Annotated in this window: 76 protein-coding genes, 14 tRNA genes, 9 rRNA genes, 1 other RNA gene and 1 other annotated feature (1 of these 101 only partly in view); of the genes, 7 read left to right on the plus strand and 93 right to left on the minus strand. The window is 46.6% G+C overall.

Going from position 1 to position 85,000, the window contains the following annotated elements; all coding sequences use genetic code 11:
- From ABK447_RS20330 to metG, 61 genes are all read right to left on the minus strand, one after another.
- Positions 1–416: ribosomal RNA gene (locus ABK447_RS20330) — 23S ribosomal RNA — on the minus strand; it reaches 2,514 nt to the left of the window's first position.
- 233 nt (positions 417–649) lie between these two features.
- Positions 650–2,199, minus strand: a 16S ribosomal RNA gene (locus ABK447_RS20335).
- A gap of 164 nt (positions 2,200–2,363) precedes the next feature.
- Positions 2,364–2,439 (minus strand) — tRNA-Ala (locus ABK447_RS20340).
- Positions 2,440–2,443: 4 nt separating this feature from the next.
- Positions 2,444–2,520: transfer RNA gene (locus tag ABK447_RS20345), tRNA-Pro, on the minus strand.
- A gap of 16 nt (positions 2,521–2,536) precedes the next feature.
- Positions 2,537–2,613: transfer RNA gene (locus ABK447_RS20350), tRNA-Arg, on the minus strand.
- A gap of 11 nt (positions 2,614–2,624) precedes the next feature.
- Positions 2,625–2,710: transfer RNA gene (locus ABK447_RS20355), tRNA-Leu, on the minus strand.
- A gap of 14 nt (positions 2,711–2,724) precedes the next feature.
- Positions 2,725–2,799 (minus strand) — tRNA-Gly (locus ABK447_RS20360).
- Between the two features lie 24 nt (positions 2,800–2,823).
- Positions 2,824–2,905, minus strand: a tRNA-Leu gene (locus ABK447_RS20365).
- 6 nt (positions 2,906–2,911) lie between these two features.
- Positions 2,912–2,987 (minus strand) — tRNA-Lys (locus tag ABK447_RS20370).
- A 36-nt stretch (positions 2,988–3,023) separates the two neighbouring features.
- Positions 3,024–3,099: transfer RNA gene (locus ABK447_RS20375), tRNA-Thr, on the minus strand.
- Between the two features lie 5 nt (positions 3,100–3,104).
- Positions 3,105–3,180 (minus strand) — tRNA-Val (locus ABK447_RS20380).
- A gap of 23 nt (positions 3,181–3,203) precedes the next feature.
- Positions 3,204–3,319, minus strand: a 5S ribosomal RNA gene (gene rrf, locus ABK447_RS20385).
- A 48-nt stretch (positions 3,320–3,367) separates the two neighbouring features.
- Positions 3,368–6,297: ribosomal RNA gene (locus ABK447_RS20390) — 23S ribosomal RNA — on the minus strand.
- Between the two features lie 233 nt (positions 6,298–6,530).
- Positions 6,531–8,080 (minus strand): 16S ribosomal RNA (locus ABK447_RS20395).
- The 16S, 23S and 5S rRNA genes sit together here with 9 tRNA genes alongside, the layout of an rRNA operon.
- Before the next feature lie 327 nt (positions 8,081–8,407).
- Positions 8,408–9,907: a lysine--tRNA ligase gene (gene lysS, locus ABK447_RS20400; RefSeq protein ID WP_039062453.1), complete on the minus strand. Its 1,500-nt coding sequence runs from the start codon at positions 9,905–9,907 to the stop codon at positions 8,408–8,410.
- 89 nt (positions 9,908–9,996) lie between these two features.
- Positions 9,997–10,998, minus strand: coding sequence for a tRNA dihydrouridine synthase DusB (dusB, locus tag ABK447_RS20405; RefSeq protein ID WP_007409948.1), 1,002 nt, complete (start codon positions 10,996–10,998; stop codon positions 9,997–9,999).
- A gap of 21 nt (positions 10,999–11,019) precedes the next feature.
- Positions 11,020–11,229, minus strand: coding sequence for a helix-turn-helix domain-containing protein (locus ABK447_RS20410; protein WP_003150668.1), 210 nt, complete (start codon positions 11,227–11,229; stop codon positions 11,020–11,022).
- Positions 11,181–11,684, minus strand: coding sequence for a 2-amino-4-hydroxy-6-hydroxymethyldihydropteridine diphosphokinase (folK, locus tag ABK447_RS20415; RefSeq protein WP_020955216.1), 504 nt, complete (start codon positions 11,682–11,684; stop codon positions 11,181–11,183). Before folK ends, ABK447_RS20410 begins: the two co-directional genes overlap by 49 nt.
- The gene (gene folB, locus ABK447_RS20420) at positions 11,681–12,043 is read right to left on the minus strand and encodes a dihydroneopterin aldolase (protein ID WP_003150671.1); all 363 of its coding nucleotides are present in this window, start codon (positions 12,041–12,043) and stop codon (positions 11,681–11,683) included. The genes folK and folB overlap by 4 nt, the downstream gene beginning before the upstream one ends.
- A complete protein-coding gene (folP, locus tag ABK447_RS20425) occupies positions 12,036–12,893 on the minus strand; it encodes a dihydropteroate synthase (RefSeq protein ID WP_007409946.1) in 858 nt (285 codons plus the stop codon). Before folP ends, folB begins: the two co-directional genes overlap by 8 nt.
- The gene (gene pabC, locus ABK447_RS20430; RefSeq protein WP_039062450.1) at positions 12,874–13,758 is read right to left on the minus strand and encodes an aminodeoxychorismate lyase; all 885 of its coding nucleotides are present in this window, start codon (positions 13,756–13,758) and stop codon (positions 12,874–12,876) included. The genes folP and pabC overlap by 20 nt, the downstream gene beginning before the upstream one ends.
- Positions 13,755–14,342, minus strand: coding sequence for an aminodeoxychorismate/anthranilate synthase component II (gene pabA / locus ABK447_RS20435; protein ID WP_007409944.1), 588 nt, complete (start codon positions 14,340–14,342; stop codon positions 13,755–13,757). The genes pabC and pabA overlap by 4 nt, the downstream gene beginning before the upstream one ends.
- A 15-nt stretch (positions 14,343–14,357) precedes the next feature.
- Complete coding sequence (gene pabB, locus ABK447_RS20440; RefSeq protein WP_059366886.1) at positions 14,358–15,770, minus strand: aminodeoxychorismate synthase, component I; 1,413 nt, start codon at positions 15,768–15,770, stop codon at positions 14,358–14,360.
- A gap of 168 nt (positions 15,771–15,938) precedes the next feature.
- The gene (cysK, locus tag ABK447_RS20445) at positions 15,939–16,865 is read right to left on the minus strand and encodes a cysteine synthase A (protein WP_007615206.1); all 927 of its coding nucleotides are present in this window, start codon (positions 16,863–16,865) and stop codon (positions 15,939–15,941) included.
- A 75-nt stretch (positions 16,866–16,940) separates the two neighbouring features.
- The gene (locus ABK447_RS20450; RefSeq protein ID WP_007409941.1) at positions 16,941–17,831 is read right to left on the minus strand and encodes a peptidyl-prolyl cis-trans isomerase; all 891 of its coding nucleotides are present in this window, start codon (positions 17,829–17,831) and stop codon (positions 16,941–16,943) included.
- Positions 17,832–17,876: 45 nt separating this feature from the next.
- Entirely contained in the window at positions 17,877–18,752 is an 876-nt protein-coding gene (hslO, locus tag ABK447_RS20455) for an Hsp33 family molecular chaperone HslO (protein ID WP_004264606.1), read from the minus strand.
- Between the two features lie 10 nt (positions 18,753–18,762).
- Positions 18,763–19,539, minus strand: coding sequence for a type III pantothenate kinase (locus ABK447_RS20460; RefSeq protein ID WP_011996181.1), 777 nt, complete (start codon positions 19,537–19,539; stop codon positions 18,763–18,765).
- Positions 19,540–19,687: 148 nt separating this feature from the next.
- Positions 19,688–21,607 carry an ATP-dependent zinc metalloprotease FtsH gene (gene ftsH / locus ABK447_RS20465; RefSeq protein WP_007615201.1) on the minus strand — a complete coding sequence of 640 codons (1,920 nt, stop codon included), beginning with the start codon at positions 21,605–21,607 and terminating at the stop codon, positions 19,688–19,690.
- Positions 21,608–21,704: 97 nt separating this feature from the next.
- Positions 21,705–22,244 (minus strand): hypoxanthine phosphoribosyltransferase, encoded by a 540-nt coding sequence (hpt, locus tag ABK447_RS20470; protein WP_004264611.1) that lies wholly within the window; start codon positions 22,242–22,244, stop codon positions 21,705–21,707.
- The gene (gene tilS, locus ABK447_RS20475; protein WP_072589792.1) at positions 22,241–23,659 is read right to left on the minus strand and encodes a tRNA lysidine(34) synthetase TilS; all 1,419 of its coding nucleotides are present in this window, start codon (positions 23,657–23,659) and stop codon (positions 22,241–22,243) included. The genes hpt and tilS overlap by 4 nt, the downstream gene beginning before the upstream one ends.
- Before the next feature lie 104 nt (positions 23,660–23,763).
- The gene (locus ABK447_RS20480; RefSeq protein WP_094031439.1) at positions 23,764–24,765 is read right to left on the minus strand and encodes a serine/threonine-protein kinase; all 1,002 of its coding nucleotides are present in this window, start codon (positions 24,763–24,765) and stop codon (positions 23,764–23,766) included.
- Complete coding sequence (locus ABK447_RS20485; RefSeq protein WP_004264624.1) at positions 24,731–25,468, minus strand: VWA domain-containing protein; 738 nt, start codon at positions 25,466–25,468, stop codon at positions 24,731–24,733. Before ABK447_RS20485 ends, ABK447_RS20480 begins: the two co-directional genes overlap by 35 nt.
- 67 nt (positions 25,469–25,535) lie before the next feature.
- Positions 25,536–28,025, minus strand: a complete 2,490-nt coding sequence (gene spoIIE, locus ABK447_RS20490) for a stage II sporulation protein E (protein WP_007409936.1) — start codon at positions 28,023–28,025, stop codon at positions 25,536–25,538.
- A 209-nt stretch (positions 28,026–28,234) separates the two neighbouring features.
- Positions 28,235–28,306, minus strand: a tRNA-Glu gene (locus ABK447_RS20495).
- A 9-nt stretch (positions 28,307–28,315) separates the two neighbouring features.
- Positions 28,316–28,392: transfer RNA gene (locus ABK447_RS20500), tRNA-Met, on the minus strand.
- A 157-nt stretch (positions 28,393–28,549) separates the two neighbouring features.
- On the minus strand, positions 28,550–28,936 hold the full coding sequence (locus ABK447_RS20505; RefSeq protein ID WP_004264630.1) for a S1 domain-containing RNA-binding protein: 387 nt from the start codon (positions 28,934–28,936) through the stop codon (positions 28,550–28,552).
- A gap of 80 nt (positions 28,937–29,016) precedes the next feature.
- Positions 29,017–29,394, minus strand: a complete 378-nt coding sequence (divIC, locus tag ABK447_RS20510) for a cell division protein DivIC (RefSeq protein WP_004264632.1) — start codon at positions 29,392–29,394, stop codon at positions 29,017–29,019.
- A 17-nt stretch (positions 29,395–29,411) separates the two neighbouring features.
- On the minus strand, positions 29,412–30,047 hold the full coding sequence (gene yabQ / locus ABK447_RS20515; RefSeq protein WP_063096309.1) for a spore cortex biosynthesis protein YabQ: 636 nt from the start codon (positions 30,045–30,047) through the stop codon (positions 29,412–29,414).
- The gene (gene yabP, locus ABK447_RS20520) at positions 30,044–30,346 is read right to left on the minus strand and encodes a sporulation protein YabP (RefSeq protein WP_004264638.1); all 303 of its coding nucleotides are present in this window, start codon (positions 30,344–30,346) and stop codon (positions 30,044–30,046) included. The genes yabQ and yabP overlap by 4 nt, the downstream gene beginning before the upstream one ends.
- A gap of 78 nt (positions 30,347–30,424) precedes the next feature.
- Positions 30,425–30,685, minus strand: coding sequence for an RNA-binding S4 domain-containing protein (locus ABK447_RS20525; protein WP_007409934.1), 261 nt, complete (start codon positions 30,683–30,685; stop codon positions 30,425–30,427).
- Between the two features lies 1 nt (position 30,686).
- Entirely contained in the window at positions 30,687–32,162 is a 1,476-nt protein-coding gene (gene mazG / locus ABK447_RS20530; RefSeq protein WP_100001107.1) for a nucleoside triphosphate pyrophosphohydrolase, read from the minus strand.
- A complete protein-coding gene (locus tag ABK447_RS20535) occupies positions 32,152–33,732 on the minus strand; it encodes a polysaccharide biosynthesis protein (protein ID WP_100001104.1) in 1,581 nt (526 codons plus the stop codon). Before ABK447_RS20535 ends, mazG begins: the two co-directional genes overlap by 11 nt.
- Positions 33,733–33,900: 168 nt before the next feature.
- Positions 33,901–34,437, minus strand: a complete 537-nt coding sequence (gene spoVT, locus ABK447_RS20540) for a stage V sporulation protein T (protein WP_004264646.1) — start codon at positions 34,435–34,437, stop codon at positions 33,901–33,903.
- A gap of 136 nt (positions 34,438–34,573) precedes the next feature.
- Entirely contained in the window at positions 34,574–38,107 is a 3,534-nt protein-coding gene (gene mfd / locus ABK447_RS20545; protein WP_124934860.1) for a transcription-repair coupling factor, read from the minus strand.
- A 69-nt stretch (positions 38,108–38,176) separates the two neighbouring features.
- Positions 38,177–38,407: an anti-sigma-F factor Fin family protein gene (locus ABK447_RS20550; RefSeq protein WP_004264650.1), complete on the minus strand. Its 231-nt coding sequence runs from the start codon at positions 38,405–38,407 to the stop codon at positions 38,177–38,179.
- A 61-nt stretch (positions 38,408–38,468) separates the two neighbouring features.
- Complete coding sequence (gene pth / locus ABK447_RS20555; RefSeq protein WP_004264652.1) at positions 38,469–39,035, minus strand: aminoacyl-tRNA hydrolase; 567 nt, start codon at positions 39,033–39,035, stop codon at positions 38,469–38,471.
- A gap of 84 nt (positions 39,036–39,119) precedes the next feature.
- A complete protein-coding gene (locus ABK447_RS20560; RefSeq protein ID WP_011996173.1) occupies positions 39,120–39,728 on the minus strand; it encodes a 50S ribosomal protein L25/general stress protein Ctc in 609 nt (202 codons plus the stop codon).
- Positions 39,729–39,812: 84 nt separating this feature from the next.
- Positions 39,813–40,766 carry a ribose-phosphate diphosphokinase gene (locus ABK447_RS20565; protein ID WP_007409928.1) on the minus strand — a complete coding sequence of 318 codons (954 nt, stop codon included), beginning with the start codon at positions 40,764–40,766 and terminating at the stop codon, positions 39,813–39,815.
- A 21-nt stretch (positions 40,767–40,787) separates the two neighbouring features.
- Positions 40,788–42,158: a bifunctional UDP-N-acetylglucosamine diphosphorylase/glucosamine-1-phosphate N-acetyltransferase GlmU gene (gene glmU / locus ABK447_RS20570; protein WP_004264658.1), complete on the minus strand. Its 1,371-nt coding sequence runs from the start codon at positions 42,156–42,158 to the stop codon at positions 40,788–40,790.
- A gap of 191 nt (positions 42,159–42,349) precedes the next feature.
- Complete coding sequence (gene spoVG / locus ABK447_RS20575) at positions 42,350–42,643, minus strand: septation regulator SpoVG (RefSeq protein ID WP_004264660.1); 294 nt, start codon at positions 42,641–42,643, stop codon at positions 42,350–42,352.
- Between the two features lie 195 nt (positions 42,644–42,838).
- Positions 42,839–43,219: a 2-iminobutanoate/2-iminopropanoate deaminase gene (ridA, locus tag ABK447_RS20580; protein WP_004264663.1), complete on the minus strand. Its 381-nt coding sequence runs from the start codon at positions 43,217–43,219 to the stop codon at positions 42,839–42,841.
- Complete coding sequence (purR, locus tag ABK447_RS20585) at positions 43,216–44,073, minus strand: pur operon repressor (RefSeq protein WP_004264666.1); 858 nt, start codon at positions 44,071–44,073, stop codon at positions 43,216–43,218. Before purR ends, ridA begins: the two co-directional genes overlap by 4 nt.
- 55 nt (positions 44,074–44,128) lie before the next feature.
- Entirely contained in the window at positions 44,129–44,998 is an 870-nt protein-coding gene (gene ispE, locus ABK447_RS20590; protein WP_007409927.1) for a 4-(cytidine 5'-diphospho)-2-C-methyl-D-erythritol kinase, read from the minus strand.
- Between the two features lie 143 nt (positions 44,999–45,141).
- Positions 45,142–45,330 (minus strand): small, acid-soluble spore protein, alpha/beta type, encoded by a 189-nt coding sequence (locus tag ABK447_RS20595; protein WP_011996172.1) that lies wholly within the window; start codon positions 45,328–45,330, stop codon positions 45,142–45,144.
- A 162-nt stretch (positions 45,331–45,492) separates the two neighbouring features.
- Positions 45,493–45,753, minus strand: coding sequence for a biofilm formation stimulator Veg (gene veg, locus ABK447_RS20600; RefSeq protein ID WP_003218330.1), 261 nt, complete (start codon positions 45,751–45,753; stop codon positions 45,493–45,495).
- Between the two features lie 211 nt (positions 45,754–45,964).
- Entirely contained in the window at positions 45,965–46,840 is an 876-nt protein-coding gene (gene yabG / locus ABK447_RS20605) for a sporulation peptidase YabG (protein ID WP_004264691.1), read from the minus strand.
- A gap of 172 nt (positions 46,841–47,012) precedes the next feature.
- Positions 47,013–47,894 (minus strand): 16S rRNA (adenine(1518)-N(6)/adenine(1519)-N(6))-dimethyltransferase RsmA, encoded by an 882-nt coding sequence (gene rsmA, locus ABK447_RS20610; RefSeq protein ID WP_004264694.1) that lies wholly within the window; start codon positions 47,892–47,894, stop codon positions 47,013–47,015.
- Entirely contained in the window at positions 47,884–48,447 is a 564-nt protein-coding gene (rnmV, locus tag ABK447_RS20615; RefSeq protein WP_004264696.1) for a ribonuclease M5, read from the minus strand. Before rnmV ends, rsmA begins: the two co-directional genes overlap by 11 nt.
- A 134-nt stretch (positions 48,448–48,581) precedes the next feature.
- Entirely contained in the window at positions 48,582–49,907 is a 1,326-nt protein-coding gene (locus tag ABK447_RS20620) for a G5 and 3D domain-containing protein (RefSeq protein ID WP_023356663.1), read from the minus strand.
- Positions 49,908–50,041: 134 nt separating this feature from the next.
- Positions 50,042–50,809, minus strand: a complete 768-nt coding sequence (locus ABK447_RS20625; protein ID WP_015239022.1) for a TatD family hydrolase — start codon at positions 50,807–50,809, stop codon at positions 50,042–50,044.
- Positions 50,810–50,884: 75 nt separating this feature from the next.
- Positions 50,885–52,876 (minus strand): methionine--tRNA ligase, encoded by a 1,992-nt coding sequence (gene metG / locus ABK447_RS20630; RefSeq protein ID WP_011996169.1) that lies wholly within the window; start codon positions 52,874–52,876, stop codon positions 50,885–50,887.
- A gap of 483 nt (positions 52,877–53,359) precedes the next feature.
- On the opposite strand from metG, the gene abrB reads away from it, so the two are divergent.
- On the plus strand, positions 53,360–53,650 hold the full coding sequence (abrB, locus tag ABK447_RS20635; RefSeq protein ID WP_169510469.1) for a transition state genes transcriptional regulator AbrB: 291 nt from the start codon (positions 53,360–53,362) through the stop codon (positions 53,648–53,650).
- A gap of 49 nt (positions 53,651–53,699) precedes the next feature.
- Here the strand turns inward: abrB and rsmI are convergent, their stop codons facing one another.
- The 25 genes from rsmI to tadA all read right to left on the minus strand — a co-directional run bounded on the left by rsmI (position 53,700) and on the right by tadA (position 72,542).
- Positions 53,700–54,581, minus strand: coding sequence for a 16S rRNA (cytidine(1402)-2'-O)-methyltransferase (gene rsmI, locus ABK447_RS20640; RefSeq protein WP_038456672.1), 882 nt, complete (start codon positions 54,579–54,581; stop codon positions 53,700–53,702).
- Positions 54,556–54,855 carry a GIY-YIG nuclease family protein gene (locus ABK447_RS20645; RefSeq protein WP_007409921.1) on the minus strand — a complete coding sequence of 100 codons (300 nt, stop codon included), beginning with the start codon at positions 54,853–54,855 and terminating at the stop codon, positions 54,556–54,558. Before ABK447_RS20645 ends, rsmI begins: the two co-directional genes overlap by 26 nt.
- Positions 54,842–55,585 carry a tRNA1(Val) (adenine(37)-N6)-methyltransferase gene (locus ABK447_RS20650; RefSeq protein ID WP_004264717.1) on the minus strand — a complete coding sequence of 248 codons (744 nt, stop codon included), beginning with the start codon at positions 55,583–55,585 and terminating at the stop codon, positions 54,842–54,844. Before ABK447_RS20650 ends, ABK447_RS20645 begins: the two co-directional genes overlap by 14 nt.
- A 60-nt stretch (positions 55,586–55,645) precedes the next feature.
- Positions 55,646–56,005, minus strand: coding sequence for a replication initiation-control protein YabA (yabA, locus tag ABK447_RS20655; RefSeq protein WP_004264720.1), 360 nt, complete (start codon positions 56,003–56,005; stop codon positions 55,646–55,648).
- Positions 56,006–56,019: 14 nt separating this feature from the next.
- The gene (gene ricT / locus ABK447_RS20660) at positions 56,020–56,847 is read right to left on the minus strand and encodes a competence/sporulation regulator complex protein RicT (protein ID WP_004264723.1); all 828 of its coding nucleotides are present in this window, start codon (positions 56,845–56,847) and stop codon (positions 56,020–56,022) included.
- Positions 56,848–56,849: 2 nt separating this feature from the next.
- On the minus strand, positions 56,850–57,839 hold the full coding sequence (gene holB, locus ABK447_RS20665; protein ID WP_007409919.1) for a DNA polymerase III subunit delta': 990 nt from the start codon (positions 57,837–57,839) through the stop codon (positions 56,850–56,852).
- Positions 57,840–57,850: 11 nt separating this feature from the next.
- Positions 57,851–58,291, minus strand: a complete 441-nt coding sequence (locus ABK447_RS20670) for a YaaR family protein (RefSeq protein ID WP_004264730.1) — start codon at positions 58,289–58,291, stop codon at positions 57,851–57,853.
- A 12-nt stretch (positions 58,292–58,303) separates the two neighbouring features.
- Positions 58,304–58,633: a cyclic di-AMP receptor DarA gene (darA, locus tag ABK447_RS20675; protein WP_004264734.1), complete on the minus strand. Its 330-nt coding sequence runs from the start codon at positions 58,631–58,633 to the stop codon at positions 58,304–58,306.
- A gap of 70 nt (positions 58,634–58,703) precedes the next feature.
- A complete protein-coding gene (gene tmk / locus ABK447_RS20680; RefSeq protein WP_007409918.1) occupies positions 58,704–59,342 on the minus strand; it encodes a dTMP kinase in 639 nt (212 codons plus the stop codon).
- Entirely contained in the window at positions 59,339–60,772 is a 1,434-nt protein-coding gene (locus ABK447_RS20685) for an aminotransferase class I/II-fold pyridoxal phosphate-dependent enzyme (RefSeq protein ID WP_221664335.1), read from the minus strand. The genes tmk and ABK447_RS20685 overlap by 4 nt, the downstream gene beginning before the upstream one ends.
- A 77-nt stretch (positions 60,773–60,849) precedes the next feature.
- Complete coding sequence (locus ABK447_RS20690) at positions 60,850–61,968, minus strand: toxic anion resistance protein (protein ID WP_015416647.1); 1,119 nt, start codon at positions 61,966–61,968, stop codon at positions 60,850–60,852.
- Positions 61,969–61,983: 15 nt separating this feature from the next.
- Positions 61,984–62,598 carry a 5-bromo-4-chloroindolyl phosphate hydrolysis family protein gene (locus ABK447_RS20695; protein WP_221664327.1) on the minus strand — a complete coding sequence of 205 codons (615 nt, stop codon included), beginning with the start codon at positions 62,596–62,598 and terminating at the stop codon, positions 61,984–61,986.
- Between the two features lie 148 nt (positions 62,599–62,746).
- A complete protein-coding gene (locus tag ABK447_RS20700) occupies positions 62,747–62,941 on the minus strand; it encodes a sigma factor G inhibitor Gin (RefSeq protein ID WP_007409914.1) in 195 nt (64 codons plus the stop codon).
- A gap of 174 nt (positions 62,942–63,115) precedes the next feature.
- Positions 63,116–63,231 (minus strand): 5S ribosomal RNA (gene rrf / locus ABK447_RS20705).
- A gap of 50 nt (positions 63,232–63,281) precedes the next feature.
- Positions 63,282–66,211, minus strand: a 23S ribosomal RNA gene (locus ABK447_RS20710).
- 82 nt (positions 66,212–66,293) lie between these two features.
- Positions 66,294–66,369: transfer RNA gene (locus ABK447_RS20715), tRNA-Ala, on the minus strand.
- A 14-nt stretch (positions 66,370–66,383) separates the two neighbouring features.
- Positions 66,384–66,460: transfer RNA gene (locus tag ABK447_RS20720), tRNA-Ile, on the minus strand.
- A gap of 100 nt (positions 66,461–66,560) precedes the next feature.
- Positions 66,561–68,110, minus strand: a 16S ribosomal RNA gene (locus ABK447_RS20725).
- A gap of 249 nt (positions 68,111–68,359) precedes the next feature.
- Complete coding sequence (locus ABK447_RS20730) at positions 68,360–68,623, minus strand: pro-sigmaK processing inhibitor BofA family protein (protein WP_015239014.1); 264 nt, start codon at positions 68,621–68,623, stop codon at positions 68,360–68,362.
- 60 nt (positions 68,624–68,683) lie between these two features.
- Positions 68,684–68,908, minus strand: a complete 225-nt coding sequence (locus tag ABK447_RS20735) for a YaaL family protein (protein WP_007408755.1) — start codon at positions 68,906–68,908, stop codon at positions 68,684–68,686.
- A gap of 18 nt (positions 68,909–68,926) precedes the next feature.
- Positions 68,927–69,523: a recombination protein RecR gene (gene recR / locus ABK447_RS20740; RefSeq protein WP_003150697.1), complete on the minus strand. Its 597-nt coding sequence runs from the start codon at positions 69,521–69,523 to the stop codon at positions 68,927–68,929.
- Positions 69,524–69,537: 14 nt separating this feature from the next.
- Positions 69,538–69,861 (minus strand): YbaB/EbfC family nucleoid-associated protein, encoded by a 324-nt coding sequence (locus ABK447_RS20745; protein WP_007408754.1) that lies wholly within the window; start codon positions 69,859–69,861, stop codon positions 69,538–69,540.
- Between the two features lie 24 nt (positions 69,862–69,885).
- On the minus strand, positions 69,886–71,577 hold the full coding sequence (dnaX, locus tag ABK447_RS20750; protein WP_011996162.1) for a DNA polymerase III subunit gamma/tau: 1,692 nt from the start codon (positions 71,575–71,577) through the stop codon (positions 69,886–69,888).
- Between the two features lie 133 nt (positions 71,578–71,710).
- Positions 71,711–71,975: signal recognition particle sRNA large type (gene ffs, locus ABK447_RS20755), an RNA gene on the minus strand.
- Between the two features lie 84 nt (positions 71,976–72,059).
- The gene (gene tadA, locus ABK447_RS20760) at positions 72,060–72,542 is read right to left on the minus strand and encodes a tRNA adenosine(34) deaminase TadA (RefSeq protein WP_015416644.1); all 483 of its coding nucleotides are present in this window, start codon (positions 72,540–72,542) and stop codon (positions 72,060–72,062) included.
- Between the two features lie 121 nt (positions 72,543–72,663).
- Here tadA and ABK447_RS20765 point away from each other — a divergent pair, with 121 nt between their 5' ends.
- The 4 genes from ABK447_RS20765 (at position 72,664) to dck (ending at position 75,900) form a co-directional block, all read left to right on the plus strand.
- The gene (locus ABK447_RS20765; protein ID WP_050515851.1) at positions 72,664–73,176 is read left to right on the plus strand and encodes an isochorismatase family cysteine hydrolase; all 513 of its coding nucleotides are present in this window, start codon (positions 72,664–72,666) and stop codon (positions 73,174–73,176) included.
- Between the two features lie 71 nt (positions 73,177–73,247).
- Positions 73,248–74,531 (plus strand): LysM peptidoglycan-binding domain-containing protein, encoded by a 1,284-nt coding sequence (locus tag ABK447_RS20770; RefSeq protein ID WP_032865225.1) that lies wholly within the window; start codon positions 73,248–73,250, stop codon positions 74,529–74,531.
- 95 nt (positions 74,532–74,626) lie between these two features.
- Positions 74,627–75,250, plus strand: a complete 624-nt coding sequence (dgk, locus tag ABK447_RS20775; protein ID WP_007408747.1) for a deoxyguanosine kinase — start codon at positions 74,627–74,629, stop codon at positions 75,248–75,250.
- Positions 75,247–75,900, plus strand: coding sequence for a deoxyadenosine/deoxycytidine kinase (gene dck, locus ABK447_RS20780; protein WP_007615132.1), 654 nt, complete (start codon positions 75,247–75,249; stop codon positions 75,898–75,900). Before dgk ends, dck begins: the two co-directional genes overlap by 4 nt.
- Before the next feature lie 130 nt (positions 75,901–76,030).
- Here the strand turns inward: dck and ABK447_RS20785 are convergent.
- Positions 76,031–76,123 (minus strand) — tRNA-Ser (locus ABK447_RS20785).
- Positions 76,124–76,338: 215 nt separating this feature from the next.
- Here ABK447_RS20785 and ABK447_RS20790 point away from each other — a divergent pair.
- Complete coding sequence (locus ABK447_RS20790; RefSeq protein ID WP_033575338.1) at positions 76,339–77,484, plus strand: glycerate kinase; 1,146 nt, start codon at positions 76,339–76,341, stop codon at positions 77,482–77,484.
- A gap of 11 nt (positions 77,485–77,495) precedes the next feature.
- Here ABK447_RS20790 and serS read toward each other — a convergent pair whose 3' ends face one another.
- From serS to guaB, 5 genes are all read right to left on the minus strand, one after another.
- Positions 77,496–78,773 carry a serine--tRNA ligase gene (serS, locus tag ABK447_RS20795; protein WP_007408744.1) on the minus strand — a complete coding sequence of 426 codons (1,278 nt, stop codon included), beginning with the start codon at positions 78,771–78,773 and terminating at the stop codon, positions 77,496–77,498.
- 54 nt (positions 78,774–78,827) lie between these two features.
- Positions 78,828–79,039, minus strand: a binding site (T-box leader).
- A gap of 52 nt (positions 79,040–79,091) precedes the next feature.
- Positions 79,092–79,682 carry a pyridoxal 5'-phosphate synthase glutaminase subunit PdxT gene (pdxT, locus tag ABK447_RS20800; protein WP_007615126.1) on the minus strand — a complete coding sequence of 197 codons (591 nt, stop codon included), beginning with the start codon at positions 79,680–79,682 and terminating at the stop codon, positions 79,092–79,094.
- Between the two features lie 21 nt (positions 79,683–79,703).
- The gene (gene pdxS, locus ABK447_RS20805) at positions 79,704–80,588 is read right to left on the minus strand and encodes a pyridoxal 5'-phosphate synthase lyase subunit PdxS (RefSeq protein WP_003150714.1); all 885 of its coding nucleotides are present in this window, start codon (positions 80,586–80,588) and stop codon (positions 79,704–79,706) included.
- Between the two features lie 197 nt (positions 80,589–80,785).
- Complete coding sequence (dacA, locus tag ABK447_RS20810) at positions 80,786–82,117, minus strand: D-alanyl-D-alanine carboxypeptidase (RefSeq protein ID WP_015416640.1); 1,332 nt, start codon at positions 82,115–82,117, stop codon at positions 80,786–80,788.
- A 152-nt stretch (positions 82,118–82,269) separates the two neighbouring features.
- Positions 82,270–83,736, minus strand: a complete 1,467-nt coding sequence (guaB, locus tag ABK447_RS20815; RefSeq protein WP_003150717.1) for an IMP dehydrogenase — start codon at positions 83,734–83,736, stop codon at positions 82,270–82,272.
- 120 nt (positions 83,737–83,856) lie between these two features.
- Between guaB and ABK447_RS20820 the strand changes: the two genes are divergently transcribed.
- Positions 83,857–84,807, plus strand: a complete 951-nt coding sequence (locus ABK447_RS20820) for a YaaC family protein (protein ID WP_033575339.1) — start codon at positions 83,857–83,859, stop codon at positions 84,805–84,807.
- 43 nt (positions 84,808–84,850) lie between these two features.
- Here the strand turns inward: ABK447_RS20820 and rrf (ABK447_RS20825) are convergent.
- Positions 84,851–84,966 (minus strand): 5S ribosomal RNA (rrf, locus tag ABK447_RS20825).
- Between the last annotated feature and the right edge of the window lie 34 nt (positions 84,967–85,000).

The raw sequence follows: 85,000 nt of genomic DNA on the forward strand, positions 1-85,000 counted from the left end.
AGGATCCACTCAGGAGAGAACGAAGTTTTGACTACAGGGCTGTTACCTCCTATGGCGGGCCTTTCCAGACCTCTTCATCTACCTCGTTCCTTTGTAACTCCGTACAGAGTGTCCTACAACCCCAAGAGGCAAGCCTCTTGGTTTGGGCTGGTCCCGTTTCGCTCGCCGCTACTCAGGGAATCGCATTTGCTTTCTCTTCCTCCGGGTACTTAGATGTTTCAGTTCCCCGGGTCTGCCTTCTCATATCCTATGTATTCAGATATGGATACCACTCCATTACGAGTGGTGGGTTTCCCCATTCGGAAATCTCCGGATCAAAGCTTGCTTACAGCTCCCCGAAGCATATCGGTGTTCGTCCCGTCCTTCATCGGCTCCTAGTGCCAAGGCATCCACCGTGCGCCCTTTCTAACTTAACCGTTAAAAAGAATCACTACGTGATATCTTGCATTACTAATTGAATGTGAATTACTTCTGTTATCTAGTTTTCAAAGAACAACGCATAGGACATGCTAACACATGCGTTGCCACAGGAAGTGGCGCATTTAGCAGATGTTCCTATGTTTTGAAGGAATGATCCTTCAAAACTAAACAAGACAGGGAACGTTCTGTTTATAAGACCCAAGGTCTTATATTCCGTTAAAATCCTTAGAAAGGAGGTGATCCAGCCGCACCTTCCGATACGGCTACCTTGTTACGACTTCACCCCAATCATCTGTCCCACCTTCGGCGGCTGGCTCCTAAAAGGTTACCTCACCGACTTCGGGTGTTACAAACTCTCGTGGTGTGACGGGCGGTGTGTACAAGGCCCGGGAACGTATTCACCGCGGCATGCTGATCCGCGATTACTAGCGATTCCAGCTTCACGCAGTCGAGTTGCAGACTGCGATCCGAACTGAGAACAGATTTGTGGGATTGGCTTAACCTCGCGGTTTCGCTGCCCTTTGTTCTGTCCATTGTAGCACGTGTGTAGCCCAGGTCATAAGGGGCATGATGATTTGACGTCATCCCCACCTTCCTCCGGTTTGTCACCGGCAGTCACCTTAGAGTGCCCAACTGAATGCTGGCAACTAAGATCAAGGGTTGCGCTCGTTGCGGGACTTAACCCAACATCTCACGACACGAGCTGACGACAACCATGCACCACCTGTCACTCTGCCCCCGAAGGGGACGTCCTATCTCTAGGATTGTCAGAGGATGTCAAGACCTGGTAAGGTTCTTCGCGTTGCTTCGAATTAAACCACATGCTCCACCGCTTGTGCGGGCCCCCGTCAATTCCTTTGAGTTTCAGTCTTGCGACCGTACTCCCCAGGCGGAGTGCTTAATGCGTTAGCTGCAGCACTAAGGGGCGGAAACCCCCTAACACTTAGCACTCATCGTTTACGGCGTGGACTACCAGGGTATCTAATCCTGTTCGCTCCCCACGCTTTCGCTCCTCAGCGTCAGTTACAGACCAGAGAGTCGCCTTCGCCACTGGTGTTCCTCCACATCTCTACGCATTTCACCGCTACACGTGGAATTCCACTCTCCTCTTCTGCACTCAAGTTCCCCAGTTTCCAATGACCCTCCCCGGTTGAGCCGGGGGCTTTCACATCAGACTTAAGAAACCGCCTGCGAGCCCTTTACGCCCAATAATTCCGGACAACGCTTGCCACCTACGTATTACCGCGGCTGCTGGCACGTAGTTAGCCGTGGCTTTCTGGTTAGGTACCGTCAAGGTGCCGCCCTATTTGAACGGCACTTGTTCTTCCCTAACAACAGAGCTTTACGATCCGAAAACCTTCATCACTCACGCGGCGTTGCTCCGTCAGACTTTCGTCCATTGCGGAAGATTCCCTACTGCTGCCTCCCGTAGGAGTCTGGGCCGTGTCTCAGTCCCAGTGTGGCCGATCACCCTCTCAGGTCGGCTACGCATCGTCGCCTTGGTGAGCCGTTACCTCACCAACTAGCTAATGCGCCGCGGGTCCATCTGTAAGTGGTAGCCGAAGCCACCTTTTATGTCTGAACCATGCGGTTCAGACAACCATCCGGTATTAGCCCCGGTTTCCCGGAGTTATCCCAGTCTTACAGGCAGGTTACCCACGTGTTACTCACCCGTCCGCCGCTAACATCAGGGAGCAAGCTCCCATCTGTCCGCTCGACTTGCATGTATTAGGCACGCCGCCAGCGTTCGTCCTGAGCCAGGATCAAACTCTCCGATAAAGTAGTTTGACTGACTACGCACATCGCTGTGCGATTTATTTAAACTTTGAATTAACAGGTACGTTTTGTCTTGTTTAGTTTTCAAAGATCATTTTGTTCACTTTCTCAAGCAACTTTTCAAGTATATAATAAGTTTCTTTTAAAGTCAACATATTTTTTAGAAATGGTGGAGCCTAGCGGGATCGAACCGCTGACCTCCTGCGTGCAAAGCAGGCGCTCTCCCAGCTGAGCTAAGGCCCCGAAGTGGTCGGGAAGACAGGATTCGAACCTGCGACCCCATGGTCCCAAACCATGTGCTCTACCAAGCTGAGCTACTTCCCGATTTTTAAAAATATTATGGCGCGCCCGAGAGGAGTCGAACCCCTAACCTTTTGATCCGTAGTCAAACGCTCTATCCAATTGAGCTACGGGCGCATAATAATGAATGCCGAGGGCCGGACTTGAACCGGCACGGTAGTCACCTACCGCAGGATTTTAAGTCCTGTGTGTCTGCCAATTCCACCACCCCGGCGTGGATGGTATAGTTGGAGCGGAAGACGGGATTCGAACCCGCGACCCCCACCTTGGCAAGGTGGTGTTCTACCACTGAACTACTTCCGCATACAGGATAACTATCCTGCATAATGCGGGTGAAGGGACTTGAACCCCCACGTCATAAGACACTAGATCCTAAGTCTAGCGCGTCTGCCAATTCCGCCACACCCGCGTAACATGGTGAGCCATGAAGGACTCGAACCTTCGACCCTCTGATTAAAAGTCAGATGCTCTACCAACTGAGCTAATGGCTCTTTTTAAAAGACTTATGTTATTATCTTGTCCAAAAATGGTGCCGGCCAGAGGACTTGAACCCCCAACCTACTGATTACAAGTCAGTTGCTCTACCAATTGAGCTAGGCCGGCAAATATGGTGGAGGATGACGGGCTCGAACCGCCGACCCTCTGCTTGTAAGGCAGATGCTCTCCCAGCTGAGCTAATCCTCCATATATTACACTTACGTGTAATAGCTTGGCGGCGTCCTACTCTCACAGGGGGAAACCCCCGACTACCATCGGCGCTGAAGAGCTTAACTTCCGTGTTCGGCATGGGAACGGGTGTGACCTCTTCGCTATCGCCACCAAACCATTGAGAGTGTTCTCTCAAAACTAGATAACAGTAAGCATACATTCTTTGGTTAAGTCCTCGATCGATTAGTATCTGTCAGCTCCATATGTCGCCACACTTCCACCTCAGACCTATCAACCTGATCATCTTTCAGGGATCTTACTTCCTTGCGGAATGGGAAATCTCATCTTGAGGGGGGCTTCATGCTTAGATGCTTTCAGCACTTATCCCGTCCGCACATAGCTACCCAGCGATGCCCTTGGCAGAACAACTGGTACACCAGCGGTGCGTCCATCCCGGTCCTCTCGTACTAAGGACAGCTCCTCTCAAATTTCCTGCGCCCGCGACGGATAGGGACCGAACTGTCTCACGACGTTCTGAACCCAGCTCGCGTACCGCTTTAATGGGCGAACAGCCCAACCCTTGGGACCGACTACAGCCCCAGGATGCGATGAGCCGACATCGAGGTGCCAAACCTCCCCGTCGATGTGGACTCTTGGGGGAGATAAGCCTGTTATCCCCGGGGTAGCTTTTATCCGTTGAGCGATGGCCCTTCCATGCGGAACCACCGGATCACTAAGCCCGACTTTCGTCCCTGCTCGACTTGTAGGTCTCGCAGTCAAGCTCCCTTGTGCCTTTACACTCTGCGAATGATTTCCAACCATTCTGAGGGAACCTTTGGGCGCCTCCGTTACCTTTTAGGAGGCGACCGCCCCAGTCAAACTGCCCACCTGACACTGTCTCCCCGCCCGATAAGGGCGGCGGGTTAGAAGGTCAATACAGCCAGGGTAGTATCCCACCGATGCCTCCACCGAAGCTGGCGCTCCGGTTTCCAAGGCTCCTACCTATCCTGTACAAGCTGTACCAACATTCAATATCAGGCTGCAGTAAAGCTCCACGGGGTCTTTCCGTCCTGTCGCGGGTAACCTGCATCTTCACAGGTACTATAATTTCACCGAGTCTCTCGTTGAGACAGTGCCCAGATCGTTGCGCCTTTCGTGCGGGTCGGAACTTACCCGACAAGGAATTTCGCTACCTTAGGACCGTTATAGTTACGGCCGCCGTTTACTGGGGCTTCAATTCGCACCTTCGCTTACGCTAAGCGCTCCTCTTAACCTTCCAGCACCGGGCAGGCGTCAGCCCCTATACTTCGCCTTACGGCTTCGCAGAGACCTGTGTTTTTGCTAAACAGTCGCCTGGGCCTATTCACTGCGGCTCTCTCGGGCTTGCACCCTAACAGAGCACCCCTTCTCCCGAAGTTACGGGGTCATTTTGCCGAGTTCCTTAACGAGAGTTCTCTCGATCACCTTAGGATTCTCTCCTCGCCTACCTGTGTCGGTTTGCGGTACGGGCACCTCTCACCTCGCTAGAGGCTTTTCTTGGCAGTGTGGAATCAGGAACTTCGCTACTATAATTCGCTCGCCATCACAGCTCAGCCTTCACGGGAAACGGATTTGCCTATTTCCCAGCCTAACTGCTTGGACGCGGATATCCAATACCGCGCTTACCCTATCCTCCTGCGTCCCCCCATTGCTCAAATGGTGAGGAGGTGGTACAGGAATATCAACCTGTTATCCATCGCCTACGCCTTTCGGCCTCGGCTTAGGTCCCGACTAACCCTGAGCGGACGAGCCTTCCTCAGGAAACCTTAGGCATTCGGTGGAGGGGATTCTCACCCCTCTTTCGCTACTCATACCGGCATTCTCACTTCTAAGCGCTCCACAAGTCCTTCCGGTCTTGCTTCACAGCCCTTAGAACGCTCTCCTACCACTGTTCGAAGAACAGTCCGCAGCTTCGGTGATACGTTTAGCCCCGGTACATTTTCGGCGCAGAGTCACTCGACCAGTGAGCTATTACGCACTCTTTAAATGGTGGCTGCTTCTAAGCCAACATCCTGGTTGTCTAAGCAACTCCACATCCTTTTCCACTTAACGTATACTTTGGGACCTTAGCTGGCGGTCTGGGCTGTTTCCCTTTTGACTACGGATCTTATCACTCGCAGTCTGACTCCCAAGGATAAGTCATCGGCATTCGGAGTTTGACTGAATTCGGTAACCCGGTAGGGGCCCCTAGTCCAATCAGTGCTCTACCTCCGAGACTCTTACCTTGAGGCTAGCCCTAAAGCTATTTCGGAGAGAACCAGCTATCTCCAGGTTCGATTGGCATTTCACCCCTACCCACACCTCATCCCCGCACTTTTCAACGTGCGTGGGTTCGGGCCTCCATTCAGTGTTACCTGAACTTCACCCTGGACATGGGTAGATCACCTGGTTTCGGGTCTACGACCACGTACTCAATTCGCCCTATTCAGACTCGCTTTCGCTGCGGCTCCGCATCTTCTGCTTAACCTTGCACGGGATCGTAACTCGCCGGTTCATTCTACAAAAGGCACGCCATCACCCGTTAACGGGCTCTGACTACTTGTAGGCACACGGTTTCAGGATCTCTTTCACTCCCCTTCCGGGGTGCTTTTCACCTTTCCCTCACGGTACTGGTTCACTATCGGTCACTAGGGAGTATTTAGCCTTGGGAGATGGTCCTCCCGGATTCCGACGGAATTTCACGTGTTCCGCCGTACTCAGGATCCACTCAGGAGAGAACGAAGTTTTGACTACAGGGCTGTTACCTCCTATGGCGGGCCTTTCCAGACCTCTTCATCTACCTCGTTCCTTTGTAACTCCGTACAGAGTGTCCTACAACCCCAAGAGGCAAGCCTCTTGGTTTGGGCTGGTCCCGTTTCGCTCGCCGCTACTCAGGGAATCGCATTTGCTTTCTCTTCCTCCGGGTACTTAGATGTTTCAGTTCCCCGGGTCTGCCTTCTCATATCCTATGTATTCAGATATGGATACCACTCCATTACGAGTGGTGGGTTTCCCCATTCGGAAATCTCCGGATCAAAGCTTGCTTACAGCTCCCCGAAGCATATCGGTGTTCGTCCCGTCCTTCATCGGCTCCTAGTGCCAAGGCATCCACCGTGCGCCCTTTCTAACTTAACCGTTAAAAAGAATCACTACGTGATATCTTGCATTACTAATTGAATGTGAATTACTTCTGTTATCTAGTTTTCAAAGAACAACGCATAGGACATGCTAACACATGCGTTGCCACAGGAAGTGGCGCATTTAGCAGATGTTCCTATGTTTTGAAGGAATGATCCTTCAAAACTAAACAAGACAGGGAACGTTCTGTTTATAAGACCCAAGGTCTTATATTCCGTTAAAATCCTTAGAAAGGAGGTGATCCAGCCGCACCTTCCGATACGGCTACCTTGTTACGACTTCACCCCAATCATCTGTCCCACCTTCGGCGGCTGGCTCCTAAAAGGTTACCTCACCGACTTCGGGTGTTACAAACTCTCGTGGTGTGACGGGCGGTGTGTACAAGGCCCGGGAACGTATTCACCGCGGCATGCTGATCCGCGATTACTAGCGATTCCAGCTTCACGCAGTCGAGTTGCAGACTGCGATCCGAACTGAGAACAGATTTGTGGGATTGGCTTAACCTCGCGGTTTCGCTGCCCTTTGTTCTGTCCATTGTAGCACGTGTGTAGCCCAGGTCATAAGGGGCATGATGATTTGACGTCATCCCCACCTTCCTCCGGTTTGTCACCGGCAGTCACCTTAGAGTGCCCAACTGAATGCTGGCAACTAAGATCAAGGGTTGCGCTCGTTGCGGGACTTAACCCAACATCTCACGACACGAGCTGACGACAACCATGCACCACCTGTCACTCTGCCCCCGAAGGGGACGTCCTATCTCTAGGATTGTCAGAGGATGTCAAGACCTGGTAAGGTTCTTCGCGTTGCTTCGAATTAAACCACATGCTCCACCGCTTGTGCGGGCCCCCGTCAATTCCTTTGAGTTTCAGTCTTGCGACCGTACTCCCCAGGCGGAGTGCTTAATGCGTTAGCTGCAGCACTAAGGGGCGGAAACCCCCTAACACTTAGCACTCATCGTTTACGGCGTGGACTACCAGGGTATCTAATCCTGTTCGCTCCCCACGCTTTCGCTCCTCAGCGTCAGTTACAGACCAGAGAGTCGCCTTCGCCACTGGTGTTCCTCCACATCTCTACGCATTTCACCGCTACACGTGGAATTCCACTCTCCTCTTCTGCACTCAAGTTCCCCAGTTTCCAATGACCCTCCCCGGTTGAGCCGGGGGCTTTCACATCAGACTTAAGAAACCGCCTGCGAGCCCTTTACGCCCAATAATTCCGGACAACGCTTGCCACCTACGTATTACCGCGGCTGCTGGCACGTAGTTAGCCGTGGCTTTCTGGTTAGGTACCGTCAAGGTGCCGCCCTATTTGAACGGCACTTGTTCTTCCCTAACAACAGAGCTTTACGATCCGAAAACCTTCATCACTCACGCGGCGTTGCTCCGTCAGACTTTCGTCCATTGCGGAAGATTCCCTACTGCTGCCTCCCGTAGGAGTCTGGGCCGTGTCTCAGTCCCAGTGTGGCCGATCACCCTCTCAGGTCGGCTACGCATCGTCGCCTTGGTGAGCCGTTACCTCACCAACTAGCTAATGCGCCGCGGGTCCATCTGTAAGTGGTAGCCGAAGCCACCTTTTATGTCTGAACCATGCGGTTCAGACAACCATCCGGTATTAGCCCCGGTTTCCCGGAGTTATCCCAGTCTTACAGGCAGGTTACCCACGTGTTACTCACCCGTCCGCCGCTAACATCAGGGAGCAAGCTCCCATCTGTCCGCTCGACTTGCATGTATTAGGCACGCCGCCAGCGTTCGTCCTGAGCCAGGATCAAACTCTCCGATAAAGTAGTTTGACTGACTACGCACATCGCTGTGCGATTTATTTAAAACTTTGAATTAACAGGTACGTTTTGTCTTGTTTAGTTTTCAAAGATCATTTTGTCTTTCGTTCAAGCGACTTTATTATTATATCTTATCAATCTCTTGAAGTCAACAACTTTTTAAATTTCTTTTTTCGTCAGCGCCTTGTTTAGCGGCAACGAATAATAATATACCACCTCACAAATAATAGTGCAATAGTTTTTTAAAAGAAAATCAAAAAAGTTTTACGAGCGGCTTGTTTCTAAAAAAGCGCCGTACTGCGATAAGCAGAAACGGCGCCTTCCCTTTTATTAGCGTTGTCTCATTTGAGGGAATAATAAAACGTCTCTGATAGACGGAGCATTTGTTAACAGCATGACAAGGCGGTCGATACCGATACCCAATCCCCCGGTCGGCGGCATGCCGTATTCAAGAGCTTCAACGAAGTCTTCATCCATCATATGCGCTTCATCGTTTCCTTCTTCTCTTTCTTTTAACTGCGCTTCAAAGCGTTCCCTCTGGTCAATAGGGTCATTCAGCTCCGTAAACGCATTAGCGTGCTCACGGCCGACGATAAACAGTTCAAAACGGTCTGTAAAGCGAGGGTCCTCGGGATTTTTCTTAGCAAGAGGAGAAATCTCTACAGGGTGGCCGTAAATAAATGTAGGCTGAATGAGTGTTTCTTCAATTTTTTGTTCGAAGAATTCATTGATGATATGACCCACCGTCATTGAGTTTGTGATCTCGACACCATGCTCTTTTGCATGACCGCGCGCTTCTTCAACAGTCATCTCATTCCAGAAATCTACACCTGTCGCTTCTTTGACCGCATCTACCATGTGGAGTCGTTTCCACTCAGGTTTCAAATCAATCTGCTCTTCGCCGTACTGGATTGTGGTGCTTCCAAGCACTTCCTGCGCAATATGTGCTACGAGGTTTTCCGTAAGACTCATAATATCTTTATAATCGGCGTACGCTTCATACAGCTCGATCATCGTGAATTCAGGGTTGTGGCGTGTAGAAACACCTTCGTTACGGAACACGCGGCCGATTTCGTAGACTTTTTCCAATCCGCCGACAATCAGGCGTTTCAGGTGCAGTTCAATCGCAATACGCATATAAAGAGGCATGTCGAGTGCGTTATGGTGCGTGATGAACGGGCGTGCAGACGCTCCTCCCGGTATGCTGTGCATCGTAGGTGTTTCAACTTCTAAGTATCCATGGTCATCTAAGTATCTTCTCATCGCTTGGATGATTTTGCTGCGTGTGATAAACGTTTGTTTGCTGTCAGGGTTTACGATGAGATCGAGATAGCGCTGGCGGTAACGCTGTTCAACGTCTTTTAACCCATGATATTTATCAGGAAGAGGACGCAGTGCTTTTGTCAGCAGTTCGAAAGATGTCGCTTTGACAGAAAGCTCGCCTACGTTTGTTTTGAAAACTTTCCCCGTGATGCCGATAACGTCTCCGAGGTCTGAAGATTTAAAGATTTCATATTGTTCTTCGCCGACACTGTCTTTTCTTACGTAAATTTGAATTTGACCTTCTAAGTCCTGCAGATGCGCAAAGCCGGCTTTCCCTTTTCCGCGCTTTGTCATCATACGGCCTGCAATGGTCACTTCGACCGCTTTTTCTTCCAGTTCTTCTTTAGAAAGCTCCTGGTAGGCGTCAATGATCTGTTGAGATTGATGCGTTCTCTCGAAACGTTCGCCGAAAGGGTCAATGCCGTTTTCTCTCAGCTGGTTCATTTTATCTCGTCTGACTTGCAGCTGGTCGTTCAATTCCTCATGATTTTGCTCTTCTTGACTCATTGGTATCACTCCGTTACATTTTGATTTCACGAAAAAGCAGAAAAACTGCCAGCGGTAAGCTGGCAGTGAGCAGCAATAGAGGGTGTATATTAACCTACTTTTGCATCTTGAAGCTCTTTTGCCTCTGCTTCGGCGGTAAATGCATCTAAAAGCTGCACAACTTCTTCACGCGTCTCACATTGGTTAATTTCGTTGCGTACATTCGCATTGCCTCTGACACCTTTCAGATACCAGGCAGCGTGTTTTCTCATTTCTCTGACTGCCACATTTTCGCCTTTTAACTTAATCAGGCGGTCTAAGTGCAGTTTGCATACCGACATTTTTTCACGGACTTTCGGTTCGTCTTTTAACTCGCCGGTTTCAAGGTAGTGCACCGTACGGTAAATCATCCACGGGTTGCCGAGTGCGGCCCGGCCGATCATGACGCCGTCAACTCCTGTTTCCTCAAGCATGCGTTTCGCGTCCTGAGGCGTTTTGACATCACCGTTTCCGATGACGGGAATGGAGACGGATTGCTTCACTTCTTTAATGATATCCCAGTTCGCAGTGCCTTCATACATTTGCACTCTTGTGCGGCCGTGCAGGGCAACGGCTTTTCCGCCGGCACGTTCAACGGCTTGGGCATTTTTCACCGCATAAATGTGCTCTTCATCCCAACCCATTCTCATCTTCACTGTAACCGGCTTATCAACAGCATCTACTACTGCGGATACCATTTCATAAATCTTATCGGGATCGAGAAGCCATTTGGCGCCCGCGTCACATTTTGTAATCTTGGGTACGGGACATCCCATGTTAATATCAATAATATCAGCAGTCGTGTTTTGATCTACAAACTTCGCCGCTTCCACAAGGGTTTCCTTTTTTCCTCCAAAAATCTGAAGGCTGAGCGGTTTTTCACGTTCATCAATGTAAAGCATCCCCATTGTTCTGGCATTGTTGTAAAGAATCGCTTTGTCACTGACCATTTCAGCGCATACCAATCCGGCTCCGAATTCCTTTACAGTCAATCTGAACGCTGAGTTGCAGACACCGGCCATAGGGGCAAGCACAACCCGGTTTTTCAATTGAATATCACCGATTTTAAACATTTTTCCCCTCCTTTCATTTGTCTATTTTTCAGGCGGGGCCAATTCGTCCGCACTTATATTTAAAACATCTGCCGCATCTTGAATGATGGCATCTGACGGCAATCGGTTTCCGCGTTCAATTTCACCGACAATAGAAACTGATATACCTAATGCTTTTGCAAATCCTTCTTGAGTATAACCTTTCAGCTTTCTGAATGCACGAATTCGCCTACCCCAGATTTCTGCTTCCATACTCTTACACCTTCTTGGTTTGTTTCAGCGCTTATCGTGATATGATCCGCCTGCGAACATATTTCTTTTAACGGCGCAAGGACAAATAAGCGCTCATACATTCTCGGATGCGGAACAATCAGCCGCTCTGTTTCAATATTTTCACGATTATACAGCAAAATGTCAAGGTCTGCCGTCCGCGGTCCCCAGCGAATCTCTCTCGTTCTGCCTAATTCAGCTTCAATGCTCTGCGTTACATCAAGAAGTTCAAAAGGAGATAACGACGTTTTCACTTCAACCGCCATATTGAGAAACTGATCTTGATCCTCATAGCCGACGGGATCTGTTTCATATATGGAGGACACCTTTGACACCGTCACGCCATGATGCCGGCTGAGCATGGCCACTGCCTGACGCAAATAATGTTCACGGTCGCCCATATTGGAGCCGAGGCCGATATATGCCGTATTGTTCATGATTTCTTTCTCGTCATTTCTATGGCCACTGATTTATAATGGCCGGGAATCGGCGGGTCAGGCTTAACAACCTTTACCGTACATTGCTGCACCGGTTCAAATTTCTCAAGGACGGTGTCTGCGATCCGTTCCGCAAGGGTCTCGACCAAATTAACGGGCTCGCCCTCAACGATGCCGCGGCAGACACTGTACAATTCCGCATAGTTAATGGTATAAGAGAGGTCATCCGTTTTTCCCGCTTTGCTCAAATCCAGTTCGGCAGTCAGGTCTACTTTGAAGCGCTGGCCGAGTTTGTTTTCTTCTTCGAACACGCCGTGATATCCGTAAAACTCCATACCTTCCACATATACTTTATCCATAATGTACGCCTCCTTTGTTCAACATAGCATCCATCATCTTCGTCATTCTTGCGATCTCTTTGACATCGTGCACCCTCACAATGTCGCAGCCTTTTTGGACGCCAAGGCATACTGTCGCTCCCGTTCCCTCGGCACGTTCTTCAGGGGGAAGGTCAAGCACACGGCCGATGAACCTTTTTCTCGATGTCGCCAGGAGCAGCGGATAACCTAACCCGCTGAACACCTCCAGCTTGTTCATGACAGCCAGATTGTCCTCATAGTTTTTCGCAAAGCCGATCCCCGGATCCAGAATCATGTTTTCATCTGTGACGCCGGCTTCTGCGGCAATTTTTACGCTTTCCATCAAGTCTGCAAGCATATCAGGAATAAGATCGTTGTAGTTTCTTTCCATGCGATTATGCATTAAGATAATCGGAACCCCGTGTGCGGCGGCTACTGACGCCATGTCAGGATCACCTTTCGCCCCCCAGATGTCATTAAGGATAGAGGCTCCCGCTTTGACCGCTTCGTCTGCCACGGACGCTTTGTACGTATCGATTGAAAGCGGAATGTCCAGCTCGCTTGTGATCCGCTCTATGACGGGGATGACTCGTGACATTTCCTCATCAGCCGACACGAGTGATGCGCCGGGTCTTGTCGATTCGCCGCCGATATCTATGATATGCGCCCCTTCTTCAGCCATCTTCGCCGCATGCAGAAGCGCCCTTTCCGTACTGTCGTATTTACCGCCGTCAGAGAAGGAGTCTGGCGTTACATTTAATATCCCCATAACGAGCGTCTTCTCTTTATAGGACAGAGCGCCTTTTTTTGTATGAATCAGTTTAGGCTGTTCAATTGTTTGCTGCGCCATTTTGTTCCTCCTCCTGTACATTCATTTTGTTTATTTCCTGCTGATACTGCTTACGGAGCAATTGCACCGTTTTTCCGCTCACTCCGGGCAGCGGCACTTCCTCTATTTTAGAAAACGGGATGATTTCAAGCACGGAGTTTGTCAACCATGCTTCATCCGCTTCAAGCATTGATTGAAAACGGAATCGGCCTTCGGTGACTTCTGTCCCCTGCCGTTTCAATTCATCAATAACAAACTGTCTCGTTACGCCGTCGAGAATGCCTGTATCCAAGGATGGTGTAAAGACCTTGTCTCCTTTTCGCCAAAACACGTTGGAGACAATGCCTTCCGCGACATCTCCTTCACCGGTCAGGAAAATGCCTTCAAGATTGGGATCATTCCCGATCTCCCGTTTAGCATACATGTTGTTTAAATAGTGATGGGATTTTAACCGAAAAGATCCTTCAGGCGTATTTCTCCGGACAGAGAGAAGCCTGCCTTCTTTTTGAACAGGCAGAGTTTCCGGATTGAGCCGGTTGACGAAACAAAGGACGGTCGGCTTTTCATAAGTCTGCGCGGCAAATCCCTTATCGCTGACGCCTGCCGAGATGTTAAGCCGGACACGTGCGCTGCCGTCCTTGATGTCATTGAGGAGCAACAGTCTTAGAAGCATATCAAGCAGCTCCTGTTTGTTCACCTCATATGCAATCTGCAGATCCCGAAGCGCCCTGTTGAGCCTGGCGACATGCGCATCCGGCAGAAACGGCCGGCCGCTGTAAAGCCTGAACGTCTCGAACGCGCCGATCCCGTACAGATAACCATGGTCAAAAGGAGAAAGCGCCGCTTCTTTCTCCTCTATATATTGACCATTCAAATATATAATCACACCGTCACTTCCTTTTTGCGGTGTGTCTCTATAAAGTTTCTGAGCATCTCTTTGCCGAAGGAGGTCATGATGGATTCCGGATGGAACTGAACACCTTCAACAGGCAGCTCATTATGGCGGATTGCCATAATTTCTCCTTCTTTGGTTTGAGCGGATACCGTAAAACAATCCGGCAGCGTGTCCGCTTTGACAATAAGTGAATGGTACCGGGTGGCGACAAGCGGATTTTGCAGGCCTTTAAAAATCGTCTGTCCGTCATGCATAACTTCTGACGTTTTGCCGTGCATGAGCCGCTCCGCTCTGACGACGTCGCCGCCGAATACTTGCGCAATCGACTGATGCCCGAGACATACGCCGAAAATAGGAATACTGCCGGCAAAATGTTTGATGGCTTCGAGGCTGATCCCCGCTTCATCAGGACTGCACGGCCCGGGTGAAATCATTAAGAAGTCCGGACCCAGCTCTTCAATCTGCTCAATCGTAATCTCGTCATTCCGTCTGACGATCAGTTCCTCCCCGAGTTCACCCAAATATTGAACCAAGTTGTACGTAAATGAATCATAATTGTCAATCATTAAAATCATCTCTGCTCACCTCGTCTAATTTTTTGTCTCTTCTTCGCTCAGCTCTAACGCCTTTTTCATTGCAAAAGCTTTTTTGAACGATTCCTTGTATTCATGCTTCGGAACCGAATCAATGACTACTCCTGCTCCGGACTGCATGAAAGCATGTCCGCCGGCTGCATAGATCGTCCGGATCACAATGTTAAACTGCAAATCTCCGTTAAATCCGAACCAGCCTATAGATCCAGTATAAAGCCCCCGTCTTGTCGGCTCAAGCTCTTCTATAATTTCCATCGTTCTCACTTTGGGCGCTCCCGTGATGGTGCCCCCCGGGAACACCGCATGAATAATGTCTGTCGCGTCATATCCGTCCTGCAGCTCTCCCTGTACGTTTGACACGATATGCATGACGTGGGAATACTTTTCGATCGCCATAAATTCGTTAACCCGCACGGAGCCGTAGCGCGATACGCGCCCGAGATCATTGCGCTCAAGATCAACAAGCATGACGTGTTCCGCACGTTCTTTTTCGTTGTGAATTAATTCATCAGCCAAAGCCTTGTCTTCAGCATCGTCTTTTCCTCTTGAACGCGTACCCGCGATGGGTCTCGTCTCAAGCTTCTTCCCCTTCTTTGTCACCAATAGCTCCGGCGACCCGCATATCACTTGAAACCCCGGTGTCTCGAGATAGGCCATGTAAGGAGACGGATTGACGTTTCTCAAGTGTTTATACACCTCATACGGATGAACGGATAAGGACTGAGACTGCCTGATGGACAAATTAACCTGGAACACATCGCCGCTCGCGATATATTGTTTAATTTGTTCTACAGCCTGTGAAAATCCTTCCTCGGTGAACGGAGCGGCGTACGATCCGTCCCCATTCCGATTCAGCGGTGAAAAAGGCTCGTCCGCCGTTTGGAGGGAACACCACATGTCCTCTAAGCCGGACAGCTTTTCTTCCGCAAGATCCGCTTCTTCCGCTTCAGTATGGGTAATGAGCCATAACGCCTCTTCCTCATGGTCATAAACAGCCACATCATCAAAAACCAGAAAGTAAATATCAGGTGTTTCCAGATCATCTAACGACAGCATCTTAAAATTCTCAATATATCGGGCGTAGTCGTAACTGATAAAACCAATCGCACCGCCCTGAAAGTCCGGAAACTCAACGTTTGTTTCCGTTCCGAGCGTTCCAAACCATTCATGAAAGGCCCGCAGCGGGTCTCCTTCTTTAAACAGTGTTTCCCCCTCATGCTTGATCGTTGTAATTCCGTCTTTTCCTCTGACGGACGCAATCGGATCTAGACCGGCTATACTGAATCTTCCCCCTCTCGCGCTTTCGAGCAGAACATGCCGTTTTCTCGATTTCGAAAGGTTTTCATATCGCTGTAAAAATGCTTGTTTCGTAAAAGGTATTTTTCTTCCTGCCGGTCTGCGTTGTGCCATCATATCAATCCTCTGCTTCGTTTTACTGTAGTTTTATTTTAAAGCAATCACACTGGTGAAAAAAGTGAATTTCACTTCCAACCATAAAATTCGAAACGTTTTTTGGATTTCCGATGCTTCAGGCACAAAAAAAACTCCCGGATACAGCCGGGAGCCGTGTGTATGTCTCTATTCAAACTGATAAAGCGGTGTGCTTAAGTAACGTTCTCCGTTACTAGGGATGATCGCAAGCACTTTCTTGCCTTTCCCCAATTTTTTCGCGATTTCCAGTGCCGCGTAAATGGCCGCTCCGGAAGAAATGCCGCCAAGAATCCCTTCTTCTTTTGCCGTTTTACGGGCATATTCAAATGCATCCTCGTTTTTGACGGGAATGATCTGATCATAGATGTCCGTATTCAATGTTTCAGGGACAAATCCCGCTCCGATACCCTGAATTTTATGCGGGCCCGGTTTTCCGCCGGAAAGAACTGGAGAATCCGCCGGCTCTACCGCATAGATTTTGATGGATGGATATGCTTCTTTCAGCACTTCGCCCGCTCCCGTGATGGTTCCGCCGGTACCGATTCCGGCCACGAACGCATCAAGCTGGTCGTCACCAAACTGTTCTACGATTTCTTTCCCTGTCGTTTGGCGGTGAATTTCCGGGTTTGCCGCATTGTTGAATTGCTGAGGCACAAAGTATCCGTGTTCCTCGGCAAGTTCTTCCGCCTTTTTAATGGCGCCCTTCATTCCTTCTGCGCCGGGAGTCAGCACAAGCTCCGCTCCGTATGCGCGCAGCAGATTGCGTCGCTCCATACTCATTGTATCAGGCATAACGAGAATGGCTCTGAGACCTTTAGCCGCTGCCACCATCGCAAGACCGATTCCTGTATTTCCGCTTGTCGGTTCAATGATTGTGTCGCCGGCTTTTAATTTTCCTTCTTTTTCAGCCGCTTCAATCATCGCCACTCCGATCCGGTCTTTTACGCTGCTGCCCGGATTCATGTATTCAAGCTTCAGATATACATCTGCACTGTTTTCATCCGTCAGGCGATTCAATTTCACAATAGGAGTATTTCCGATTAGTTCAGTAATAGAATTTGCAATACGCACCATGTTGGACACCTCAATTTCCGACTAAATTTATTGGTATTATAAATATAAGTTATCAATTTCAAAATTTTTTGTCAATCATTTAGTTCTTTTTTCCCCGTAGAACCAAGAGACCCCCGCCTCTTTCCACAGCGTTTTGACTGTCGCCTTGTCACCTAATTGATCCATCGCGATCTGGCGTCTGATTTGGCTCTTCACTTCATTGTATGAGAAAGTTCTCGATTTAAGCTTTTCTTTCAGCTGAATGACGGCGTATCCTGAAGAAACTTTAATCGGTTCAGCGGACCATTCATCTTCTTTAAGATTTTTAGCTTCTGTGATATATGCCTGCGGGATATTTTCCTGATTTTCTGTCACAAAGCCGAGGTCTCCGCCATACTGAGACGTGTATCTGTCCGTGGAACGCTCAGCGGCGACGGCTTCAAAGCTGGAACCGCCTTTCAAATCAGCAAGCACCCTGTCCGCCTCATCTTTGTTTTTGACGACAATGTGCCGGATTCTGTAGGAATCATCGAAATGGTACAATTCTTTATTTTTATTATAAAATGATTGCATTTCCTTATCCGATATATCGATGTCCTTCGTCAGGAGTTCTTCAAGAAGAATATTGTAGCGGATCTGGTCTCTCCATTCTTTTTCGGTAATATGGCTGTCTTCATAAAATGAATTATCTACCGCTTTGATTAAAAGAAACTCCCGCTCCAATTCGCTGTTTGAAACTGTGAGTTTATTCTTTTTCGCAAGCTCTTCCACTACTTCTGCATTAATCATGTCTTCCAGAGTTGATTTTCCGTACTGGTCTTCCATCTTTTTCATCCAGTCTTGCCGTGTGATATGTTTATCACCGATTGTCGCGATGGATTCTTCAGATGACCCCGCGGCTTGGGATTTTGTTAACTTATACGCCACTGTCACACTGCATACTAACAGCGCCGCTACAATAATCGTCAAAAGTGTTCTCGATTTCAAAATCTACCCCATCCCTTTTATAAAATAGAACAACCCGCTAAAGAGCTAGCGGGTTGTTTCGTCACGAAGCTCTTCCAGTTCTTCTTTTGTAAATAAATATTTCTCATTACAAAAATGGCAAACCGCTTCGGCTTTTCCGTCTTCTTCTATCATATCTTGTATTTCTTTTTTGCCTAGTCCTAAAATGGCCGTTTCGAATCGATCTTTTGAACAAGAACAGTGAAATTTGACCGGCATTGTTTCGAGAACGTCCGGTTTTTGACCTAGAACTTCTTCTAAGATTTCTTCCGGTGTCAGGCCTTTTTGAATCAATTTTGAAATCGGTTCGATTTGAGATAATTGCTTTTCAATTGTTGAAATGGTTTCTTCATCAGTCCCCGGAAGAAGCTGAATGATGAACCCGCCCGCAGCGAGAATGGTGTTATCAGGATTTACTAGAACACCTACGCCGACAGATGAAGGGACTTGTTCAGAAGAAACAAGATAATATGTGAAGTCGTCACCGAGTTCACCCGAGACAATCTCTACTTGTCCCGTAAAATAATCACGTAAGCCCAAATCTTTTACGACACTGAGTGTTCCGTCAGTTCCGACCGCCCGTCTGACATCCAGTTTCCCTTGTTCATTGAGATCAAAATGAACGTGCGGGTTTGATACGTATGCTCTTACCTCACCCTTTGCGTTCGCATCTGCGACAATGGCTCCGATCGGGCCGCCGCCTTCTATTTTGACTGTCAGCTTATCTTCACCCTTAAGCATCGCTCCTAGCATCAGAGAAGCTGTCATCGTCCGGCCGATTGCGGCTGATGCCGTCGGCCACGTGTCATGCCTTCTTTGCGCTTCATTAACCATATCTGTCGTTCTGGCTGCATAAGCCCGCACTTTACCGTCATATGCAATTGCTTTAATTAAATAATCCATCGTTTACCTCCTATACGTGACCCACGCGATTTCGCTCATAAATGATTTCCAGCCCTTTCAGAGTGAGAAACGGGTCAACAATATCAATACAGTCTGATTCGTTTGCGATTAATGACGCAAGCCCGCCTGTCGCAATGACTTTCGGTTCCTGTGTTGCCTGCCATTTCATCCGCTTCACTATACCTTCAACTTGTCCGACATAACCGAAAAGGATGCCGGACTGCATGGCGCTTACCGTGTTTTTGCCGATGATATTGTCCGGACGGGCAATTTCAATTCTCGGAAGCTTCGCCGCACGTGAGTACAGCGCTTCCGTTGAAATCGTAATGCCGGGAGCAATCGCGCCGCCCATGTATTGTTTGTTTTCATCAATGTAGCAATACGTCGTCGCCGTTCCGAAATCAACAACAATTAAGGGGGCGCCATACTGCTGGATCGCCGCAACGGCATTGACGATCCTGTCAGCTCCCACTTCTTTCGGATTGTCATACTTTATATTTAAACCTGTTTTCATTCCCGGGCCGACAACTTGCGGCTCGATGTGAAAGTATTTTGTGCACATTCTTTCTAAAGAGAACATAATCGGCGGCACCACGGATGAGATGATAATCCCTTCAATCTGTTCAAACATGAGTCCGGAATGTTCAAATAAGGAGCGGAGCAGCATGCCGAATTCGTCTTCTGTTTTGTGCCTGCTCGTTTCTATGCGCCAATGATATTCTAATTCCCCATCATGATATACACCAATCACGGTGTTGGTGTTCCCCACATCTATAACCAGTAACAACCTCTATCACCACTTTTGAATAGTTTCTAATCATAACATTTTCAACATTCTACAATACCATACACGATCTGCGGCTCTTTTGTAAACAAAACGGAACCAGTAAAAAAACCGCCGGTATACGCCGGCGGTTTTCATATCAGAAAGCGAACTATTCTTTCGGCTCGTCTTTCTTTTCGTCTTCTGTTTTAGACAGGATGTTTACTTTCACATCGTCTTTTTGAAGATGGTCATCTGAGAAATTGCGCTCAGGGAGTTTTCCGTGATCCACGAGATGCTTGATTTGTTCCGCATCTAATGTTTCCACATCAAGCAATGTCTGAGCAATCAATTCAAGCTTATCGCGATTTTCAGTCAGGATGGTTTTCGCACGCTCATAACATTCTTTAATGATGCGCTGAATTTCCTGATCGATTTCGTAAGCGATCTGATCACTGTAGTTCTGCTCGTTGTTGAAATCCCGGCCCAGGAATACTTGACCGCCTTGAGATTGACCGAACTGAAGCGGTCCGAGTTTTTCTGACATACCGAACTCTGTCACCATTCTTCTGGCAATGCTCGTTGCCCGCTGGAAGTCATTGTGAGCCCCCGTGCTGACTTCGCCGAAGATAATTTCCTCGGCAACCCGTCCGCCCAGAAGACCGACAATTTTATCGAGAAGTTCAGGTTTTGTCTGGAAGTAACGGTCTTCTCTCGGAAGCATGACCGCGTATCCGCCCGCCTGCCCCCTCGGAACGATCGTTACTTTATGAACCATATCGGCTTCATCCAGCACAAGTCCGATAACGGTGTGACCGCCCTCGTGGTACGCCACGATATTGCGTTCTTTTTTCGATATGACGCGGCTCTTCTTCGCAGGACCCGCAATGACACGGTCCGTCGCTTCATCAATGTCGCGCATATCAATTTTCTTCTTGTTTTGACGGGCAGCAACAAGTGCCGCTTCGTTAAGAAGGTTTTCTAAATCGGCGCCTGAGAAACCGGGTGTTCTTGAAGCGATTGCTTTTAAGTTCACCGTTTCATCAAGCGGTTTGTTTCTCGCATGGACCTGTAATACGGCTTCACGGCCGATGACATCCGGACGGTCTACCGTAATCTGACGGTCAAAACGTCCCGGACGAAGCAATGCAGGGTCAAGAATGTCCGCACGGTTTGTCGCAGCGATAATAATGATTCCTTCATTCGCACTGAAACCGTCCATCTCTACAAGCAGCTGGTTCAGCGTCTGTTCGCGTTCATCATGCCCGCCGCCAAGACCTGCGCCGCGCTGACGTCCCACCGCGTCGATCTCATCAATGAAAATCAGACAAGGCGCATTCTTTTTCGCATTTTCGAATAAATCACGCACACGGGAAGCACCGACACCGACAAACATTTCAACGAAGTCAGATCCGCTGATGCTGAAGAAAGGAACGCCTGCTTCACCGGCTGAGGCTCTCGCAAGCAGCGTCTTACCGGTTCCCGGAGGTCCGACCAACAGCACGCCTTTAGGGATTCTGGCGCCAAGCTCGGCGAATTTGCGAGGATCTTTCAGAAACTCAACAACCTCAACAAGCTCCTGCTTCTCCTCATCCGCGCCGGCTACATCTTTAAACTTCACGCGTTTCTTTTCTTCCGTATACAGCTTCGCTTTGCTCTTTCCGAAGTTCATGACACGGCTGCCGCCGCCCTGAGCCTGATTGAGCAGGAAGAAAAACAGAATAAAGATGATGACAAACGGAATGATCGTCGTTAAGAACGTCACCCACCCGCTTGTTTCCTGTGCGGGATCAACTTTTACGTCCGTCTTTTTAATTGCATCAAATATCTGGTCTGCTCCCTTTCCTTCAGGAACATGTGTTAAAAAGTACTGGTCTTTGTCGTATTTTTTCAGCTGTCCTTTTACCTCATAAACACCTCTGACAGGCTGAACCGATACGCTATCAACTTTCCCCTCATCGAGGTTCTTGATAAACGTACTGTACGACATATTTTCTGTCTTCGGGTTTGAAGTCTGGAAGTAACTCACAACCCCGATTACTACTAATAAAATAAGTAAATAAAAAATGGTATTACGGAAGACCCGATTCATTCCTTACCTCCTCCCACAGTAAGCACAACTATGTTCAATAGTACCATAGAAAATCATTCCAATACAACCGATAACCATCTCGGAAGCAGGCAGCCGATCAGCTTTCATAAATCGCCGGTTTTAATACTCCGATGTAAGGCAGATTGCGATAGCGTTCGGCATAATCAAGTCCGTAACCCACAACAAACGCGTCAGGAACTTCAAAGCCTACGAAGTCTGCTTTAATGTCCGCTTTTCTTCCGCTTGGTTTATCCAACAGGGTAACAATCTTAATTGATTTCGCTTTACGATATCGGAAGAGTTCTACGAGATAGCTCAAGGTTAACCCACTGTCGATAATATCTTCAATGATTAAGATGTCCCGGCCTTCTACAGATGTATCCAAATCTTTGATGATTTTGACTTCTCCGGAAGAAACCGTGGAATTTCCGTAGCTTGATACATCCATGAAGTCCATTTCCAAATATGTATCAATATGCTTTATAAGATCAGCCATAAAAGGAAGCGCTCCCTTTAACACACCGATTGCCAACGGAAACGTGTCGCTGTACTCGCTTGTTAATTGTTCTCCAAGCTGTTTTACTTTCTGCTGGATCTCATCTTCTGAGATCAGCACTTTTTCGATATCCTGTTTCATGTTAATGCTTGCCCCCTACACTTTTCATGCTGTCTATATTGTAATACAATGCGGTCACTGTTTGAAATCACAAGATCGTCAAAGATGGATTTTTTCAAGCCAGGCAGCCAGATAATTTCACCGCTCGCATCCGTTACAATCGGCCATTCGTCCCGATCCCGCAGAGGCAGTTTATGATCAATAAATATATCTTTCACCTTTTTCGAGCCATTCATCCCTTTAAGTTTGATCCGGTCGCCGATTTTTCTCGTCCGGATTGTTAAAGGAAATTGCACCTTGTTTCTGCTTGTCATAAAAACAGCATTCCCATTTTTGATATGAGGGTCAGCCTGATCGGCCACCTCTATCATAAAGCCGTTGGGGAGAACAGCAGTCTCGCCTTTCGCTCCTTGCAGCTGCAGCTCAAAGGGAACTTTTTCACATTGCCATTGTTCAAATGTAAACAAACATGTCTGATATGATTTGACCACCTTCAGCCCTTTCGGAAAATCAAGCACTCCCGAGGCGCTTCCATTTTCCGCCCATTCGAGAAACTGCTGTATGTGGCGGGCGGAAAACGACGATGGAACGTTTTCATAAAGATAGTTTAATATTAGTTGAACTCCTCTTCTTTGTAAAGGTATCGGAAGGGCAAGCAATTGAGAGGAATTGACTTCAACCGATGTGTCTGACTTGCTTGTAATAACCTTATTCATTCGTTCTTTCGTTAATGACTGCAGGTATTGTTCGTCTTCTGTCAGTGCTTCACTCACCTTTTGAAACATTTTATGAACGTCAGGTGATTCATGTTTTAAAAAAGGAAGCACGGTCTTTCTGAATCTGTTTCTTGCATAATCGTCTTTTGCATTGCTCTCATCCGTTCTGTAGCTGAGCCCTTCTTGACGGCAGTATTCAAGGATTTCATCCTTTGCCGCATAGAGGAAAGGCCTGATCAGCCAGCCGGATGCAAATTCGCGGACGGGCTGCATTCCCGCAAGCCCTGCCCCGAGCGTACCTTTCGCAAGCCTCATGAGCATTGTTTCAACCTGGTCATCGCCATGATGAGCCAGTGCCAAAAACTTCGCTTGGTGTTTTGTCATCAGATCTTCGAAAAACTGATATCTGCAATCACGCGCGGCAGCCTGCTTGTTCAGCTTATTCTTCTTTGCGTATGCAGAAACATCAATCTGTACCGTTTCGCAGAGGATGTGTTCCGCTTCGCAATATGACTGCACAAACTTCATATCTTCTTCAGATTCAGGACCCCTGAACTGATGGTCGACATGCGCCGCTATGATAACGGAGGAATGCCCGAAGTGCTTATTCAGCATACTGAGAAGCGCCATTGAATCAGGGCCTCCGGAGACCCCGGCAATAATCGTTTCTCCCTCCGCCTGAAGATGATATGTTTTGAAAAAATCTTCCACGCTTTTCACAATGTCCCCCTCACAATGAGCAGGTTTTTTAAAGATATACATATCCTATCACTTTCATTCCCTCCAAGCAAAGAAGAAGCATGAGCGCAGGCGTCCGGCCGGCACTAGATGAGAAAAAAGACGATGTAAGCGAAATAAAGGGCGAGAACGCTGATTAAAATAAGTGTTGTTTCAAACAAACCATTGTGCTTTGCGGGTTTTTGTTTAGGTTTATACCGCGTTTGAGATACAGTGCCCTGCCGCGGTTTTGATTGCGGCGGCTTAGGCTTGGCGGCGGCTTTCCTTTTACTCCCTGCACTCTGCCCCGCCGTCAGGATGTCATGCTTCATGGCTTCCGCAGACGGATATTGGCCGTTAAAAGCAGAAAACAGAACCTTCTTATACTTATTCAGAAACGGGTGGCCTTCAATGATAGAACGAAGCTGTTCTTTCGGCTGTCCTGACTTTTTGCACTCTTTCTTCTGGGCACAGTGGATCATGATCATTGCGACAGCAAACAGGTCATAGGATGGTTCTGCTTTTCTTGTTCCATACCCCCAATAGCCCCTGTCGTAAAACTCCGTATACTCTTTAATCGCGCGGCCCTGTTTTGTCGTTCCCCCTACATCAATGCAGCGAATGGCAGCCGGTGGTCCGGTTACAATGAGATTGTCCGGTTTGAGGTCGCCAAAAACCCACCCTTGCTGATGAAGGACTGACAGGCTGGAAAGAAGCTGCACCATCAGCACCGGAATCCACTCTGTTCCCTTACTGCTGATATATTGCGGAAGAAGCGGCCCTTCTATGTACTCCATCACGTAAAAAGAGACATTTTTATTCAGCTGCGGAATAAACGCGTCGTCCGCATCAAAAAAAGAAGGCCCCATCGTTTGCGACCGGGCCTTTGAAAAGGATTTTAAGACATTCACTTCAGAGGTAACAGACATGCTGTCGCTGCTTATTTTCAAAGCGACCTGTCCGCCTGATGCTTCTGCCAGATATACAATACCGTTAGCCCCTTTTCCAAGCTGTTTGAGCAATCTGTAGGATTTGCCGTTCCATTTGCCCTGAATTGCCGTCCCCGGTGCCAGACTACATGCCAAACTCGTTAAAGCGTCGTTCATCATCTGCCAACATGCTCCTTCTTGAGCGGATTCTCTCAAACTGCTGCGTCGCTTCCCGGATAGCGGGGCCCGTAGGGGTGATACCGCCGGTCGACAGCTTCGCAAAGAGTGCAGAAAGGGATTCAAGCTTCGGCGTCCAATTCAGCACAAGCTCAACTTCCTGGCTTTTCCCGGGAAATATACACATTGCAAATTCATTTTGCCCGGCCCGGGAATTTAAACTGATGGAAAGATCGATCAGCGCTTCTTTCACCGTCGGCAGTTTCGGCGCCATACTCGCACTCGTATCAACCAGCACAAGCACTTGCAGATGAACCGTTTCGCCGAGTTCATCAACCACTTCCATCACTTCGCCGCGTTTTTCAGGAGAAAGCTCTTCCATTTCAACGTTTTTCCCTAAGATTTGTTTAAGCTCTTGATTGACGACACCTTGCAGCGTCTGGGTCATTGCTTTTTTCGTCACCATTTGAACCGTCTGAGACAATTGTGACGCATACACAACTTGATGGACGCCGCCTCCGGCCATGGCGATGCCTTCAACTTCCTTCATTGCTTCTTGGTCAATCGCGTTTTCTTCCATAATTCCTATAACATTCACCGTAATCCCCTGCTCCTTGGCGAAAGCCGCCATTGCGATCGGGTCTTCACCATGATTGGAGCAGCCATCTGTAATCAGCAGAACTTGATTTAAATGTCCCTTATTCACATACATTCCTCCCGGTGATACGATTAGTCCCATCTTCGCCAGAAGGAAAGTGATTTATACGAATGGATTAAGAAATCTCCTTTTTATTTTGGAAAACCGCCGGTACCGGTATGGAAGCCCATTTCGGCGTGTTGTGATCAATCCGGACAACAACCACTGTCATATCGTCTTCGATTTGGCCGGAACGCGTTCTGATGACCTCTTCCATTAATATATCAGCGATTTCCTGCGGGTCTTCGGTTTTCAGCCCTTTCATTTTCCGTTTCATCCACAGGTCGTGGTTTTCAACGTGCTTCGGCCCTTCAAAAATACCGTCACTCATCATGACGAGCAGATCTCCCGCTTTTAACTGTTCACTTACAACCTCCACATCAAATTCATTGATGATGCCGATCGGCAGATTGCTGGCCTGCACTTTCATGACTTGATCTCCCCGCTTGATAAAACTCGGCGTTGAACCGACCTTCAAGAATTTGCAGCTTGCATCCTGAAGATCAATGATAGAAAGATCGAGAGTTGAGTAGATTTCGTCTGTCGTCCGTAAAGACAGAATACTGTTGATCGTTTTTATCGCTATTTTTTCATCAATACCTGATTCGAGAATTTTTTCGAGCAGCTTAATCGTTTCATTGCTCTCATAATGGGCCCTCGCCCCATTGCCCATGCCGTCACTGATCGCGGCCGCATACTTTCTCGCCCCCAGTTCCATCATGCTGTAGCTGTCGCCGGAGACAAGGCCGCCGCCTTTTGCCGCATGAGCCGCGCCTGTCGATACCCGGTACGACTTGGTCGAACCGAACGCGACATGGCTGTAGCCATTCGGATGAGTCGAGTGCTGTTCGCTTTTGACAAGTATCTGCTCCTCAAGAATGTCAGACAGCATCGGGGCGATAATTTTCTCACTCTCGCCGTGTCCTCCGCTGAACGGGATTGTCATTTCGATATCAATATTGCCCTGCTCCAAGCTGTATATCTCGACATGCTGAATCTCGATTCCAAAATGCTGAAGCGCCTCTATCATTTGTTCTTCCTGAATAAAATGCTGCTCCCTCTCCCGTTTTATTTCCCGAGAAAAGTCCGCCATGACCTCAGAAACCCCCAACAGCTGCTCGGCAACAAGCCTTCTGCTGTCCTGAACTTTTCTCTTCAGTGTCAGATGGGCGTGATGGTGGGCAAGTTCGTCCTCAATCAGCTCTTCCACCTGTCTGGATTTGGAACAGTGCTGTTGAAACTCCTTTTTTAATCTGCGGTTTGAGGCATACTGTTTTTCTTCTGTTTCATGCATAACTTGTTTCATTAAGTCATATGTTTTATCAAAGTTTTGAACCCAGCATTTGCTTTTCTTATAGCAGGATTGGCACGAATGCTCGGTGATTTTGCTTAAAAAGAGATCCACTTCCCCTTCTTCCGCCTGCTCATCGGAAGACGTCTGATGAAAGGTGGCGAAGCTCTCCGACAAGGCATGAAACACATTGGAGAACTGGTCTACTTTCTGGGCGGTGACATCTCTGATTTTCCTCGCGTACTGCTGCTGTTCCTGACTGTGCTCAGCAGTGCCCGGTATGTATCGCGCCACCTTTTTCGTAATCGATTGGGGCGTAATCAAAAACAAAACAACGGCAATCAAAGATTCATAAAGAGTGGTCATTAATCCGGCAGACCCTTCTCCATATAATGAAATCAGCAGTGAGCCGATCACTAACCCGACTGCGGCTCCGGCTTTCTTTCCTTCTTTCAGCAGCCCGCCAAGAAGCCCGGAAAACGCAAGCAGACTCATTTGATAGAGGTTCCCGATATTCGCAAGCCCGAGGATCAGTCCGGTCACCACACCGACCGTACAGCCGATGCTTGCCCCGCCGACAAAGGAAAAACTCAGCACGACATAGCGGGCCAGGATATGTTCAGCCTGCATTCCCTGAAATGAAACACCGGCAAGCCCGGTTAAAACGGATGCGATCAAGATCATAAAACAGATGATTTCTTCTATTTTTAACGATTGCTTCACTTTTTTGATCGTGAAGATCGGCAGACTTTGCAAAAAGATCAGCGTCAAAATAAAGGCCAGGCCCGCCTCGACAACAGCCATCACATAATCATAGGTGGTAAAAGCGCCGCTCTCAAAATAAACAAATCCGATTCTCGCCGCAGCCATAGAGAAAAACACCACGATCGGCAGCATCTTCACCCGGTCCTGCACGATATATGTACCGATTTTTGAAAATAGAGTGAAGACGGCCAAAGCTGTGAGAATCAATAAAGAGTGTTTCGGCGAAATGGTTAAAGCGCCCGCAAGTAAAGACAGACAAGCATAGAAGGCTTTATCTCTTCTGATCAAAAGCATCGCTCCGAAAAACGGCAGCGCAAACGGAAGAACCTCAGATAATATGAAAGCCCGTCCAAGTAAAAAACCGATCACGACATAAATGAAACCCTTATAGAAAAAAAGTGAATGCGCTTGATGGACTGTAAGCTTTGCCGCCTTTTCAAAAAACGATTGCAGTTTTTCCAGAGCTTGTCCCGCCATCGGCCCGTTCACTCTTCTTTCCGCTTTTTCCATTGCTCTCATCCCCCACCTGTTTTATTCGTTGCTTGTCATTATAAATGAAAGCCCAGATAGGATTTTGTCAAAAGAAGGTAACAATTCCAAAGAACTCTTCGACGCTTTCTCCCTTGTTCCCCTTTCCTTTCGTATTTCCTCCGACATTTCTCAAAAAGTTGTCTAAATATGAAAAAATCGGCTTCTGCAACAGAAGCCGATTCGCTTGATGACCCGTACGGGATTCGAACCCGTGTTACCGCCGTGAAAGGGCGGTGTCTTAACCGCTTGACCAACGGGCCAGATATATATGGTAGCGGCGGAGGGGATCGAACCCCCGACCTCACGGGTATGAACCGTACGCTCTAGCCAGCTGAGCTACACCGCCATATAGGTGCTTATAAGCACAAGTTATATAATACAAAGGTTTCTTCATTCCGTCAACAGAAACTTTGAAGTTTTAATTTTCTGACTATAATGGCGCATACAAAAAAAGCACCCGCTGGGATAGACGGATGCTCCATGTATTTATAGAAAGCAGCAAGTTATCCTCTTCTTGCTCCGCGCCCTCCACGTTTTGATTCCGTGTTTCGTTTTAAAGATGATAAGCGGTCTTCGCTATCTTTAAGAAACTTGTTCATTTTCTGTTCAAAAGATTCTTTCGGACGGAAATCATTTCTAGGTCTGGCTTGCGGACGGTCTTTAGCTTTTTTAATTGATAAACCAATTTTCCCGTCTTTTTCAACGTTGATGACTTTCACTTCAACTTGATCGCCGACTTTTAAATGCTCGTTAATGTCTTTAACATAATTATCGGCTACCTCACTGATATGAACGAGACCGGTTGAGCCTCCAGGCAATTCAACAAATGCTCCGAAATTTGTAATACCTGTTATTTTCCCTTGCAACTTGCTGCCAACTTCAATCGACATAAAAAAAGTGCTCCTCCTTAGGCTTATAAAAAGATCGTTTGTTTAATTATACCTAAATAAAAATTTAAGTGTCAACAAGGCTACTTGCTCTTCTTTTCTACATTGAAGAGAATCTCACCATTTCCTGACATAAACAAGTCTCTTCTGGCAAGCTCTGTGACGTAATCCTCATCCTTTAATTTGGAAATTTCATCTTTTAAATCAGCCTGTTTCGCGTTCAATTCTTTCACTTGTTTTTCCAGCTGAGCTTTCTTTTCTTCGTTTGCGCTAAGGGAAGAGGTCTGTGACCACAGAGAACCCGCTAAGACAATAGCCGTCAACAACACAAGGGCGCCGAATACGATCAACCGTCTGAAAAGCCCTTTCCGCCTTCTTTTCATAAGCTGGGATTGCCGTTCAACCTGCTCTTTATAGTCGTTTTGGATTTCAGTTATTGTACGTTCTCTAGATAGATTCAAACCAGACGGTCCTCCTTTCACCTTTTCAAAATACGTATCATGGTCGATCTGATTGTTATGATTAGTTTCTTGCTCTTTTGTAAAAATCCTGCACTTTTTTGAAAATATCGTTTGAAAGTAAGACGCCACTTTTCAGGAAGAAGTTTCAATAATTGTTTCAACAGAAAAATCAGCGGATACAGCAAAAACGTTACGATCTTAAAAAGACACTTCGCAAAAAAGGCACTCACCCGATAGGAGTATAAAGAAACAACCGTGATCAGCCCGATGAGCAGCTTAAAGAGCAGAAGCACCGGACGGAACAGCACGTGCTGAATGAGCTTTTTTGCGAATTGGTAAAGAGACACCGCAAGATGAATGGCAAATTTCAGTATTTTTATATACATTCGTTTAAACAGGCTTTGGTACGTCGCAATCCCCAGTAAGACAGCCAAGAAAATGTATACCCTGAGTTCTCCTTCATTCACGTTGAGCAGCACATAGAAAAACAGCAGACCTTGTACAATCCAAAAGAGAATGTCATGAATGAATAACAGCCATCTGGCCGTTTTGGCGCGGCTGACAAACAGCCTGTATGTATCAAGCGACGCTCCGAGCCAGGCGCCCATACCGGTCATTGCCAGCATCGTATAAAATTGGGTGGTCAGCGTCATTTAAACAACTTGCTAAAAAACCCTTTAGCTTTATCCCCTTGCTGCTCGTCTAAATATACAAGGTCAAACACCCTGCCTTTTATAGATACAATCCCTTTTTCCACATCAAGATTTTTCATCTGCAGGTTCTCGCCTCTGACGGAAAGCATTCCCATAACCGTTTCCAGCAAAAACTCTTCATTGTCAAAACTTTCTACATGCTTGACGCCCGAAATGTCTAAATGCTTTCTCCCTTTCATCGTTACATCATGCTGTTCCGGAACAGAAGAAGAACCTTTTTGCTCATAATATGAATTCATCTATTCAGCCCCCATATCCTCGATACTTTTAGCATTATTACTGCATTGTATGAGGCGGGAGCCTTGTTTAGAACAAGCCTATTCGCCGAGTTTTTCTTCCTTGACGATTGTATACATGCCCGCAGCTTCTTCTTTTTTCGTTGTTTCTTTCAATTCGTTTACCTTCACGGTGACAAGTTTCTGGCCGAAGCGGACCGTCAGTTCATCACCGGCTTTTACGTCTGAGCTGGCTTTCGCCTGATTCCCGTTAACTGTGATTCTCCCTTGATCGGCGACCTCTTTCGCCAATGTGCGGCGTTTAATCAATCTGGATACTTTTAAAAACTTATCAAGTCTCATATCAGAATCTCCTCTCCATTTCTTTTGCTTCATCCCACAATTTGTCCATTTCCTCAAGTGACATTGCGGTCAATTCAAGGCCCTTTGCTGCCGCTTCTTTCTCAATATAAGCAAAGCGTCTGCGAAATTTGTCATTTGTCATGGCGAGCGCTTCCTCAGGCTCAATTTTATAGTATCGGCCGATATTGACCAATGCAAATAAAACATCGCCGAATTCAGCTTTTAAGCTGATTTCATCTGCTGATTCGGCGGAAGCCTCTGCAGAAAATTCCTTCAGCTCTTCATTTACTTTATCCCATATATCCTGAACGTCATCCCAGTCAAAGCCGGTTTTTGCGGCTTTTTTCTGAAGCTTGGCCGCTTTTGCAAGAGAAGGCAGTGTTTTCGGCACGGCATCCAGCAATGAAGTGGATGTTGTTTGCTTTTCCGCCTTTTTGATTTCTTCCCAGTTGGCGACGACATCATGTTCATCCTGAACCTTAACATCCTTAAACACATGCGGGTGCCGTCTGACCATCTTCGCACTGATGTCTCTGATGACATCATCAATTGAGAAATACCCCTCGTCTTCTCCGATCTGGGCGTGCAGCATAACCTGAAGCATGACGTCCCCGAGTTCTTCTATCATGTGATCCGTGTCCTCTTCGTCAATGGCCTCAAGCAGTTCGTAGCATTCCTCAATCATATATTTCTTTAATGACTGGTGTGTCTGCTTTTGGTCCCACGGACAGCCGTTCGGCCCGCGAAGCTCGCGAATAATACTTCGGAATGCAGAAAATTCCTGGTAAAGGAGTTCTTCTTTTTTAATCGGCGGAACATACACGCTTGTTAAGTTATTTATTTCTACATTGCGGTCAAGCTCAAACAAAGGCACCTTGGTCATCTTTTCTCCCTTGCTTCCGGCTGCCGTGACGATGACCACTTCATAGTCGTCAGGCAATTTCTCCATAAGCGTCAGCTTCACCTCAGAGGCCGTCATTTGGTCATAAACCTGGCAAATGATCAGGTGATGGCGGAGTTCGAGCTCATCCGGCGTCATTGTTTGCGCATCCGTAAATTGAAACCCTTCAATCGGATCAATTCGCAATGCATTAAAAGTGGCATCCAAAAAGCTTTGCCCTCCGGCAGTATGAACAGCTACCTGTTGTTCTTCCCGGAGTTCAAATAACAGCTGAACGGTTTTCTCAGCGACAAACGGATGCCCGGGCACAGCGTAGACGACATCCTCTTGCTTCGCTTTTTCAAACAGAATGTCCGCGATCTCTTCATAGACCGCTTCAAACTGATCATGTTTTTCATAAATATTATCAAAATACCGGATGTCCGCTTCCGTCTCTTGCTCTAATTCCGGAATCAAAGGGTGGTCTTTCGTTCTTATATATAAATGCTTCGCCTGAGTCAGCAGCTTATGTACGCCCACTGTCAACTGATCCATGTCTCCGGCGCCGAGGCCGACGACCGTAATGTTACCTGCCATGTTTTTCTCTCCTCTTTTTCAATTTGCTTAGAGCACTGCCGAAAGGAAGGCCGCTCAGCTCTTCGTCCGTGAAAATCTTCATTCTTATCATACAATAAATAAACAATAGCCCTCCGATGACCGACGCAGACAGACTCTCACATACAGCTCCGGCCCTGCTGGCGGGAACAAATAACTGCCATAGCTTCATATATACGAGCAGAAAGAAGACCATCAGCAGACTGCACCAGCACAGACGGGCAATCACGCCTCCGATATTCGTCAGCCAGCCCTTCGACCAAATTCTCCGGAGATTCAGGCACGCAACTGCGGCAAATGCCAAGACGGTCGCCAGTGCCGCTCCTGTAATACCCCAGCCGGGGACCAGCCAAACGTTCAGCACCCATTTCAGCGCCCCTCCCGCCAAAACGGATACGGCGGGGAAAACGGTATGTCCCGCTCCTTGCAGAATCGCGGCTGCCGTAAGCGCAATTGAGGCAAAAAAGATAGATAAGCTGAATATTTGTAAGGTCTGCGTCCCCTCACTGTTTTGGAAAAGCATGATATTCACCGGCTCTAAAATGCAAAAAAGCCCGGCTGATGCACCGATCCCTACCGCAAGGCAGAGCTTGACGGCTGATGTCGCTTTCTCTTTTATGATAAACGGCTTATTCTCATGCACCGCTTTTGAAATTGAAGGAACCAATGACGCGGCGATACTGACGGCAAACACGGTTCCCAGCTGAAGGAGCGGCTGTCCGCGGTCATATATGCCTTTCAGCTGTTTCGCGGCATGGCTCTCCGTCCCGTCTGAAAGCAGTGAATATAAGTTTAAGGCGTCTACAAGCTGAATCAAAAGCATGAGTACACTGCTGATACAGATGGTGACTGAATAAAGCAGCAGCTTTTTTACAATGACGGCCGTTTCGATATGTCCGCCGTCTTTCTTTGTTTCTTCCCGCTTATACCAGAAAACAGCCAATACACAAAGGGCCGCCAAGCTTCCGGCAATTGATCCCGAAGCCGCCCCCGCACCAGCCGCGTATAATGAACGGCCGCTTTTCAAAAGCCAGAAGGATAAACCGAGAAGCACCGCCACGCGAAGAAGCTGTTCCGTAATCTGGGATAAGGCTGACGGCATCATATCATGCACGCCTTGGAAATACCCCCGGAAAACCGCCGTAAACGGAAACAGTATGAAAGCGAACGCCGCGACCCTTATCAGCATCACAAGGCGGGCGTCACCCATAAAACCGGCCAACGGCGCCGCGCCGGCATACATGAGCGCAAACAGAACAAGTCCGGCCGCCGTGACATAAAGGGCGGAAATTTTCATTATTTTTTGTTTATGATCGCTATAATCGTTCATTAATTTTGAGATGATTACCGGAAAACCGGATGTTGACAGCATGACCGCGATCCCTAAAAACGGATACACCTGCTGATAAATGTAAAATCCGACGTCACCGACAATATTCTGAAAAGGAACCCTGTACACGGCGCTTAATATCTTCGTCACGATACCCGCAACGACGAGCACAAAAGCACCTTTCCATGCCGATTGCCGCTTGGCGCCAACTGAATCGTTCATCCAAAAGCTCCTTCCAGCCGCTAGAAAATTACGTCTATAAAACGAGCTTATTATATCACAATCCTAACGGCCGAACCGATAGAGAGCACATATGAATATGAAAAAGAACAGCACTTGTATAAGAGCTGCTCTTTCTCCGTTTTCTTATTTCAATAATGGTAATAAGACCTACTGCTCCATTTGTCTCGCCAAAAAACTGGCTGCCGTTTCTACCGCTTTATGTTCTACTTCTCCAAGTGCCTGTTCCTTGGAAAAGATGACCACGGCACCGATAGGATCGCCATTTGCCACGATCGGAGCTATTGTATAGGAGCTCATATCTTCATCAATGTCATTAACAAGCTGCGCGGACTTCACGTCGTTTTCTACCACTGAGCTGCGCTGATCCATCGTTTTTTCGAGCAAATCGCTGATGGCTTTGTTCAGAAATTCTTTTTTCGAACTGCCTGAAACGGCAATATACGCGTCACGGTCGCAAATCAAGACGGAATGGCCGAGACTGTCATACAAAGCATCTGCATATTCCTTCGCAAAATCGCCAAGCTCACTGATAGGAGAATACTTTTTCAATATAACTTCTCCGTCGCGGTCAACGAATATTTCAAGCGGGTCTCCTTCCCTGATTCGCAGTGTTCTCCGAATTTCTTTAGGAATGACGACCCGTCCTAGATCATCAATACGACGTACGATACCTGTAGCTTTCATCTCTCTGGTGCCTCTCTTTCATGTGATGATATTTAAGGGAAAGTACTAAAGCTCTTTACTTTATGTAGCTTCCGCCACTCGCTTGAAATTAGTATCCGTCACATCAAATGTAATATACACCAGAGAGTAACAATTTTTATGAAGACGCGATTGTTTCTTTCTTCACATCCTGAAGGCCTTTCAGCATGCCGAGCACGGTTTCCAGCCACTCTTCCGTTTTGCGGCCTTTCGTCTGTACTGAGATTTTCAGCTTTTTCCCTTCCATTCCCAGTCCGATCTGCCGGCCGTATTTATTGCCGAGTTCGAACAATTTCTGGCCGTCAATCTGTGCGCTGGCCTCTTCAGAAATGGTAAATCTGATCGCGTCTTTATCCTGCTTGATGAGTTCGATGCGTTCATATTTTCCGTATACCTTCATCTCAGCAACCGTAAACAGCCATTCAACCTCTTTAGGGTAGCTGCCGAACCTGTCGATGATTTCATCTTGAAGCTCATTTTTCTCCTCAATTGTGGCGATTGACCTGAACCGTTTGTACATGTCGATTTTTTGCTTGCCGTCTTGTATATAGTTTTCAGGAATATACGCGTCAAGCTCGATATCGATTTCTGTCTCAAACTGTTCGCTTTTCGGAATATCGCCTTTCCGCTCTTCAATCGCTTCCTTGAGCATTTGCGAGTACAGGTCAAAACCGACTGAGTCGATAAAGCCGTGCTGCTGGGCGCCGAGAAGGTTCCCCGCTCCCCTGATCGTCAAGTCACGCATGGCGATTTTAAAGCCTGATCCCAGCTCGGTAAATTCTTTAATCGCCTGCAGCCGTTTTTCCGCCACCTCAGTGAGCACTTTGTCTCTGCGGTACGTAAAATACGCATAAGCGACGCGGTTGGAACGGCCGACCCGTCCTCTCAGCTGATACAGCTGAGACAGCCCCATTTTGTCTCCGTCGAACACAATCAAGGTGTTGACATTTGGTATATCTACGCCTGTCTCAATAATGGTCGTGCTGACAAGGACGTCTGATTCCCCTTCCAGAAAATTGAGCATGACGCTTTCCAATTCATTTTCAGTCATTTTTCCGTGGGCATATGCCACTTTCGCATCGGGAACAAGCATGGAAATTTCATCAGCCTTCCGCTCGATGTCATCCACGCGGTTGTACAAGAAATATACCTGTCCTCCGCGCGCCAGTTCTCTTTCGATGGCTTCCCGCACAAGCGCGCCGTTGTATTCCACGACATATGTCTGAACAGGGAAACGGTTTTCCGGCGGCGTTTCAATAACAGATAAGTCCCGCACACCGAGCATGGACATATGAAGCGTACGCGGTATCGGCGTCGCTGTAAGAGTCAGCACATCGACATTGGCTTTGATCTGTTTGATTTTTTCCTTATGCGTTACGCCGAAGCGCTGCTCTTCATCAATGATGAGCAAGCCGAGATCTTTATAGACGACGTCTTTAGATAAGAGCCTGTGGGTTCCGATTACGATGTCTACCGTTCCGTTTTTCAGGCCTTTAATCGTTTCATTGGATTCTTTTCTCGTTCTGAATCGGCTGAGAAGACCGATGTTAATCGGATAGTCCTGGAAACGCTCCATAATGGTTTCATAATGCTGCTGCGCGAGTATTGTCGTCGGCACAAGAAGCGCGACCTGCTTTCCGTCTGCGATCGCTTTAAAGGCCGCTCGGATGGCTACCTCCGTCTTCCCGTAACCCACATCACCGCAAAGCAAACGGTCCATCGGGCGCTCTCTTTCCATATCCTTTTTAATCTCCTGAATGGAACGGAGCTGGTCCTCTGTTTCCTGATAAGGGAAAGCAGATTCGAACTGCCGCTGCATTTCATGATCCGGCGAGAACGCATAGCCCTTGCTTGCTTCCCGTTCCGCATAAAGCTTAATCAGATCATCGGCAATATCCTGAACGGAGTTTTCAACTTTTTTCTTCACCCGTTTCCATTCACTGCCGCCCAGTTTATAAAGCTTCGGTTCTTTTCCTTCAGAGCCGACGTACTTCTGCACCTGGTCGATTTGTTCTACAGGGACGTACAGCTTATCGCTGCCCTGATAATGAATGTTGAGGTAATCTTTATGAATGCCTTTGATTTCTAGTGTTTCGATCCCCAAATACTTACCGATCCCGTGGTTGACGTGGACGACATAGTCGCCGACCTGAAGCTCGGAATAGCTTTTGATCCGTTCGGCATTTGTCAGCTTCTGCTTTCTCGGCTTTTTCTTAATTCGGTTTTTGAACAGCTCTTCCTCCGTAATGACGGCCAGCTTCATCAGCGGCAGTTCAAAACCGGATTGCAGCTCGCCTTCCATGACATAGACCTGTCCTTGCACAAGCGCTTTGGAGCTGTCCGTTTTTGCGGCTTCAATTTCGTAATCAGCCAGCACGGATGCCAATCTGTCAGTTCTGTCCTTATTTGCGCCTAAAAAGACAACGGTGAAGTTTGATTTCTTAAAGCGCTCCATTTCACCTGCGAGCACATTCATCTGCCCGTGAAAACTCTGCATCTGCCGGCTTGTCACATTCACGATATTCTGAGGGCTTGTATGCTGGACATGACGCAAAAATAATGAATAATAAATAGCCGGGCGCCGCTTTTCGCTCATAAGCTCCTGAAAGCTGAAGGATAAATGAATGTCATGCAGAATTTTCCCTTCCTCGAGCAGACTTGTCATAAATTCGGCCTCTTCTTTTTGCAGCTGATCCTCCATTTCATGAATGCGGCTGACCTCGTCTAACAGTAACAACGTGTCTGCCGGTGTATAATCTAGCAAACTAGCAGGTTTTTCGTAAAAGTACGAGAGATACTTCACAAGTTCCTGATCAGTCTGTCCCGTTGATAACCGTTCTTTATCATGTGAGATATTGATATGAAGCATTTCCTTTTGTTTGTCCTGCTTCAGCTTTTTCAGACTGTCGGCAAGCCCTTTATCGAGCCTTTCCATCGCCCGGGCTTTTTCTTCCGCCCTGATGATCAATTCCTTCGCCGGTCCGATCGCCACATGTTTGAGCGTCTCAATTGATCTCTGGTCATCAGAATTGAAGCTTCTGATGGAATCGACCTCCGTATCAAACAGTTCAATTCGCACCGGATGCTCCGACGTCAGCGGATAAATGTCGATAATTCCGCCGCGAATACTGAATTCACCGGGTGCAGAAACCATATCGGAACGCTCATACCCCACCTCTACAAGGCGCGCGGACAGCTGATCCGGTTCTATTTCGTCTCCGAGTGAAATGACGAGCTGGCTGCTTTTCCACAGCTCCTTCGGCGGAAGCATTCTTCTCACTGCCGCAACGGGCGCCACAACGACCGGCGCTTCTCCGTTTGTTAATCTATTAATGACATCAAGCCGCTGAGCGCGCAGTTCAGGGCTCGCTACCGCAATTTCTGAAGAAATCAATTCATTCACGGGGTATAAAAAAACAGATTGATCCCCGAGAAGCGCCGTCAGATCTTCCGTCACTTTTTGGGCCTGATATAAATTATGGGTGATAAAGAAAATCGGCCTTTTCGTTTCCTGTGCAAGGGCGGAGGTAAAAACAGAACGCGCGGAACCCGACAGACCCGCAAGCAGCTGTTCCTTCAGCCCCTCATGTAAACCGTTGACAATGGATTTAAAATCATCGCTTTCTTTAATAAAGGTTTGAATGTTGTCCATATGGGCCCTCCTCTCTATTTTCTGCAAGAACAGAAAAACGCTTTGGTCTAGAATCTACACCAAAGCTTCTTATTGAATAAATGTGTTGTGTTCATGGTAGTGCGGATTGCGCTCCAGCGCCTCTTGGCAGTCTTCACAAATTGTAAGAACATGGACATCTCCATTGTCTTTATATGAAATCATATCGTTTCTTTCCTCATTTGTTAAGTGCTGAAATCCAAGTGACTGTGTCGGCACCGTCGAATATTCCAGGCTCCCTACCTTAAAGCCGCAGTGGCGGCAGAAATAATGCAAAGCCATACGTTGGACCTCCTGATGTGAAAAAATCATTTTTCCCTAGTATGGTCTCCCATTATTTATCTTATACATTTGCATTAAATTCGTTCATGACTTCTAAAAATGGTTTCGTTAAGGAAGCTTCGCAGGCTTTTACGGTTTTTGAGACGGCATCATTGATATGCGGCGCTTCTTCCTTCGTAAAAGCTCCCAGTACATAGTCAACGACTTTCATTCCGTTGACGGGGCGGCCGATTCCGATTCTGACCCGGTCAAATTCAGGGGTTCCGAGGTGCTGTATAAGCGATTTAATTCCGTTATGTCCGCCTGCGCTCCCCTTCGTCCGGAGCCTGATTTTCCCCGTCGGAAGATCAAGGTCATCGTATATGACTTTCAGATCTTCATGATCGGCATCATAATAATCCAGTAGCGGCCGCAAACATTCCCCTGATAAATTCATATATGTAAGCGGTTTAACAAGTAGAACTTTTTTTCCGGAAACAAACCCCATTCCGTAAAGTCCGTTGAATTTCGTTTTATTCAATTCAATATTCCATTCTTTAGAAAGCTCGTCAATGGCCATAAAGCCGACATTATGTCTCGTGTTCTCGTAGGTTTTTCCCGGGTTACCCAGACCGGCAATCACAAGCATCGTAAATCCTCCCTCAACATCGCTGTAATTCTTCTCATTCTAGCACAAAAGACGTAACCTCGGGCGGGTTACGTCTTAAAGCGCTTATTGATTTTCTCCTTCGGGCTCTTCCCCAGGAGACGGTTCTGCATCTTCTTCGAATGCTTCCTGCTTAGGAGGAAGGATGGAAGCCACGACTTCTTCCGGGTCGTTTGTAAATGTATAATTGCCGTCAGCAGTCAGATCTGCGATGGTCAGCACATCATTCATTTCAAGCCCGGAAATATCAACATTGATTGTCTGAGGGATGTCCTTCGGCTTAGCCTTAATCGAAAGCTCATGCAGCGGCTGCTGGATGACGCCTCCGTCTTTGACTCCCTTCGCCTCTCCCGTCAGCTGAATCGGCACCTCGGCCTCCAGCTCCTCACTCATATTCACGACTTGAAAATCGGCGTGCGTCAATTCGTTTTTGAGCGGGTCTGTCTGAAGATCAGTCACCATAACCGATTGCTGATTTCCGTTGACATCAATTGTGATAATCGTGTTTTTTCCTTCGTCCCGCAATGTTTTAAGCAATTCGACACTGTCTAAAGAGACAGGCGTATTCGTTATTTCTTTACCGTATATAATCCCTGGAACATGTCCTGAATGACGGATTTTCCGAAGCGTCGAACGTTTAAAATCTGTTCTTTCATTTGCTTTTAAAGTTGCCATATTCAGCACCATCCTAATTATCGTTTTATCGTCCTATTAGAACAATACCCACAATAACTGGGATTTAAACCTTAAAATTTCGGTTTAGCTGAATAAATAGCTGACAGATTGTTTCTCGTGAACGCGGATAATCGCTTCAGCCAGAAGCGGTCCGACAGAAAGCTGCTTAAAGCGTTCGATTTTTTTCTCATCAGGAAGCTTAATGCTGTTCGTTACGACAAGCTCCTTGATTTTAGAGTTATTGATCCGCTCAACGGCAGGACCTGACAGTACAGGGTGCGTACAGCATGCATACACTTCTGCAGCTCCGTTTTCAACCAGCGCGTTAGCGGCAAGTGTGATGGTGCCGGCCGTATCAATAATATCATCGATCAGAATCGCTGTTTTACCTTCCACGTTACCAACGATGTTCATCACTTCTACCTCATTCGGTCTAGGACGGCGTTTGTCGATAATCGCGATCGGCGCTTTCAGACGGTCCGCAAGTTTGCGGGCGCGCGTCACACCGCCGTGGTCAGGAGAAACAATAACGATATCTTTCAAGTCTTTACCTTCAAAGTAATGGCCTAAAATCGGAACACCCATTAAGTGGTCAATCGGAATATCAAAGAAACCTTGAATTTGCGGCGCGTGTAAATCAAGCGCGATCACGCGTGTCGCACCCGCTGTTTCAAGCAGGTTTGCAAAAAGTTTTGCCGTAATCGGTTCACGTGATCTTGCTTTTCTGTCCTGGCGCGCATAACCGTAGTACGGAATGACAATGTTGATTGTTTTCGCGGAAGCGCGCTTTAAAGCGTCAACCATAATCAGCAATTCCATGATGTGCTCGTTGACCGGCGCACTTGTAGACTGAATGATATAGCAATCACAGCCGCGAATACTTTCTTCTATGTTGATCTGGACCTCTCCGTCACTGAATCTTGTAACAGAGCACTTTCCTAATTGAACCCCTACATTATCCGCGATTTCTTTTGCAAGTTCTGGATTTGAATTCAAAGAAAAAATCTTTAAATTCTTATCTCCGTATTCGTTAGACATGGTAAACCTCCGATTTTAGGATTATTTTTTATGAATGTTTTTCACATAATCTTCTTTATTTACTTGTCTTGCTCTGGCAATGGCAAGCGCTTCGCCCGGCACATCTTCAGTTACGGTTGAACCCGCAGCGACGTACGCGCCTTCTCCCACTGTAACAGGAGCGACCAGATTGGAGTTGCAGCCAATAAAGGCGCCGTCTTCAATTTTGGTTAAATACTTTTTCTTCCCATCATAATTGACCGTGATGGAGCCGCAGCCCAGATTCACATCCGTGCCCACTTCGGCATCACCGATATAGCTTAAATGAGATGCTTTGCTCCGGTCGCCGAATTGTGTTTTCTTGATTTCAACAAAGTTTCCGATCTTCACTTCATTGCCGATTGCGGAATCGGGTCTGATGTGAGCAAAAGGACCGATATTTACATCATTCCCAACTTTGCTGCGATTGACAACGGATTGTTTAATCACAGTGCGGCTGCCGATTGAGCTGTCCTCTATCTCAGTGTGAGGGCCGATGACACATTCGTCGCCGATTTCAGCTTGTCCCTTTAACACAGTTCCGGGATAAATAACTGTATCTTGTCCGATACGTGCGTCAGGTGAGATGTACGTATTCATCGGATCGATTAAAGTGACTCCGTTCTGCATATGCCGTTTGTTAATACGCTCTTTCATATACATTTCAGCCTGAGAAAGAGCGACTCTATCATTCACTCCGAGCGTCTCTTGGAAGTTACCAGTCTGGTAAGCGGCAACAGTTTCGCCTTCGTCTTTGAGGATTTCGATCACATCCGGCAGATAATACTCGCCTTGGGCATTTTCATTCGAAACCTGTTCGATGACACGAAAAAGAGCCTCGTTATCAAAACAGTACGTTCCCGTGTTAATTTCTTTCACAAGACGTTCTTGCTCCGAAGCATCCTTGTGCTCCACGATTTTTTGAACGGCGCCGTCTTCACTGCGGATGATTCTTCCGTATCCGGCGGGATCGTCGGCAACGGCCGTTAACACCGTGGCTTTTGCACCTTTGTCTGTATGTTCATTCAGCATGGCTTCCATCGTCTCCGCCGTCAGAAGCGGTGTATCGCCGCAAATAACGATCGTGACACCCTTTTCTCCGTGAAGAAATGGTTTTGCCTGTTTGACCGCATGAGCCGTACCGAGCTGTTCTGCTTGGAGAGCGTAATCGCTTTTCTGTCCGAGCTGCTTCTTCACATCTTCGGCGCCGTGTCCTACGATGGTGACAAGCTTCGCTAAAGATAATTTCAGAGCTTCGTCTGCGACGTGCTCTACCATAGGCTTTCCGCATACCGGATGAAGGACCTTGTAAAGCTTCGATTTCATTCTCGTTCCTTTTCCGGCAGCTAAAATCACTGCAAACCGCTTATCCATTTAATGGCCTCCAATATCCCTTTTATCCATAGAAAAATATATCCTAAATAGCTGTTGATTTCAAGAAGACATCAAAAAGTGCAAGAATTTTCTATGTAATCGCTTTATTACTGAAAAATCAGATTTAAAAAAGGACTGCCGGAAAAGGCCTTGTGTCAGCCTTTATCAGCAGTCCTTACATTTTGTTATGTTTAAGAAGCCCCGGCTTCTTCATATTCTAATGCTTCAGAATCACCCAAACGATGATACTCATTTAAAACAGCATCCTGGATCTTGCCCCGCGTGCTGGAATTAATAGGATGAGCAATATCGCGGAATTCTCCATCAGGGGTGCGTTTACTCGGCATCGCAACGAAAAGACCATTGTTTCCATCAATCACACGAATATCATGTACGACAAATTCGTGATCCAGCGTGATGGATGCAATCGCTCTCATGCGACCATCGGTATTCACGCGGCGTAATCTTACGTCAGTAACTTCCACAGTAGTTCACCACCTTTTCCCTATATAAAAGCATTAGTCTAACAATTCCACGATTCTTTTTAAATTCCTGCACGTTTCAAAAAGTTTTTTTGAAAATATAGGATATACATACACAATTAGGTGGTAAACCATATTTGGGGATCATATACTGCATAAAAAAAGTGATCCCGGAGACCGGAACCACTTTTCTGAGATTTAAGATTTCACCAGCGCAATGACTTCAATTTCCACGAGAGCGTCTTTCGGCAGTCTCGCCACTTCCACACAAGACCTTGCCGGCTTATGTACATCAAAGTATTGTCCGTACACTTCATTCACTTCCGCAAACTGCTCCATATCAGCAATAAACACCGTTGCTTTGACAACCGTCTCGAGAGAAGCGCCCGCTTCTTTCAGCACAGCTTTTAAATTGCTGAACACCTGATGCGTTTGCTCTGTGATATCACCGTTTACCATTTCTCCTTCAGCAGTAAGAGGAATCTGGCCTGAGCTGTAAAACATGTTGTTTACGATGATTCCCTGTGAATATGGCCCGATCGCTGCCGGCGCGTGTTTTGTATGGATTGCTTTTGTCATTTTTCTGTCTCCCCATTCTTTAAATGCTGTTCTTTAAAAAATCGCAGAAAATTGCCGTTTTGAATCTCAATCGTTTTGTCTTTCATATTGATGGTTGAAAGCGTGAGCAGTGACATGTATTCATCGACAAGCCGTTCATTCACTCCCTCGGCTTCAACCAAGACGCCTATTCCCGCAACGTTTGCGTTAAACTCATCAAGCAGGCTGATCATGCCGTTAATGGTGCCGCCGGCTTTCATAAAATCGTCAATAATCAAAACGTTCGAACCCGTAGCCAAACTTCTTTTCGCAAGCGACATCGTTTGAATGCGGTTAGACGACCCTGATACATAATTGATGCTCACCGTGGAGCCTTCCGTCACCTTATTGTCTTTTCGCACGATGACAACCGGAACGTTCAGATAACTGGCCGCTGCGTAAGCAAGAGGGATTCCTTTTGTCGCAACGGTCATCACCACATCAATCTCCCGCTCCGCAAAAACGGAAGCAAAAAGCCTGCCTACATGAGAGAGGACAGATGGTTTTCCTAAGATATCCGTTAAATATACATAACCGCCCGGAAGGATACGCTCAGGATTTACTAAAGACTGTCCCAGCTCCTGTATAAACGCTTCTGCTTCAGCCTGTTTCACTTTCGGAATGTATTTGACGCCTCCGGCAGCTCCCGGCACTGTAAGCAGCGTCCCAATGCCTTGCTGTTCAAAGGTCTGTTTAATAATCGTTAAATCTTCACTGATTGATGACTTTGCTGATTGATACCGTTCTGAGAAAAACGTTAACGGTATTAATTCATGCGGATGGGTTAACAAATAATTTGTTAAGTCCACCAATCTGCCGCTGCGACGAAACTTCATGAACTTACCCCCAAAATCCGAATAATTTAAAAATAATATAACTTAACATACGGATTTAATCAAGAGCATTCTGTTCGCCGATCATCCGCACCGCGTACACTTGATCACAGAAACCTCTTAACCCGTTATAAATCCGCTGCACCTTCGATTCGTATTGAACCAAACCGAATACAGTCGGTCCGCTTCCGCTCATTAACACCGCATCAGCGCCGAAGCGTTTCATTTGATTTTTAATCATCGCCACCTCGGGATGGAGGCTGAGCGTAACTGACTCCAATACGTTTCCTAATTGTCCGCATACCTTTTGGAAGCTTTTTTCTTCAATCGCGTCAATCATCGCCTGCACATCAGGATGCCGAACCTGCTGTAAGTTCAGCCGGCGGTACACTTCGGCAGTTGATACCCCGATCGTCGGTTTGGCAAGCACGACCCAGCAATGAGGCGGAGCACTGATGTGCCTGATCTTCTCACCGCGTCCGGTTGCCAGGGCAGTGCCTCCGTATACACAGAAGGACACGTCTGAACCGATTTCAGCTCCAAGCTCCGCGAGCTCTTCGACAGAAAGCTTTAAATCCCAAAGCCTGTTCAGCCCTCTGAGCGTGGCTGCCGCATCGCTGCTTCCGCCGGCAAGCCCTGCCGCTACAGGGATCACTTTTGTAATCATAATGGAAACGCCTTTTTTGACTTGAAATCGTTCTTTAAGCAGTTTGGCTGCCTGATAAGCCAGATTCCTTTGATCATCCGGAACAAAGCGATTATGCGACGCCACTCTGATAACGTTTTCGGGCAGTTCTGTCAGTTCAATCCGATCTGCCAAATCAATTGTCGTCATGATCATCTCCACTTCGTGATAACCATCCGGGCGTTTACTTGTCACATCGAGGGACAGATTGATTTTGGCCGGCGCTTTTTCTAAAATACGCATAGCTTTCACCTACTTCTCCATCTAAACATAAGTATGAACATTGTATCACATTTGGAGACCCGGAGGTACTTATCCGAAATTGACGCCTGTTTTGACAGCCGATAGAAAAAACCGGGGAACGGATTGTCCCCCGGGCCACTGCATTATCGGTTATTTTGGTTCTGAGCCGCCATCTGCTGTTCGGCAATCTCAATCGCGCGTTTTACCATATTCCCGGCGTCACGCGCCCGAATGCCTCCCCAGCCCTCGTTTTTCACCGTATCGTAAAAACCAAGGTCCTTCGCCAGCTCATATTTGAACTCATCTGACATAACTCCACGACGTCTGCCCAAACGAAACAACCCCTTTTATAGAATTGATCACCATTCGTGCACGCCACGATAAAACATGTGACACTTATAGCTTCCGTTTAATCGGCTGAAACTTTCGAGGGAATAATTAGAAGAGCTTTAGAAGGCAAAACAAAAAGCAGTAAACAAAAGGTTCACTGCCCATTAAAATGCTACTGAGCTTGCCGCATCGTCATTGAATGTCAATTCAACAGTCTCAGTCAGAATATCAGCATAACTGTATGAAACTCTTTCAAACGAATTCTCGTCTTGATCTAGTTGTATCACAAAAACAGAAGGGTACGTCTCAGCTAAAATGCCCGAACGCTCAATCGTTTTTCGGCGGCCGCCGTTTGCTTTTAACGTAAGCCGTTTACCTAAATTCCCATCAAGCGATCTTTTTATATCGGACAACGTCTTCGCCATTGCATCCACCTCACTACATTTATTGTACAACAAGAGCCCAATTTTGTCAAATAAAATTTAAATTATATCAACGTTAATAAGTCATTGTCAACAAAATTATTTTGACAAAATTCTATTGATTTCTGCGTTATTTTTCACAAGTTCCGGAAATTTATGTATCAATTTGTAAAATAATTAACCCGCATAGCGAAATATATGCGGGTTTTATCACTCATCCATTTGATTTATACGGCATACCGACACGCAGCACACCCTTCGTTTCAATTCCTCCCAGCCCTTTCTCTCTCGTCAGCGTATTTCTCAGGACATCCCATACATTGATCCGCTCCATAAACGGAGTGAAGCTGATTTTCGCGACAATATATACCGGGTCAAGCGCGTGGATATTGACGCGTGACGGAGAACTTGCGAAATTCGCGCCCGCTCTGATTAAAGACTCGAAATGAGATTGGCAGGCACCCGCGAATATGACCAGCTGATCCAAATGAGGGACTTTACGCCTCGCTCTTTGAACGGTTTCGACAAAGTGTTTGGAATGCCTGTAGGCGCTTAAATCGTTCACGCCTCCCTTATGCTTGGAATATGCATCATGGCCGGTGATGACTAAAATATCCGGCCTGTATTTATCAAGCAGCTCGTCAATTGATGCCGGCATTTTTTTCTCATGGCAATGAATTCCGTATACCGGCACACCGATTTTTTCATAAAAGTTCAGGCACTTTTTCAAATAGGCCTCATCGCCGTCCAGATGCAATACCTTTCCGGGCATATGAAAGTAGTGCTCCTGATGCTGATATTGATTTGTCGCATAATATTCCTGTTTTTCCCGAAGCAGCTTATAATCCTGGCGGAGCAGCTCGAGAGATTCATTCATCCTGCTTTCATCTCTTTTCTTTCTCATGGCCTGTTCGTCTTTTCTGACAGGCTCCAAATCAGAAAAATCAGCATCCGCAATCAATCTGACTTCGTCACCATGCAGGATGGCAATTGAATTTCCGTTGCTTGTTTGCTCTATACCGATAATGCGAAATAAAACATCCATTTGATAGGATTTCCTGGCTACCATATCTCCTATTTGAAATTGCACGTTACCCACTCCACAAATAGACTAAGCCTCATCATGAAAGAAGTCTTGGCAAATACACCTCTTTCCGCTGCGGCGCTTGATGTTTCAAGCTTTTCTTGCAGTTGAATGAATAAGGTTCTCCTCTAGCCTATGTAGCGGCAGTCCAAGTGGTGACGCAAAACAAAAAGCCCTCTTAGAAAAGGGCTTTATGCAATCCGTTGGACAGGAGCGCGAATTCTTCTATGGACAGGGATTCACCGCGCCGCTTTCCGTCAATATTCGTTTCTTGAAGAACTTCTTCAATTTGAGCTTTTTTCTCTTTTCCGCCCGGAAGATTGTTCACAAGGTTGTTAAGCAAGGTTTTCCGGCGCTGTGCGAAGCTTGCTTTAATCAGCTGGAAGAAAAACGGTTCATTATCGACGTCAACCGCCGGGCCGTCACGAAGCAAGAGACGGATGACGGCAGAATCGACATTAGGCTGAGGCACAAACACCGTTTTCGGGACTGTCATGACGGTTTTGGCCTCCGTATAGAACTGAACCGCAATGGAAAGCGATCCGTACTCCTTAGAGGAAGGATCAGCGGCCATCCGCTCAGCGACCTCTTTTTGCAGCATCACGACAATCCCTTTTAACGGAAGATGTTCTTCCAAGAGCTTCATGATGATCGGCGTCGTCACATAATATGGAAGATTCGCCGTCACCATAATTTCATCACAATCCTGAAACTGCTCTTCAATGACGGATTTGACGTCTGCTTTCAGCACATCTTGATGAATGATCGTTACATTGTCATACGGAGACAGTGTATCATTGAGAATGGGCAGCAGGCGCTGATCAATTTCAAACGCGACGACCTTTTTCGCCCGTTTGGCAAGCTGCTCTGTCAGCGCGCCGATTCCGGGCCCGATTTCAATGACTCCGGTCCGATCCGTAATTTCCGCATGGTCCACAATTCTGTCCAATATATTTGTATCAATTAAGAAATTCTGTCCCAGACTCTTTTTAAAAGAGAAACCGTACTTTTTCAGAATTTCCTTCGTTCTGATAGGTGTCGCGATATCTTTATTGTTCATCCTGTTCCTCCTGCCTCATAGCATCGAGCGCATCAATAAAATCACTTCTTTTGATTTGAAACATTTGCAGCCGTTTTTGAAGCTGCTTGCCGTTTGTATAGCCGATCTTCAGCAGGTCGCCCAATCGTTCGCGGCGTCTTTTGGCAGCCGGTCCGCCGATCAGACCGGCCTGTATGACATCTTCAGCTGAAATCTCACTCGGCTTTGCCTCCATCTCTTCATGCACATTTTCCAGACATGCTCTGATGCTTTCAATGGATGCGTGCTCAACGCCAATGCCGCGCTTGTTTTTCGGTTTGGCAAGATGTTTGGGCAGAAATGCGTGTTTACAGCCGGGTACTGCTTCAGAAATGGTTTTCCGGATCTTTTCCCCCGGAAAATCCGGGTCCGTCAGCACGATGACCCCTCTCGTTTCCTGCGCCAGCCGAATCTGTCTGATGACTTCGTCTCCGATTGCGGAACCGTTTGTCTCGATCGTATCCGCATCAACGGCAAGTTTTATGCGCGCAGTGTCATCGCGTCCCTCGACTACAATAATTTCTTTAATTTTCATTACTTCCTCCAAAAAAACTTTTTATATCCAAAACGAAACCTTTGCTTACATGTCACGTCTAATATACTGAAAATACACTTTACCTATTATAACGAAAAAAACAGAGGGCGCAAAACCCTCTGAGTGAATCGGAATTAATTTAAGATTTTTATTTTGACCTGTTTCTTTCCCCAGCGGTAAGCTGAAGATTTTTCAGGGAAAAAGACATCAATCCGTCTTCCTTTAATGGCTGAGCCTGTATCAGCGGCCACGGCATCCCCGTATCCGTCTACGTGGACTCTTGTGCCGAGCGGAATGACGCTTGGGTCTACCGCAATGACTTTGGCATTCGGATTGCTTGTCAGGTTAACGCCTGTAGCCGTATGGCCGGAACAGCCGCTGCAGCTTGCGGTATAAGCCGTGGAAGACACGGTAATCACTTTACCGGAAGATCCGGTTTCGCCAGAAGATGCCTTCACAGGTGCACTGAGCTGCTCAATCTTGGGACTGTGCCGCTTTGTGCCGACCGCAATGATTTGATCTTTGCTTTTTTCAGATGTTTCTTCTTTAACAAGCTTTCTTGAAACTTCTTTTCCATTTTCTTTGACAACATGAAAATGCTTTTTAAGTTTGCCTTCTTTTCCTTTTTGAACGATCTTTTCTTTCCCGCTGTCGAGAGACGCATCTTCTTTTTCTTTCACTTGATACGCTATTTTTTCCTCAACTACATCGGTGACTTTTTCGATACGAGTGATTTGTATGCCGGCCTGATTTTTTGTGAGCTTTTCGTGTAATGCCGGTTTTACTTTATCTTCGTCTTTCATGTCCATCTTATGCTGCGTTAAAAAGTCAGCGACCGTAGTCGAAGTCGTCCATATTTTCTTTTTCTTTCCCGCATCATTTACAGTGACCTGAAAAGCCGGGTCGACCGTGACTTTCATGCCGTTTGTCACTTTCGTATCTGCTGCTGGATCTATTTTATCGTGCTGATTCACAGGTGTATGCTGTTCATTCAGAAATGCGCCGACTGTTTTTGCCGTTGACCATAAAGTCTTTTCTTCTCCGCCTCTTGTCACACGGATCTGCTTTGCAGCTTCATACACGACATTCATGTTGTCTGCCAATGCTGTCTGCTTAGACGGGGTAATCCGGTCTTCATTTCTCGTCTCTATATGTAAATCTTCCAGAAGTTCCCCAACCGTTTTTGCATGAGTGCGTATTTGCTTTTTCTTGCCGTTGATAGAAACAGAAACTGATTGTTTTGAGAGCTCATGTGCCCCGTATGCAGTCCCGGTTCCGCCCAGCAGAATAATAGCTGCAATAAGAATAACCTTGCTTTTACCAAGCTTTACGGAAAACAGTTTTTTCATTTTTTGTGTGATGAAAAACGCCTCCTTCTCCTCGGAGAGATTATATAGAGTATCTAAAATGCTGTCAACCCTCCCATCTCGAAGATGAAAAACCTTCAGCGTATCCCTCATTATGCAAAAACAAAGCAAAAAAAGGAAGAGAGACATATCGACAACCTATCTTATGAAGAGAAGGAAGCTTGTAGAACCGTTTTACATATCCACTGAATCGGACAAGCCTTTACACGTTACGACAGCGCATTCTGTCAGTTTATGCGGAAAAGTCTTTTTGCGTTTTCGGTTGTAATTGAGGCAATTTCTTCATATGTCAGCCCTTTTAATTCAGCGAGCTGTTCAGCAACATATTTTACGTAGCTTGGCTCATTTCGTTTACCGCGGAAAGGATGCGGTGTCAGGAAAGGACAGTCAGTTTCAATCAGCAAACGGTCATTCGGAATTTCCTTTGCTACTTCTTTTGGTTTCTTCGCATTTTTGAAGGTAACCGGTCCGCCGAATGAAATATAAAAATTCATATCCATACACTGCCGCGCAACCTCCGCGCTCCCCGTAAAGCAGTGCATAATACCGCCGACTTCTTCCGCCCCCTCTTCTTTCAAAATCGTGACAACATCTTCCGTTGCATCACGATTATGAATGATAATTGGAAGGTTCACTTCTTTGGCGAGAGCGATTTGTTTCCGGAATACTTCTTTCTGAACGTCTTTTGGTGATTTATCCCAATGATAATCAAGGCCCATCTCTCCGATTGCCACGACTTTTTCGTGAGAGGACAGTCCCTTAATCCATGATAAATCTTCCTCTGTCATGTCAATTGCGTCTACCGGATGCCAGCCGATCGCAGCGTATATAAAGTCATATTCCTCAATCAGCTCCATCGCACGCGTGATAGTGGGTTTGTCGAATCCGACAACGACGATCCGTTCAACTTTTTCAGCCTTTGCACGCGCAATGACTTCCTCTAAGTCTGTGTCAAATTGCTCGGCATTTAAGTGCGCATGTGTATCAAAAAGCATCATAAAAACTCCTTTCTTGTTGAAAAACAAAAGGTGTTCGACGGAATGTTACACGTGAAACACCTTTTGCATCTATTATTTAATTCGAGTGCCTTTCGGTAATGACTGGTCGACAGCTACAACTTTAAGTACGCCGTCCGATTCTCCTGCCAGTATCATTCCTTGAGAAAGCTCGCCTCTCAGTTTTACCGGTTTTAGATTCGTTACACAAATGATCTTCATTCCCACAAGCTGATCCGGTGTGTAATGCTTCGCGATACCTGATACAACTTGGCGCTGTTCAAAGCCCAGATCAATTTGCAATTTCAGCAGCCGATCTGCTTTTTTCACCGGCTCTGCGGACAAGACTTCTGCGACGCGAAGTTCTGTATCCATAAATTGATCAAACGTAATTTCAGGAAGACGCTCTGCTTCTTGCGGCTCTTCCGCCTTTTCTTCTTTAGCAGGAGCAGTTCCTTGCATTTTTTGCTTGATGTAAGCTACTTCCTCTTCAGCTTCAAGACGAGGGAAAAGCGGTTCCCCTTTTTTCACTTTCGCGTTCTTCAATTGGCCGAATGTCTGAATGCTGTCCCATGCTTTAAGAGACTGATCCTCAACTCCGAGCTGGGCAAACATTTTTTCAGGCGTTTGTGTCAAGAAAGGCTGCAGCAATACGGCTGAGATACGTAAAGATTCAGCTAAATGATACATGACAGAACGTAATTCTTTTTCTTTTTCCTGATCTTTAGCAAGCACCCACGGAGCAGTTTCATCAATATACTTGTTCGTACGGCTGATTAATTGCCATAGCGTTGATAAAGCGACTGAAAACTCCATGTTTTCCATTGCCTTTTCATAAGCTTTAACCGTTTCACCGGCTACAGAAGAAAGCTCTGAATCAAAATCGGTCACATTTCCTTCATATGAACCAATCTCGCCGTCAAAATATTTTTGGATCATTGCAACTGTACGATTCAGAAGGTTTCCTAAGTCGTTCGCCAAGTCATAATTAATCCGTTCTACGAAACCTTCCGGCGTAAAGACACCGTCTGAACCGAACGGTACTTCGCGAAGCAGGTAATAGCGAAGTTCATCCAAGCCGTAGCGTTCAATTAACGTTACCGGATCAACGACATTTCCTTTTGATTTCGACATTTTTCCGTCTTTCATCAATAACCAGCCATGCGCGAAGACTTGCTTAGGCAGCGGGAGATCAAGCGCCATCAGCATAATCGGCCAGTAAATGGTATGAAAACGGACAATTTCTTTACCGACAAGGTGGACGTCAGCCGGCCAGTACTTTTTGTAAAGCTCATCATTTTCCGTATCGTAACCGAGCGCTGTTATATAGTTGAACAGTGCGTCAATCCATACATACACGACATGCTTCGGATTTCCCGGCACTTTTACGCCCCAGTCGAACGTCGTTCTGGAAACGGCCAAATCTTCAAGCCCAGGTTTAATGAAGTTGTTAATCATTTCATTTTTGCGTGATTCAGGCTGGATGAAAGAAGGATTTTCCTCATAAAACTTCAGCAGGCGGTCTGCGTATTTGCTCATGCGGAAGAAGTATGACTCCTCTTTGATTAATTCGACCGGATGGCCGCTGTCCGGGCTTTTTCCGCCGACAACCTCACCCTTCTCATTTCTTTCCACATCCACCAGCTGTGTTTCCGTATAGAATGTTTCATCAGGGATGCTGTACCAGCCCTCATACTCATCCAGGTAAATGTCACCATTATCAAGAAGTTTTTGAAACACTTTCTCGATAATTTCTTTGTGCCGGCTTTCCGTCGTCCGGATGAAATCATCGTGAGAAATGTCGAGCTGCTTCCATAGTTTTTGGATTTCAGCAACTGCACGATCTACATAAGCTTGAGGCGTGATATTCTCTTCCTCCGCTTTCTGCTGGATTTTCTGTCCGTGCTCATCCGTTCCGGTTAAGTAGCGTACGTCAAATCCTTTTAATCTTTTGTAACGCGCCATCGCATCGCCGGCCACGGTAGTATAAGCATGGCCGATATGTAATTTTCCGCTCGGATAATATATCGGGGTCGTAATATAAAAAGTATTATTGTCTTGCGGCATGTTGCAACCTCCCATTCAGAATGTCGAAAAGCTCACGCCCAAAGGACGAGAGCGGTTTTATTTGATATACAATATTGATATTTGTCCTCTATCTATGATACCATCTTAGCCTTTAAGATCAAGGATATATACGTACTGCGCGTAAAAGAGTAAATAAAATTAAAAATTTTTATTGAAATTAAAAAAAGTCTTAACATGTCGAAATTTGTCGTATATAATCTACTAATATAAAACAACTTGGTTCGAAAGTCTTGATTTAAAAGGATTTTCAGTAGGATAATAGGTTCGAAAAAGCAGTCAAAAAGCCTGTTATTTCAGGATTTCCAAGGCTTTACTTACTATAAGAACTAATTCTTACAATCAATAGTAAACAAAAAGATTGACGATTATTGGAAACCTTGTTATGCTAGGAATGTAAGGAATTTTGTCGAATAATGACGAAGAAAAATATAAACTACAAAATAATTATCTCTCGGGAGGAGACTGTTAATGAAATCTACTGGTATCGTACGTAAAGTTGATGAACTTGGACGCGTCGTTATCCCTATCGAACTTCGCCGTACACTGGGCATCGCAGAAAAAGACGCTCTTGAAATTTATGTTGATGATGAAAAAATCATCCTTAAAAAATATAAACCAAACATGACTTGCCAAGTAACTGGTGAAGTTTCTGATGATAACCTTAAACTTGCCGGCGGCAAATTGGTACTCAGCAAAGAAGGCGCTGAGCAAATCATCTCTGAAATTCAAAACCAGCTTCAAAACCAAAAATAAGCTATTTCATACAAAAACCGTTCTTGTTACGATACAAGAACGGTTTTTTTTATGATTGAATGTGATAAGCGTCATAAATCTCGCGTTTCGGAACGCCCCGATCTACCGCTGTTTGTTTTATGGCCTGTTTGGAAGATGCTCCTTCGTTTATGTAATGCTCCACATGCTCGTTCTCAGAAAGCTCCGTCCACCAAGGCTTTTCCTTTTCCTCCGGTTCAGCGGTTTGATTTCCTTCGACAACGAGACAGAACTCACCGCGGATTTGATCTTCATTTGCCCATTCCATCACCTCGGCGATGGTTCCTCTGATGAATTCCTCGTACTTTTTCGTTAATTCTCTCGTGACGGCGATGGTTCGATTACCCAAAACGTCATGCATTGCTGTTAATGTTTCTTTTAATCTGTGCGGCGCTTCGTAAAATATCATCGTTTCCTGCCGTTTTTTCAGGATTTCGAGTTCTTTCTTCTTTTCTTTTTTCTGTCTGTTTAAAAATCCGTAGAAGAAAAATGGCTGCGGGGTGATGCCTGATGCGGTCAGCGCGGTTAATGCCGCATTTGCACCCGGAAGCGGAACGACATATCCGCCGATTTGGGTGAAATCTCTCACAATCTCAGCCCCCGGGTCGGAAATTGTCGGCATGCCGGCATCACTGACCAATGCCACATTCTTTCCGCTTTTCAGCCATTCAATGATTTTATGGCCGCTGCTTTCTTTATTATGTTCATGATAGCTGATGAGAGATGTTTCTATATCATAAACATGGCACAGCTTTTTCGTCTGTCTCGTATCTTCGGCAGCTATGACATCGGCCGATTTCAGCGTCTCTACTGCACGAAAGGTCATGTCCTCCAAATTGCCGATCGGTGTAGGAACAAGGTACAGAGTTCCCATTTCAGATTTTCCGTTAAAACTCATCTGGCGTCTTAACATATACAGCCTCCTTGCTGCGTCGTTTTTCTTCTATATATTGCTCTTTTTTCTTTCGGGTCAGCTGTTTAAAACGGTATTCCGCCTGCATCGCTTCCCGTTTTGTTTCAAATGATTCCGCATGGCATAACGAAACCGGCCTTCTCGCCCTTGTATATTTCGCGCCCTTTCCCTCATTGTGGGTTTTCAGCCGTTTTTGCAGATCATTTGTATAACCGGCATACAGACTGTTGTCATTGCACAGCAGCACATAAAAGAAATGACTATTTGTCTCCATATAAAATCGTGCGGATCTCTTTCGTATATTCATTTTGTTCATTGTATACGAACAGCGGGGGAAGAATTTTGAGATCAGGGCGGCCGCCTTTAATTCCTTCAACCAAAATGGTATTCGCTTCTTTACCTTGTTTCGGATAAATAAACTGAACCCGTTTCGGTTCTATTCGGTACGCTTTCATTAATTCAAAGATTTCCAAAAGCCTCCCCGGCCGATGAACGAGAGCCGCTTTTCCGCCTTGCTTCAGCAGTTTGCTGCTGACGGAAATCACATCTTCAAGCGTGCAAAGGATTTCGTGCCTTGCGATTCTGAGATGCTCGTTCAGGTTCTGCTCCGCCTCTTTCGGTGTTTTAAAATAAGGCGGATTGCAGGTGACAACATCATATTTATTATGTCCGAGTCTTTCCGGCATATTTTTCAGATCATCATGAATGAGACTGATCTGACCGCCCAGCCCGTTGTATTCCACGCTTCGGAGCGCCATATCATACAAGCGTTCCTGAATTTCAACCCCGGTGATATCGGCTTTTGACCTTGTGCTGAGCAAAAGCGGCACAATGCCGTTCCCCGTGCATAAATCAACGATGTTTCCCTTTTGAATCGGAACGTATGCAAACTTAGACAGCAGCACGGCATCTAATGAAAAAGCGAAAACCGTCGGACTCTGTACTATTTTCATATCCTCTGCTAATAAGTAATCCAATCTTTCATCATCACGTAATGAAACCATAATCTTATTCCTTTCGGCACTCTTTGAAAAAGGCTTCCGACATCAGCGGAAGCCTTTTCCTTATTTTTTATTTAAGAAGGACAGACAAAAAAGGCAATCTCCCTTGCGGACGCTCCCATAATGGACGTTGCAAATATGAAAGCCTTCTTGATACAGCCGGGCCAGATTGTCGTACCCTTCTCCTATATCACTCTGCTCTGCCTTCTGTGTTTTTGTTTCTTTCTGATCGGCTTTGAATTTTTCAATTTGCTCTGTCGTGTCATCAAGCCGCTTACGCAAATGCTTATTTTCAAGCTGAAGATGGTGATTCTCTTCAATCATTTCGCCGATATGCTGCTTTAAGTCACCCAGCTGACGGTACAGCGAACCGATTTGTTCCTCCAGGTTTATGACAGTATCAAATAACTCTTTTTTATCCAAGGTTCCACACCTCGTTAATCTGTGGTTTGTGCGGATACGACGCCCTCTTCCAAGAGCTCTTCCCAAGTATATTCTATCACTTTTTCACGATTCTTCAGTTCCACCTGAAGCACCCGTTCCAGAATATTAAGACCGACAACCTTTGCGGGGCCGTTTGCCGTCGTAATCATTTCGCCTAAATCCGGCAGCTGTTCTTTTGCCGTCTCATACTCATCATTTTCGTACTTCAAACAGCACATCAAACGGCCGCACAGACCGGAAATCTTCGTTGGGTTCAACGATAAATTTTGATCCTTCGCCATTTTGATGGACACCGGTTCAAAATCACCGAGGAACGTGGAGCAGCAAAGCATTCTCCCGCATGGTCCGATACCGCCGAGCATTTTCGCCTCGTCCCTCACCCCGATTTGGCGCAATTCGATTCTCGTTTTAAAGATAGAAGCCAAGTCTTTGACCAATTCCCTGAAATCAACCCGTCCGTCTGCTGTAAAGTAAAAAATGACTTTATTGCGGTCAAATGTAAACTCAACATCAACCAGCTTCATATCTAAGCCGTGGTCAGCCACTTTTTTCTGACAGACTTCAAAAGCGGACAGGGCCTCCTGTTTGTTTTCTTCTACAATGAGAAGATCGCGTTCATCAGCAACGCGTATGACCTTTCGAAGCGGAAGCACAACATCATGCTCGTCCACTTGTTTATTTGCGATGACAACCTGCCCGTATTCGACACCTCTTACGGTTTCAACAATGACGCAGCTGTCTTGTTCTATATCAAATCCGTTCGGATCAAAATAATAAATTTTCCCCGCTTTTTTAAAGCGGACGCCTATTACGTTGTACAAGCTTATCCCTCCTGCAACGTTAACACCAAGTGCTCCATTAATCCCTGCACATTCACATTGGAATGAAGCCGTTTTTTTGCTTCTAAAACAGCGAGAATTTGGTTCGTAACGCTTTGTTGTGTAAATTGCAGCGCATGCTGTTTTATTGATTGGAATAAGTCTTGATAAATCAGTTTATCTTCATTTCCAATTTGGATGGATAATACATCACGGTATATCAATAAGAGCATATCAAGACCCATTTCTTGATGGGTTTTTTCTTTGAAAAAGGGCACCCACTGATCCTGAATGAAGAAAAAGGCATGTCCTTTCCGCTGATGTAAGACTTCATACAATTTTATCACTTTCGCTCTGGACTCTGCAAACTCATCATTTCGACTTAATTCGACTGCTTCCGCAATATTATTTGTCATATTTGCTAAGAGCCGGGCCATGTGAGGGCTCACTTCCTGTTCAATCAGTCTTTCTTCTATGGCTTTCGGCTGAAGCGGCTGGAACGGAAGAACCTGACATCTCGAAACGATGGTATCCAGTATTCGGTGGAGCTGCTCAGTAATAAGAATTGCGATGGTATCTTGACTCGGCTCCTCTAAAAATTTCAGCAGACTGTTTGCTGCATTTGTCGTCATTTGATCCGCATGGGATATAATGTACAGCTTTTTATGCGATTCCAGTCCTGTTTTGGAAAACTCTTCCTGAAGCGATTGGATCTGAGCCTTTTTAATGGATAATCCGTCGGGCTGAACCACATGCAGGTCGGGATGGTTTCCGGATTCAATACGCTTACAGTTCCGGCACTCCCCGCAAGGCTCAGTCCCGTCTTCAAGGCAAAAAAAGCTTTTTGCGAGAAGCAGTGCGGCATCCAATTTGCCCGTTCCTTTTTTGCCTTCAAACAGATATGCGTGAGAAAGCCTTTTCTTTTCAATGCTGTTATGCAAAAGCCGCATCACTCTGGGCTGCTGCCCGGTCATTTCCTTCCATGATATTGCCATTGTATCACTCTCTATGTGTAAAGGTTAATCAATAAACCTTTTATTTCTCCGATTCGATCCAGCAAATCAATTGCCGGTTTTTCCTGATCTAACATTTCTTCCGTCAGCTGAAGCAGTTTTTCATCTATTTCTTTCACAAGCCCCAGAGTCCGGCTGCTGCCGTACAGGTCAAAGCTTTTCTCCGTCTCATGCGATAATCCGCTGTCTACGGCCTCTTTTACAAAACGTTTTACCAATCCTTTGAATTTCGCTAAGTCTTTGAAGTTTCTCGACTTCGTCAGCCTTTTCCCGAACGTTTCTATATCCGTTAAGAACCTGCTCAGCTGATCAAATTTCAGCTTGCTGCTTTGGCTGTCCATTGAACTTTTAAATGTTCCGGAAAGCTCTGCCGCTTTATAAGCAGGCTGCTGCTTTTTCTCAATAAATGTACGTAAGTCAGAATTTATTTTCACGTCGTCAAATCCTTAAAATTGATGAAATTCATCGACCGGGAGGACAAAGACCGTCGCTCCGCCGACTTCCACTTCGACGGGATATGGAACGTAGGAATCCGCATTCCCGCCCATCGGGGATACCGGGGCAATCATCTGATCACGTTTACAGCCATTCTCTTTAATGAGGCTGAGCGCTTTATCGACACGGATATCTTCCACCCCGATCATAAACGTCGTATTGCCTGATTTAAGGAATCCGCCTGTTGTCGCAAGCTTCGTCACCCTGAAGTTGTGGTCGGTTAATACTTTCAAAAGCCTGTTGCTGTCCTGATCCTGCACCACTGCCACTATTAGTTTCATTCTCTAGGCCCCCTTTAGGTTGGAAAGAACATTATCGTTACATTCATTATAGCAACTTATGAGAAACAGGTCACAACTGAATTTTTTTCAATGCTTCATTTATCACTTGAAGTGCGTCCTGAATGACGAGTTCCTTCTTTTTCGATGCGTCGATTGTATGGAATCTTTCCGGAAAACGCTGCATTACCTTTTGGTATCCTTCCCGTACTTTCGTGTGAAAGTGCAGGGCCTCAAGATCGAGACGATTCTTCTCTCTTGAATCATTCGACGTAATCCGTTTCAACCCTTCTTCCGGCTCAATAGAAAAATAGATGGTGACATCAGGCATCGTATCGCCGATTGCAAACTGGTTAATAGAAAGGACTTCATCAATGCCGAGCCCTCTCGCATAGCCTTGGTAAGCCAGCGAACTGTCGATGAAACGATCGCACAGCACAATGCGGCCTTCTTTCAATGCAGGCTGCACCTTTTCGACTAAATGCTGTCTTCTCGCCGCAGCGTAAAGCAGCGCCTCCGTTTTTGCATCCATCAGTGTATTGTTTTTATTTAAGATCACTTCTCTGATCTGTTCCGCAATGTCGATGCCGCCCGGTTCTCTTGTCGCTGTCACCGGGAGCCCCTCTGCCGACAGAATCTCTTTCATTTCCTGAAGCACAGTCGTTTTCCCTGCACCTTCAGGACCTTCAAATGTTATAAATAAACCGCTCATGATTTCTCCTCTTCTATATAGACAAGTAATTGTTCCCCGTTTAACAAGCCTTGAATATGCGCGTCCATGCCGATTAAACGGGAAAGCTTTTGTACGATCTCTTCTGTTATCCGTTCTCCGTCCATGATCAGCGGAATTCCCGGCGGATAAGGAATAATGTTGCCCGCATGCAAGCGCCCGGCCGCCTTATTTATATCTGCAGGCTCTTTTGTAAACTTCCGCATCTCATTTTGCGGATATTCAAGTGTCGAAATGGACGGAAATGTCCAATTCACGGCATCCGGCAATTTATCGGGCGGTGTATCCTCCAGTTTCTGCTGTATGTTTCTTACGGTTGCCTGTTCTATCATCCGCCGGCCGCCTATCGGCAGTACGAGCAATACTTGGTACTCGTCAGCCAGCTCGGCAACAATGCCTTCACTCTCCAAAATCCGTTGTAATGAATAGCCGGAATGTCCGAGCTTTGACCGAAGAATTAATTTTAACGGGTCCGCCCGCAGCCCATATCCGGAAGGCTCGATTATTTCAATAGAAGAAATTGATGCGAACTTTCGTTTGATTTTCTCAATGCGCTCCATATGAACGGGAAGTGTCCCTTTTTCAGCAATATCCTGCACATAAGCGCGCGCCGTATCTAAAGATGCCATAATCGGGTATGACGGGCTGCTGCTTTGCAAACTGCTTACATAATAAGTTAATCGATCTCTGTCAATTCTGGTGCTGTTCAAATGAAAGTAAGACCCCATCGTCATAGCCGGAAGCGTTTTGTGAGCCGATTGAACAACGGCGTCTGCCCCCATAGCCAATGATGAAGGCGGGAAAGGCCGGCCTAACACAAAGTGAGCCCCATGTGCCTCATCCACCAGTACAGGAACGCCGTATGAATGGGCTTTGTTAACTGCCGCGGTCAAATCGGCGGCGTGTCCGTAGTAAGTCGGATTGGTCAGAACAAGTCCTTTCGCGTTCGGATATGACGCCAGCGCTTTTTCGATGACTGAAAGGGATACATGTGCCGGCACATGCATGTTTTCATCGATTTCCGGCGCCAAATAAACCGGCTTGGCTCCGGCCAATGCCACCGCATGGAAAACAGACTTGTGACAATTACGCTGGATCAGAATGGGTTCACCCGGTTCACACACAGCTAAAATCATCGCCAGATTGCCGGCGGTCGTTCCATTGACGAGAAAGAAACTTTCCTGAGAGCCGTAAAATCTGCTCACCAAATCCTGCGCTTCCTTAATGACCCCCGTCGGGTGATGCAAGTCATCAAGACCCGTGATCTCAGTCATATCAATAGATAAAAGAGATTGATATACAGATTTGGCTTCATCAAAAAAGACATCTCCATTGTGATGTCCCGGAACATGAAAAGAATACGTATTTCGGTGCGCATGCTTCATCAGCGCTGTATATAAAGGTGTGTCCATTTTTAAACAAATCCTTTGCCTGTCTTTCTTATTATATCGTGCCTGCGAGCCAACTTAAAGCTAAGACTTTTTGCCATCTAGCCGTTATCCCGGCCGGACCTCATATCAAGCAGCTTCTTTTTTAAATCGCCTTCCATGATAACAAGCTCCTCCTCGGCACGCCTGCGTTTCATCCTGCCTTCTTCTTGAATAGACATGATTTCTTCAAGTGTGCTGACTAAGCTTTCCTGCACTTTTTTGAGGGTTTCTGCCTCAACAAGTCCGCGCTCATTGGCTTTCGCTGTCTCGACTGTACTTGTTTTCAGAAGTTCAGCGTTTTTCAGCAGCAATTGATTTGTCGTATCTGCCGCCTTCTGCTGCACATCTGCCGCACTCCGCTGCCTCATAAGCGTCAGCGCGATGGCGACTTGATTCTTCCATAAAGGAATAGCCGTAACAATGGAGGACTGAATTTTCTCTGCCAGTGCCTGATTCGTGTTTTGAATCAGGCGGATTTGCGGCGCACTCTGAAGCGTAATCTGCCTGCTCAACAGCAGATCATGCACCCTCTTATCCAGACGGTCGGCAAACTGGCGAAGATCATTCACTTCCTGCGCGGCCATTTGATTGTGTTCTTGTAATTCGGCTTTTCTTGCCGCTTCGGGTATCAGCTTTGTTTTCAGCTCATCTGATTTTAATTCCCCCGCTGCTATATACATAGTTAAATCAGTAAAGTACTGTTTATTTTGGGCGTACAGCTGATCTAACAATTTATTGTCACTCAACAGCACATTTTTAGAATGTTCCAGCCTTCTGCTGATACGGTCAATCTGCACACTTGTCTTTTGATATTTCGAAAGCACTTCCTGTACAGAACCGGACACCCTTTTAAACAGCCTGGCGAAAAACCCTTTGTTCTTCATCTGCAGATCATCAGGGTTGACCTGGTCAAGCTTCAGCATCAAATCAGCCAGTATCTGTCCCATCTCTCCTGCATCTTTTCTTTGAACGTGCTCTATCATCGTGTGGGAAAATTCCAGAAGATTCGCCTGCGCCTGTGAACCAAACAGTACAATGCTTTGCATGTTCTCAGGGTCCAGTTTTTCAGCGAGCTGAAGTGCCGCTTCTCTTTTTTCTTCCGGCAGCGTATCTGCAAGCTTTAGAGGGGTCTGGTCATTTTGGGCGCCCATGCTGTCGTCGGAACGGTCTTTGGCCATTTCCTTCTTCCTTTCTTATTTTCTCAGTGAATGCTTTGCCACATCTAATTCAAAGTGCAGGTCGTCGATGTCCTCCTTCATCAGTTCATGAAGATCCTCTTCCAGCCTTCTGGAAAGCTCTGCCAGAGTCATCCTCGTCTCACTCAAAGACATTGATAAATCTTTATTTTTTCGCGGCTGTGATGAGAGCAGAGCATACTTTTCCGTCAGTTCCACAACAGAATCAAGCGTTTGATAATAGAAACGCTCTGCCTGATAAAAACGCTTCGGCTCTTGCTTTGTGAGCAGATATATTCGCCGGGTTATCCGCAGTATCTCTGCATTCTGCTTCAGCATTTGTATACTTTTAGAGCGAAAAAGCGCCCTGCGTAATCGGATGATTTTACCCTTTGCTTCCTCAAGATTTTCCTTGATATAAGCATATTCTTTTCTTGTCAGCCGGTGTTTTTTTAAAAAGAGACGCTTCGCATTCCACAGACCGGCCGCACTGGCAGCGGCTCCGCTGGCTGCCCCGTATAAAAACGAATACAAAAAAGGCTGATGCCCTATCGTAAAGAAGGTTATCCCCGCTAATACAAAAACTGTGCTGCCGCAAAGCGTCCATTTCATATATTGAATAAACGGTTTCATACTTGATCGACTCCTATTTATTCACTTTTATCAGTATTATCTATTACATTCCATGTCTAAACAAGTTCCTCTTCTTATCGTATCAGTTCTTTTATAAAAAGTGTAAAAACTCCTCTGATTTCAGGCAAAAAAAAGACCCTTTTCAGGGTTAAGAATATAACGTCGGTGTATGAAGGCTTTTCAGTTTACGAACGAAAAATTCATAATTTGGATCAGAGGTCGGAGTGGAAACTACTTTCTTCTCACACTCTAAACATATAAATTTCGTATAAATATGGATTCCCCTGCTTTTTTTGGTTTCACACACAATACATGTTTCTTCATGGCTGGACGTTTCATTCATTTTGCCCACCTCCGTATGAATAGCCTTCCCTTAAGCTGTTGATTGTATACACAATTTGGACCTTTTTGAAGTTTGCAATTAGTATATGGGCGTTTCCGTATTTCGGTGTTTGTTTTGTTTTTATTCAAAAACAAAAAAGGCAGCTCATGATGAGCTGCCTTTACCGTAATGATAGCTTGGCGGCGTCCTACTCTCACAGGGGGAAACCCCCGACTACCATCGGCGCTGAAGAGCTTAACTTCCGTGTTCGGCATGGGAACGGGTGTGACCTCTTCGCTATCGCCACCAAACCATTGAGAGTGTTCTCTCAAAACTAGATAACAGTAAGCATACATTCAAATTGGTTAAGTCCTCGATCGATTAGTATCTGTCAGCTCCATGTGTCGCCACACTTCCACCTCAGACCTATCAACCTGATCATCTTTCAGGGATCTTACTTCCTTGCGGAATGGGAAATCTCATCTTGAGGGGGGCTTCATGCTTAGATGCTTTCAGCACTTATCCCGTCCGCACATAGCTACCCAGCGATGCCCTTGGCAGAACAACTGGTACACCAGCGGTGCGTCCATCCCGGTCCTCTCGTACTAAGGACAGCTCCTCTCAAATTTCCTGCGCCCGCGACGGATAGGGACCGAACTGTCTCACGACGTTCTGAACCCAGCTCGCGTACCGCTTTAATGGGCGAACAGCCCAACCCTTGGGACCGACTACAGCCCCAGGATGCGATGAGCCGACATCGAGGTGCCAAACCTCCCCGTCGATGTGGACTCTTGGGGGAGATAAGCCTGTTATCCCCGGGGTAGCTTTTATCCGTTGAGCGATGGCCCTTCCATGCGGAACCACCGGATCACTAAGCCCGACTTTCGTCCCTGCTCGACTTGTAGGTCTCGCAGTCAAGCTCCCTTGTGCCTTTACACTCTGCGAATGATTTCCAACCATTCTGAGGGAACCTTTGGGCGCCTCCGTTACCTTTTAGGAGGCGACCGCCCCAGTCAAACTGCCCACCTGACACTGTCTCCCCGCCCGATAAGGGCGGCGGGTTAGAAGGTCAATACAGCCAGGGTAGTATCCCACCGATGCCTCCACCGAAGCTGGCGCTCCGATTTCCAAGGCTCCTACCTATCCTGTACAAGCTGTACCAACATTCAATATCAGGCTGCAGTAAAGCTCCACGGGGTCTTTCCGTCCTGTCGCGGGTAACCTGCATCTTCACAGGTACTATAATTTCACCGAGTCTCTCGTTGAGACAGTGCCCAGATCGTTGCGCCTTTCGTGCGGGTCGGAACTTACCCGACAAGGAATTTCGCTACCTTAGGACCGTTATAGTTACGGCCGCCGTTTACTGGGGCTTCAATTCGCACCTTCGCTTACGCTAAGCGCTCCTCTTAACCTTCCAGCACCGGGCAGGCGTCAGCCCCTATACTTCGCCTTACGGCTTCGCAGAGACCTGTGTTTTTGCTAAACAGTCGCCTGGGCCTATTCACTGCGGCTCTCTCGGGCTTGCACCCTAACAGAGCACCCCTTCTCCCGAAGTTACGGGGTCATTTTGCCGAGTTCCTTAACGAGAGTTCTCTCGATCACCTTAGGATTCTCTCCTCGCCTACCTGTGTCGGTTTGCGGTACGGGCACCTCTCACCTCGCTAGAGGCTTTTCTTGGCAGTGTGGAATCAGGAACTTCGCTACTATAATTCGCTCGCCATCACAGCTCAGCCTTCACGGGAAACGGATTTGCCTATTTCCCAGCCTAACTGCTTGGACGCGGATATCCAATACCGCGCTTACCCTATCCTCCTGCGTCCCCCCATTGCTCAAATGGTGAGGAGGTGGTACAGGAATATCAACCTGTTGTCCATCGCCTACGCCTTTCGGCCTCGGCTTAGGTCCCGACTAACCCTGAGCGGACGAGCCTTCCTCAGGAAACCTTAGGCATTCGGTGGAGGGGATTCTCACCCCTCTTTCGCTACTCATACCGGCATTCTCACTTCTAAGCGCTCCACAAGTCCTTCCGGTCTTGCTTCACAGCCCTTAGAACGCTCTCCTACCACTGTTCGAAGAACAGTCCGCAGCTTCGGTGATACGTTTAGCCCCGGTACATTTTCGGCGCAGAGTCACTCGACCAGTGAGCTATTACGCACTCTTTAAATGGTGGCTGCTTCTAAGCCAACATCCTGGTTGTCTAAGCAACTCCACATCCTTTTCCACTTAACGTATACTTTGGGACCTTAGCTGGCGGTCTGGGCTGTTTCCCTTTCGACTACGGATCTTATCACTCGCAGTCTGACTCCCAAGGATAAGTCATCGGCATTCGGAGTTTGACTGAATTCGGTAACCCGGTAGGGGCCCCTAGTCCAATCAGTGCTCTACCTCCGAGACTCTTACCTTGAGGCTAGCCCTAAAGCTATTTCGGAGAGAACCAGCTATCTCCAGGTTCGATTGGCATTTCACCCCTACCCACACCTCATCCCCGCACTTTTCAACGTGCGTGGGTTCGGGCCTCCATTCAGTGTTACCTGAACTTCACCCTGGACATGGGTAGATCACCTGGTTTCGGGTCTACGACCACGTACTCAATTCGCCCTATTCAGACTCGCTTTCGCTGCGGCTCCGCATCTTCTGCTTAACCTTGCACGGGATCGTAACTCGCCGGTTCATTCTACAAAAGGCACGCCATCACCCGTTAACGGGCTCTGACTACTTGTAGGCACACGGTTTCAGGATCTCTTTCACTCCCCTTCCGGGGTGCTTTTCACCTTTCCCTCACGGTACTGGTTCACTATCGGTCACTAGGGAGTATTTAGCCTTGGGAGATGGTCCTCCCGGATTCCGACGGAATTTCACGTGTTCCGCCGTACTCAGGATCCACTCAGGAGAGAACGAAGTTTTGACTACAGGGCTGTTACCTTCTATGGCGGGCCTTTCCAGACCTCTTCATCTACCTCGTTCCTTTGTAACTCCGTACAGAGTGTCCTACAACCCCAAGAGGCAAGCCTCTTGGTTTGGGCTGGTCCCGTTTCGCTCGCCGCTACTCAGGGAATCGCATTTGCTTTCTCTTCCTCCGGGTACTTAGATGTTTCAGTTCCCCGGGTCTGCCTTCTCATATCCTATGTATTCAGATATGGATACCACTCCATTACGAGTGGTGGGTTTCCCCATTCGGAAATCTCCGGATCAAAGCTTGCTTACAGCTCCCCGAAGCATATCGGTGTTCGTCCCGTCCTTCATCGGCTCCTAGTGCCAAGGCATCCACCGTGCGCCCTTTCTAACTTAACCGTTAAAAAGAATCACTACGTGATATCTTGCATTACTAATTGAATGTGAATTACTTCTGTTATCTAGTTTTCAAAGAACACGTTGGTGGAGCCTAGCGGGATCGAACCGCTGACCTCCTGCGTGCAAAGCAGGCGCTCTCCCAGCTGAGCTAAGGCCCCGTATTGGGTAAAGATGGTGGGCCTGAGTGGACTCGAACCACCGACCTCACGCTTATCAGGCGTGCGCTCTAACCAGCTGAGCTACAGGCCCATCTACCATATGAAAGAATCAAAGTTCCTTCAAAACTAAACAAGACAGGGAACGTTCTGTTTATAAGACCCAAGGTCTTATATTCCGTTAAAATCCTTAGAAAGGAGGTGATCCAGCCGCACCTTCCGATACGGCTACCTTGTTACGACTTCACCCCAATCATCTGTCCCACCTTCGGCGGCTGGCTCCTAAAAGGTTACCTCACCGACTTCGGGTGTTACAAACTCTCGTGGTGTGACGGGCGGTGTGTACAAGGCCCGGGAACGTATTCACCGCGGCATGCTGATCCGCGATTACTAGCGATTCCAGCTTCACGCAGTCGAGTTGCAGACTGCGATCCGAACTGAGAACAGATTTGTGGGATTGGCTTAACCTCGCGGTTTCGCTGCCCTTTGTTCTGTCCATTGTAGCACGTGTGTAGCCCAGGTCATAAGGGGCATGATGATTTGACGTCATCCCCACCTTCCTCCGGTTTGTCACCGGCAGTCACCTTAGAGTGCCCAACTGAATGCTGGCAACTAAGATCAAGGGTTGCGCTCGTTGCGGGACTTAACCCAACATCTCACGACACGAGCTGACGACAACCATGCACCACCTGTCACTCTGCCCCCGAAGGGGACGTCCTATCTCTAGGATTGTCAGAGGATGTCAAGACCTGGTAAGGTTCTTCGCGTTGCTTCGAATTAAACCACATGCTCCACCGCTTGTGCGGGCCCCCGTCAATTCCTTTGAGTTTCAGTCTTGCGACCGTACTCCCCAGGCGGAGTGCTTAATGCGTTAGCTGCAGCACTAAGGGGCGGAAACCCCCTAACACTTAGCACTCATCGTTTACGGCGTGGACTACCAGGGTATCTAATCCTGTTCGCTCCCCACGCTTTCGCTCCTCAGCGTCAGTTACAGACCAGAGAGTCGCCTTCGCCACTGGTGTTCCTCCACATCTCTACGCATTTCACCGCTACACGTGGAATTCCACTCTCCTCTTCTGCACTCAAGTTCCCCAGTTTCCAATGACCCTCCCCGGTTGAGCCGGGGGCTTTCACATCAGACTTAAGAAACCGCCTGCGAGCCCTTTACGCCCAATAATTCCGGACAACGCTTGCCACCTACGTATTACCGCGGCTGCTGGCACGTAGTTAGCCGTGGCTTTCTGGTTAGGTACCGTCAAGGTGCCGCCCTATTTGAACGGTACTTGTTCTTCCCTAACAACAGAGCTTTACGATCCGAAAACCTTCATCACTCACGCGGCGTTGCTCCGTCAGACTTTCGTCCATTGCGGAAGATTCCCTACTGCTGCCTCCCGTAGGAGTCTGGGCCGTGTCTCAGTCCCAGTGTGGCCGATCACCCTCTCAGGTCGGCTACGCATCGTCGCCTTGGTGAGCCGTTACCTCACCAACTAGCTAATGCGCCGCGGGTCCATCTGTAAGTGGTAGCCGAAGCCACCTTTTATGTCTGAACCATGCGGTTCAGACAACCATCCGGTATTAGCCCCGGTTTCCCGGAGTTATCCCAGTCTTACAGGCAGGTTACCCACGTGTTACTCACCCGTCCGCCGCTAACATCAGGGAGCAAGCTCCCATCTGTCCGCTCGACTTGCATGTATTAGGCACGCCGCCAGCGTTCGTCCTGAGCCAGGATCAAACTCTCCGATAAAGTAGTTTGACTGACTACGCACATCGCTGTGCGATTTATTTAAAACTTTGAATTAACAGGTACGTTTTGTCTTGTTTAGTTTTCAAAGAACTTTGTCCGCCGCTCTTGAAGCGACTTAATTATCTTAACACATCAGTGTTAGTGCCGTCAACAACTTTTTAAAATTTCTTTTTCAAAAAATCGTTTCGTCATCAGCGACGTATATTAGAATACCACCCTTGATCCAACATGTCAACAATAATCGACAAATTAAATGATGAAGCGTTTAATGACTATCAAAGCTGCGATGCCGGGAATCCCCAGAATCCCGCTGATGCCCGTTGTAATCAGGTTAACAGGGATATGAATACCGAGACTGCTCCCGAACAAGTTCACACCCACCAGCAGAATCGCACCGGCAATAAACTTAATCGCAGTCACACCAATCCATCTTAACGGTTTTGAAGATACTCCCCATAAAAAAAGCAAAGCAACCAGACCGACAATCAAACCGATAATGAAAAAAGGCTCCATGAATCTTCCCCCTCGCTTGTTTAGTACAAGCTTATGAGAAGATCCCGGAGAATAGACCTCTTACTTCCATCTGCTCATTTTCAAATTCCGCTGCTTCGCTTCTTTCAAATAAAAAAAGTACTTAGATTCAGCGACTTTCAGCTCAAACAATACCTCAGCGGAGGGCTCGAGACTTTTCTCGACCAGACTCTTCTGTCTGTTCCATTCTTCTTTTTGTTTAAAGAGCTGTTCTATCAGCTTCTCGTCAAACTCTTTTCTTAATGTATTTCTGCGAAGAAAACCCATGCCTTGCTTTTTCCTCCCTTACAATTCACGTCTTCCTTCAAGAGCTTTTGAAAGAGTGACCTCATCAGCATATTCCAAATCACCGCCGACGGGCAGACCGTGGGCAATACGGGAGAGCTTGATGCCTGAGGGCTTTAACAGCCTTGATATATACATCGCTGTTGCTTCCCCTTCAATATTAGGGTTGGTTGCGAGAATGACTTCTGTCACTTGATCATCCTGAAGACGTTTCAGCAGCTCCGGAATCTTAATATCCTCCGGGCCGATGCCGTCCATTGGTGAAATCGCGCCGTGAAGAACATGGTACTGGCCGTTATATTCCTTCATTTTCTCCATTGCGATCACATCCTTAGGGTCCTGCACGACACAAATAACAGACTTATCCCTTCTTGTGTCCTCACATATATAACAAGGGTCTTGATCTGTTATATGTCCGCAAATCGAGCAATATGTCAGATTCCGCTTCGCATTGACAAGCGCCTTAGCAAAATCCAATACTGTGTCTTCTTTCATACCTAGAACAAAAAAAGCCAGACGAACCGCTGTTTTCGGTCCGATCCCTGGCAATTTCATAAAGCTGTCAATCAGCTTTGATATTGGTTCAGGATACTGCATGTTTATTTATCCCCCTAGAATAAACCCGGTATGTTCATTCCTTTTGTAAATTGTCCCATTGTCTCATTCGTCATGTCATCCACTTTTTTGAGGGCGTCGTTTGTCGCAGCAAGAACCAGGTCCTGAAGCATTTCGATATCTTCCGGATCAACGACTTCTTCTTTAATGGCAATGTCTACAACTTCTTTTTGGCCGTTGACTTTTACAGTCACCATACCGCCGCCTGCTGTGCCTTCAAGCACTTTTTCAGCAAGCTCCTCCTGAGCCTTCGCCATATCCTTTTGCATTTTTTGCATTTGTTTCATCATTTTTTGCATATTTCCCATTCCGCCACGCATATTCAATCACTCTCTTTCATCTTATTAGTCTTTTATTTCGATTAAATCCGCTCCAACAAGTTTTTTCGCCTCTGCAATCAGCGGATCTTCTTCAGCCGGTTCGTTTGATCCTTCACTTTCCTGCTGGTGATCATTTAAAAATTCTTCTCTTATTTTACCCCATTGTGCTTCCGGAACGCCAATCAAATCCATTCTTTTCCCGAGCATTGATTCGAGAATCTGTTCAAGATTCGTACGGACTCCGTTATTGTCTTCTGCAACCATTTTACAATGGATTTCGTATTTAAATTTAAGCACAAATGCCTTTTGAGCAGCAGCCACCGGTTCACTGTCATTCAACAGAGCCGCATGAGACACCTTATTCTGCTGTTTCAGGTGTGCCAGCAGCTTGCCCCAGCTGCTTTTAAGCTGTTCAAGTTCAGGTCTTGTGGCTTCCTTCAATATCTCATGAATTCTTCCGACCGGAGCTTTGTAATGGCTTTTTCCGCCTTTTTGAGGACGCGGAGCTTCTTTCGGAGCGCTTTCCATCTGAACCTTCACACCGGAGGTTTTCAGCCTTTCTACTTCCTGCTCAAGCTGCTGAATCTTATTCATCAGCATGCCGACCTCAGGGATGTCTCCGGCGGATTGCTGTGCCGTCTGGCATATTTTCACGACAGCCACTTCAAAAAAGATTCTTGGGTGGTTCGTCCACTTCATTTCCTGATGGCTTTTATTCAGGATATCAATCATCTCATATAAAGCGGGGGCCGGTATGTCACCGCTCAGATTCCGAAACGTTTCATCGACCTTCACCTTCTCCAGGACTCCTTCTAAACCGGGAGCGGCCTGGTACAAGAGCATATCCCTGAAATAGAAAATCATATCTTCAATCAGTTTGGCCGCATCTTTCCCTTGCTGGAGCAATTCATTCAGTGTTTCCAATGCCTCGGAAACCTGTTTGCGGTGAAGAGCAGATGCCAGTTTTCCAATATAGTGCTGAGAAACGGCTCCGGTAATGAGCAATGCATCATCCACCGACAGCTCCTCGCCGCTGAATGATACGGCTTGATCGAGCAGGCTCAGCGCGTCCCTCATTCCTCCGTCCGCAGCACTCGCTATGATATCAAGGGCTCCTTCTTCCACCTTCAGCTGCTCTGCATCGACGATTGTCTTCATTCGTCCGACAATTGCTTTGGATGTAATCCGTTTGAAGTCAAAACGCTGACATCTGGAGATAATGGTTAAAGGAATCTTATGGGGCTCAGTCGTAGCTAATATGAAAATGCAATGTGCCGGCGGTTCTTCCAGCGTTTTCAGAAGCGCATTGAATGCGCCGATAGAGAGCATATGCACCTCATCTATAATATATACTTTGTAGGTGACGGCCGACGGGGCGAATTTTACTTTGTCACGGATGTCGCGGATTTCGTCTACGCCGTTATTCGACGCCGCATCTATTTCAATCACATCTGATATAGAGCCGTTTGTGATCCCCTTGCACGCCGCACATTCATTGCACGGTTCTTCTACGGGGGCGTGCTCACAGTTGACTGCTTTCGCAAATATTTTAGCTGCACTGGTTTTTCCCGTTCCCCGCGGTCCAGAAAACAGATATGCATGAGAAAATTTCTTTTGCAAAAGGGCATTTTGCAGCGTTTTCGTAATGTGTTCCTGTCCGACCACATCTTCAAACTGCTGAGGCCTAAATACTCGATATAAAGCTTGGTAACCCACAGGATGCGCCCTCCTCTGTTATTCATCATGTTTATTATACATGAACGTGCTTTTAACGCCAAAACCCGTTTTTCATATACGAAAAAACTCACCTGCCATAAACAGGTGAGTCTGAAATTTGATGATTGATTTACCGTGCACCTTCTGTCGATTCGCTACCCTAAGCGTTACTTAAGCAGTTAGCTCAGCCCAGGCAACCCTGCGGCACATGAGAGGTTTCACTTAATGCTGCTTCCTTCCGGACCTGACATGGTTCATGAATTCCCATTGCGCAGGACCCAGACGTCAACGCCACTTACTTAAGGCAGACCTTACAGTAAACGAACCTCGAGAAGGGATTCGGCCCCGCTAGAGCGGATTGCGGGTACAGGGCACCGCTACCTCCCCGCTTAGCACGGCAAAATAAATATCAAATTTTTATATGCGCACCATTCATGATGCACACATAAGTATATCTGCTTCAGGCAGAAAATGCAACCGTACTACTCAGACAACTTTTTCCTCATGTCTTTCTTTTGCCGGCGCAGCTTTCTGAAAAAAGCGCTGAGCATTTCTCCGCACTCTTCTCCGAGCACGCCGCTCACCACTTCCGCTTGGTGGTTGAACCGCTCTTCCTGCAAGAGGTTCATCAGCGTTCCTGTACAGCCCCCCTTGGGATCAAATGCGCCGAATACGACCTTATCGACTCTCGAAAGCACGACGGCTCCCGCGCACATCGGACACGGCTCCAAAGTGACATAAAGAACGGCATCCTCAAGTCTCCATGTCCCCAGCTTACAGCACGCTTCGTCTATCGCCAGCATTTCGGCGTGGGCAAGCGACCTCTGTTCAGTCTCCCGCAGGTTATGCGCCCGCGCCACGATCTCATCATGCAGAACAAGAACTGCTCCGATCGGCACTTCACCTTTCGCTTCGGCTTTCTTCGCTTCTTTTATGGCTTCTCTCATATAATATTCATCATTCATAGGTTCGAGCTCTCTTCTTAAGTTTTTTCATGTCTCATAAAGGTTAAAATAGGAATACCCCAGCAGAAAGGAGTTGCCGGTATTGTCTGAACCTAACAACACAGCCCTTCTGATTGTCGATATGATCAACAATTTTCAATTTGATATGGGCGAACGTCTTGCTGAAAAAACCAAACAAATTGTCCCCCGTATTTTATCATTAAAGAAGCATGCAAAACAAAGCAACTGGCCGATTATTTATATTAATGATCATTACGGGCTCTGGAAGGCTGATATTGATGCCATCAGGGAGGAATGCAGCAACAACAGAAGCGCCCCCATTATAAAAGATATTTCGCCTCAGCCGGATGATTATTTTCTCATTAAACCGAAGCATTCCGCTTTTTACGAAACGGCGCTTCACACCCTTCTGACCGAATTACAAGTGAACCGATTAATCATCACGGGGATTGCCGGGAACATTTGTGTGCTGTTCACGGCCAACGACGCCTATATGAGAGAATACAGCATTACCATTCCGAAAGACTGCACCGCTTCCAATAACGACGAGGACAATGATTTCGCTTTGACCATGATGGAGAATGTTCTCTTCGCAGAAATAACCACGGAAAAACAAATTACCGCCGAAAAATAAACATGATCAGCCTCCTTTTTTCATATATTTGATAGCGGATATGAAAGGAGGCGTTTTTCATTCAGATCTATATAGTGAAACGGGGCGACACGCTTTCCGCTATTGCGGCGCGCTACCGGACTGCCGCAAATGTCATTGCGGAAGCAAATAAACTGCCTAATCCAAATACATTGGTTGTCGGACAAACCCTTGTCATCCCGATTGAGGGTCAATATTACGAAGTGAAACAAGGTGATACTCTTGCGGCAATCGCCGGCCGTTTCCATATATCGGCCGCGGAGCTTGCGAGGGTTAACGGAATTCAGCCCGGCACCACATTGAGAGCCGGAACCCGCCTTTACATTCCGCAGCAGGCGAATAAGCCCGATATCGAATCAAACGCATATATAGAACCGCGGGGAACGAGCGTAAGCGCTAATCTGCAGCAGGCGGCAAGGGAGGCCTCTCCTTATTTAACATACCTTGGCGCATTCAGTTTTCAAGTGCAGCGGAACGGGACTTTAAAGGAACCGCCTCTGACCAATTTAAAAAGCATCAGTGACAGGCACAACACCACCCTGATGATGATCATCACCAACCTTGAAAATGACGCATTCAGCGATGAACTCGGGCGGCTCATCTTGAATGACAATACAGTGAAAACAAAACTCTTTCAGGAAATCGTCTCCACGGCTAAAAAGTACGGCTTTCGCGATATTCACTTTGATTTCGAATATTTACGTCCACAGGACAGAGAAGCCTACAATCGTTTTTTACGTGAAGCGAGGACGATTTTTCATCGGGAAGGCTGGAAGATTTCAACGGCGCTTGCTCCGAAAACGAGCGCGACCCAGGCCGGTAAATGGTACGAAGCACATGACTATAGGGCACATGGAGAAATCGTCGATTTTGTCGTAATCATGACATATGAGTGGGGGTACAGCGGAGGCCCGGCTCAGGCCGTATCACCTATCGGCCCTGTAAGAAATGTCATTGAGTACGCGCTGACGGAAATGCCTTCTTCAAAAATCGTTATGGGCCAGAACATGTACGGCTACGATTGGACACTGCCTTTTAAACAGGGAACGACAGCTAAAGCCGTCAGTCCTCAGCAGGCAATCGCTCTGGCAGCACGCCATAAAGTCGACATTCAATATGACGAAACCGCCCAGGCTCCATTCTTTCGTTACACGGATGAAAATCAGAGACGGCATGAAGTATGGTTTGAAGACGCACGATCCATTCAAGCGAAATTCAATTTAATTAAAGAACTGCATTTAAGAGGGATCAGCTATTGGAAACTCGGCCTTTCTTTCCCGCAAAACTGGCTTTTGCTCAACGATCAATTTCATATTGTGAAAGAGACGTTTCGTTAATTGGAAGCGTCTTTTTTCATGGGCTTTTCTGAGAGTGTGATACAATATAAAGGCCGGCAGCTGACGGATGTTTGCAGAATTAAGGAGGATTTTCAATGAACAGAGCCCCTTTTATCGCGGTAGAAGGTCCTATCGGGGCAGGAAAAACGACACTCGCTACGATGCTTTCTGAAGAGCTCGGTTTTCCTATGATTAATGAGATTGTGGAAGACAACCCTTATCTCGATAAGTTTTATGACAATATCGAGGAGTGGAGTTTCCAGCTTGAAATGTTTTTTCTTTGTCACAGGTATAAACAGCTTGAAGACACCGACCGAGATTATTTAAAACAAGGACAGCCCGTTTTGTCCGATTATCATATTTATAAAAATGTTATTTTCGCAGAGCGTACATTGCACGGCCAAAAGCTTGAGAAATATAAGCAGATTTATCATCTGCTCACTCACGACCTGCCGAAACCGAATATCATTGTATACATAAAGGCAAGCCTGCCGACATTGCTTCAACGCATTGAAAAACGCGGGCGCCCGTTTGAGAAAAATATCGAGCATCAATATCTGGAACGTCTCATTGCAGATTACGACACAGCCATCAGACAGCTTCAGGAAGAAGATCCGGATATATCTGTACTGACCATTGACGGTGATACTGAAGACTTTGTTTTGAATAAGACAGACTATGAAAGAATTGCCCGTCAGGTAAAGGAGCTTATTAAATGAAAGACATTCATATTCCAAACAACGCCATTATCACAGTAGCGGGAACGGTAGGAGTCGGAAAATCGACTTTGACCAAAGCTTTAGCAAAACGGCTCGGGTTTCATACCTCACTCGAAGAAGTGGATGAAAACCCTTATTTAGAGAAGTTTTATCACGATTTTGAACGCTGGAGCTTCCATTTGCAAATTTATTTTCTGGCTGAGCGGTTCAAAGAGCAGAAAAACATGTTTGAATCAGGCGGCGGATTCGTGCAGGACCGTTCGATTTATGAAGATACAGGCATATTCGCAAAAATGCATGCCGATAAAGGAACCATGTCGCTGACAGATTACACAACATACACAAGTCTATTTGAGGCGATGGTCATGACGCCGTACTTCCCGCATCCTGATGTTTTGATCTATTTAGAAGGCGACCTTGAAAACATTATAAACCGGATTGAAAAGCGGGGCCGCGAGATGGAGCTGCAGACAAACCGATCCTATTGGGAAGAGATGTATACACGGTACGAAGACTGGATCAGCGGTTTTAACGCCTGCCCTGTGCTGAAAGTACGCATTGAAGATTATGACCTTGAAGCTGATGAACAGTCACTGGAACCTTTGATCGAAAAAATCAGTCACGTGATCAACGAAAACAGAAATAAATAAAAATAACAAAGCGATTTTCCCCGAACAGAGAAAATCGCTTTTTTTGCATATAAAAAATCCGCTGCATCACATGCAGCGGACAAAACAATCTCCAATATATGCTCGAGTTTCATTAGGTTTAAAATCAATATGGCGGAGGAAGAGGGATTCGAACCCCCGCGGGCTTTGACACCCCTGTCGGTTTTCAAGACCGATCCCTTCAGCCAGACTTGGGTATTCCTCCGTATCGACATTTAATAATATACCACATGACCTAAATTTCAGTCAAGCGCTTTTTCATTTTTTTATTTTATTTCTTAAACGGCTTGTCCGTCAGCTTTACTATCATACAAAAGTCTTGCGTCCAATTCAACCTCAGTATGCCATACGGGCAGGAAAACACAGTAAAAATCAAGAATAGATTCAAACAGATACCTGCTCATAAAGGTGGAGAACATAATGAAAATCATCATTGCACCGGATTCTTTCAAAGAAAGCATGACATCAAAAGAAGCCGCTGACAGCATAGAAAAAGGATTCAAAGCGATCTTCCCTGACGCGGAATATATCAAGATACCTGCGGCCGACGGCGGAGAAGGAACCGTTCAGGCTTTGACGGATGCCACTGGCGGAAGCATCATCCAAAAAACTGTGACCGGTCCGCTGGGAACGCCGGTAAACGCCGCATATGGACTTCTGGGAGACGGACGCACGGCAGTCATTGAAATGGCGGAAGCATCGGGACTTCATCTCGTTCCCCGCCATCTCAGAGATCCGTTGAACACAACGACAAGAGGAACTGGTGAACTGATAGCAGATGCAGCTTCCCGCGGGGCGGGTGAGATCATCATCGGGCTTGGCGGGAGCGCAACCAATGACGGCGGAACAGGAATGGCGAGCGCGCTCAGTGTGCGTTTCTTAAATGAGGAAGGTCAGGAGATACCTGACGGCGGAGGCGCTCTGCACACCCTAGCTTCTATTGATATAAGCGGTCTCTCTCCTGATCTGAAACATATCCGTATCCGTGCCGCATGTGATGTCGAAAATCCTCTGACCGGTAAAAACGGCGCGTCATATGTCTTCGGCCCGCAAAAAGGGGCGTCCGAGAAGACTAAAGTTGTATTGGATCGCAACTTACGCCATTTCGCTGACGTATTGAGACGTCAGCACGATATCGAAGCGGATACCGTAAAAGGCGCGGGCGCCGCGGGAGGTTTAGGCGCTGGACTGATCGCTTTCTTACAAGCAGAACTTCAAAGCGGGATTGACGTTGTATTAGATACACTGTCCTTCTCAGATCAGATAAGAGGCGCTGACCTTGTCATTACCGGAGAGGGCCAGATTGACGGACAAACGATATTCGGCAAAACCCCCGCCGGGATCGCCGAACGTGCTTCCGCTCAAGAAATTCCCGTTATCGCATTGGCGGGCTCCTTAGGCAAGAATTTCGAGCATGTTTACAGCGCAGGAATAACAGCTGTATTTTCTATCGTGCCCGGCGCTGTAAGTCTTGAAGACGCCTTAGCATCCGGCCGTTTTAACCTTGAAAGCACAGCCCGGAATGCCGCCGCTCTATACCGGGCAGCAAAAAAGGCGCGCCTCTAGGGCGCACCTTTTTATGGTTTGATGACTTCTTTATTTCCCATATAAGGACGAAGCACTTTCGGAATGATGACACTTCCATCTTCCTGCTGATAGTTTTCTAAGATGGCAGCTACTGTTCTGCCGACTGCAAGACCTGAACCGTTTAATGTATGCACATGCTCCGGCTTGCCTTTCGCTTCGCGTCTGAATCGAATGTTTGCGCGTCTCGCCTGGAAGGCCTCAAAGTTACTGCAAGAAGAAATTTCACGGTATGTGTCTTGGCTTGGAATCCATACCTCAATATCGTACTTTTTCGCGGCTGTAAAGCCGAGATCACCGGTACACATGCTCATGACACGATACGGCAGTTCAAGCAGCTGAAGCACCCGCTCAGCTTGATTCGTCAGTTTTTCAAGCTCCTCATAAGAATCTTCCGGCTTCACGAATTTCACAAGCTCAACCTTGTTGAACTGATGCTGGCGGATCAAACCGCGTGTATCACGACCGGCAGATCCCGCTTCTGAACGGAAGCAAGCGCTGAATGCGGCATAATTGATCGGCAGGTTCTCACCGGATAAGATTTCATCGCGGTGCATATTTGTAATCGGCACTTCCGCCGTCGGAATTAAGAAATAATCCTCTTCTCTGATTTTAAAAGCATCCTCTTCAAATTTAGGAAGCTGTCCCGTGCCTGTCATGCTCGTACGGTTTACCATATAAGGAGGAATGACTTCCGTGTAATCATATTCATCAACGTGAAGATCCAGCATAAAGTTGTAGAGCGCGCGTTCGAGGCGTGCGCCTAATCCTTTATAAAACACAAACCGGCTGCCTGTTACTTTTGAAGCGCGTTCGAAATCAAGAATGTTTAAATGGTCTGCGATATCCCAATGCGGTTTCGGCTCATATGAAAATGCCGGCGCCTCTCCCCACTTGCGGATTTCAATGTTATCATCTTCCGTTTCCCCGACGGGCACTGAATCGTGCGGGATGTTCGGAATAGACAGAAGGATGGTTTCGAGCGTCGTTTCGACAGTACGAAGCTCTTCATCAAGCTTCTTAATTTCTTCGCCCACTTCGCGCATCTCTTTAATAATATGATCAGCGTCTTTTTTCTCCCGTTTCAATACGGCGACCTGCTGAGATACTTCATTGCGTTTTCCCTTCAGTTCTTCTACTTTACCGATAAGCTCTCTTCTCTTTTCGTCCAGCTCTTCAAACTTGTCAAAGTCAGATAAGTCTTCGCCTTTTGGAATGAGCTTCGCTTTTACCTCTTGAAAATTGGCTCTCAGCACCTTCGTATCAATCATGCCTAACAACTCCTATCTGTTTTTATCGAAAATAAAAAAGAGCCCTCATCCCCTAAAAGGGACGAGAGCTCTCGCGTTGCCACCCTGATTGAAAACAAGCTCACACTTGCTTCCCGCTTTAACACATAACGGTTTCCCGTAAATGCCTACTTGTTTTCAGCATTTCGCTCAAGGACGGATTCGGACAGCATCTTTCACCGATTCGCACCACCCATCGGCTCTCTTTGAAAGAGAGGCTTCCTACTGCTTCCTGTCAACGCTTTTCGATCTTTATTTGTGTTTATAATGTACTATAAGTATCAGCGGTTTTCAACTGTTTTATACAGCTGTTTCCTGCTTATGCTTTTCCGCCATCTTCACAAACAGCTCTGTCACCCGGTGATCATCTGTCAGTTCAGGATGGAACGAGCAGCCGAGGAAATTCCCCTGCTTTGCAGCCACGATGCGTCCGTTATGCTCACAAAGCACTTCAACATCTTCTCCGGCTTCTAAAATATGCGGCGCGCGAATAAATACACCCGTAAAAGGCTCATCAAGGCCTTTAATCGTCAGATCAGCTTCAAAGCTGTCGACCTGACGGCCAAAGGAGTTACGCTCGACGACAACGTTTAACAGCCCTAAATGAGCGTTATCCGTTCCCGCTATCTCTTTGGCTAAAATAATCAGACCGGCGCATGTGCCGAACATCGGCTTGCCTTGGGCGGCAAACTCGCGAAGCGGCTCCATAAAATGATACGTATCCATTAAACGCCGCATCGTCGTGCTTTCCCCGCCCGGCAGGATTAAGCCGTCGATGTCATTCAGCTGTTCAGGACGCTTAATGACGACACCTTTTGAACCACATGCTTCAATTGAACGAATATGTTCTCTTACTGCTCCTTGAAGTCCAAGTACACCAATTGTTAACATGCTTCCAGCTCTCCTATGGTTTTACCAGCCGCGTTCTTGCATACGCTGTTCCGGCAATAGATTTGAGATTTCGATTCCTTTCATCGCTGTGCCTAATTCTTTAGAAAGCTCAGCGATCAGTTTGTAGTCTGTGTAATGAGTCGTTGCTTCAACAATTGCTTTGGCGAATTTAGCAGGGTTGTCTGATTTGAAAATACCTGAACCGACAAATACGCCGTCAGCGCCAAGCTGCATCATCAATGCCGCATCAGCAGGCGTCGCTACTCCGCCGGCAGCAAAGTTCACTACAGGCAGTTTGCCGTCACGCTTGATTTGAAGAAGCAGTTCATAAGGAGCGCCGAGGTTTTTAGCTTCAGTCATCAGCTCATCATCGCTCATCGCAACAACTTTGCGCACTTGCGCGTTTACTTTTCTCATATGGCGGACAGCTTCCACAATGTTTCCTGTTCCCGGTTCGCCTTTTGTACGAAGCATGGAAGCTCCTTCGGCGATACGGCGCGTTGCTTCACCGAGATCACGGCAGCCGCATACGAACGGGACTGTATATTCGTTTTTATTTAAATGAAATTCTTCGTCAGCCGGAGTCAGAACTTCACTTTCATCGATGTAATCTACTCCCATTGCTTCAAGGACACGCGCTTCAACGATATGTCCGATACGCGCTTTTGCCATTACGGGAATGGATACAGCATTCATTACTTCTTCAACGATTGTCGGATCAGCCATGCGGGCAACACCGCCGGCAGCGCGAATATCAGCCGGAACGCGTTCTAACGCCATTACGGCAACAGCTCCCGCCTCTTCCGCAATCTTCGCTTGTTCAGCATTTACAACGTCCATGATGACGCCGCCTTTTTGCATTTCCGCCATGCCGCGTTTTACACGATCAGTACCTGTTTGAGCCATTATTTGGTCCCCCTAGTCAATGTATAGTTAGATAATTTCTATCTCTTATTGTATCCCAGAAATACAATATTTCATATGGTTATTCTTATTTTACAGCGAGATGAATAAGATAGATATCATTTTTTTACTAATAATTTGGTTTTTTCAGTATATTAAGCAAAAGAGCCCTAACTTTCATCAGAGCTCTTTCTTATTTCTTAAAACCAGCCTGTTACCGTGTCAACGGCGCTGTTCCAGATACCGGAGAAGAATCCGCCGATGCCGCGCATCATCTGAACAAACCAGTTTGCTTTATCTACATCATTTTTCGTTACAAGATTCACGCTGAACTCTTTGGATTTGAGGAAGCCATAGTCTTTGTCACTGCCTTTGTATGTAACTGTCAGCGTTCCGACTTTCGTTCCCTTTTTCACAGGAGCCGTGATTTCTTTTTTATCTAAAGTCACTTCGGCTTTATAGTTCTTTTCATCCCCGCTTTTCACAGGAATAGAAAGCGCCTTGTCAGTAACAATATCGACTTGCTTGTCTTTCCCTTTTTCAACGTCAATCGTTTTGTGCCCTTTTACTTGAGAGCCTTCAGGGTAAAGATCTTTCATTGAGAAATTGCCGTTAAATGCGTAATCGAGCATTTTTTTCGTTTCATCAAAACGTCCGGTATGCAGGTTGCCTTTTGCGTTTAATACAACGGTGATGACCCGCATTCCGTTCCGCTGTGCTGTGCTTGTAAAACAAGATCCCGCAGAATCAGTAGAACCCGTTTTTAAGCCGTCAACGCCAGGGTATTCAGAAACAAGACCTTTTAACATGAAGTTCCAGTTCGGCATGTCCATTTCATCATCAGTGCCGGCTCTGAATTTCGTCTTAGCGATGCTTGTTGTTTTGAGAACTTCCGGATAATCAGTGATCAGGCGGTCTGCAAGAAGCGCCATGTCTTTAGCAGAAACTTCACTTTCTTCTTTAACGCCTTCTCCTTGCGGCTGCTTGCCGTGAAGGTCTTCATTCACAAGCCCTGTGGCATTTTTAAAGTCATAGTTTGTCATGCCTAATTCTTTGGCTTTCGCATTCATTTCAGCGACAAATTTCGTTTCAGTTCCGGCAAGAATTTCGGCAACTGCAATCGCGGCTCCATTGGCAGAGTAAATCGCCATAGCCTGATACAGTTCTTTAACCGTGTATTTGCCGTCTTTTCGAAGGGGGACGTTTGATAAACTGTTGTCTTGAGAAATTTCATAGACATAATCATCAGGAGTATACGTTTGATCCCATTTCACTTTTCCTTCTTTAATGGCTTCCAGAAGCAGATATTCAGTCATCATTTTTGTCATGCTGGCAATCGGCAGTCTTTTGTCTGCATTTTTACTGTATAAAATTTTTCCCGATGTAGCCTCAATCATTATCGCAGCTGATGCGTTGACATCAATCGGATCATTGCCGGCTGCCTCCGCTTTAGACATTGGAACAAAGCAAGTTGCGGCCAGTGCCAGTACCACTAATGACACCAACAGCTGTTTCCATTTCGTGATGTTCAATCTTACGACCTCCGTCATTCATTTTAAATCTATAATTAAGCCGTTAAGGACATATTCAAATTCAAAACACAACAGTATAAATTTTATCACACTCGATATAAAAAAAATAGACAGAGTCAGCGACCCTGTCAAATGTTTTTTATTTGTAACAATTATGAGATTGTATAGTTTGGTGATTCTTTCGTAATTTGGACATCATGCGGATGACTTTCGCGAAGTCCGGCACCTGTCATACGGATGAATTGAGCCTCTTCTCTTAAAGCGCGCAAGTCTTTTGAACCGCAATATCCCATACCTGAACGAAGACCGCCGACAAGCTGATACACTGTTTCTTCTACAGGACCTTTGTACGGAGTCCGTCCTTCGATACCTTCAGGGACGAATTTCTTATTTTCTTCTTGGAAATATCGGTCTTTACTGCCTTTTTCCATGGCAGCGACAGAACCCATACCGCGATACACTTTAAATCTTCTGCCTTGATAGATTTCAGTCTCTCCCGGGCTTTCTGAAGTACCGGCAAGCAGGCTTCCGAGCATTACGGCATGTCCGCCTGAAGCCAACGCTTTCGTAATATCTCCGGAGAATTTAATACCGCCGTCTGCGATAATTGTCGCGCCGTGTTTTCTCGCTTCAGTGGCACAATCATAAATGGCAGTGATCTGCGGTACGCCTACACCTGCAACGACGCGTGTCGTACAGATAGAACCAGGTCCGATTCCCACTTTGACAATATTTGCTCCGGCTTCAATCAGAGCTTTTGTCGCTTCAGCCGTTGCAACATTTCCTGCGATAATGTTCAGTTCAGGATATGTTTCACGGATTTTCGCGACTGTGTTCAGTACGCCTCTGGAATGTCCGTGAGCCGTATCAACCACGATAACGTCGACATTCGCTTCAACAAGCTTGCTGACGCGTGTCATTGTATCGCCTGTCACGCCTACCGCAGCGCCGACAATAAGGCGTCCGTGTTCATCTTTAGATGAATTCGGGAATTCGATAACCTTTTCAATATCTTTGATCGTGATAAGACCTTTTAATTTGTTTTGGTCATCCACTAACGGAAGTTTTTCAATTTTATGTTTCTGTAAGATTTTTTCTGCTTCGTCTAATGTGGTTCCCACAGGAGCCGTAACCAGCTCTTCTTTTGTCATGACATCACTGATTTTCATTGAATAATCAGAGATAAAGCGAAGATCACGGTTTGTAATGATACCGACAAGCTTTTGATCGTCTTTATTATCTACGATCGGAACACCGGAAATTCTATATTTCCCCATCAAATGCTCCGCATCGAATACTTGATGATCAGGTGTTAAAAAGAAGGGATTTGTAATAACGCCCCGTTCAGAACGTTTGACTTTGTCAACATGTTCAGCCTGCTGCTCGATGGACATGTTTTTATGAATAATACCCAAGCCGCCCTGTCTGGCCATCGCAATCGCCATAGCTGATTCTGTTACTGTATCCATTCCCGCACTGATGACAGGAATGTTAAGCTTTAACGTCTTTGTCAGTTCAACAGATAAATCCACATCACGCGGAAGTACGTCTGATTGAGCCGGTACGAGCAGTACATCATCGAACGTTAAGCCTTCTTTTGAAAATTTACTTTCCCACATTAGTAAATCCCCCTCTTTTCGGCAAAATATTATATGTAGATTATCAACTAGAAAACAGCATGTCAAGGAAGCGAAAAAGAGTTGAAATATTTAGATAAAGGAAAGGGTTTAAAAATACATATGAGAGATCATGAGTGGAAAGAGTTATCATTATTTTATTCCGTAGAATCTTCCCAGAAATTTCTAAACAAAGTCTATACAGAAAGCGGCATGGAAGAACCAAAACGATATGCGTTTAAGAACAGTGAGCGCTTCATATTCTTTATCAAACACGCCGAGTCCTTTTATAAACAGGCATCTTTTTCCCCTTTAGAAATTAAGCCTATTCTGTTGTTTTACGGGATGTCACAATTGCTGAAAGCCTGCCTTCTGACCACAGATCCAAGCTATCCAAGCCACGCCTCAGTACTCGCGCATGGCGTGACTGCCCGGAAACGCAAAAAGCAAAATTACTCCTTTAGGGATGATGAAGTGAAGGTGCAGCGCAATGGCTTATGTATTCATGTAATGAAGCACTTATTCGGGATAGCTGGTCTTGAGGAAGAACGGTACACAATGAAGAAATTGCTGACAGCCATACCTGAATTGCATACTGTCTTTTACTTCCAAGAGAAAAAGAATTGGCTGACCCGAGTAGAGCTCAAAGATGACCTTATTTCAGTGCCTGAGCATGCGGTGATTCATTACAATATGTCTGATTCCCGATTTGCTGAATATATCAGCCATCATTTAAAGTGGTCTTTTCTGAGGAAAGACCATAACCACTTGGTTTTTGAGGCTGACCCGATAGACAGAGAACCTTGGTCTTCGCCAAATTTATTGTTTCACTTGGAGAAAAATCAATATTACATTCCCTCTCAGCGTGATCACTTCCTGCATCTTCCGGAAATGATTATTCATTATTTGGTCCTCTACAATATCGGGATGATTGCGAGATATGAAACGGAGTGGTGGTATGAACTGCTGACACAGCATGTCAGTGATGATTATGTGATGATCCGCCGGTTCTTAGATGTCACGGAACGCAAATTTCCGTATTACGTTTCTAATTTCCTGAAGCAATACTTATAAACAAAAAAGGCAGCTCATGATGAGCTGCCTTTACCATAATATAGCTTGGCGGCGTCCTACTCTCACAGGGGGAAACCCCCGACTACCATCGGCGCTGAAGAGCTTAACTTCCGTGTTCGGCATGGGAACGGGTGTGACCTCTTCGCTATCGCCACCAAACCATTGAGAGTGTTCTCTCAAAACCAGATAACAG

This window comes from Bacillus sp. hwrm1 (genome assembly GCF_040207805.1).
Taxonomy (GTDB): Bacteria; Bacillota; Bacilli; order Bacillales; family Bacillaceae; genus Bacillus; species Bacillus velezensis.

What these genes read in the sequence shown, in the direction of transcription:
- lysS (WP_039062453.1), bottom strand. Translation starts at nt 9,907, where the DNA reads ATGAGTCAAGAAGAGCAAAATCATGAGGAATTGAACGACCAGCTGCAA.
- dusB (WP_007409948.1), bottom strand. Translation starts at nt 10,998, where the DNA reads ATGTTTAAAATCGGTGATATTCAATTGAAAAACCGGGTTGTGCTTGCC.
- ABK447_RS20410 (WP_003150668.1), bottom strand. Translation starts at nt 11,229, where the DNA reads ATGGAAGCAGAAATCTGGGGTAGGCGAATTCGTGCATTCAGAAAGCTG.
- folK (WP_020955216.1), bottom strand. Translation starts at nt 11,684, where the DNA reads ATGAACAATACGGCATATATCGGCCTCGGCTCCAATATGGGCGACCGT.
- folB (WP_003150671.1), bottom strand. Translation starts at nt 12,043, where the DNA reads ATGGATAAAGTATATGTGGAAGGTATGGAGTTTTACGGATATCACGGC.
- folP (WP_007409946.1), bottom strand. Translation starts at nt 12,893, where the DNA reads ATGGCGCAGCAAACAATTGAACAGCCTAAACTGATTCATACAAAAAAA.
- pabA (WP_007409944.1), bottom strand. Translation starts at nt 14,342, where the DNA reads ATGATTTTAATGATTGACAATTATGATTCATTTACGTACAACTTGGTT.
- pabB (WP_059366886.1), bottom strand. Translation starts at nt 15,770, where the DNA reads ATGGCACAACGCAGACCGGCAGGAAGAAAAATACCTTTTACGAAACAA.
- cysK (WP_007615206.1), bottom strand. Translation starts at nt 16,865, where the DNA reads ATGGTGCGTATTGCAAATTCTATTACTGAACTAATCGGAAATACTCCT.
- hslO (WP_004264606.1), bottom strand. Translation starts at nt 18,752, where the DNA reads ATGGATTATTTAATTAAAGCAATTGCATATGACGGTAAAGTGCGGGCT.
- ftsH (WP_007615201.1), bottom strand. Translation starts at nt 21,607, where the DNA reads ATGAATCGGGTCTTCCGTAATACCATTTTTTATTTACTTATTTTATTA.
- hpt (WP_004264611.1), bottom strand. Translation starts at nt 22,244, where the DNA reads ATGAAACAGGATATCGAAAAAGTGCTGATCTCAGAAGATGAGATCCAG.
- ABK447_RS20480 (WP_094031439.1), bottom strand. Translation starts at nt 24,765, where the DNA reads ATGATGAACGACGCTTTAACGAGTTTGGCATGTAGTCTGGCACCGGGG.
- spoIIE (WP_007409936.1), bottom strand. Translation starts at nt 28,025, where the DNA reads ATGGAAAAAGCGGAAAGAAGAGTGAACGGGCCGATGGCGGGACAAGCT.
- ABK447_RS20505 (WP_004264630.1), bottom strand. Translation starts at nt 28,936, where the DNA reads ATGTCGATTGAAGTTGGCAGCAAGTTGCAAGGGAAAATAACAGGTATT.
- yabQ (WP_063096309.1), bottom strand. Translation starts at nt 30,047, where the DNA reads ATGACGCTGACCACCCAATTTTATACGATGCTGGCAATGACCGGTATG.
- yabP (WP_004264638.1), bottom strand. Translation starts at nt 30,346, where the DNA reads ATGAATTCATATTATGAGCAAAAAGGTTCTTCTTCTGTTCCGGAACAG.
- ABK447_RS20525 (WP_007409934.1), bottom strand. Translation starts at nt 30,685, where the DNA reads ATGAGACTTGATAAGTTTTTAAAAGTATCCAGATTGATTAAACGCCGC.
- mazG (WP_100001107.1), bottom strand. Translation starts at nt 32,162, where the DNA reads ATGGCAGGTAACATTACGGTCGTCGGCCTCGGCGCCGGAGACATGGAT.
- ABK447_RS20535 (WP_100001104.1), bottom strand. Translation starts at nt 33,732, where the DNA reads ATGAACGATTCAGTTGGCGCCAAGCGGCAATCGGCATGGAAAGGTGCT.
- spoVT (WP_004264646.1), bottom strand. Translation starts at nt 34,437, where the DNA reads ATGAAAGCTACAGGTATCGTACGTCGTATTGATGATCTAGGACGGGTC.
- mfd (WP_124934860.1), bottom strand. Translation starts at nt 38,107, where the DNA reads ATGGACAACATTCAAACCTTTATTAAAGAAAGCGATGATTTTAAATCC.
- ABK447_RS20550 (WP_004264650.1), bottom strand. Translation starts at nt 38,407, where the DNA reads ATGGCTTTGCATTATTTCTGCCGCCACTGCGGCTTTAAGGTAGGGAGC.
- pth (WP_004264652.1), bottom strand. Translation starts at nt 39,035, where the DNA reads ATGCTTGTGATTGCCGGTCTGGGTAACCCGGGAAAAACCTACGAGAAC.
- ABK447_RS20560 (WP_011996173.1), bottom strand. Translation starts at nt 39,728, where the DNA reads ATGGCAACTTTAAAAGCAAATGAAAGAACAGATTTTAAACGTTCGACG.
- ABK447_RS20565 (WP_007409928.1), bottom strand. Translation starts at nt 40,766, where the DNA reads ATGTCTAACGAATACGGAGATAAGAATTTAAAGATTTTTTCTTTGAAT.
- glmU (WP_004264658.1), bottom strand. Translation starts at nt 42,158, where the DNA reads ATGGATAAGCGGTTTGCAGTGATTTTAGCTGCCGGAAAAGGAACGAGA.
- ridA (WP_004264663.1), bottom strand. Translation starts at nt 43,219, where the DNA reads ATGACAAAAGCAATCCATACAAAACACGCGCCGGCAGCGATCGGGCCA.
- purR (WP_004264666.1), bottom strand. Translation starts at nt 44,073, where the DNA reads ATGAAGTTTCGTCGCAGCGGCAGATTGGTGGACTTAACAAATTATTTG.
- ispE (WP_007409927.1), bottom strand. Translation starts at nt 44,998, where the DNA reads ATGCGTATTTTAGAAAAAGCGCCGGCCAAAATCAATCTGTCCCTCGAT.
- veg (WP_003218330.1), bottom strand. Translation starts at nt 45,753, where the DNA reads ATGGCGAAGACGTTGTCCGATATAAAAAGATCGCTTGATGGGAATTTA.
- rsmA (WP_004264694.1), bottom strand. Translation starts at nt 47,894, where the DNA reads ATGAACAATAAAGATATCGCGACACCTATCAGAACGAAGGAAATTCTG.
- rnmV (WP_004264696.1), bottom strand. Translation starts at nt 48,447, where the DNA reads ATGAAAATTAAAGAAATTATTGTAGTCGAGGGACGCGATGACACTGCG.
- ABK447_RS20620 (WP_023356663.1), bottom strand. Translation starts at nt 49,907, where the DNA reads ATGAGGGATACGCTGAAGGTTTTTCATCTTCGAGATGGGAGGGTTGAC.
- ABK447_RS20625 (WP_015239022.1), bottom strand. Translation starts at nt 50,809, where the DNA reads ATGCTTTTTGATACACATGCGCACTTAAATGCCGAGCAATTTGACACA.
- metG (WP_011996169.1), bottom strand. Translation starts at nt 52,876, where the DNA reads ATGCCGCAAGACAATAATACTTTTTATATTACGACCCCGATATATTAT.
- rsmI (WP_038456672.1), bottom strand. Translation starts at nt 54,581, where the DNA reads ATGTTAAGACGCCAGATGAGTTTTAACGGAAAATCTGAAATGGGAACT.
- ABK447_RS20645 (WP_007409921.1), bottom strand. Translation starts at nt 54,855, where the DNA reads ATGGAGACAAATAGTCATTTCTTTTATGTGCTGCTGTGCAATGACAAC.
- ABK447_RS20650 (WP_004264717.1), bottom strand. Translation starts at nt 55,585, where the DNA reads ATGGTTTCATTACGTGATGATGAAAGATTGGATTACTTATTAGCAGAG.
- holB (WP_007409919.1), bottom strand. Translation starts at nt 57,839, where the DNA reads ATGGCAATATCATGGAAGGAAATGACCGGGCAGCAGCCCAGAGTGATG.
- darA (WP_004264734.1), bottom strand. Translation starts at nt 58,633, where the DNA reads ATGAAACTAATAGTGGCAGTGGTGCAGGATCAGGACAGCAACAGGCTT.
- tmk (WP_007409918.1), bottom strand. Translation starts at nt 59,342, where the DNA reads ATGAGCGGTTTATTTATAACATTTGAAGGTCCTGAAGGTGCAGGGAAA.
- ABK447_RS20685 (WP_221664335.1), bottom strand. Translation starts at nt 60,772, where the DNA reads ATGGACACACCTTTATATACAGCGCTGATGAAGCATGCGCACCGAAAT.
- ABK447_RS20690 (WP_015416647.1), bottom strand. Translation starts at nt 61,968, where the DNA reads ATGGCCAAAGACCGTTCCGACGACAGCATGGGCGCCCAAAATGACCAG.
- ABK447_RS20695 (WP_221664327.1), bottom strand. Translation starts at nt 62,598, where the DNA reads ATGAAACCGTTTATTCAATATATGAAATGGACGCTTTGCGGCAGCACA.
- ABK447_RS20700 (WP_007409914.1), bottom strand. Translation starts at nt 62,941, where the DNA reads ATGAATGAAACGTCCAGCCATGAAGAAACATGTATTGTGTGTGAAACC.
- ABK447_RS20730 (WP_015239014.1), bottom strand. Translation starts at nt 68,623, where the DNA reads ATGGAGCCTTTTTTCATTATCGGTTTGATTGTCGGTCTGGTTGCTTTG.
- ABK447_RS20735 (WP_007408755.1), bottom strand. Translation starts at nt 68,908, where the DNA reads ATGGGTTTTCTTCGCAGAAATACATTAAGAAAAGAGTTTGACGAGAAG.
- recR (WP_003150697.1), bottom strand. Translation starts at nt 69,523, where the DNA reads ATGCAGTATCCTGAACCAATATCAAAGCTGATTGACAGCTTTATGAAA.
- ABK447_RS20745 (WP_007408754.1), bottom strand. Translation starts at nt 69,861, where the DNA reads ATGCGTGGCGGAATGGGAAATATGCAAAAAATGATGAAACAAATGCAA.
- tadA (WP_015416644.1), bottom strand. Translation starts at nt 72,542, where the DNA reads ATGAATGATGAATATTATATGAGAGAAGCCATAAAAGAAGCGAAGAAA.
- ABK447_RS20765 (WP_050515851.1), top strand. Translation starts at nt 72,664, where the DNA reads ATGATCAACAATTTTCAATTTGATATGGGCGAACGTCTTGCTGAAAAA.
- dgk (WP_007408747.1), top strand. Translation starts at nt 74,627, where the DNA reads ATGAACAGAGCCCCTTTTATCGCGGTAGAAGGTCCTATCGGGGCAGGA.
- dck (WP_007615132.1), top strand. Translation starts at nt 75,247, where the DNA reads ATGAAAGACATTCATATTCCAAACAACGCCATTATCACAGTAGCGGGA.
- ABK447_RS20790 (WP_033575338.1), top strand. Translation starts at nt 76,339, where the DNA reads ATGAAAATCATCATTGCACCGGATTCTTTCAAAGAAAGCATGACATCA.
- serS (WP_007408744.1), bottom strand. Translation starts at nt 78,773, where the DNA reads ATGATTGATACGAAGGTGCTGAGAGCCAATTTTCAAGAGGTAAAAGCG.
- pdxT (WP_007615126.1), bottom strand. Translation starts at nt 79,682, where the DNA reads ATGTTAACAATTGGTGTACTTGGACTTCAAGGAGCAGTAAGAGAACAT.
- pdxS (WP_003150714.1), bottom strand. Translation starts at nt 80,588, where the DNA reads ATGGCTCAAACAGGTACTGATCGTGTAAAACGCGGCATGGCGGAAATG.
- guaB (WP_003150717.1), bottom strand. Translation starts at nt 83,736, where the DNA reads ATGTGGGAAAGTAAATTTTCAAAAGAAGGCTTAACGTTCGATGATGTA.
- ABK447_RS20820 (WP_033575339.1), top strand. Translation starts at nt 83,857, where the DNA reads ATGAGAGATCATGAGTGGAAAGAGTTATCATTATTTTATTCCGTAGAA.